The organism is Paenibacillus lutrae (assembly GCF_009757775.1).
GTDB classification, from domain to species: Bacteria; Bacillota; Bacilli; order Paenibacillales; family NBRC-103111; genus Paenibacillus_F; species Paenibacillus_F lutrae.
The window spans coordinates 488,402-603,744 of record NZ_RHLK01000003.1 but is presented as its reverse complement, the minus strand read 5'-3'; the positions used below and the strand labels follow the sequence as shown (position 1 = coordinate 603,744).

General features: G+C 48.6%; 103 protein-coding genes, 2 pseudogenes and 1 other annotated feature (2 of these 106 running past the window's edge). Of the genes and pseudogenes, 96 read left to right on the top strand and 9 right to left on the bottom strand.

Features of this window, described 5'->3' with window-relative positions:
- From EDM21_RS08800 to EDM21_RS08775, 6 genes are all read left to right on the top strand, one after another.
- Positions 1-832: the 3' portion of an S-layer homology domain-containing protein gene (locus EDM21_RS08800; protein WP_166541901.1), read on the top strand. 614 nt of this gene lie to the left of the window's left edge; only the last 832 of its 1,446 coding nucleotides appear in the window; the start codon falls outside the window, past its left edge; the stop codon is at positions 830-832.
- Between the two features lie 162 nt (positions 833-994).
- Positions 995-2,341, top strand: a complete 1,347-nt coding sequence (locus EDM21_RS08795; protein WP_166541900.1) for a spore germination protein — start codon at positions 995-997, stop codon at positions 2,339-2,341.
- Entirely contained in the window at positions 2,338-3,432 is a 1,095-nt protein-coding gene (locus EDM21_RS08790) for a GerAB/ArcD/ProY family transporter (protein ID WP_157334692.1), read from the top strand. The genes EDM21_RS08795 and EDM21_RS08790 overlap by 4 nt, the downstream gene beginning before the upstream one ends.
- On the top strand, positions 3,422-4,516 hold the full coding sequence (locus EDM21_RS08785; protein ID WP_166541899.1) for a Ger(x)C family spore germination protein: 1,095 nt from the start codon (positions 3,422-3,424) through the stop codon (positions 4,514-4,516). The genes EDM21_RS08790 and EDM21_RS08785 overlap by 11 nt, the downstream gene beginning before the upstream one ends.
- A gap of 90 nt (positions 4,517-4,606) precedes the next feature.
- Positions 4,607-5,911 (top strand): replication-associated recombination protein A, encoded by a 1,305-nt coding sequence (locus tag EDM21_RS08780; protein WP_461824328.1) that lies wholly within the window; start codon positions 4,607-4,609, stop codon positions 5,909-5,911.
- A 63-nt stretch (positions 5,912-5,974) separates the two neighbouring features.
- Positions 5,975-7,444, top strand: coding sequence for a potassium/proton antiporter (locus tag EDM21_RS08775; protein WP_157334688.1), 1,470 nt, complete (start codon positions 5,975-5,977; stop codon positions 7,442-7,444).
- Between the two features lie 341 nt (positions 7,445-7,785).
- Here the strand turns inward: EDM21_RS08775 and mnmA are convergent, their stop codons facing one another.
- Positions 7,786-8,871 (bottom strand): tRNA 2-thiouridine(34) synthase MnmA, encoded by a 1,086-nt coding sequence (mnmA, locus tag EDM21_RS08770; protein ID WP_157334686.1) that lies wholly within the window; start codon positions 8,869-8,871, stop codon positions 7,786-7,788.
- 257 nt (positions 8,872-9,128) lie between these two features.
- On the opposite strand from mnmA, the gene cymR reads away from it, so the two are divergent.
- From cymR to EDM21_RS08685, 17 genes are all read left to right on the top strand, one after another.
- Positions 9,129-9,548, top strand: a complete 420-nt coding sequence (cymR, locus tag EDM21_RS08765) for a cysteine metabolism transcriptional regulator CymR (RefSeq protein ID WP_068774202.1) — start codon at positions 9,129-9,131, stop codon at positions 9,546-9,548.
- A gap of 13 nt (positions 9,549-9,561) precedes the next feature.
- A complete protein-coding gene (locus EDM21_RS08760; protein WP_157334684.1) occupies positions 9,562-10,707 on the top strand; it encodes a cysteine desulfurase family protein in 1,146 nt (381 codons plus the stop codon).
- Between the two features lie 60 nt (positions 10,708-10,767).
- Complete coding sequence (locus EDM21_RS08755) at positions 10,768-11,295, top strand: PRC-barrel domain-containing protein (RefSeq protein ID WP_157334682.1); 528 nt, start codon at positions 10,768-10,770, stop codon at positions 11,293-11,295.
- 13 nt (positions 11,296-11,308) lie between these two features.
- Complete coding sequence (locus EDM21_RS08750) at positions 11,309-11,506, top strand: hypothetical protein (RefSeq protein WP_068775131.1); 198 nt, start codon at positions 11,309-11,311, stop codon at positions 11,504-11,506.
- 183 nt (positions 11,507-11,689) lie between these two features.
- Positions 11,690-12,760 carry an AI-2E family transporter gene (locus EDM21_RS08745; RefSeq protein WP_157334680.1) on the top strand — a complete coding sequence of 357 codons (1,071 nt, stop codon included), beginning with the start codon at positions 11,690-11,692 and terminating at the stop codon, positions 12,758-12,760.
- A gap of 208 nt (positions 12,761-12,968) precedes the next feature.
- The gene (locus tag EDM21_RS08740; RefSeq protein ID WP_157334678.1) at positions 12,969-15,215 is read left to right on the top strand and encodes an ABC transporter ATP-binding protein; all 2,247 of its coding nucleotides are present in this window, start codon (positions 12,969-12,971) and stop codon (positions 15,213-15,215) included.
- On the top strand, positions 15,190-15,696 hold the full coding sequence (locus tag EDM21_RS08735) for a DUF1854 domain-containing protein (RefSeq protein WP_166541898.1): 507 nt from the start codon (positions 15,190-15,192) through the stop codon (positions 15,694-15,696). The genes EDM21_RS08740 and EDM21_RS08735 overlap by 26 nt, the downstream gene beginning before the upstream one ends.
- A 174-nt stretch (positions 15,697-15,870) precedes the next feature.
- Positions 15,871-16,106 (top strand) — a binding site (T-box leader).
- Positions 16,107-16,260: 154 nt separating this feature from the next.
- On the top strand, positions 16,261-18,888 hold the full coding sequence (alaS, locus tag EDM21_RS08730; protein ID WP_157334676.1) for an alanine--tRNA ligase: 2,628 nt from the start codon (positions 16,261-16,263) through the stop codon (positions 18,886-18,888).
- Between the two features lie 112 nt (positions 18,889-19,000).
- Complete coding sequence (locus EDM21_RS08725; protein WP_009676594.1) at positions 19,001-19,261, top strand: IreB family regulatory phosphoprotein; 261 nt, start codon at positions 19,001-19,003, stop codon at positions 19,259-19,261.
- A gap of 47 nt (positions 19,262-19,308) precedes the next feature.
- Positions 19,309-19,719, top strand: coding sequence for a Holliday junction resolvase RuvX (gene ruvX, locus EDM21_RS08720; protein ID WP_157334674.1), 411 nt, complete (start codon positions 19,309-19,311; stop codon positions 19,717-19,719).
- Between the two features lie 12 nt (positions 19,720-19,731).
- Entirely contained in the window at positions 19,732-20,031 is a 300-nt protein-coding gene (locus tag EDM21_RS08715) for a DUF1292 domain-containing protein (protein WP_068774210.1), read from the top strand.
- The gene (locus EDM21_RS08710) at positions 20,028-20,324 is read left to right on the top strand and encodes a DUF1292 domain-containing protein (RefSeq protein ID WP_068774211.1); all 297 of its coding nucleotides are present in this window, start codon (positions 20,028-20,030) and stop codon (positions 20,322-20,324) included. Before EDM21_RS08715 ends, EDM21_RS08710 begins: the two co-directional genes overlap by 4 nt.
- Positions 20,325-20,403: 79 nt before the next feature.
- On the top strand, positions 20,404-21,480 hold the full coding sequence (mltG, locus tag EDM21_RS08705) for an endolytic transglycosylase MltG (RefSeq protein ID WP_157334672.1): 1,077 nt from the start codon (positions 20,404-20,406) through the stop codon (positions 21,478-21,480).
- A 13-nt stretch (positions 21,481-21,493) separates the two neighbouring features.
- Positions 21,494-22,426 carry a peptidase U32 family protein gene (locus EDM21_RS08700; RefSeq protein ID WP_157334670.1) on the top strand — a complete coding sequence of 311 codons (933 nt, stop codon included), beginning with the start codon at positions 21,494-21,496 and terminating at the stop codon, positions 22,424-22,426.
- 10 nt (positions 22,427-22,436) lie between these two features.
- Positions 22,437-23,726: a peptidase U32 family protein gene (locus EDM21_RS08695; RefSeq protein WP_157334668.1), complete on the top strand. Its 1,290-nt coding sequence runs from the start codon at positions 22,437-22,439 to the stop codon at positions 23,724-23,726.
- Between the two features lie 372 nt (positions 23,727-24,098).
- A complete protein-coding gene (locus EDM21_RS08690) occupies positions 24,099-26,096 on the top strand; it encodes a methyl-accepting chemotaxis protein (protein WP_235918099.1) in 1,998 nt (665 codons plus the stop codon).
- Positions 26,097-26,290: 194 nt separating this feature from the next.
- Positions 26,291-28,261 carry a peptidoglycan D,D-transpeptidase FtsI family protein gene (locus EDM21_RS08685; protein ID WP_157334664.1) on the top strand — a complete coding sequence of 657 codons (1,971 nt, stop codon included), beginning with the start codon at positions 26,291-26,293 and terminating at the stop codon, positions 28,259-28,261.
- Between the two features lie 11 nt (positions 28,262-28,272).
- On the opposite strand, the gene EDM21_RS08680 is transcribed toward EDM21_RS08685, so the two are convergent.
- Positions 28,273-29,574: an ATP-binding protein gene (locus EDM21_RS08680; RefSeq protein WP_157334662.1), complete on the bottom strand. Its 1,302-nt coding sequence runs from the start codon at positions 29,572-29,574 to the stop codon at positions 28,273-28,275.
- Between the two features lie 326 nt (positions 29,575-29,900).
- Between EDM21_RS08680 and EDM21_RS08675 the strand changes: the two genes are divergently transcribed.
- A complete protein-coding gene (locus EDM21_RS08675) occupies positions 29,901-30,731 on the top strand; it encodes a lipoate--protein ligase family protein (protein WP_157334660.1) in 831 nt (276 codons plus the stop codon).
- 264 nt (positions 30,732-30,995) lie between these two features.
- Here EDM21_RS08675 and EDM21_RS08670 read toward each other — a convergent pair whose 3' ends face one another.
- On the bottom strand, positions 30,996-31,724 hold the full coding sequence (locus EDM21_RS08670; protein WP_157334658.1) for an alpha/beta hydrolase: 729 nt from the start codon (positions 31,722-31,724) through the stop codon (positions 30,996-30,998).
- A gap of 226 nt (positions 31,725-31,950) precedes the next feature.
- On the opposite strand from EDM21_RS08670, the gene pdhA reads away from it, so the two are divergent.
- The 12 genes from pdhA (at position 31,951) to EDM21_RS08610 (ending at position 47,236) form a co-directional block, all read left to right on the top strand.
- Positions 31,951-33,018, top strand: coding sequence for a pyruvate dehydrogenase (acetyl-transferring) E1 component subunit alpha (pdhA, locus tag EDM21_RS08665; protein ID WP_157334656.1), 1,068 nt, complete (start codon positions 31,951-31,953; stop codon positions 33,016-33,018).
- A 136-nt stretch (positions 33,019-33,154) separates the two neighbouring features.
- Positions 33,155-34,135 carry an alpha-ketoacid dehydrogenase subunit beta gene (locus EDM21_RS08660; protein ID WP_157334654.1) on the top strand — a complete coding sequence of 327 codons (981 nt, stop codon included), beginning with the start codon at positions 33,155-33,157 and terminating at the stop codon, positions 34,133-34,135.
- A gap of 52 nt (positions 34,136-34,187) precedes the next feature.
- Positions 34,188-35,522 carry a dihydrolipoamide acetyltransferase family protein gene (locus tag EDM21_RS08655; protein WP_157334652.1) on the top strand — a complete coding sequence of 445 codons (1,335 nt, stop codon included), beginning with the start codon at positions 34,188-34,190 and terminating at the stop codon, positions 35,520-35,522.
- A gap of 4 nt (positions 35,523-35,526) precedes the next feature.
- Positions 35,527-36,942 (top strand): dihydrolipoyl dehydrogenase, encoded by a 1,416-nt coding sequence (gene lpdA, locus EDM21_RS08650; RefSeq protein WP_157334651.1) that lies wholly within the window; start codon positions 35,527-35,529, stop codon positions 36,940-36,942.
- A 200-nt stretch (positions 36,943-37,142) separates the two neighbouring features.
- Positions 37,143-38,201 (top strand): diguanylate cyclase, encoded by a 1,059-nt coding sequence (locus tag EDM21_RS08645; protein ID WP_157334649.1) that lies wholly within the window; start codon positions 37,143-37,145, stop codon positions 38,199-38,201.
- 278 nt (positions 38,202-38,479) lie between these two features.
- Positions 38,480-39,811 carry an ABC transporter substrate-binding protein gene (locus EDM21_RS08640; protein ID WP_157334646.1) on the top strand — a complete coding sequence of 444 codons (1,332 nt, stop codon included), beginning with the start codon at positions 38,480-38,482 and terminating at the stop codon, positions 39,809-39,811.
- Between the two features lie 83 nt (positions 39,812-39,894).
- Positions 39,895-40,782: a carbohydrate ABC transporter permease gene (locus EDM21_RS08635; protein ID WP_157334644.1), complete on the top strand. Its 888-nt coding sequence runs from the start codon at positions 39,895-39,897 to the stop codon at positions 40,780-40,782.
- A gap of 150 nt (positions 40,783-40,932) precedes the next feature.
- Positions 40,933-41,625, top strand: a complete 693-nt coding sequence (locus EDM21_RS08630; RefSeq protein WP_420850643.1) for a carbohydrate ABC transporter permease — start codon at positions 40,933-40,935, stop codon at positions 41,623-41,625.
- A 23-nt stretch (positions 41,626-41,648) separates the two neighbouring features.
- Entirely contained in the window at positions 41,649-43,430 is a 1,782-nt protein-coding gene (locus EDM21_RS08625) for a cache domain-containing sensor histidine kinase (RefSeq protein WP_235918098.1), read from the top strand.
- Positions 43,430-45,025, top strand: coding sequence for a response regulator (locus tag EDM21_RS08620; RefSeq protein ID WP_157334954.1), 1,596 nt, complete (start codon positions 43,430-43,432; stop codon positions 45,023-45,025). Before EDM21_RS08625 ends, EDM21_RS08620 begins: the two co-directional genes overlap by 1 nt.
- Before the next feature lie 24 nt (positions 45,026-45,049).
- On the top strand, positions 45,050-46,687 hold the full coding sequence (gene nagZ / locus EDM21_RS08615) for a beta-N-acetylhexosaminidase (RefSeq protein ID WP_157334640.1): 1,638 nt from the start codon (positions 45,050-45,052) through the stop codon (positions 46,685-46,687).
- A gap of 276 nt (positions 46,688-46,963) precedes the next feature.
- Entirely contained in the window at positions 46,964-47,236 is a 273-nt protein-coding gene (locus EDM21_RS08610; protein WP_068774228.1) for a hypothetical protein, read from the top strand.
- A 44-nt stretch (positions 47,237-47,280) separates the two neighbouring features.
- Here EDM21_RS08610 and sda read toward each other — a convergent pair whose 3' ends face one another.
- A complete protein-coding gene (gene sda / locus EDM21_RS08605) occupies positions 47,281-47,418 on the bottom strand; it encodes a sporulation histidine kinase inhibitor Sda (RefSeq protein ID WP_157334638.1) in 138 nt (45 codons plus the stop codon).
- Positions 47,419-47,807: 389 nt separating this feature from the next.
- Between sda and EDM21_RS08600 the strand changes: the two genes are divergently transcribed.
- The 3 genes from EDM21_RS08600 (at position 47,808) to EDM21_RS08590 (ending at position 50,777) form a co-directional block, all read left to right on the top strand.
- Positions 47,808-48,581, top strand: coding sequence for a sporulation protein (locus EDM21_RS08600; protein WP_157334636.1), 774 nt, complete (start codon positions 47,808-47,810; stop codon positions 48,579-48,581).
- A gap of 158 nt (positions 48,582-48,739) precedes the next feature.
- Positions 48,740-49,291, top strand: a complete 552-nt coding sequence (locus EDM21_RS08595) for a cysteine hydrolase family protein (RefSeq protein WP_157334634.1) — start codon at positions 48,740-48,742, stop codon at positions 49,289-49,291.
- Positions 49,292-49,328: 37 nt separating this feature from the next.
- Positions 49,329-50,777, top strand: coding sequence for a nicotinate phosphoribosyltransferase (locus EDM21_RS08590; RefSeq protein WP_157334632.1), 1,449 nt, complete (start codon positions 49,329-49,331; stop codon positions 50,775-50,777).
- 149 nt (positions 50,778-50,926) lie between these two features.
- Here the strand turns inward: EDM21_RS08590 and EDM21_RS08585 are convergent, their stop codons facing one another.
- A complete protein-coding gene (locus tag EDM21_RS08585; protein WP_157334630.1) occupies positions 50,927-52,255 on the bottom strand; it encodes an MFS transporter in 1,329 nt (442 codons plus the stop codon).
- A gap of 191 nt (positions 52,256-52,446) precedes the next feature.
- On the opposite strand from EDM21_RS08585, the gene EDM21_RS08580 reads away from it, so the two are divergent.
- Positions 52,447-53,208, top strand: coding sequence for an NAD-dependent protein deacylase (locus EDM21_RS08580; protein WP_157334628.1), 762 nt, complete (start codon positions 52,447-52,449; stop codon positions 53,206-53,208).
- Between the two features lie 140 nt (positions 53,209-53,348).
- Entirely contained in the window at positions 53,349-54,851 is a 1,503-nt protein-coding gene (locus EDM21_RS08575) for a phosphodiester glycosidase family protein (RefSeq protein WP_157334626.1), read from the top strand.
- Between the two features lie 99 nt (positions 54,852-54,950).
- Here EDM21_RS08575 and namA read toward each other — a convergent pair whose 3' ends face one another.
- On the bottom strand, positions 54,951-55,964 hold the full coding sequence (namA, locus tag EDM21_RS08570; RefSeq protein WP_338043954.1) for an NADPH dehydrogenase NamA: 1,014 nt from the start codon (positions 55,962-55,964) through the stop codon (positions 54,951-54,953).
- 176 nt (positions 55,965-56,140) lie between these two features.
- Between namA and EDM21_RS08565 the strand changes: the two genes are divergently transcribed.
- The 17 genes from EDM21_RS08565 to sdaAA all read left to right on the top strand — a co-directional run bounded on the left by EDM21_RS08565 (position 56,141) and on the right by sdaAA (position 75,952).
- Complete coding sequence (locus EDM21_RS08565) at positions 56,141-56,563, top strand: YvaD family protein (protein ID WP_157334622.1); 423 nt, start codon at positions 56,141-56,143, stop codon at positions 56,561-56,563.
- A gap of 362 nt (positions 56,564-56,925) precedes the next feature.
- Positions 56,926-57,810, top strand: coding sequence for an ABC transporter permease (locus EDM21_RS08560; protein WP_235918117.1), 885 nt, complete (start codon positions 56,926-56,928; stop codon positions 57,808-57,810).
- The gene (locus tag EDM21_RS08555; RefSeq protein WP_157334619.1) at positions 57,810-58,727 is read left to right on the top strand and encodes a carbohydrate ABC transporter permease; all 918 of its coding nucleotides are present in this window, start codon (positions 57,810-57,812) and stop codon (positions 58,725-58,727) included. The genes EDM21_RS08560 and EDM21_RS08555 overlap by 1 nt, the downstream gene beginning before the upstream one ends.
- A 182-nt stretch (positions 58,728-58,909) precedes the next feature.
- Positions 58,910-60,490, top strand: coding sequence for a response regulator (locus EDM21_RS08550; RefSeq protein WP_157334617.1), 1,581 nt, complete (start codon positions 58,910-58,912; stop codon positions 60,488-60,490).
- Positions 60,487-62,283: a cache domain-containing sensor histidine kinase gene (locus EDM21_RS08545; RefSeq protein WP_166541896.1), complete on the top strand. Its 1,797-nt coding sequence runs from the start codon at positions 60,487-60,489 to the stop codon at positions 62,281-62,283. The genes EDM21_RS08550 and EDM21_RS08545 overlap by 4 nt, the downstream gene beginning before the upstream one ends.
- A 108-nt stretch (positions 62,284-62,391) precedes the next feature.
- Positions 62,392-63,885: an extracellular solute-binding protein gene (locus EDM21_RS08540; protein ID WP_157334613.1), complete on the top strand. Its 1,494-nt coding sequence runs from the start codon at positions 62,392-62,394 to the stop codon at positions 63,883-63,885.
- Positions 63,886-64,052: 167 nt separating this feature from the next.
- Positions 64,053-64,973: an AraC family transcriptional regulator gene (locus EDM21_RS08535; RefSeq protein WP_157334611.1), complete on the top strand. Its 921-nt coding sequence runs from the start codon at positions 64,053-64,055 to the stop codon at positions 64,971-64,973.
- Positions 64,974-65,019: 46 nt separating this feature from the next.
- Positions 65,020-66,027, top strand: a complete 1,008-nt coding sequence (locus tag EDM21_RS08530; protein WP_157334609.1) for a hydroxyacid dehydrogenase — start codon at positions 65,020-65,022, stop codon at positions 66,025-66,027.
- Between the two features lie 222 nt (positions 66,028-66,249).
- Positions 66,250-68,106, top strand: a complete 1,857-nt coding sequence (locus tag EDM21_RS08525) for a hypothetical protein (RefSeq protein ID WP_157334607.1) — start codon at positions 66,250-66,252, stop codon at positions 68,104-68,106.
- Positions 68,107-68,165: 59 nt separating this feature from the next.
- Positions 68,166-69,740, top strand: a complete 1,575-nt coding sequence (locus EDM21_RS08520; protein WP_157334605.1) for an FAD-dependent oxidoreductase — start codon at positions 68,166-68,168, stop codon at positions 69,738-69,740.
- Positions 69,741-69,799: 59 nt separating this feature from the next.
- Positions 69,800-70,480 carry an N-acetylmannosamine-6-phosphate 2-epimerase gene (locus EDM21_RS08515; RefSeq protein WP_157334603.1) on the top strand — a complete coding sequence of 227 codons (681 nt, stop codon included), beginning with the start codon at positions 69,800-69,802 and terminating at the stop codon, positions 70,478-70,480.
- On the top strand, positions 70,477-71,409 hold the full coding sequence (locus EDM21_RS08510; protein WP_157334601.1) for an ROK family protein: 933 nt from the start codon (positions 70,477-70,479) through the stop codon (positions 71,407-71,409). The genes EDM21_RS08515 and EDM21_RS08510 overlap by 4 nt, the downstream gene beginning before the upstream one ends.
- Positions 71,410-71,413: 4 nt before the next feature.
- Positions 71,414-72,058: an SGNH/GDSL hydrolase family protein gene (locus EDM21_RS08505; protein WP_235918097.1), complete on the top strand. Its 645-nt coding sequence runs from the start codon at positions 71,414-71,416 to the stop codon at positions 72,056-72,058.
- Positions 72,059-72,162: 104 nt separating this feature from the next.
- A complete protein-coding gene (locus EDM21_RS08500) occupies positions 72,163-73,179 on the top strand; it encodes an NAD-dependent epimerase/dehydratase family protein (protein ID WP_068774247.1) in 1,017 nt (338 codons plus the stop codon).
- Positions 73,180-73,182: 3 nt separating this feature from the next.
- Positions 73,183-74,250: a dihydrodipicolinate synthase family protein gene (locus EDM21_RS08495; RefSeq protein WP_157334599.1), complete on the top strand. Its 1,068-nt coding sequence runs from the start codon at positions 73,183-73,185 to the stop codon at positions 74,248-74,250.
- Positions 74,251-74,378: 128 nt separating this feature from the next.
- Positions 74,379-75,059 (top strand): L-serine ammonia-lyase, iron-sulfur-dependent subunit beta, encoded by a 681-nt coding sequence (gene sdaAB / locus EDM21_RS08490; protein ID WP_157334597.1) that lies wholly within the window; start codon positions 74,379-74,381, stop codon positions 75,057-75,059.
- Positions 75,056-75,952 carry an L-serine ammonia-lyase, iron-sulfur-dependent, subunit alpha gene (gene sdaAA / locus EDM21_RS08485; protein ID WP_157334595.1) on the top strand — a complete coding sequence of 299 codons (897 nt, stop codon included), beginning with the start codon at positions 75,056-75,058 and terminating at the stop codon, positions 75,950-75,952. Before sdaAB ends, sdaAA begins: the two co-directional genes overlap by 4 nt.
- A 120-nt stretch (positions 75,953-76,072) precedes the next feature.
- Here sdaAA and EDM21_RS08480 read toward each other — a convergent pair whose 3' ends face one another.
- Entirely contained in the window at positions 76,073-76,432 is a 360-nt protein-coding gene (locus EDM21_RS08480; RefSeq protein WP_157334593.1) for a hypothetical protein, read from the bottom strand.
- Positions 76,433-76,764: 332 nt separating this feature from the next.
- Between EDM21_RS08480 and EDM21_RS08475 the strand changes: the two genes are divergently transcribed.
- From EDM21_RS08475 to EDM21_RS08455, 5 genes are all read left to right on the top strand, one after another.
- Entirely contained in the window at positions 76,765-78,513 is a 1,749-nt protein-coding gene (locus EDM21_RS08475) for a hypothetical protein (protein WP_157334591.1), read from the top strand.
- A 153-nt stretch (positions 78,514-78,666) separates the two neighbouring features.
- Positions 78,667-80,982: an arylsulfatase gene (locus EDM21_RS08470; protein WP_157334589.1), complete on the top strand. Its 2,316-nt coding sequence runs from the start codon at positions 78,667-78,669 to the stop codon at positions 80,980-80,982.
- A 517-nt stretch (positions 80,983-81,499) separates the two neighbouring features.
- Positions 81,500-82,558 (top strand): AAA family ATPase, encoded by a 1,059-nt coding sequence (locus EDM21_RS08465; protein WP_157334587.1) that lies wholly within the window; start codon positions 81,500-81,502, stop codon positions 82,556-82,558.
- Positions 82,559-82,561: 3 nt separating this feature from the next.
- Positions 82,562-84,373, top strand: a complete 1,812-nt coding sequence (locus tag EDM21_RS08460) for a vWA domain-containing protein (RefSeq protein ID WP_157334585.1) — start codon at positions 82,562-82,564, stop codon at positions 84,371-84,373.
- A 197-nt stretch (positions 84,374-84,570) separates the two neighbouring features.
- Entirely contained in the window at positions 84,571-85,995 is a 1,425-nt protein-coding gene (locus tag EDM21_RS08455) for a glycosyltransferase family 2 protein (protein WP_157334583.1), read from the top strand.
- Positions 85,996-86,014: 19 nt separating this feature from the next.
- On the opposite strand, the gene EDM21_RS08450 is transcribed toward EDM21_RS08455, so the two are convergent.
- Positions 86,015-86,935, bottom strand: a complete 921-nt coding sequence (locus EDM21_RS08450) for an ArsR/SmtB family transcription factor (protein ID WP_157334581.1) — start codon at positions 86,933-86,935, stop codon at positions 86,015-86,017.
- Between the two features lie 178 nt (positions 86,936-87,113).
- On the opposite strand from EDM21_RS08450, the gene EDM21_RS08445 reads away from it, so the two are divergent.
- From EDM21_RS08445 to EDM21_RS08410, 8 genes and pseudogenes are all read left to right on the top strand, one after another.
- Positions 87,114-88,892: a sugar-binding domain-containing protein gene (locus tag EDM21_RS08445; protein ID WP_166541895.1), complete on the top strand. Its 1,779-nt coding sequence runs from the start codon at positions 87,114-87,116 to the stop codon at positions 88,890-88,892.
- 707 nt (positions 88,893-89,599) lie between these two features.
- Positions 89,600-89,887, top strand: a complete 288-nt coding sequence (locus tag EDM21_RS08440) for a hypothetical protein (RefSeq protein ID WP_157334579.1) — start codon at positions 89,600-89,602, stop codon at positions 89,885-89,887.
- 420 nt (positions 89,888-90,307) lie between these two features.
- Positions 90,308-90,712: pseudogene (locus EDM21_RS08435) on the top strand (restriction endonuclease); the annotation flags it as partial.
- Between the two features lie 270 nt (positions 90,713-90,982).
- The gene (locus EDM21_RS08430; RefSeq protein ID WP_157334577.1) at positions 90,983-91,813 is read left to right on the top strand and encodes a DUF5677 domain-containing protein; all 831 of its coding nucleotides are present in this window, start codon (positions 90,983-90,985) and stop codon (positions 91,811-91,813) included.
- A gap of 984 nt (positions 91,814-92,797) precedes the next feature.
- The gene (locus EDM21_RS08425) at positions 92,798-93,376 is read left to right on the top strand and encodes a hypothetical protein (RefSeq protein ID WP_157334575.1); all 579 of its coding nucleotides are present in this window, start codon (positions 92,798-92,800) and stop codon (positions 93,374-93,376) included.
- A 121-nt stretch (positions 93,377-93,497) separates the two neighbouring features.
- Positions 93,498-94,073 carry a hypothetical protein gene (locus EDM21_RS08420; protein ID WP_157334573.1) on the top strand — a complete coding sequence of 192 codons (576 nt, stop codon included), beginning with the start codon at positions 93,498-93,500 and terminating at the stop codon, positions 94,071-94,073.
- Positions 94,074-94,187: 114 nt separating this feature from the next.
- A pseudogene (locus EDM21_RS24930) lies at positions 94,188-94,352 on the top strand (cysteine synthase A); the annotation flags it as partial.
- A 140-nt stretch (positions 94,353-94,492) separates the two neighbouring features.
- Positions 94,493-95,161, top strand: a complete 669-nt coding sequence (locus tag EDM21_RS08410) for an MBL fold metallo-hydrolase (protein ID WP_157334571.1) — start codon at positions 94,493-94,495, stop codon at positions 95,159-95,161.
- A gap of 213 nt (positions 95,162-95,374) precedes the next feature.
- Here EDM21_RS08410 and EDM21_RS08405 read toward each other — a convergent pair whose 3' ends face one another.
- Positions 95,375-95,986, bottom strand: coding sequence for a copper amine oxidase N-terminal domain-containing protein (locus tag EDM21_RS08405; protein WP_157334569.1), 612 nt, complete (start codon positions 95,984-95,986; stop codon positions 95,375-95,377).
- Positions 95,987-97,058: 1,072 nt separating this feature from the next.
- Here EDM21_RS08405 and sigK point away from each other — a divergent pair.
- The 25 genes from sigK to EDM21_RS25480 all read left to right on the top strand — a co-directional run.
- Positions 97,059-97,760, top strand: coding sequence for an RNA polymerase sporulation sigma factor SigK (sigK, locus tag EDM21_RS08400; RefSeq protein WP_157334567.1), 702 nt, complete (start codon positions 97,059-97,061; stop codon positions 97,758-97,760).
- A gap of 143 nt (positions 97,761-97,903) precedes the next feature.
- Positions 97,904-99,994, top strand: a complete 2,091-nt coding sequence (locus EDM21_RS08395; protein ID WP_157334565.1) for a methyl-accepting chemotaxis protein — start codon at positions 97,904-97,906, stop codon at positions 99,992-99,994.
- Between the two features lie 269 nt (positions 99,995-100,263).
- Positions 100,264-101,229, top strand: a complete 966-nt coding sequence (locus tag EDM21_RS08390; protein WP_157334563.1) for a hypothetical protein — start codon at positions 100,264-100,266, stop codon at positions 101,227-101,229.
- 270 nt (positions 101,230-101,499) lie between these two features.
- Positions 101,500-102,462, top strand: a complete 963-nt coding sequence (locus EDM21_RS08385; RefSeq protein WP_157334561.1) for an acetylxylan esterase — start codon at positions 101,500-101,502, stop codon at positions 102,460-102,462.
- A 208-nt stretch (positions 102,463-102,670) separates the two neighbouring features.
- Entirely contained in the window at positions 102,671-103,363 is a 693-nt protein-coding gene (locus EDM21_RS08380; protein WP_157334559.1) for a class I SAM-dependent methyltransferase, read from the top strand.
- Between the two features lie 162 nt (positions 103,364-103,525).
- Positions 103,526-104,014 (top strand): transporter, encoded by a 489-nt coding sequence (locus EDM21_RS08375; protein WP_157334557.1) that lies wholly within the window; start codon positions 103,526-103,528, stop codon positions 104,012-104,014.
- A gap of 72 nt (positions 104,015-104,086) precedes the next feature.
- Positions 104,087-104,209 carry a hypothetical protein gene (locus EDM21_RS25200; protein WP_268893064.1) on the top strand — a complete coding sequence of 41 codons (123 nt, stop codon included), beginning with the start codon at positions 104,087-104,089 and terminating at the stop codon, positions 104,207-104,209.
- Positions 104,210-104,319: 110 nt separating this feature from the next.
- Complete coding sequence (locus EDM21_RS08370; protein WP_157334555.1) at positions 104,320-104,835, top strand: P-loop NTPase family protein; 516 nt, start codon at positions 104,320-104,322, stop codon at positions 104,833-104,835.
- 406 nt (positions 104,836-105,241) lie between these two features.
- A complete protein-coding gene (locus EDM21_RS08365) occupies positions 105,242-106,123 on the top strand; it encodes an alpha/beta fold hydrolase (protein ID WP_157334553.1) in 882 nt (293 codons plus the stop codon).
- A gap of 13 nt (positions 106,124-106,136) precedes the next feature.
- Entirely contained in the window at positions 106,137-106,541 is a 405-nt protein-coding gene (locus EDM21_RS08360) for a VOC family protein (protein ID WP_157334551.1), read from the top strand.
- A 137-nt stretch (positions 106,542-106,678) separates the two neighbouring features.
- Entirely contained in the window at positions 106,679-106,798 is a 120-nt protein-coding gene (locus tag EDM21_RS25485; protein ID WP_157334948.1) for an HAD hydrolase family protein, read from the top strand.
- Between the two features lie 2 nt (positions 106,799-106,800).
- Positions 106,801-106,917 (top strand): HAD hydrolase family protein, encoded by a 117-nt coding sequence (locus tag EDM21_RS08350; protein WP_157334549.1) that lies wholly within the window; start codon positions 106,801-106,803, stop codon positions 106,915-106,917.
- 22 nt (positions 106,918-106,939) lie between these two features.
- Positions 106,940-107,485 (top strand): GNAT family N-acetyltransferase, encoded by a 546-nt coding sequence (locus EDM21_RS08345; protein WP_157334547.1) that lies wholly within the window; start codon positions 106,940-106,942, stop codon positions 107,483-107,485.
- A complete protein-coding gene (locus tag EDM21_RS08340; RefSeq protein WP_157334545.1) occupies positions 107,486-108,319 on the top strand; it encodes a phosphotransferase in 834 nt (277 codons plus the stop codon).
- A gap of 166 nt (positions 108,320-108,485) precedes the next feature.
- Positions 108,486-108,821 (top strand): hypothetical protein, encoded by a 336-nt coding sequence (locus EDM21_RS08335; protein ID WP_157334543.1) that lies wholly within the window; start codon positions 108,486-108,488, stop codon positions 108,819-108,821.
- Positions 108,822-108,860: 39 nt separating this feature from the next.
- A complete protein-coding gene (locus EDM21_RS08330; protein ID WP_157334541.1) occupies positions 108,861-109,421 on the top strand; it encodes a GNAT family N-acetyltransferase in 561 nt (186 codons plus the stop codon).
- Positions 109,422-109,696: 275 nt separating this feature from the next.
- The gene (locus tag EDM21_RS08325) at positions 109,697-110,728 is read left to right on the top strand and encodes a serine hydrolase domain-containing protein (RefSeq protein ID WP_157334539.1); all 1,032 of its coding nucleotides are present in this window, start codon (positions 109,697-109,699) and stop codon (positions 110,726-110,728) included.
- 15 nt (positions 110,729-110,743) lie between these two features.
- Positions 110,744-111,304 (top strand): GNAT family N-acetyltransferase, encoded by a 561-nt coding sequence (locus EDM21_RS08320; RefSeq protein ID WP_166541893.1) that lies wholly within the window; start codon positions 110,744-110,746, stop codon positions 111,302-111,304.
- A 243-nt stretch (positions 111,305-111,547) separates the two neighbouring features.
- A complete protein-coding gene (locus EDM21_RS08315) occupies positions 111,548-112,066 on the top strand; it encodes a hypothetical protein (RefSeq protein ID WP_201280762.1) in 519 nt (172 codons plus the stop codon).
- A gap of 70 nt (positions 112,067-112,136) precedes the next feature.
- Positions 112,137-112,685 carry a GNAT family N-acetyltransferase gene (locus EDM21_RS08310; RefSeq protein ID WP_157334537.1) on the top strand — a complete coding sequence of 183 codons (549 nt, stop codon included), beginning with the start codon at positions 112,137-112,139 and terminating at the stop codon, positions 112,683-112,685.
- A 68-nt stretch (positions 112,686-112,753) separates the two neighbouring features.
- Positions 112,754-113,404 (top strand): HAD family hydrolase, encoded by a 651-nt coding sequence (locus EDM21_RS08305; RefSeq protein ID WP_157334536.1) that lies wholly within the window; start codon positions 112,754-112,756, stop codon positions 113,402-113,404.
- Between the two features lie 172 nt (positions 113,405-113,576).
- The gene (locus tag EDM21_RS08300; protein WP_157334534.1) at positions 113,577-114,284 is read left to right on the top strand and encodes a DUF1361 domain-containing protein; all 708 of its coding nucleotides are present in this window, start codon (positions 113,577-113,579) and stop codon (positions 114,282-114,284) included.
- Positions 114,285-114,349: 65 nt separating this feature from the next.
- The gene (locus tag EDM21_RS08295; RefSeq protein ID WP_157334532.1) at positions 114,350-114,931 is read left to right on the top strand and encodes a DMP19 family protein; all 582 of its coding nucleotides are present in this window, start codon (positions 114,350-114,352) and stop codon (positions 114,929-114,931) included.
- Positions 114,932-114,993: 62 nt separating this feature from the next.
- Positions 114,994-115,293 carry a GNAT family N-acetyltransferase gene (locus EDM21_RS24925; RefSeq protein ID WP_235918096.1) on the top strand — a complete coding sequence of 100 codons (300 nt, stop codon included), beginning with the start codon at positions 114,994-114,996 and terminating at the stop codon, positions 115,291-115,293.
- A protein-coding gene (locus tag EDM21_RS25480; protein WP_420850651.1) for a GNAT family N-acetyltransferase crosses the window boundary here: on the top strand, positions 115,176-115,343 show its 5' portion. 90 nt of this gene lie beyond the right edge of the window; 168 of the gene's 258 nt are visible here — the first part of the coding sequence; its start codon is at positions 115,176-115,178; the stop codon falls past the right edge of the window. The genes EDM21_RS24925 and EDM21_RS25480 overlap by 118 nt, the downstream gene beginning before the upstream one ends.

The following is a 115,343-nucleotide window of genomic DNA, read 5'->3' as shown; positions in this document are numbered from 1 at the left end:
CGCCATGGTGTGGCGCTGGCTGGAGGCTCAGGGTGTTGAGGCTCCAGCCAGCGCGGGTGGGCGGAGTGATGCCCATACAGACAGCTGGGCGGAGACGGCGGTCAGGAACCTCAGCCTGCTGGGTCCTTCTTGGAGCCGTGCGGATTCATCGTATACGCCGGAGTCAGTCATGACCCGGGGCGACTCTGCCGTGTTGATTGCCGGTGCTTTGTGCCTGTTGGAGAGTACCGCCGATGAACGGTTGAGGAAAGCACAGGAACCGATCGGCCTGCAGGAAGCGGTAGAGCTAATCCGGCGGAGTGAACAGCGTACCGCGGACCTGCTGCTTGTCCTGTTCGACCATCAGCTGGCATCGGGGTATAAACCTTCCTTCGACGCCATTGAGGCCCGCCTTCTGCATTTTTACGCAGACAGCTCCAGATGGAGAACGTTCTATGAGCATCAAATGGGCGGCATTTATGAAATGTCGGCCGTGGTCCCATCGCCCGTTATGCCGGGTGCTTCGTTTGAGATAACCGGAAGAACGGATGAAACTTTACAAATCCGCGGCAAGCGCCCGGAGGGAGCTAACACGACAGCGGCCTATCTTACATACAAGCTTGTCCTCCGCGAGGCAGCGTGGGTGATCGACCATTTCGCGGAACTGCCCCTTACGGAGCCGTTTACCCGGGAGGAGGCCTCCGGCATTGTCGCCCTCTACTATGACGAGGCCGCGACCCGCTTACTGGAGGAACGGGAAGACCGTTATCTTTTTGAGGTTGGTGAGAAGGGGGAAGAAGTTCTTCTCTCCGTCTACAAGAATAACGGCAGTCTTGTAATGGAGAAGACCTAGCACTTAAGTAATTTAAAATAGTTAAACCACACATGTTCCATAGCATGTGTGGTTTTTTGTTTCCGGTTCTTCCTTTGTTGGAATGACATGGAAGGATGGAGGGCAACGTAAGAACAACGATAAGGACCGCCGCGCAGCTACGCCGGCAAAGGAGCCCGTAAAGTGAACAAGACCGTGACTACTGCTGAAATTGAACAATGGCTGGCAGATAAATTCTCTTCCAGTGTGGATCTGGAGGATCTCCAGCTTACTTGTCTGGACAGAAAAGTGCGCTTGATCTACCTCAAAAGCATTTGCGATCCGCGTCAGATCCAGCGGTTATTTGTGGTTCCTTTCTATGGAATTCCGACCGAAGAGCAGTACGAGCAATACATCGGCTCCCTGCCGTGCTGCAAACGGTTCTCAAATGTCGTCAAGGTGCTGGAATCGATACTGGGAGGAGGGGCGGCTTTATTCGTAAACGGCAGCGTTTATCTGATCGAAGTACTGCTGGATGAAAAAAGCGCCATTCAACCGGCTTCTGTGGAAGCAACGGTTCAAGGTCCCCAGGATGCTTTTACAGAATCCGTCCAAACGAATTTGAATATGATCCGCCGCAGGTACAAATCATCCAGTCTTAAGACCGAAAGCATGAACATCGGCACGCTCACCCAGACGGTTACGACCCTGGTTTATGATGAGCGCTTGATTGATAAAGGGATTCTGCAAGAGCTCAAAGACAAACTCAGTACCCTTAAGATCGATAAAGTCCAGTCCTCGGGCGAATTGGAAAAAGCGATAAGTCCTTCCGGCCTTCGATTGGTGCCGACGATTCTGACTACGGAAAGACCGGACCGTGCAGTCGATAATCTAAGCAAAGGCAGAATTGTCGTGATCATCGATACAGCCCCGTTTGTGCTGATTCTGCCTTCGACTTTCTTTGATTTCTTTTCGGCTATGGATGATAAGGTACAGCTGCCTTTTGTCGGCGTATTCCTGGTACTCATCCGTTATCTGGGTCTTTTTATGACGCTGACCCTTCCGGCCCTGTATGTGGCCTTCACTTCCTATAATCCTGAAATCCTCAAAATGAATTTAACGCTGCTTATTGCCGGAAGCCGGGCAAGCGTGCCTTATCCGTCTTACATCGAGGTGCTGCTGATGCTGATTGTGATGGAGTTCCTGATCGAAGCAAGTTTGCGGCTGCCCAAGGCGATTGGTCCGACAGCAACCACGGTAGGAGGTCTGATTTTAGGTACCGCTTCTACCGAAGCGGGCATGGTAGGAAGCATCATGATTATCCTTGTGGCGGCAGTAGCCATCTCCAACTTTGTAATTCCAATCAATATGATGAGCTTTAGCGTGCGATTCTGCAAATATGTATTTGTCCTGCTTGCCGCGGTCTTCGGGCTGCTTGGCATTGTTGTCGGGATTATCGGAGCGATTCTTTATTTGTGTAACCTTCGAAGCTTCGGACAGCCTTACTTAAGACTGATTAAAGCCAGAATGGATGAAGGAGGACGGAAATGATCACGAACCGATATTTCTATTATCTCATTGCGATCAACGCGTTGATCAGCATTATCATTTACGTCCCCCGTATCTTGCTGGAGCATCGCTTCACAGGGACCTGGTCCTCCATTCTTATATCCGTTCCGATGAGTATTTTTTTGATCTACGCGTTTTGCAAAATGCTCGCCTATTTTCCGAGGCAGGGGTTTCCTGAGCTGATGGAAAGATTTCTGCCCAAGTCTGTCGGGACTTTTGTTATGCTGCTCATGATCGGATTATGGTATTTTGCAGGGGCTTTGACGCTTCTCTCCTTTGTAGATATTACACTGCGTTATATTAGTCAGGATGTTCCGGCGATTCTCATTATGCTCGGGTATCTGATTGTCGTTTTCTGGTCCTGCAAGATTAATACGGCCTCTATTCTGTATGCGCTCGAGTTATTGCTGTTCCTGACTGTCCCTCCTATCCTTTTTTTTATTATAAAAGCGATGAGTACGTCGTTTTTCAGCTGGGATGCGGTTATCCAGACCCTGACCTATTCGCTGAAATGGCCGGATTTGTCCGCCATAGCGGGAGCTACTTTTCTTTTTACCGGCTATATCAACATGGTTGTATTTAACCGGGTATTTGAGAAGTTCCAGGCAAGAGGAACGATTGTGATTGCGTTGTCCGGTTTCCTGCTGCTGGTGGTCACGGTTATAGTCCCCATCGGTTATCATGGGTCCGTGGGCGTTGATTCTTATGTGTATCCCTGGTTTTCTCTGGCAGACTCTATCCGGATCGATTTATTTCTCGTGGAGAGAATGGTGTTTGTATTTTATTTAATCTATATCGCCTTATTTCTGATCAGCACCACTGTCCACTGGCATGTTGCCCAGAATCTCACGGAGGGTTTGTTCAAATTCGACCGGAAAACCCGGGCTTATAAAATAGTTTCCTACACGACAGGTTTTATTTTCAGTGCAGGGTGTTTGATTATGCTCCGCTTCAATCAGAAGCAGCTTGTCGATGTGGGGGAGGTTTTTTTGATTGTCCGTCTGGGAGCAGAGGCCCTGCTTCTGATTCTGATGTTCTACATGTACCGGAAGGGGAAGAAAAGTGAAGCCTAATCATGTGTTTCTAGTGCTGATTCTTCTTGCAGGATGTCTCGCGGGGGGCTGTAACTTCAAAGACATTGACAAGCGTGTATTTGTGGTTTCTATGGGAATCGACAAAGGAGAAGGCTCTGATATGCGTGTCAGTTTAAAACTGGCGATTCCACAAGGCAATCCGAAAGAAGGGGCGGAAGAGTTCGAAATTATTGAGGAGGAGGCAAGAACGATATCCGATGCTCTCCGCAAAGCTAAATCCAAGGTAGACAAAGAACTGGACTATGGCCATATGAAAGTGCTTCTCATCGGGGAAGAGATGGCGAGAGAGGACATATACAGGGTGATCAACTGGGCTGTAAGGCGGCGTGATATTCAGAGAATTAGTATGTTGGGGATCGGGAGTCCATCCGCACTTGATGCTCAGAAGGTGAAGCCCAAATCAGAACGGATTCCATCTAACGCCTTAATTCTTTCTCTGTCCAAGAACGGGACGGAATCCCCCTTCATCGTTTCTGAATTTTTGTTTGATTATCAGAGGCGGCTGGATGAGAAAGGTCTGGATCCGTTTCTTCCGGTTGTTGAGGCAAAGAAAGATTATTTTGTTATTAACCGGGTCGTGTTGATGAGGAAAAATAAAATTGCGGTTGAGCTGTCGCCGGATGAAACTAAAATTTACAATCTGCTGGTCAGCCGGAATTTAAAAACGAATATGAGTGCTCAAACCGAAAATAACTTCTATGAAATAAATGTGGATACTTCCCGTGCTTCTTATAAAATTGAAGAAACCGGGAAGAGTAGGGTTCTTAAGTATAAGATCAAAATCAGCAGCAATCTCGAAGAGAATGAAATGCGGGAAAAATTTACCCGGGAAAGACTGGATGAGATTGAGAAAATATTTGAGAAAGAAATCAGCAGACAGGTAACCGCTTTTTTGGCGAAACTGCAAAAAAACAAGACAGACCCGATAGGATTCGGACTCCGATATATATCCCGTCATTGGAACAATGAGACCGAATGGGAGGAGTGGGAGCGTTTATTTCCTGCTCTGGAGTTTGAGGTGGAGACTCATGTCCGTATTCACTCGGCCGGGACCGTTCACTAGAAGCGGGGCGCCTTTCGACAAAGAACATCCTCTAACGATATAATAAAGAGACGATCTTATTGGTGCGAAAGGCGGAATGACCGAATGGATATGGACCTGTTCAGCTACGCTGCTGACAATGATTCCCGCGGGAAACTGCTCGCGGACCGCATGCGGCCGCGTACGCTGGATGAATATATAGGACAAGAACAAATCGTAGGACCCGGTAAGCTGCTGAGGAGGGCGATTGAAGCTGATCAGATCAGCTCGATTCTGCTCTACGGCCCGCCGGGCTGCGGTAAAACAACATTAGCGCATATTATTTCGGAGAAAACTTCCGGCAATTTCGTCCGGCTTAATGCAGTCGATGCCTCCGTCAAAGATGTCCGGGAAGTGATTGAGCAGGCCAAAACCGAGAAGGCTCTATACGGGCGCAGAACGATCCTGTTCCTGGATGAGGTGCACCGCTTTAATTCAGCGCGTCAGGATGCGCTGCTGCCTGCCGTCGAACAAGGCACGATCGTATTTATCGGCGCCACGACCGAGAACCCGTTCCATTATGTGAACGGGGCCCTGTTGTCGCGCTCCACTTTATTTCAGCTGCAGGGTCTGACGCATGAACATGCGCGCACGGCAATGGAGCGTGCACTTGCCGACAAGGAGCGCGGACTTGGCTTCCTGAACATCGAAGCCGATGAGGAGGCGTTGGAGCATATTGCATTCATGGCCGGAGGAGATATCCGGCGTGCCCTTAATGCATTGGAAATTGCTGCGCTTACGACAGCGGCAGGTGCGGATGGCATTGTCCGCATCAATCTCGATACCGCAGAGGAATCGATCCGGCGCAAGACCGTGAGGGCCGACGAATCGACCCAGTACGATGTGCTGTCCGCTTTTCATAAAAGCGTGCGTGGATCATCGGATGCCGCTCTCTTCTGGTTTCTCTATGCCGTGGAGAAGCTGGGAATGGACCCGATGACTTTCATCAGGAGGCTGATCGTCGCCTGCAGCGAAGATATCGGACTCGCGAATCCGCAGGCGATGGTTCAAGCCGTCACGGCGATGGATGCCTATCATAAAATAGGCTGGCCGGAGTCGAAGTACATTCTTTCACAGGCCATCTTGTTTGCGGTCGAAAGTCCCAAATCCAATTCGATTCCGCTTGCCATAAGCCGTGCGATGACTGCGATGGATAGTGTCGGTCTGATAGAAGTACCGCTTCATTTGCGGGATGCCCATTATAAGGGGGCGGAGAAGCTTGGGCATAAAGGCTACATGTATCCGCATAATTATCCGGGCCATTTTGTAAAACAGGCTTATTTACCGGAAAAAATGGAGGAGCAAGTGTTTTTCAAAGCCTCCGAACAGGGTATGGAAGAGAAGATGAAACTAAATCAGCAGCGCCGCAGCAGATAATTCTCTTCTCAAGTGTGATCACAGTATCACTGCACGGCACGGCCTAAGGAGCCGAAATCAATTATGACAGAAGAATATGTTTTCTTAATCGCCATCTTGCTGTTTGCCGGTGTGTTAATGACCAAATTCTCTACACGATTTGGTCTTCCGGCTCTCGTTTTTTTTATGCTGGTCGGCATGGTGCTGAATAATTTTATTTATTACGATAATGCGGAGTTGACCCAGTGGTTTGGAATCATGGCCCTGATCGTCATTTTATTCGAAGGGGGGCTCCAGACCAAATGGTCTCATGTACGCGAAGTAGTTAAGCCTGCGATTCTGCTGTCAACCGTTGGGGTTGTACTCACGACAGCCATAGTTGGTTTCTTCGCTATGTGGATCTTGAAACTTTCTTTCCTGGAGGGGATGCTGCTCGGAGCGATTGTCGGCTCGACGGACGCGGCAGCAGTATTCGCGGTACTCGGCAATCAGAATGTCAAAAGACGGCTGACATCGACACTCGAAGCCGAATCGGGCACGAACGATCCGATGGCGGTTTTTCTTACGGTATCCCTGCTGGAGTTGATGGAGCACCCGGATTCCAGCCTTCTTTTGATGGCGGCATCATTCGTATGGGAGATGGGTCTGGGTCTGGTCCTCGGGCTTGTGATCGGTAAGCTGGCTATCTGGAGTCTGAATAAAATCGACCTGGATTCCTCCGGGCTGTATCCGGTGCTGGCTCTGGCATTCGCCATCTTCTCTTACGGAAGCGCAGCGCTTCTGCATGCAAGCGGTCTGCTTGCAGTCTATGTGATGGCGCTTAAACTCGGCAACGCCGATTTCGCTTACCGGTTCTCGATTATACGGTTCCATCAGGGATTTTCCTGGATGATGCAAATTCTTATGTTCATGCTGCTCGGGCTTTTGGCATTTCCGAGAGAATTCCCGGATATCATGCTGGAAGGACTCCTGTTGTCTCTGATCCTTATGTTCCTTGCAAGACCTATCGCGGTGTTCGTGAGTATGTTGGGGACTAAGTTCAATTTTCGTGAGAAGCTGCTCGTTTCATGGGCCGGTCTGAGGGGCGCTGTTCCTATTGTGCTCGCGACCTATCCTCTCATTGCCGGAATCGAGCACGGCTGGATGTATTTTAATGTGGTGTTTTTTATCGTCCTGACGTCAACCTTGATACAAGGTTCTACGATTTCGCCCCTTGCCAATAAGCTGGGTCTTACAGAAGGGGATATGCAGCCTGCCGAGCACACGATTGAACTGCTTGCCATAGGCAAGGCGAATGCCGAAATCATCGAAATCAAAGTGAAGGAGACCAGTGCCGTAACCGGTCAGACGATCGGTGCGCTCAAGCTGCCCAAAGAGGTGCTGATTACGGCGATTATACGAAATGGAGAGATCGTCACCCCGCGGGGGGATGTTGAAATCATTAAGGGTGACATGCTTTATCTGCTTGTCTCCAAGCCTATGCGAGAGCAGGTTAAACGAATTTTCTACGCGGAAACTCTTCCTGTCCAATCAGATGAGGGACAGCCGGAGTGATTTAATAATCCTGTGGTTAATAAAAGGAATCAAAGATCCGTTAACATTGAACATGCAGGTTTCAGCGGAAATTCGTGATAATTATTTCCCAGGTAATCAGCATAGGACCGTGCGGCTTATGGCTGCTTATGAACGAGCAGGGCCTTTTTCGAAAACCAGCCACATTTAAGTTCCCAATAAAAAATACTCTTTTTAGCCCCGGGGCCAAAAAGAGTATTTTTATTGCATAATAAACTTTACAACACAATCCCCGTATACCGCAGCTTAAACCATTGCAACGGATTGCTTAACAGATGTTTAATGGAAACTTAACGGATGTTTAACGGAGACTCAACGAATGCCTAACGATGGACCTTATCGATGATTCCGCCGCCCAGACAGACATCGCCGTCATACAAGACAACCGATTGCCCGGGTGTGACCGCCTTCTGCAATTGATCAAACACGACTTCCGCCGTTCCATCTGCCCCGAGTGTGACCCGGACGCCCTGGTCCGGCTGGCGATAGCGGAACTTGGCGGTGCAGGTGAAGGTGCCCTCAGGCTTGCGCGGGCTGATCCAGTTCACACCGGTAGCCGATAAGCCTTTGCTGTACAAACGCGGGTGCTTGTCCCCCTGAACGACGTAGAGGATGTTACGTTCGAGATCTTTATCGGCGACGAACCAGGGTTCGCCTGTTCCGGAGCCGCCGATGCCAAGTCCCTGACGCTGGCCCAAGGTGTAGTACATGAGGCCGTCATGGCGTCCCTTGACTTCGCCCTCCAGCGTCTGGATGTCGCCGGGACGGGCAGGCAGGTACTGGCTCAGGAACTCTTTGAAGTTCCGTTCCCCAATAAAGCAGACACCTGTACTGTCTTTCTTCTTGGCGGTAGCCAGGCTGGCTGCAGCAGCCAATTCGCGGACCTGCGGTTTGGGAAGATGTCCGATCGGGAACATCGTCTTCGACAGCTGGTATTGGTTCAGGGCATGCAGGAAGTAGGTCTGATCCTTGTTAGCGTCATTGCCGCGCAGGAGGACATACTCACCGTCCCGGTTTTCCAGACGGGCATAGTGCCCGGTTGCGATATAATCGGCCCCCAGGTCCAGCCCTTTTTGCAGAAATTCCCCGAATTTGATTTCCCGGTTGCACATAACATCGGGGTTCGGAGTCCGGCCGTTTTTGTATTCGTCGAGGAAGTATTGAAATACCTTCTCGGAATATTCTTTTTCGAAATTTACCGTATAAAACGGAATGTCGATCTGATCGCAGACCCTCCGCACATCTTCTGCATCCACTTCGGCAGTGCAGTGGCCAAACTCATCGGTATCGTCCCAGTTTTTCATGAAAACGCCAATGACATCGTAGCCCTGCTCTTTAAGCTGAAGCGCTGCAACGGAAGAATCTACCCCGCCCGACATTCCGAGAATGATTCGTTTCTTGCTGTTCATAGTCGGAATTGTTCCTTTCTTGTCGAAAAATGACCTGCAACAACATAACGTTAACATGCAGGGTTCCTCTCATTATAGCGTTCTTTTTTAAAAGTTAAAATATTTCATGAAGATGTCATGGTTTTGTAACCCAAATAATCGGAATTATGATAACATAGAAGGGAATATGGCAAAATGGAATGAATGAAAAATAGAGAAATAGGATACCCTGAAGCTAATGTTTTTACTCATCAGCACAAGGTAGAAGAGGTGTGAAATTGAAAATTTCTACAAAAGGGCGCTATGGCCTAACAATAATGATGGAACTTGCAAACCGTTTCGGAGAAGGTCCGACCTCTCTTAAGAGCATTGCCGAGAAGCACCAGCTTTCCGAGCATTATCTGGAGCAGCTCGTAGCACCGCTGCGCAACGCCGGCCTTGTCAAAAGCATCCGCGGAGCATACGGCGGCTACATTCTTTCGAAGAATGCCGAGCAAATCACAGCCGGTGAAGTGATCCGGGTCCTGGAGGGTCCGATCTCACCTGTCGATTTCACGGAAGAAGATGACCCGGCCAAACGTGATTTATGGATACGTATTCGCGACAGCATCGCGGATGTGCTGGACTCGACGACGCTTGCTTCACTGATTTCGTACCAGGAAGACAATAAGCGCGACAATTATATGTTCTACATTTGATAGGGTGACTCACATGGCAATTTACCTTGATCATGCCGCGACGACGCCCCTCCACCCGGAGGTGCTGCAGGCGATGATTCCATACTATACAGAACATTTCGGGAACCCTTCCAGCATTCACGGCTACGGGCGGGCGTCTAGAACAGCGCTCGACCGTTCGCGTGCTGCCGTCTCGGCGGCAATCGGCTGCTCGCCAGCCGATTTGCTTTTTACGAGCGGAGGAACCGAAAGCAACAACACGGCGTTGTACGGGATAGTAAAGTCCCATAAGGAACAGCGTCCACATATGATTACAACCGTTATAGAACATCATGCCGTGCTGCATCCGGCCGGACGTTTGGAGAAAATGGGCTGTGATGTTACTTATCTCCCAGTAGATATGACCGGTCTTATCCGAGTGGAGGATATAGAGCGGGCCATTCGTCCGGAGACGGTGCTGATCAGCGTGATGTACGTGAACAATGAAATCGGCACGATCCAGCCGATTGAAGAAATTGGCCGCCTCGCTAGAAGCCGGGGCATTGCTTTTCATGTTGATGCTGTCCAAGCGCTCGGCAAGATTAGGATAGATTTGTCGAAGCTGCAGGTGGATCTGATGAGTTTCTCGGCACATAAGATTAACGGGCCCAAAGGTGTAGGAGCCCTGTACTATGACTCGCGGCACCTCCATCTTACCCCGCAAATACTGGGCGGGTCCCAAGAACGCAGACAGAGAGCCGGCACGGAAAACGTAGCCGGAATAGTCGGTTTTGCGAAATCACTGGAAATATATAACAAAATGTCCGATAATTACAAAGAACTGGCTATCGGCTGCCGCAGCTCCATGGACGCTGTTTTTCATGAAGAACTGGGGCCGGAAGGGTTTGTCGTGAATGGAAATCCTGAGCATGGCGTACCGCATATTTACAATGTCAGCTTTCCGGGCGTTCATACGGAAACGCTGCTGATGAGTTTGGATCTGGAAGGAATCGCTGCCGCCAGCGGCTCTGCGTGTTCATCCGGATCGCTTGAATTATCGCATGTACTCCGCGCTATGCAGCTTCCAGAATCTGTATCCGGTTCGGCCGTTCGATTTAGTTTCGGTTTAGGGAACTCTATAGACCAAATTCAAACGGCGGCCCGGACAACCGCAACCATTGTGAAGCGGCTTCGTAAGTAACCACAAGGGACGGGCCCCCAAGAGGCAGAATTTAACCTGCCGCCAAGGAGGCAGAATACTTTGCGTAAGGCCCGAGATCTTATAGGTTTATCCGTCCTGTGCGTTGCCACAGGCAAACGCGTCGGAACAGTCCGGGATCTTCTGTTCGATCCGGAATGGACCATCCTCGGCATACTGCTCGACGCGAAACATTGGTTCTCTTCCAGTCGTTATATTCATGTAGACGACATCTTAGCTTGCGGCCCGGATGCCTTGACGATAGAGGATACGGGCTGTATCAGAGATTCGGCGGAGGCCGAGGCATTGGGTTTGACCGCTTTCCATGGCGGCAAACACCGGCTGAAGGAATTGCCGGTTGTGACCGTGAACGGCCATCAATTAGGTGTCATTGAGGACGTTTATTTGCTTGAAGAATTGGGTACAAAGATAGTAGGTTTTGAACTGTCTGAAGGTTTCGTATCCGATTTGAAGGAAGGTCGCAAATGGCTCCCGCTGCCGGTATCGTTAACCATCGGGGAGGATGCGGTGATCGTTCCGCTTAATTCCCGGCTGGAAGTGGATGAAATCTTCGTATCTAAAGAAGAATAGGGTGAAGTTGCAAATGATGCGTTGTCCAAACTGCAATTCCAAGGATATCGGCAAAATCGGATCCCATCAATTTTATTGTTGGGGCTGCTTTATTGAACTGGCCGTGAACGGCGAGAAAATGTCCGTCTATCAAGTGGAAGAAGACGGTACACTAAGCTCGCTGGATGATTTGTTTTTTGAAGAAGAAATGCCGCAAATGCACGTCCAGTAAGGACGTCATGTTATATACTTGGAAGAACAAGCACCGCCATAGGAAGGACGAGCTTTTAAGCTTGTTCCTGCCGTTGGCGGTGTTTTTTGGCTGATCAGGCAATTTGCAGGCTTGGATTATTCCAGACGGGTTGTACATATACTTATCAAGAAAGGAATGACGAATACAGCAAGGGTGGGGACGATGAACCAATTTCTGAGAAGCGGGTGGTTTGCCGCCTTGATTTATACACTGCTAGGTCTGCTCGTTTTGTATTTCACGCTGCAGATTCAGCCTATTCTGGGAGGCGTATACCGTTTTTTAAAGGCGGTGCTTGCTCCTTTTCTGATTGCCTTAATCATTTCCTACGTTCTAAATCCTGTCGTGAATTTACTTAGTACACGCAAAGTTCCCCGTACGTTCGCGGTTCTTCTGATCTACGCTGTTTTTCTCACCTCGACGGCGGTGGTTTTTATGAATGTGACCCCTATGTTTGTGACGCAGTTGGGTGAGCTGAATGAGCACATTCCCGAAATGACGATTCGCGCGCAATCGCTGGTGGACGGAATGAACAGCAGTCAGCTTCTGCCGGATACGGTGCGGACAGGCGTACATGATGCGATTTTCAAACTTCAGAAAACCATTTCCCTCAAAATATCCGACACTATCCATGGAATTGGAAGCACGATCAGCATGCTGCTGATGGCGTTCATCATTCCGTTCCTGGCTTTTTATATGCTGAAAGATTTTCAGTTGATCGAGAAAACCGTCCTTGCGGTTGTCCCCAAGTCCCGCCGCAGGCAGATCGTGAAAGTGCTGGTCGATATCGATACCGCATTAGGCAATTATATCCGCGGCCAGTTTCTGGTCTGTGTGATCATCGGAGTTCTTGCTTATATCGGCTATTGGGCGATCGGCATGCCTTATGCAATCTTGTTAGCCGGACTAGTCGCGGTTTTTAACATTATTCCTTATATGGGCCCGTTCTTCGGCGCAGCTCCTGCTGTCCTTATGGCGGCGACCGTTTCGTTCAAAATGGTTCTGCTGGTTATTATGGTGAACACCATTGTGCAAATCTTGGAGGGAAATGTTATATCTCCTCAAGTTGTGGGCCGTACGCTGCATATGCATCCCCTGCTTATCATTTTCGCTCTTCTGGTGGGGGGACAGGTCGCGGGGATACTGGGACTCATCCTGGCCGTCCCGTTCTTTGCCGTTATGAAAGTAATTATCCAGCATCTGTTTCTCTACTACATACACAGGCGGACTGTCTGAAGCGAGAGAAGGTACAGTGGTCATGGATTAAGAATGGTTTGTTAGAGTTTACTTCGAAAAAATAACCGGCAGCAGCTGCTTCCTGTACGGGTCCCTGAGGTCTCTTCGCCTGCTTGCGCTTTCGGCTTCCTATACGGTACGATCAATGTATACAAATTCCAGGTCGTAATACTGGATCGAATCCGTCACGGATGAAGAGGGGAAGCTTATGGCTCAGAAGGATCTCGTTAGTGAAGCGGCCGTTTTGCCGGATGCAGTAAGCCGCAGTGCAGACTGCGAAGGGACGCCGCCTGCAGCGGCCAGGACTGACCTGGATGAAGCGGGGATGCCTGCGGAGCGCTGGTTCGTCGCGACATCCCGGCGGATGGCCGTCTATCAGGCGGACGGCAGCTGCGTACTCGGTTTCGCACTCACGGACGTCCGCCATGTCCGTACGCAGGCGGCACCGCAGGGCGGGGGCCTGCTGATCGCCGATACGTCCGCCGGCAGCACGGTGCTTGCCCGCTACAGCGCAGCCTGCTCCAGGCAGGTGGAGACGGCCGTATATGCGGCCGGTCTGCTGCTTGAAGGCGCGGCCGGGCCGGAAGCGGATACTTCCGGCAGCTGCTCCGTCTGCGGGGAGACGGTGTCCGCAGGGGCGGAGCACAGCTGCATAGCGGCTGAAGCGGCCCCGCCGGCCGCCAGAGGCGGCCGGCGAGTCGTTCTCCGCCTGCTTGCCTATACGCGCCCCTACCGGGGCCGTATGGCCGCTGCGGCGCTGTTTCTGCTCATCGCCGCCGGGCTTGAGCTCGTTCCTCCCTTCGTCACGAAAATTATCGTCGACGAAGTGCTTCAGCCCGGCGGTGCCGTGCAAATGCTGACCGTATGGGTAGCGGCGCTTCTTGCATCGCGCTTCCTGCTGACCGGTCTGCAAATTGCGCGCGGCTACATCGGCGTGAAGGTAGGCGCCTCCATGATGAACGATATCCGCCGCGAAACCTATGAAGCGCTGACCGAGCAGTCGCTCAGCTTCTATGACCGGCGTCAGACTGCGCCGTTTATCGGCCGTTTAAATCAGGATACAGACGCAATGAGGCAGTTTCTGACGGAAGGTGTCATTTTTGTAGCGAGTCAGGTGCTCACCGTAATAGCGATTGTGACGATGATGCTTTCACTCAGCTGGAAGCTTACTTTACTCGTGCTGCTTCCTACACCGCTGCTGCTGATCGGAGTCTGGTTTCTCTGGCCGCTGGTCAGGCGCCTTTGGTACAAGCAGTGGCGCGCGATCCAGACGATCAATACCATAGTCGGAGATTCTCTTCAGGGAATCCGGGTAGTCAAAGCTTTTGGCCGTGAGAAAAGAGAGCAAGCCAGATACCGGGAAGCGAATGGCGAGCTGATGACGCAGACGATCCGGATGGAAAGTTTGTGGCAGGCGGCGGCCCCGCTCTTTATGCTTGTTACGGGAATCGGCGGTGTTATCGTCTGGTATTACGGCGGACTGCAAGTGGTAGACGGAAGTCTTACTTTAGGGACCCTGATGGCATTTACCGTCTATCTGACGATGTTCTTCGGACCGCTTCAATGGTTTACCCAGGCGATCAGCTGGACGAATCGTGCAATGTCCGCCGCGGAGCGTGTGTTCGAAATCATTGACACTCCCAGAGAAGTTGCGGACTCGCCTGATGCGGTTCTTCCGGGACGGATCGAAGGTTCCGTCCGGATCGAGCGTGTTACCTACGGCTACGAGAAGCACCGGCCAGTCCTGAGGGATATTTCCCTTGATGTGAAGCCGGGTGAGATGATCGGATTAGTCGGTCATTCCGGAGCGGGGAAATCGACCCTAATCCATCTGATTTGCCGGTTCTATGATCCGGACCGGGGACAGATCCGCATCGACGGAATTCCTCTCACAAAGCTCAGCCAAGAAAGCTTGCGCGCCCAAATCGGAGTTGTGCTGCAGGAAACTTTTTTATTCGATGGAACGATTGCGGAGAATATCGCTTACGCGAAACCGGAAGCTTCCCCGCTTGAAATCATCCGGGCAGCCAAGATCGCCAATGCACATGATTTTATCGTGGGCATGAGTGACGGATATGATACCCGCGTAGGGGAGCGGGGACACCGGTTATCGGGCGGGGAAAAGCAGCGTGTCGCGATTGCCCGCGCTATTCTGCACGATCCCCGGATTCTTATTCTCGACGAAGCGACCGCATCCGTCGATACCGAGACCGAACGGCTCATTCAGGAAGCGATTGCCCGTCTGATCAAGGGGCGTACAACGTTTGCGATTGCCCATAGACTGTCCACCCTCCGCAGTGCAGACCGACTGGTCGTTATCGACAAAGGTCTTATGGCGGAGACAGGTACCCATCAGGAACTGATGAAACAAGAAGGCATTTATTATAAACTGGTCAAAGCCCAGAGCGAGACTGTTCTGATGAAGGAGCGTGAAGAAACTGCCGACATCATCTGAGCCTTTGCTGCTAAATGCCGATTTATGCATATTCGAACGGACAGCCGGCGGGCTGCTTCGATTTTCGTACGAAGGGAATGTTCACGAGGAAGCACTCTTGTTCCGTTCTTTTCCTTTCTCAGAGCCGGACCGCTACATCTCCGTCCGCTCGCAAGGCGGTGATGAGATCGGGCTGATCCCCGATACGGCACAGCTGCCCCCGGCTAGCCGCGGAGTCGTGGAGAACGAGCTGAGGCTGCGCTATCTCATTCCGCGTGTGACAGGAATCAAGCGGATCAAACAGAGAACATCCGGCTGGTTGTGGGAATTTCAAACGCAGTTCGGACCGGAGCAGCTGATCCTGCCCAATTTACACGAGCATCTCATCAGGCAGGGAGAAGACCGGCTGCTTCTTACGGATTCCGGCGGAAGAAGGGTCGAAATTGCGAGTATTGTTTCTTTGGATGGGGATAGTCAAAAGGAACTGCGCAAAGTACTTTAAGATGCTTTTGTATGATAAGATGCAGGGACTGTTCTCTTTATAAATAATTTTATAAATAAGGGGCAGGGATCCTGCTGTCCTCTTAAGGCCCGGTTGACATTGTTTCCAAAAATGAACTATAATTTTCTGTAACTGCATGAACTTAAAGCTTTAAACCTTGAATAAGGTTGAATAAATAAAACGTTGAAGAAAACAAGTACGCCATAGACCATTTGCAGAGAGAAGGTTTCGCCTTGACGGCGGCTGCGAGAACCTTCAATGAAGGATGGCCGAACGCTCCTTTCAGAGTGTGGGTGAAGCCCAACGGAAGCGGATCCGTTATCGTCCGCAATCGAGGAGATTGTACAGGAGAGTCAAGGATTCTGCTGTGCAATAACCAGGGTGGTACCGCGAAATTATTCGTCCCTGTTAATGACAGGGGCGTTTTTTGTTTTCAGGGGAGATGGTTCGGTTATTCCTGCCGGTGATCCTGCTGGTGATAAATAGGTGAACGACCTCTTCGGGCCGCTTCAACGAGTTTCAACCCGACTCTATTCTGACTAATAAACGGAGGCTTAATCTGCAATGAAAGCAAGTGAAATCCGCTCCAAGTGGCTGGAGTTCTTCGCCAGCAAAGGACATAAAATCGAGCCGAGCTCGTCGCTCGTGCCTCATAACGATCCATCTCTCTTATGGATTAATGCGGGAATGGCTCCGCTGAAACCTTATTTTGACGGTCGTGTGGTTCCTGAGAACCCTCGGATTGTGAATGCACAGAAATGTATTCGCACCAATGATATTGAGAACGTAGGTAAGACTCGCCGTCATCATACGTTCTTCGAAATGCTCGGCAACTTCTCGATCGGAGATTATTTCAAAGAAGAAGTCATCACTTGGGCATGGGAGTTTCTTACGGATCCTAAATGGATCGGATTTGATCCGGAGCGCCTTTCCGTTACCGTCTATCCGGAAGACACAGAGGCTTTCGAATACTGGAATAAGAAAATCGGGCTGCCGGAAGAGCGTATTTATAAGCTGGAAGAGAATTTCTGGGATATTGGTGAAGGTCCTTGCGGCCCTTGTACCGAGATCTTCTATGACCGCGGCGATAAATACGGCGACCTGAGCGATCCTGAGTGCTGGCCGGGCGGGGAAAATGAGCGCTTCCTGGAAGTATGGAATCTTGTTTTCTCCCAGTTCAACCATAACAAGGATGGAAGCTACACCCCGCTGCCTAACAAGAACATTGATACAGGAGCGGGATTAGAAAGATTCGCGTCCATTCTGCAGGATGTGGATTCGAACTTCGATACCGATCTTTTCCAGCCCGTTATTCAGGCAACCTGCCGTATTGCGGGCGTGAAATATCACGAGAACGAAGAAACCGATGTGGCGCTAAAAGTCATTGCCGATCATGTTCGTACCGTAGCTTTTGCCATCGGGGACGGCGTCCTGCCTACGAATGACGGCAGAGGTTATGTTATCCGGCGTTTACTGCGCCGCGCAGTCCGTTACGGCAAAGTAATCGGGATGGATAAGCCGTTCCTTTACGAACTTGTTCCGGTAGTCGGCGAAATTATGGGTGAGTACTATCAAGAAGTGGTGGAGAACCAGGAGTTTATCCGCAAGGTTATCCGCATCGAGGAGGAACGCTTCCACGAGACGCTGTCTGATGGTCTCTCCATCCTCTCGGATATGGTGGAGCGTACACGTGCGGCCGGCGGCCGCGCAATTAGCGGGCCCGATGCTTTTAAATTGTATGACACGTATGGTTTTCCAGTAGACTTAACGGAAGACTTCGCCAATGAGCAGGGCTTGGCTGTGGATCGTGAAGGTTTTGAAGCGTCTATGGAAGAGCAGCGGCAGCGTGCCCGTGTTGCCCGCAGCGATGCCGGCAGCATGAAAATTCAAGGCGGGGCTCTCTCTGAGCTGACGGATAAAAGTGAATTTGTTGGTTACACTGAATTGGTAGTTCCAGCCAAAATCGTGGCAGTCATTCATGAGAATGAGCTGGTAGACACCGTAGGTACGGGTGAAACTTGCCAGGTCATTCTCGACAGAACGCCTTTCTATGCAGAAAGCGGCGGCCAGGTAGCGGACCGTGGTATCATTACCGGTGAAGGTGTACGCCTTGTTGTGCATGAGGTCGGCAAGGCCCCTCATGGCCAGCATGTGCACAGCGTAACGGTAGAGCAGGGTGTGCTTAGCCAAGGTGCGGATGTTACCGCCGAAGTAACCGAGGCGCTGCGCGGAGAAACCGTCCGTAACCATACGGCGACGCATTTGCTGCACAAGGCGCTGAAGGAAGTGCTCGGCAGCCATGTGAATCAGGCTGGCTCGCTGGTGGCGCCCGACCGGCTGCGATTCGACTTCTCGCACTTCGGCGGCATTACGCCGGAAGAGCTGCAGGATGTAGAGCGCCGCGTCAATGCTCAAATCTGGGCGAATACGCCGGTGGACATTTCCCTTCGTGCGATTGACGAAGCCAAGGAAATGGGTGCGATGGCACTATTCGGCGAGAAATACGGTGACATCGTACGGGTCGTACGTGTCGGCGATTACAGCCTCGAGCTATGCGGAGGCTGTCACGTTCAAAGTACCGGCGAGATCGGCCTCTTTAAGATCATCAGCGAATCCGGCATCGGTTCCGGCATCCGCCGGATCGAAGCAGCGACAAGCCGCCATGCATATGAATATGTGGATAGTCAGCTCCAGTTGCTGAAAGAAGCAGCAGGCATTCTGAAATCCGTCGCAGGCGAAGTGCCCAAACGTCTGGAAGGCACGCTTCAGCAGATGAAGGACCTGTCCCGCGAGAATGAATCCTTGCGGGCAAAGCTGGGCCGCATCGAAGCGGGTGCACTGGAAGGCCGTCTCAAAGAAGTGGCGGGCGTACCGGTCCTTGCTGCGGAAGTGAACGCATCCGACATGGAATCCTTGCGCGGCATTGTGGATGAGATGAAGGTGAAGCTGGGCTCGGCTGTCATCGTGCTCGGTGCGGCCGCAGGGGACAAAGTCAACCTGGTTGCAGCGGTTACTCCGGATCTGGTGGCCAAAGGGCTCCACGCCGGCAAGCTCATCAAAGAAACGGCTGCCAAATGCGGCGGCGGCGGCGGCGGACGTCCGGATATGGCTCAGGCGGGCGGTAAAGATGCTTCCAAACTTAAGGAAGCTTTGGATGGTGTCGAAGCGCTTGTAACCGGACAAATTTCATAAAATTTCAGCAGGGAACAGGAATTTTTCGTCCCGTAGAGAATATATGACAGTAGCAGGTTTTTGCAACATGCAGCCGATAGAGTTGAAATGTGAAACATTGGAGGTGCCTTTCATGGATTTTATGGACAAAACAGTGAAATTCAATGTCAAAGCGGATGAGATCGAAACATCGCCCAAAGAAGTGCTTTTGACCGTCTACGATGCTCTGCAGGAGAAAGGCTACAATCCGATCAATCAAATCGTCGGTTACTTGCTGTCTGGGGACCCGGCTTATATTCCCCGGCATAACAATGCAAGAAGCTTGATCCGTAAGCGGGAACGCGACGAACTGATCGAAGAATTGGTACGCTCTTATCTCAAGGAGCATAAATAAACGGCCTTCTCCCAAACCGGTAGATGGCCGGCATAGGAGTTAGAAGTATGAGAACAATGGGCCTCGACTATGGTGACAAAACAATCGGCGTGGCCGTCAGCGACCTTCTCGGTCTGACGGCTCAGGGCGTCGAGGTCATCCGAAGAACCAGTCCAGTGCGAGATTTTGACCACCTGAAACGGTTAATTGGGGAGTACGAAGTGACGGAGATCGTGGTCGGCCTCCCCAAAAATATGAATGGCACAATCGGGCCCCGCGGAGAGATCTGTCAAGAATTCGCCGGTCAGCTCGAGGAAGCGTTCGCATTACCCGTACGCATGTGGGATGAAAGACTAACAACGGTATCCGCGACCCGCACTCTTTTGGAGGCGGACGTTAGCCGGAAGAAGCGTAAGCAGGTTGTCGATAAGATCGCCGCTGCGCTGATTCTGCAAGGATATATGGACTCTAAACGATGAGGTGATGGAACCATGGCCAAAGAAGAGGATTTTCAGCAAGAGGAAGCAGAAATTATTTATATCCCCGATGATGAGGGCAACGAAGAAGAATTCGAGGTCATCATGAAATTCGAAGTGGATGGTTCCGAGAAGAAGTATATGATGGTTGTGCCGGTCGAAGACGATGAGGATTCCGATGAAGTCTATGCATTCCGTTATGAGGAAGATGATAACGGTGACGACCTCAAACTGTACACCATTGATGACGAAGAAGAATGGAATATCGTTGAAGAAACGTTTAATACACTAATGGCAGAAGAGGAAGAAGCATGAGTGTAAATCAGACGACCGAGTTGCGGACTTCATTCGGAGATGATATTATTTTATTCGATGAAAAAGACGAGTCTGTCGTCTACCGCATCTTGACCGAGCTTATTCACGAAGGGCATCATTACGCCATTCTCCAGTCGGAAGATATGAAGTTAGACGGGGAAATTTCCGTCCTTCGCGTATCGAAGAGTGAGACGGGCGAAATGGAGCTAGAGACCATCGAGGATGAGGATGAATGGGAAACAATCTCCGAGCTTTACGATGAACTCTCTTTCCCTGAACAAGATGAACCTTAAAAACTAAAGCAAACCCGAGCGGAGTCAAATCCGCTCTTTTTCATGCAGATCAATGACTATTAGAGTTTTGGAGGGAAATATGGAGCGTCCTAAATCACGATTAAAACGCGTTTTTGCTGTATTGCTCATCCTGATCCTGCTTCTGGCAGGCGGTGCAGCAGCAGCTTACTATATAAAAGGCGAACTACAACCTGTGGAGGCCTCTGAGCAGGAGAAAGTATTTGAAGTGGTGCCGGGTGATGGAATTCAGAATATATCGGCCAAGTTGCAGCAAGAGGGCTTGATCCGCAATGCGTCTATTTTTTCCTATTACGTGAAGTGGAAAAAAGAAGGCGGCCGCTTTCAGGCAGGGGAATACTCCGTTAAACCGGGAATGAAGCCGGATGAAATGATTGCTCTGCTGAACAGCGGACAGCCTTCCAAAAGTAACCGGTTAACCATTCCCGAAGGCTTTACTATTCCGCAAATTGCGGACAAAGTCGATGAACAGTTGAAACTCGATTCCGAGGCTTTCCTCAAAGCCGCAGAAGGATACAAGCCCGGCAGCGGGGGGGAGATTCTGGCTTCCATTCCGGCCGATGCCCAATTAAAGCACAGGCTGGAAGGCTATCTTTTCCCGGATACTTATGAGGTTCCGAAGGACGCTACAGAAGCGAAGCTGGTTGACATGATGATCGGACAGCTCCAGACGCGGGTAGACAGCTTACCGGCAGACTGGCAGGACAAGCTGAAGCAGAGCGGGTTGACTTTTCATCAGATGATGACGGTTGCTTCTCTCATTGAGCGCGAGGTAGTGCTCGAAGAGGAACGTCCGATTGTGGCGAGTGTGATCTATAACCGGCTCAAAATTAAGCAGCCTCTGCAGATTGATGCTACCGTGCAATATGCGCTTGGCAAGCAGAAAGAGCGCCTGTTCGAAAGCGATCTTAAAATCGAGAGCCCGTATAATACGTACAAAAATCCCGGGCTTCCTCCGGGGCCGATCGCAAGTCCCAGCCTCTCCTCAATTAAGGCGGCCTTATACCCGGCAGAGTCCTCTTACTTTTATTATGTAACCAAAAAGGATGGAAGCAAGGGTCACTTATTCGGCGAAACGTACAAGAAACACTTGGAGAATATTGAAAAGAGTAAACAAACAGAGAAAAACGCGAAATAAGAAGGTGAGCACGATGAGAAAAAAGCCGGAACTGCTCGTAACAGCAGGGAGCGCAGAAGAAGTAATCCAATTCATTGATGCCGGAGCGGACGCTGTTCTTGTCGGAGAAGCTGCGTTCGGTCTGCGTCTGTCAGGCGATATTATGATTGATGAACTGGCATCCCTTGTCCCGCTTGCTCATGAGCGCAGCGCACAAATTTATGTGGCCGTGAACAATGTATTCGACAACGAGGGGATCGCTAAGGTAGAAGACTATCTGAAAAAACTTGCCGAGCTGCAGGTGGATGCCGTTGTGTACGGTGACCCGGCAGTTCTGCGTATCGTACGGATGCACGGGCTCCAGCTGAGACTTCACTGGAATGCCGAGATGTCGGTAACGAACTACAGGGCGGCTAATTACTGGGCGGCAAGAGGAGCGGTACGCGCTGTGCTTGCTCGTGAGCTGAATCTGGAGGAAATACTTGAATTTAAACGTGGAGCGAAGCTGGAGGTTCAAGTTCAAGTGCACGGAATGACGAACATTTATCATTCCAAGCGGAATTTGCTCGGCAATTATATCGAACATTTGGGTAAAGATGCCGCTGCTATCGACCGGTCTATGGATAATGGCCTCTTCTTAATTGAGCAGGAACGTCTTGAAGAACGTTTTCCTATCTATGAAGACCCGAATGGAACTCATGTGATGAGTTCGGATGACGTATGTATGCTTGAAGATCTTCATGAACTGTTAGCTGCCGATATCGACAGTCTGAGAATCGAAGGGATTTTGAAATCAACGGAATATATTGAGACAGTTATTCGCGCTTACCGCACAGCCATTGATTTGTATGCGGCAGATCCGGATGCGTACAGTTTTAATGAAGAGTGGTTGGATGCGATTCGCCGCTTACAGGACCCTGATCGGGAACTGTCTTTCGGATTTTTCTACAAAGAACAAGTATATTGAGGTGAGCAACATGAGTACTGCCGCAGCTGCAGTGGAAACCAGGGCCCGTGGCAAACGTGTCCGTTTGGACAAACCTGAGCTACTGGCTCCAGCCGGAAGCTTGGAAAAGCTGAAATTCGCGATCCATTATGGAGCAGATGCCGTCTATATAGGCGGCCAAAAGTATGGTCTGCGCTCGAATGCAGATAATTTTACTTTTGAGGAAATGCGTGAAGGGGTCGAATTTGCGAACCGTTACGGCGCCAAGGTATTCGTGGCCACGAATATTTATGCGCATAATGAGGATATCGAGGGATTGGACGAATATTTGCAAGAACTTGAAAATGCCGGAATCGCCGCGATTATTACAGCAGATCCGCTTATTATTGATACGGCAAGACGTGTCGCTCCCAAAATGGAGGTTCATTTAAGTACACAGCAATCCGTAATGAATTGGCAGACTGTGCAGTTCTGGAAAGAAGAAGGAATCGAACGGGTCGTTCTGGCTCGTGAAGTCAGCATGACAGAGATTGATGAGATTAAACAGCATGTCGATGTGGAAATCGAGGCCTTCATACACGGTGCCATGTGCAGTTCTTATTCGGGCCGCTGCGTATTGTCCAATCATTTTACGGACCGGGATTCGAACCGCGGGGGCTGCTGCCAGTCCTGCCGCTGGAGGTATCGTCTCTATGCGAAGGGAGCTCCTTTATCCGACCCGCTCGCACAGGATTTCCCGCTGTTTGAAGAGGAAGACGACGATTTCATGATGAGTGCCAAAGACTTGTGCATGATTGATCATGTGGCAGATATGATTGAATCGGGTGTGGACAGTTTTAAAATCGAAGGCCGGATGAAGAGCGTTCATTATGTTGCGACCGTGGTAAATGCCTATCGTCAAGCCATCGATAGTTATTTTGAAGACCCCGATGGATTTCAAATTAAAAGAGTGTGGCGGGAAGAGATTAATAAAGCCGCCAATCGTCCTCTCAACGCAGGTTTCTTCTACGAAGTTCCGGACCATGAGGATCATATTTACGGGCCAGAAGATAAAGCCGCTATCTATGATTTCGTAGGACTTGTGGTTGAATATGACGAAGCGGCTTCGACCGCACTCATCCAGCAGCGCAATTATTTCAAACCCGGCGCCGAAGTGGAATTTTTCGGACCGGGAGGGACTCATTTCAAGCAGCGGGTTGAACAAATTCATGATGAAGAAGGTCAGGAGCTGGATGCGGCTCGTCACCCCATGCAGCTGATCCGGATTCGAACGGAACAACCCGTGAAGCCTCTGGATATGATGCGCAAAAAATCGCGATAACCCGTTTAAATAGCCATTAACCATAAATAGCGCTTGACGGAATTTGTCAAGCGCTATTTTTTTTGTTTACTAGGACTATGGATACACGAAATCGACATTGCGTAGGTGATTTGTCATCTTTCAGAGAGGATTTTGGTTGTTCTTGTTGAACTTATAGAAAATACGTGGAAATTAAAGGGTTCGGCTTGAGTCTTTTTTCCTAAAACCAATTGGATGGTGATCTATATGAACGAGAAAATTACAAAGACTTACAGCAGGGTCAGAGAACGCTTTCAAAAAAGTTCATCAGAATCAAAGCCGGACAACCTGCCTCCTGTGCAGAAACGACCATCCACTCCTCTGAAGATAGTAAGTCCAGCGAGATCGGTCGGAATGAAGCTGTTCTTAATTTTTATTGTCAGTATCTTGTTTTTTGTACTTACCGTAGGGATCACATCGTATCAAATATCCAAAGGGATGCTGCGCGACAAAGTCAGTGAGGCGTCCAGACAGACGGTGATTCAAGCGGCGCAGAAAATGGATCTTCTTTTCCGCGGTTTCGAAGATCTCTCCATGCAGATGATGCTCGACAGGGATTTACAATCCCAGCTTGGTATTCTGAGAGATGTACAGCCAGGTACCTTCGACCAGCTGGAGGCTGCCCGGAAAGTAACGGAGAAAGTCGCTACATACACGTTATCTAATAAAGCTATTCACAGTATTACTTTGTTGAAGACAGACGGGCTTATGATTAATTCAAACGGTTCCTCTTTCAACACTTCGGGTGAAGAGATTACGAATAAGGAATGGTTCAAACAACTGAGTAAAACTTCGGGACAAGTGATGTGGCTGCCGACGCTTCCTGAGGGTTATCTTAGCGGCGAGCCGACCATTGCCCTGGGACGCTATTTGAACTCAACGACTTCTTCCGTACCGCTGGCAATCATTGTGATGGAAATTCCGGTTTCTGTAATCAGTAAGGAATTAAACCTCATTCATTTGGGTGAGAACAGTACCATGATAATTACAGATGCAGCGAACAAGCTTGTTTTTACAAACGAATCCGATAAAATTGGATCCGTATCATCGACTCTCTTAACCGATGAACAGCAGAAGTCCGACTCCGGTGATTTTCAGTCTGCGGATGGAAGCACGGCGAATGTATATGCTAAATTCGCAAGCACAGGCTGGAACCTGATTGGCAGTATGCCGATTAGTGCACTTGTTAAAGACGCCGATGCTATTTTTAACATTACGCTGAATCTGGCGATAGTGGCGGCCATTATTGCGGCTCTAATCGGACTGTTTGTGGCCCGGATGATCGGAAGACCGCTGTCCGATATGGCCGGACTTATGCAGCAAGGCGCCCAGGGCAATTTGAATGTCAGGGCCGGTTTGAAGAGCAAGGATGAGATCGGAAGACTGGGTAATAACTTTGATCTGATGATGGAGCAAATTACTGATCTGGTCCGCCAGACGAACGAATCTGCTCAAGAAGTTCTGAATACGGCATCTGAAGTTGCCAATGCTTCAAAAATCACGGCAATTGCAGCCAAGGAAATCGCGGTGGCAACGGATGAGATTTCGGGAGGCGCAGCAGGACTGGCTACGGAGTCGGAACGCGGCAACGAGTTGACCTATCACATCGGACAGAAGATGCAGCTGATGATCGCAGCTAACCTGGAGATGGGCACGGCAGCCTCTGAAGTGCGCAGTTCCGGTGAGCAGGGAACGAAATACATGGAAGAACTGAGAGATAAGACCGGACAAACGGAAGTGATGACCCGTTCCATGGTGGAGAAAGTCGACAATCTCAAGGCAAGCACACGTTCCATCCGTAAAATTCTAGAGATGCTGCACAATTTGACGAAGCAGACGAATATTTTGTCGCTTAATGCGACAATTGAAGCGGCAAGAGCAGGGGCATCCGGAAAAGGCTTCATGGTAGTAGCGGATGAAATCCGCAAGCTGGCGGACCAGTCCAAACAATCGATTGATGTAGTCGCAGGAATTACAGACACCATTCAGCGGGAGATTGACGAGACCGTCCAAGTGCTTCATCAAGCATATCCGCTGTTTAATGAGCAGATCGGCGCTGTCAAAGAAGCCGATGGTATTTTTGCAGAAGTGCAAAATCACATGAGCGAGTTCATCGAGCGTCTGAACGATGTAACGGAATCCATCACGGATCTGGATCAATCCCAGGCCGTATTATCGGATGCGATGACTAACGTGAGTGCCGTAGCAGAGCAATCGCTGGCCACTTCGGAAGAAGTCGCATCACTCAGCACGGAACAGCTCAGCATCAGTGAGAATCTTGTGAGACTCTCGGACAGGCTGGAGAATCTATCGAATTCACTTAAAGATACTTTGTCTAAGTTCACTGTCTAAAGATATGGAATGCTCCCAGTGGTCTAACTGCTGGTCCGCGGCCTTCTGTCTTCTGCCTCCTGCCGGCTCTGCCGGCGGGAGTTTTTGTTTTATGTTAAGGCCGTTATTTCTGCTGCAGTCCGGTACGTCCCGTATGTCTATTAATAGGAATGTCTATACTGGAGAGCAAAGACGGAAGGCGAGGGGATACGGCAATGCGGAACCGGCCCGGCAAGCAAAAGGCGGTAATGGAGAATGATGAGAAAAGCCGCATGTTCACAACTATGAAGGAACAGGCTGGAGCGGGAACGGATTTGCCTGGGGGCCGTTTAAGAATAAATGCTTCTGCAGGAGATCCTCGAAGGAAGTTCTTTCTTCTTCTCTGTATGACAGGGTTCATCTTTGTGCTGTTAGTGCGTCTATTCTGGATACAACTCGTACAACCGTACGAATTCTCTGCCAGAAAGGTAGATCTCGTTAAAAATTCCGTGCTTCAGCGGCAGCGCAGTATTGTTCTGGATACGGGACGAGGGGACATCTATGACAGAAATCATGTTCCTTTAACCGGGAGGACGATACGCACCGCGATTATTTTCCCCGTGCACGCGAACTATATCGGGACTAAGGAGCAGCTGGCCGGCATCACTCAAGCACTGGGAGTCGGAGCGGAGGAGTGGACAGAATATGTGCGGTCTCTTCAAGAGCCGGCACTATGGAAGGGCAGCGTTAATACCGCAGCAGTTGCTCCCCGCAGCAAGGCAGCCCGGACGAGTGATCTGCCTATAGAACTGACACCGCAGCAGATCTCTCTTCTTACCGCTTCCGGCTTGCCTTATCTTCAGGTAACCGATTATAAGGTGCGCTACTTTCCTGATCAGATGGCTTCGCAGGTAATCGGTTATGTCGGACAGCACCCGGAGCGAATTTCCGGCTTGTATGCCCAGGAGGTGGCGGATGGTCATCTTACACTAACGAGTGAAATAGGAGCTTCCGGATTGGAGAAAACGTTTGAGAACAGGCTTAGGGGGATTGGCGAAAGGACGCTTTCTATCTTTACAGATGCGGGAAGACGACCTTTGAACGCCCTGCATGCAAGAATCATTTCGCCGGATCAGTCGCATTATCCCCTCCGTTTAATAACTACCTTAGATGCAGACATTCAGCAGAAGGTCGAGCAATTGATGGCCGAGCGCGGGATCCAAGAAGGGGCTGTCGTAGTTCTGGATGCGGTTAACGCGGACATTATTGCGATGGCTTCCAGTCCGGCTTTTCGACCGGGTGAAATCAGAATGAACGAGGGAAACTGGGCCAACCTGGCTCTCAAAGCAGCCACTCCGGGATCTATCTTTAAAACAACAGTCGCGGCCGCAGCGCTGGAGGAAAATTTGGTGACACCGGAAGAGAAGTTTGACTGTCAAGGAGCATGGGGGAAATATGGTTTTACCTGCTGGAAAAAAGAAGGTCACGGAAAAATTTCATTCGCTGAAGGGTTTGCCCAGTCGTGTAATATTGTGTTCGGCCAAGTCATGCAGCGTCTGAGTTCGGGGGAGCTGGAGAATTACGCCCGCAGTCTGGGCTTGCTGACTTCCATCGGCTGGCAAGGCAAGCTGACAGATGGTACGGCTGTAGCTCAATTAGACGGTGAGGAAGAGGGGCAATTATTCGGAAAAGGTACACCGCCCGACGATGAAGGAGTCCGGCTTCAGACTGCTATCGGGCAGCGTGATGTCCAAATGACTCCGCTTCAGGCAGCAAATCAGATTGTGACGCTTCTGAATAACGGACAGGTGCGTTCACCCCGGCTAGTGAAAGAAATCCAATTTAGAGATGGTCTCATCCTGGATAAGTTTAAAGAGAAACCGCTCCCTCTGCAGGGCAGAATGATTTCGGCTGAGACAGCAAAAGAGTTGCTGGCTGAAATGCGTCTGGTTGTCGAGCAAGGGACAGCCAGGCAGCTGCAGCAGGCACAATGGGCCCTTGCCGGAAAAAGCGGAACCGCTCAAGTCGGATCGGGTGCGCAGGAAACGGTGAACCAGTGGTTCACCGGATTCGGCCCTGCAAGTTCTCCTCGGTATGCAGTTGCGGTACTGGTGAGTCACACCGCTCCCGAAGCACCTTCGGCAGCAGTGCCTCTTTTTCGTGAAGTGATGGATTTACTGGCTGAACTTGGTGCGAAAAAGAAATGACGCCAGGCCTTCTAATGTCGTCGTATAGATTTGCAGGCAGCCTGCGCTGCTGCGGAAGGGAATACGATCAGCATGCACGTGCCTTTGCCGGGTTCGCTGACAACATTGATCTTGCCGTTGTAGCATTCAATAATCCGGTAAGCGACCATAACGCTTAATCCGGTTCCTTTTTGTTTGGTTGAATAAAAAGGGGAGCCGAGCCGCTTTATTTCATCAGGGGACATGCCGATTCCTTCATCTTCGATCGAAATAAAGACTCGCTTCTCTGCACGATAGGCCCTGACCCTCAGGCAACCTCCTTCAGGCATGGATTCGATTCCGTTCCTGGCTAATTGGGCCAGACATTGTACCAGTTTGTCAGCATTTACGGTTAACCACAAAGAAGGCTCGACCGATGTATCGAGGCGTACTTTCTGCTGGGACGCATAAACTTGGAGCTGCTGCTCCAGAAGAGCCATAAGGTCATTCATGGACCAGAGCGCCGTCTTGTCGGCATGAGGTGTAGCGAACGCCAGATAACTGCTGATGATTTGCTGGACCTTGTCCATTTCCTCAATGACCATACCGGTATAGATTTTCTTTTTGGATTCACTCACTTCAGATTGAAACAACAACTGCATGAACCCTCTTGCCGTTGTCATCGGATTCCGAATTTCATGGGCGACAGAGGCTGCCAGTTCACTAAGCACATTCAGTTTTTCTGCGCGGTGAACTTCTTGCCTGAGAACTGCGGCTTCACGAATATATTCGGTTAAGTACACGACAAGACCCATAGTTACGCACTGAATCAGGATGGATGACGCATAAAAAAGGTAGAAACCTTCCGGTAGAGCGAGCTCTTTTATTTGATAAAAGCCTGTTTTTAAAACTGTCATTATGAACCCTAGCCCGCCCACAAGCAATACAGGGTAAATAATACGATACAGACGGCGCTGCGGTTTGCTTAATTGGAGAAATCCGTAAATGGCTGCAACACAAAGAAACAAATACAAGCTTTGGTACAGCAAAAGCTGTGGATACTTTAAACCTAGAAAAAGTAGTACGGAAGCCGATACGAAAAAACCGGGAAGGCGTCCTCCATAAAGAAAACTGGTCAGAACCGGAACCATAAATAGGCTAAAGTACAGCCCGCTCTCTGAGCCGAAAGGATAAGCGGCACAAAGTACAGCCGCAAATAAGCTGAAAATCGTCATAATTTTGCGGTCAAGACCGTGACTGGCCGTTCCGCGGATACCTTCGAAATAGGGCGACATCAGAACAGGAACTCCGGATAACAGGACATTAGTTAACACTTCATGGAAACTTTTCAGCAAGTCGCACCCCTACTATCTGTAAGTTTTGGTGTAATAAATATTCATTTTACAATCTATTTATTGAACAGCGGGGATTCTATTTATATATTTAATTAGCTAAATTATTTGGAAACTAAGAAAAATTTACCACAAATGGTACTTGAGTGTATTACTTCGACAGGTATTAACAAATTCCTACTAAGAAGATTCATATTAACTGTATTAATTAGAGTGATAAATTGCAGCAGGTCAAAGCTTCCCCTACAATAGACAAAAGAGTAGAATGACCAAATGAAGCAAGTAACTGAGAATGCCGACTCGGCTGTTGAAATAAAGGGGAGTAAGAAATGACATCTATTCCGTTCACTTCAGACAAAATGATACTAATCGATCGCTCGGACGACCTTGAAGCGGATTTGTTATTTCCGTTTGCTTTGGAGGAGCTGCTGATCCGTAAAGTGGGGGAAGAAGGCGTTCCTATGGTTCATATATGGAGGCATCCCATGGGACTGGTGCTCGGATTAAGAGACAGCCGGCTCCCGGGGGCTAAATCTGCCGCCGGGAGGATTGCAAGCGAGGGACGCCAAGTGATCGTCCGCAATTCGGGTGGAGCGGCTGTTCCGCTGGATCCCGGGGTTGTGAATGTGACACTCATTACGCCGAAGCCCACAGGTAAAATTGATTTCCATGATGATTTTGAACGGATGTACCTCTTTCTGAGGGGTGTGCTGAATTCATGGAATGCAGGCGTGGATAAAGGTGAGATTGCCGGATCTTACTGTCCGGGAGATTTTGATCTTAGTGTCGGCGGCCGCAAGTTCTGCGGAATTGCCCAGAGACGGCAGGCTCGCGCACTGTCCGTGCAGGCATTCGTCGTGGTAGAAGGCACTGGAGCGGAGAAAGCCGCAGTTGCACGCTCATTCTACGACGAAGCGGGGCAGGGGGCGCTGCCCGGCAGCTACCCGGTCGTCGAATCTGGGCGCATGACCAGCCTCGCCGAGTATGCGGGCGCTGAGCTGACCGCGCCCGCCTTCTGCCGCCTGACGGCCGAGTGGCTCGGCGGTCAGGTGCAAGTGCGCGCGGCGAACTACCGCGAGTTCGCCGCGGATGAAGACATCGCGAGCATGATGGACGCGATGCGGGAACGCTACGGCTTCAAGGAGGAGTCCTCCGTTTGAAGCCGCTTCCCTTCCCAGAGAGAGCCTGCTGCCTGCCGGCTGCGTGCTGTTCTCTGGGAGATGTGGCCGCGCAGTCTGTTCTGCGCAGCGAGAATTATGCGCGTGCGAGTCTAGGCCGCGCGTTATCGCTTCGGCGCGGCGAGCCCTCATGCCCGCACCAAAAACCTGCAGAACCCGCCAGGCGGATTCTGCAGGTTTTTGGTTGTATATGGCGAGACTCGCCAGCTGACTAACCAGGCGGCCCTGCCGGGCGCAGCTATGGGCTCAGCCGAAAAAATATTCGAGCGTATTCGGCAGTTCTTTTTGCCAGAAGCCCCAGATATGCTTGCCGGGCTTTTCCTCATAATATAGACGGGTATTTTTCTGCTCAAGGATCGTCTTCGTCAAACGGTTTGCTTCTACGAAATTATAGACACCGCGCTCTGTTTTGACTTCTTCTTCATCCAAACCGATTAACATATAAAGCTCCAGCCACGATAAATCGGAATGGGCTGCAAGCTCTTCCCTCGTCGGCTCAAGAAATGCGCCCGACAGGGATATTACTTTCGTAAACAGGTGAGGATAAGCTAAGGCAAGGTGAAGGGAAACCGTACCACCGAGCGAGTCCCCGGCCAGTACGCGTTCGGCTTTGTCCGCGCGAACCGCATATCTGGACTCTATATAGGGGAGCATCTCCTCAGCGAAGAAACGGATATAAGCGGCGTGGTTTTCACCATCGGGTGAATATTCCGATGTCCGTATTTTAACATTGACATCGACGCCGACAATAATAACCGGTTCCCAACCATGGTCCAGGATACCGGCAGTCATCGAGGTCGCTATCCTTCCGAAATTAAAAAATTCTTCTCCATCCTGACAGTAGATGACGGGATAAGACAGCACTTCGTTATAGCCGGGAGGCAGAAAGACTCTGATCGGCCGGGTTGAATTCAGGTGGATAGAGGCAATTTCTTCTTTTACAATGGTTCTTTTATAGAGACGAGCATCGGTCATGGTGACTTTCTTCCTTTCTCCGAAAGGGGGAGGTTGTATTATAATAGTGTGAAGTATTTGTTAAACTGTATTATATATATAATGAAACTGTATTATTCGCGAATAGCAACTATCCGCAACTATACCAATATACCTGTTGATATTCGATACGAAACAGGTTTATAATAATTAGTATAACAGAAAGTCTTTTCTCTGGCATGAAAATCATAGATGAGGTGACAATCACATGAGCAAGCCGCAGTATGAAGTTAGCTCCGAGCAAGTGCAGCCCTTGACAATCATTGGACCGGACGGTTCCGTGGTCAATGAGGAGAAAATGCCGAAACTTAGCGACGATCAATTAAAAGAATTAATGCGCCGTATGGTGTTTACACGTGTGTGGGACGAACGCGCGATCAATCTGGGCCGTCAAGGCCGTCTGGGTTTCTACGCGCCGGTATCCGGTCAAGAAGCTTCTATGATCGGAAGCGAATTCGCCCTTAAGAAAGAAGATTTTATTTGTCCGGGCTACCGTGATATGCCGCAAATCGTATGGCACGGTCTTCCGATGTATCAGGCATTCCTTTATTCCCGCGGTCACCAGCATGGCGGCGAAGTGCCGGCTGATGTAAACGTATTGATGCCTCAAATTATTATCGGCGCACAAATTCTTCATGCAACAGGGATCGGCATGGCTTTCAAGAAAAAAGGCGAGCCGCGTGTTGCGATTACTTATACCGGTGATGGCGGCAGTTCCGAAGGCGACTTCTACGAAGGTCTGAACTTTGCGGGTGCATTCAAGCTTCCGGTTGTCTATATGGTTCAGAATAACGGCTACGCGATCACGACTCCATTCTCCAAACAGACCGCTGCTCAATCCATCGCGCACAAAGCTTTAGCTGCCGGTATCCGCGGTGTTCAAGTTGACGGCATGGACGTACTTGCTGTATATGCAGCCGTATCCGAAGCAGCTGAAATCGCACGTAATGGCGGAGGCGCTACGCTGATCGAATCCCTAACTTATCGTTTCAAACCGCACTCCATGGCGGATGACACGACTAAATACCGTACGAAGGACGAAGAAGGCGAATGGGCTCCCAAAGATCCGATCGTCCGCTTCCGCAGCTACCTGACCCAAAAAGGTCTTTGGAGCGAAGAGGAAGAAGCGAAAGTAAAAGAAGAAGCGAAAGCAACCGTGGCTGAGCAGATCAAAAAAGCCGAGCAGACGGAGAAAATGACAGTAGCGGGCCTGATCGATTCCATGTTTGAAACTACACCGAAGCACCTGGAAGAGCAAAAAGCCCAGTTTTCCTAAGCGATAAGCATAAAGCGAAATAAATAATAAGGATTGCGGCCCTATTCCAGGCCGTAGTCATCTTTTAAACAAAACTTTCGGTATAATGCCGTGTTCTTTGACGAAATGAAGAACGATATGGGAGGCAGCAGATTTCATGGCACAAATGACAATGGTTCAAGCTATTCAGGACGCAATGCGCGTTGAGCTTGCAAGAGATAAGAATGTTGTGTTGTTCGGGGAAGACGTAGGCCACGTAGGCGGTGTATTCCGTGCTACGGAAGGACTTCAGAAAGAATTCGGCGAAGATCGCGTATTCGATACTCCGCTTGCTGAATCCGCAATCGGCGGTCTTGCTGTAGGTATGGCGACACAAGGCTTCCGCCCGATCGCCGAAATTCAATTTGTCGGTTTTATCTTTGAGGCGCTCGATCAAATGGCTATCCAGGCGGCACGTATGCGTTACCGTTCAGGCGGAGCTTACCAGGCGCCGATCGTATTCCGTACTCCTTTCGGCGGCGGTGTTAAAGCGGCTGAACTGCATACGGACTCTCTGGAAGGTTTGATGCTTCAGACACCGGGTATTAAAGTTGTGATCCCTTCTAACCCTTATGATGCAAAAGGTCTGTTGATCGCCGCAATTCGCGATAACGATCCGGTCTTCTTTATGGAGCATTTGAACTTGTACCGCTCTTTCCGTCAGGAAGTTCCGGAAGGCGAGTACACGGTAGAGCTTGGTAAAGCAAACGTGGTTCGCGAAGGTTCCGATGCGACAATTATTACTTATGGAGCAATGGTGCATACTTCATTGAAAGCAGCTGAAGAGATCGAGAAAACCCGCGGTGTCAAAATCGAGGTTATTGATCTTCGCACTATTATGCCGATTGATATCGACACCATTGTGGAGTCAGTCAAGAAGACGAACCGTGCTATCGTTGTTCAAGAAGCACAGAAGACATCTGGAGCGGCAGCAGAAATCGTTGCCCAGATTAACGAGAAAGCGATTCTTCATCTGGAAGCGCCGGTACTTCGTATCGCAGCTCCTGATACGGTGTATCCTTTTGCCCAAATTGAAGATCAATGGCTCCCGACACCTGCCCGCATTATCGACGGTCTTAACCAGGTGCTGGATTTCTAAAGCTGTTAACGGCTGAGCGAAATCACTACTTATATATAGGAGGTTGTTCTTCTTGGCACGTTTTGAATATAAATTCCCGGAACTAGGCGAAGGCATTCATGAAGGCGAGATTGTCAAAGTCAATGTCAAACCCGGCGATAAGGTAGACGATGATACCATTCTCATGGAAGTGCAGAATGACAAAGCTGTCGTTGAAGTTCCTTGTCCGGTAAATGGTCAGATACAAGAAGTACGCATCAAAGAAGGTCAAGTTTGCCATGTCGGTGAGATTGTTATGATCATTGACGCAGAAGGCGAACTTCCTGAATCCGATACTCCTGCAGAAGCTTCTCCGGAAGCCGCTACACCGGCGCCGTCAAATGCCCCATCGACTGAGCTTCCGCAGAAGGAAGATAAAAGCGCTCCGACTGCCCCGGCACCGGAAGAACTGAAGAACTCCGAAGGCGGCGAAGGCAAGCCTGCTTCCACGCCGAAGAACGTTCTTGCAACACCTAGTGTTCGTAAGTTTGCCCGTGAAAAAGGCATCAATATCGGAGAAGTTTCCGGCACAGGCAAGAACGGCCGCGTAACCCGCGAAGATATTGAAGGATTCTCTGCAGGCGGTGCGGCGAAAGCTGAAGAACCTGCTGCTGAGAAAACAGCGGCTCCTGCTAAAACAACGGCTGCACCGGCAGTTCAAGGAGAACTTGAAGAAGAGCGTATTCCTTTCAAGGGAATCCGCAAAGTGATTGCGAATGCGATGGTGAAATCCAAGCAAACCGCACCACACGTTACACTTATGGACGAAGTTGACGTAACCCAGTTGGTAGCTCTTCGCACCAAAGCGAAGCCTCTTGCGGAGAAGAAAGGTGTTAAGCTCACTTATCTTCCATTCATCGTGAAGGCTCTTGTAGCGGCGTGCCGCCAGTTCCCGGTTATGAACGCGATGATCGATGAGGAGAAGCAGGAGATCGTTTACAAGAAGTACTTCAACGTTGGTATCGCGACGGATACAGACAACGGTCTTCTTGTACCGGTCATTCATCATGCGGATCGTCAGAACATTTGGATGATAGCGGATTCCATCCGTGATCTGGCAACACGCGGCCGCGACGGCAAGCTGACTCCTCATGAAATGAAGGGCAGCACGATTACGATCACGAATATCGGTTCCGCAGGCGGAATGTTCTTTACCCCTGTCATTAACTATCCGGAAGTTGCTATCCTGGGTACGGGTCGTATCTCGGAGAAACCGGTCGTTAAGAATGGTGAAATCGTCATTGCTCCGGTAATGGCTCTATCATTAAGCTTTGATCACCGTCTGGTTGACGGCGCTACAGCACAAAATTTCATGAACTATATCAAGCAGCTGCTTAATGATCCCGAGCTGCTCGTGATGGAGGTATAAACAAATGGTAGTAGGAGACGCTTCTTTAGATATCGACGTTCTGGTAATTGGTGCAGGTCCCGGTGGTTATGTAGCTGCAATTCGTGCGGCGCAGTTGGGTAAAAGTGTACTTATCGTGGATAAATCCGAATGGGGCGGCGTATGCTTAAACCGTGGTTGTATCCCGTCCAAGGCTCTTATTTCTGCAGCACATCAATACGAAGCAGCACAGCATTCTGAAGTGATGGGCGTTTCGGCTGAGAACGTGAAACTGGACTACGCTAAGACGCAGGAATGGAAAGCTTCCGTTGTGAAAAAACTGACCAGCGGTGTTGCCGGGCTCCTTAAAGGCAACAAAATCCAGATGTTCCAAGGCGAAGCTATGTTTATCAACGAGAACGAAGCGCGTGTCTTTAACGATCAAGAAGCGCCGCGTTACCGTTTCAAGCACTGCATCATTGCAACAGGTTCCCGCCCGATTGAGCTTAAGCCGTTCCCGTTCGGCGGACGTATTCTTTCTTCCACGGAAGCGCTGGAATTGAAAGAAATTCCGAAGAGCATGGTTGTAATAGGTGGCGGATATATCGGAATCGAGCTTGGACAAACGTTTGCTAAGTTCGGAACGAAAGTAACGGTTCTGGAAGGTTCCGATACTGTACTTCCAGGCTTCGAGAAGGAAATGTCCCGTCTTGTAGCTAAGAACCTGTCTAAAGTAAATGTAGAAGTATTCACGGAAGCAATGGCTCAAAGCTCCGAACAGACAGACAAGGACGTTACCGTTACCTTTACTGTAAAAGGTGAAGAGAAGAAAGTAACAGCCGATTACTTGCTGGTTACAGTAGGACGCCGTCCTAACACCGATGGTGAGCTTGGACTGGACCTGATCAACATCAAATTGACCGACCGTGGTCTGATTGAAGTTGACGAGCAGGGCCGCACGAGCATCCCGCATATTTTCGCGATTGGTGACATCGTTCCGGGTCTTGCACTGGCGCACAAAGCATCTTACGAAGGTAAGGTTGCTGCCGAAGCTATCGCAGGACAACCGAGCGTTGTAGATTACAAGGCTATACCAGCCGTAGTATTCTCTGATCCTGAGATTGCTAGTGTCGGTCTGAACGAAACCGAAGCTAAAGAGAAAGGCATGAGCGTATCTGTAGGCAAGTTCCCATATGCAGCTAACGGCCGTGCGCTTTCCCTGAATGCAACCGAAGGTTTCGTTAAGATCGTAGCCGATAAAGAGACAGGACTTGTTGTAGGTTCCCAAATCGTAGGACCGGAAGCATCGAACCTGATTGCTGAAATCGGCCTTGCCATCGAGATGGGGGCAACTCTTGAAGATATCGCCCTTACGATTCATGCCCACCCGACACTTGGTGAAATTGTGGCTGAAGCTGCTGAGGGAGCCCTGGGTCACCCGATTCACATGCTGGGCAAATAATTGGCCCGATGGGTCAATAAATTGGTCTTCTAATAAATAAAGACATGCGGTGGAGACATTCTCTGCTGCATGTCTTTTTTATGCGTGCGTGATCTGAAATGTGTCTTCCCGAGAATATATATGGTATATTATGCCTATAAAATGTGGGTAATTAGAACGAGGTTGATTGTTTTGCTTGGTTTTAATAGGAGATGATAGAAATGATTAAGGAGCTAATCGTTAATTTTGCGCTTTTATTAGCCTTCTTATTTGGTGTCAGCCAATTATACAAGAATGAAAAACTGGATTTTAAGTCGTTTGGAATCAAAATAAAAACGGGTTTATTCACAGGTTCCTTCGGAATTGTACTCATGTATTTCAGCATTCCTGTGGATTCATCCACTTTTGTGGACTTTCGGGGATTTGCCGTTCTCCTTGCTGCACATTTTGGAGGTTTCTATTCAGCCGTGATTGCAAGTGTTCTGATTGGGGCGTCACGAGTTGTCTTATTTGGGGGGATTAATTGGTCTTCCATTATAGGTGCAATGAATATTCTTGTAGTCGCGGGAATGGCTAGTCTAATCGTGCACAAGGAGAAGAAATATTGGTCCCGGTGGACTAAGATGATAACAGTACTTTTGGTTACTTCTGCTCTTAGTTTATATGCGGCTTTGGGCTTTAAAAGTCTGGATCTCCTGCCTGCTTATTTGGGGACCATGATGGTGGCCGGTTTTTTTACGGGTTATATGGTCGATTACATTGTTCGGGCTCACGATATGTTTCTGATCATGAAAGAAGCCTCTCATAAAGATTACTTGACAGGTCTTAATAACCACCGGACGTTCGATAAATTATTTAATGAATTGGTTACTTCTGCCAATAGTAAACAAGAATCGTTATCTTTGCTTGCGCTTGACATTGATCATTTTAAAAAAATTAATGATACCTACGGGCACCCGGCCGGGGATGCAGTTTTGCAGCAGCTTGGTAAATTGTTTCAAGAATCCACCAGACGCATGGATGAAGTGTGCCGTACGGGGGGAGAGGAATTTGCTGTATTATTGCCCGAGTGTTCTCTGGAGCAGGCCCGGGAAGTAGCGGAGACGATTCGTACCCGTGTGGAGAAGCATTCTTTTATCCTCGAAAGCGGGCAGCTAATTCGATTAACTATATCAGTGGGTACGGCTGCGTACCCGCTCATTGCCCCGGATCTGCTCATGGAAGAAGCTGATAAAGCCCTGTACCGGGCTAAACATAATGGCCGCAATCAAGTGTGTTAATGTTTTGCCTGGTTTGTCGACAAAAACTGCTGCTGAATTTCCCGCCTGAAGCGAACCTTTGTTAAGTTTTAACAATGAAGAATAGTCTAGCAGTACTAGGTTGCCGGTTAAATCAGGGACTTTCTCTCTATAGGATAAGAAATAATCTTCCGAAAACATGCAGGTGTTGAGAGAATTTTATCCCCTCATAATTGAAATGAGAACCTGCCCGAAATGATTGATCCAAGACTATAATCATAATGTAAGAAACAAATTAAAAGTTTTGGGGAGGTCTACAAATGAAAAAGAAATTAGTGACTACGGTTGCACTGGCTGTAGGTCTGACATCTGTTCTTGCAGCTTGCGGCAAAGAACCTGCTCCTGATGCTTCATCTAATCCGGGTGCAACAACAGCACCGAAAGAATTTACAGTATCTTTCCGTCATACTCAAATTAAAGACACGGCTAAGAAGAGAAAGGCTATGTTCGAAGACGTTCTTAAAGAGGTTGAAGGAAAAGTGCCTGGGCTTAAATTCGAGCCGGAAGGCGTGGACGAAGTAGTTAACCGTGATACGAAGCTGAAAGCAGAAATGGCTGCCGGCAACCCTCCGAAAATTTTCGAATTGTTCGGTGGCGCGGATACAAAGAACTATGCGAAAACAAACAACCTGCTTGATCTGACACCAATCCTGAAAGAACTTAACCTTACTGACAGCTTCGTAGACCTGTCCGAGTTTACTGTAGATGGCAAAGTTTACGGACTTCCGACTGCGGGATACGTTCAAGGTGTGTTCTATAATAAAAAGATTTTCAAGGACAACGGCGTTGAAGTTCCAAAAACTTATGCTGAATTCCTGAAAGTTGCCGAAACATTAAAAGGCAAAGGCGTTACTCCTCTTGCTCTGGGCGGTAACGAAGCATGGGCGCTTAACATGCTGCCTAACACACTTTATGTCCGTAACGGTGGGCAAGAAGTTGTAGCGGGTCTTGTAAGCGGAACTACTAAATGGACGGACGAAGCTTTCGTTAAAGGCCACAAGCAATTTAAAGAAGACATGTGGGATAAAGGATTCTTCAACCAAGATGCACCGGCTCTGAAATATGCTCAAATGCAAGATTTGTTTGCAGGCGGCAAAACGGCTATGATCTTCGATGGCGGCTGGGCTAACCAAAAGTATTCCAACCCGGATCAATCCAAAATCGTAGCAGACCTCGGATTCTTTAACTTCCCGACAGTTGAGGGCGGTAAAGGTAACGAGTTGATCAACGGTTCTTACTCCAACGGTTTCGGTTTCTCCGCGAAGCTGAACGAGAACGAGAAGAAAGCCGTAACTGAATTTATTAAAGTAATGTACTCCGAGAAATACCAAGTTCGTCAGCTGACTGAAGAGGGATTCTTCCCATCCATGAAGCTGAAAACTGGCGATGTTAAGCCGATCATCAACGAAATGCTTAAAGCGGCTGAAGGCAAGAAAACATTCCCTGCATTCGATGCAATTGTTCAACCAAAAGTGAAGCTGGATCTTGAGAACGGTATCCAGGCACTGGTTGGCGGCAAGAAAAAAGTGGAAGAAATCCTGGCGGATGTTCAAAAATCCCAGGAAGCTGAGAATAAAAAAGCAGCAAAATAATAAGCAAGAGATAAAAATTAAACGGGTATCACCCAAAGTGGTACCCGTTCTTATTCACATTCGTGTGAAGGATGGAGGCTGCTATGAATAAGGTTTATCGAAATCCTCTGGCATATTTGGTGTTTATTATACCTACCTTATTTTTTTACTGTACATTCTATTTATACCCACTGCTCTCAACGCTTCGTTATGGTTTTACCGACTGGGACGGTTTAACGGCTCCAGCTTTTAACGGGCTGGAAAATTTAACGAAAGCAATGGGAGATGAATACTTCTGGACATCCGTTAAAAATAACTTGTACTTCATTTTATTTTCAGTCTTTGTTCAGGTTCCTGTCATTGTCATCTTTTCGGTATTGATCTCTGAAGTTAAAAAACTGCGCGGTTTTTATAAAACAACCGTCTTCCTGCCTAGTATTCTGTCAACCGCAGTTGTTGGCGTACTTTGGTCGATTTCAGTTTTTGATCCTACTGTTGGTTTGTTAAACAAAATTTTAGATTTCTCCGGTCTTTCGAGTCTGACAAGATTGTGGCTGGCTGATGAGTCTACGGCCATGTTATCCATTTTGCTTACAAACGCCTGGCAGTGGACGGGTTTCTACATCGTTCTTGTACTAGCTGCCATATTCGGTATTTCTAAAGAAATTTATGAGGCTGCCGAGATCGATGGGGCAACCGGGTATCAAAGAGCACTTATGATTACAGTTCCGCTCATCAGACCAATTCTTGGCGTCATTGTCCTATTGTCGATTACCGGAGCTATGAAGGCACTGGATATTGTCATGGTTATGACCAAAGGCGGACCTTATGGCGTAACGGAAGTAATGGCTTCTTATATGTATAGAATCGGGTTTACGAGCAATGATTACGGATACGCCAATATGATCGCCATTCTGATCTTTGTATTCACGCTCATCATTACTCTATTCAGCAATATGCTCACAAAAAAATTAGAGGATGTGGAGAACTAAATGGCGAAATTTAAGAGTGGGTTTCTCCACACTTTCTTGCTTTTATATGTATTTGTGACTTTGTACCCTTTATTCTGGGCCTTTCAAAATTCATTTAAAAAGCACGTGGATATCGTTGAGAGCCCATTTTCTCTAATCAGGAACTTTACGGTGGACAACTATATTAATGCCTGGTCGAGTTCCAATATTGGACGTTACTTTATGAACAGCTTGTATATAAGTACATTTTCCAGTATCGTAACGATCGTTCTGGCTTCTATGACGGCTTATGCTCTTACCAGAATGGTGTTCCCTAAAATGAACAAAGTGGTCACTGCCGTATTCTTACTGGCTATTATGGTTCCGGCAGGTTCCCTGTTAATTCCACTTTATAAGTTTATTCTTACGATAACCAATAATCTTGGGATCAAACTTTATGATACTCACTGGTCCTTGATCTTACCGTATATCGCTTTTGGGCTGTCTCTTTCCATTATTATTATTATGGCATTTATTAAGTCGCTTCCCAAGGAGCTTGAAGAAGCCGGTGTTATGGACGGCCTCTCCATCTACGGTTTGTTTACAAGAATTGTACTGCCTCTTATGACTCCGGCAATCGTAACGGTGTTTATTATTAACTTCCTGGGACACTGGAATGAATTTGTTCTGGCGAATGTTATGTTGTCCAAAGAAAACCTGCGTACTTTGCCGGTAGCTATGGCTTCGATGAACAATGGATTATCGATGAACTATGGTAGTCTGCTTGCGGCAACCATGTTCAGTATTATTCCGGTCGTCATTATTTATGCTATACTTCAAGAGAAGATTATCGAAGGCTTGGCTGCGGGAAGCGTCAAAGGGTAAAGGGAGAGGGAAGAGGAACAGAGATGATGAATTTACGAAAAAAAGTATTTATAGCATTCATGGGATTTATCATCGTTCCTCTTCTCATTATTTGTTTCATTACTTACTTGATGTTTCAGAATGTGACGGAGAAAAAGTATACGGAACAATCCGAGTTAACGGTGAAATCTATTGGCCGGAATATTGCGGGAATTATTAAAGAAGCCAATTATCAATCGGATTCCTGGATGCTCAAAGATATCCAATCGCTCTTGATTACGCTTAACGATCCGAACAATCTAGAAGGGCGTAATGATCCCAAAAACGATTATAAATTGAGGAATATTTTCCTGACGTATGAACCGCTTGGAACTTTCTCTTTGTACAATCTGCTTGGCGAAAAATTTTCAAGTGGTGTTATTCCCTTTAGTCATGTTCCCTTCGAAGTTCTTAGTAAGCATCCTATCTATGAGGAAGTCCGTAATTTGCACGGCTTTCCCCGATGGATCGGTCCTTATGAGAATCCGGAGCTGACGGGGAATAACAATTTGTTTAGCCAGATCCGGATTGTCAATGAGTTTGAGACTCCGAGTAATAAAATCGGCACGATGTTCCTGCAATTTGATTTTAAAGAAATGGATAAGATCTTTAATTTCTATAACCAGGAAAACAGTCACTTCCTGCTCGTAAATCAGCAGGGAGTGATTTTGTATGACAACCGCAAAGTTATTAATGGTACGAATTTAAACAAATACTTGTCGGAACGGGTCGAGCTGAATACGAGTTATACTTCCACGAAGATGGACTTCGATGGTGTCGAGAGTGTTGTTACGATCTATGACGTCGGGCTCGAGAAGTATGGGGCTCCGAAGTGGATGCTGATTTCGATAACACCTTGGGATTATTTATCCGGAGATCTAGCTGCGATTTTAAAATGGGTCAGCTTGATTATGCTGCTTTTCCTCATATCAGCCTTGTTATTTAATTTGCTTTTCGTAAACCGCTATATCCGTGTTATTATCCGGATCGTCAGTTCCATGAAGCAGGTTGAGCGCGGGGATCTGGATGTCAGGGTTAAAGTCGAAGGCAAAGACGAAACGACGATTCTGGCTAGAGGCTTTAACAGTCTCGTTCTAAGAATCAACGATCTTCTGGAAGAGGTCAAGCAGGAGCAAGAACGCAAAAACAAGGCCGAGCTCATGCTTCTTCAGGCGCAGATCAAACCGCACTTTCTGTTTAATACGCTGGAGTCCATTAATGCTCTGGCTGTACAGAATCAAGGTAAAAAAGTGAGTCAGCTCGTGTATCGTCTCGGTACCATTCTGAGAATTAGCTTCCATCATAAAGAAGAGATTGCAATTGGATTGGAACTGGATTATCTTAAGAATTATATGGAAATTCAAAAGTATCGTTTTGAGGAATTATTTGATTTTGAAATAAACTTGCCGAGAGAACTTGAGAACTACTCGATCTTAAAACTAACGCTTCAGCCTCTTGTGGAGAATAGTATTCAGCATGGATTTGAAGGGATTGCTTACAAAGGAATCATTTCCATTCATGCGGAGGATGGGGGAGACCATATCGTTCTGTGGCTCGAGGACAATGGAATCGGAATTCCGGACGATGTGCTTGCGAGGTTCCAGTATCGTAAGGGTTACGTACAAAAGAGTGAAGCAGAGCAAGCTATACGTGTTGGATTAGGTGTCATGAATGTAGCGGACCGGCTTCGGATTCACTATGGCACGGGATACGGATTATACATTTGCAGCGAACCGGGCAAGGGTACACGGATCAAATGCATCATACCGAAAACGACAGCCAGGTGATGAATATGAATTTAAAAGCACTATTAGTCGATGACGAAATTAATATTTTGCGAAACCTTCAAATCGTGATTCCATGGGAGAAGCACGGCATTGAAGTGATCGGGCTTGCCCATAATGGCGTGAAGGCGCTGGAGATGGTGCAGGAGCACCAGCCGGATCTCGTGTTAAGCGATATCCGGATGCCGCTCATGGACGGGATCGGCTTCTTGGAGAAGGTGAGCCAGATGGACAAGGATATTCAGGTTATTCTTCTTACCGGATTCCAGGAATTCGAATATGCCCGTTCAGCCCTTAAATTCGGAGCAAAGGATTATATTCTTAAGCCGATTAATTACGAAGAGCTGGAAGCGATTGTAGTAAGAATAGCAACTGAGATTCGCGAGAAGCGCAAAGCGGAGCTGGATGAGCAGAAGAAGTGGAGCCGGGTTAAACATTTGGCGTATGAAAAGTTTTTGTTTGATATTTTGCTCGATTATACCAATGTGTCGACACGTCACTTTTTCGAAGATGACAACAGTCTGGAAGAAACGGAATTTACATTTCTGCTGATTGACCTCGACAATTATTCGCAGCTTTCCCGGAAGTGGAGCGAAAAGGAACGGAAGCTGGAGAATTTTGCGGTTCGTAATGTCCTTCAGGATGCGCTTGGACCCTATCAACTCTTATACTCCGTTCTGCAAACCCGCGAAGGGGAATGGTGTGTGCTTATCCGGCAGCTTCAGGCGACCGTCTTCAATCGGGACGAAGTCTATAGCTGGAGTGACACGCTTCAGAATGCGGTCAAGCAGAATGTTAAGCTAACTGTTAGTGTCGGCATTTATCCGGAGCATCTGTCCGTGCTTAAACTGGCGGAGGCCTATAAGAAATTGCAGAGATCGCTGCAGCTTTCTCCGAATGTGGAGCAGATTCTTATGCTCGAGGAAACCAACCCCAACCGCAATGAGTTAAATAATTCGCTGTGGGAGTTAGTGGAAGGCATCGTATCGAGCTTAAAAAGACGCGACAAAGCCCGGATGGAGGCAACCTTCGAGAAACTCAATGAAAGTCTGAGAGCGATCTCGGAGCATTCTTATTTGCGTGTGGAGCAAATTCTGCACTTTCTGATTCTTCACCTGATTCGTGAAATGCGCGAAATCAGCATTATCTCCGATGAGGAGGAACGCGCTCTGTGGGCGAACCTCGAGAGAAGTGTAGGAGTCAAGGATCTGCTGGCGACTATTCACCAGCTTATTAATGACTGCATGAGCGCGGGCATGAACCGTAAACCAAGTGAACTCCTTATGCTGAATGCCAAAGAGTATATCTCCAAAAACTTATCAAATGATTTCGGTGTGGAGGAGATTGCGGATCATTTGGGTATCAGCTGCAGTTATTTCAGCCTCCTGTTCAAACAGCATTTTTCGGAAACGTTCCTGGAATATTTGACTCGTCAGCGTATCGAGCTATCGAAGTCTCTGCTTAGAATGAGCGATAAGAGCATCACCCAGATCGGCAAACAGGTGGGTTATGCAGAGCGCCGTTACTTCACAAGGGTCTTCTTTAAGTTCACCGGCAAGACGCCGTCCGAATACAGGGAACAAATTTTAAGTGAGTAGGTCAATACAGAGGGGAAGAAACCGATGAAGAAATTGACAGAGATGAACTTGAGACAGAAGATTGGACAGATGGTGATGTGCGGCTTTTCTGCCGCAGATGCGGCGGATTCGGCCATGAAACCGAATCAAAGGATTATCCAGCTCATTAAAGAGTACGAAATCGGTGGCGTAATCCTGTTCCGTCGTAATCTCGACACGCCTCAGCAGGTTGCCGAACTGAATCATGAACTCCAGCTGCTGGCTGCAGACACTTCCGGAGGTCCGCTGCTGATCGGAATCGATCAGGAGGGCGGAATGGTCGCCCGCATTCACGAGGGCGTCGTCTGCATGCCTGGCAGCATGGCGATCGGCGCTACGCGCGACAAGCAAGCAGCTTACGAGACTGCACGTATAAGCGGCAAAGAGCTGCGTGCCATGGGGATTAACTTGAACTTTGCCCCGTGTCTCGATGTAAACAACAATCCGCTGAATCCGGTTATCGGAGTCCGTTCTTTCGGAGAGACAGCCGAACTGGTGGGAGAACTAGGGGCGGCTGCCGTCAAAGGCTACCAAGCATCGGGTGTCGCACCCACGATTAAGCACTTCCCGGGGCATGGCGACACGCAGTCCGATTCTCACCATGCACTGCCGATGATCCCGCACGGTCTGGAGCGGCTGCGGGAGATGGAGTTCGCGCCGTTCGTACGCGCGATCAACGAAGGTGCAGACGTGATTATGTCTGCGCATGTGATATTCCCGGCGCTGGAGCCCGATGGCCTGCCTTCGACCCTGTCGAAGCGGGTGCTCACGGATCTGCTGCGCGGAGAGCTTGGCTTTGGCGGCGTCATCGTGACGGACTGCCTCGAGATGAAAGCCATTGCCGATCATTACGGCACGGCTGAGGGAGCGGTCATGGCCGTTGAAGCAGGCGCGGATCTGCTGCTCGTCAGCCACAGGCTGCCCCTGCAGGTCGAGACAATCGAGAAGCTGGTAGAGGCCGTGGAGTCCGGCCGGATCAGCGAAGCGCGTATCGACGAATCGGTTGAACGCTTGCTGCAGCTTAAGCAGAAGCTTAACATCACCGCGGGCGATGCCAGTCCGGCGGCTGTCTCTGCAGCAGTGGGGCTGCCGGAGCATGTGGAGCTCGTGCGTGAAACTTACAGGAAGAGCGTAACGCTCGTCAAAGACGAGCAGCAGCTGCCTCTTGCTTCGGATAAGAAGACATATGTGATCTGGACCGAGGTCCGGGCGAATACTCAAATCGATGAAGTCATCGAGCAGGAAGAAACACTCGGTGCTTATTTGGCTGAGACAATCGCTGCGGTGACTGAAACCAGAATTGACACGATGCCAAGCGAGGAAGATGTCGAGCGTGTGCTTAGCGAAAGCAAGGATTACGATCAGGTGATTGTGGTCACGTACAACGCTTCATTCTCGCCGAATCAAATCCGCATCGTCCAAGAACTGGCCGCGAGAGATACGGTTCTCACCGTTGTTGCCGGACGCAATCCGTTCGATTATATCGAGTTTCCGGAAGTGAAGACTTATGTGGCCAGCTATGAGAATCGTCCCCATGCGATGTATGCAGTCGCAGATGTGCTGACGGGACGTCATCAAGCTGAGGGCAAGCTGCCCGTCACATTGACCCCGGAATATGCTTTCGGCTGGTCCAGCCAGGCCTAAATCCTATCAAGCAAAGCCCTGCAAGCAAACGGGAAAGAGACGTTTGTTTACAGGGCTTTTTTTTTGGACGACAGACGGAAATAAAAAAACATCCAATAAATGGATTGTATTCAGGGGGCTGCTGGAAGGGGATAAGATGATACAGTCGTCAAATTCTGAGAGTGACAGATTTTCCAGTCGTGAAGTACAGAAGGGAAAGACTCGCGCATACAATAATAAGGACCTATTCATACGCAGGTCTGTCGCTCTTATCATGGTGCCCTAAGGAGGAAAGGTATGGGAACAAACAGGTTAGCCGGTATACGCAAATTTATTACACAAGAAAAAGAAAGGATCTTGTTAAATATCCGCAACGGTACGATCGGCCGGGAACAGGCAACCGGAAGTCTCAATACCTTGTATCAGCTTGCAGCGGATATTCATGATATTAATTATATGAAGGAGCTCAGCTCCACAATTGCACTGCTGCGCTCTGCTTCAGATACTTGGCAAGGGCAAGGAATTTATGTGAATAAAACAGCGAATTCTGCACCTTATCCGCCAGGTTGACTTGTGCGTTCCATTCAGAACAGGAGCAACTTTAGTATAAAAGATTAATATAAATTGCGGCGTCTGATTTCGGAAGCCAGCTGTTGCAGAAATTCAGCACCCAGCTTGTTTTGAAGAGCTTGGACGAAACAATCGAGCAGTTGATAGTCACTAAGGAGCTCTACCGGTGATTTTTTCAGCATGACAATCATCCCTTTATGAATATTATGGTAAACGTGGGTACAATCTTATAATAAAAGATTCAAATCGTTTCGTCAGCGCAAATTCTATTACGCACCTGCGCGTATATTTTTACACTTTCATGCAGTTTTTTCTTCCAAAAAACGATAAAAACGACCTGTTCCTTTCCATTTGAAAGGGGCTTTCGTCCTACGGAGTAAAATAGAAAGTCCCGAAACCGGGTATAAGGAACGGCTTTTCCACAGAAATAGTGAATATTGCCAATGAGAACTGTGAAGAGTGCATCTTTTACAAAACAGCAGCTGGAAAAACTTTTTGCGACAATAACGTATAAATCGTGTATAATTTTCTCAAAGATTTCTATTTTTTACTAGGTTCAGGAGGATGAAGCATGTCGTTTTTTCAACGGATGTTAGCAAGTATCGGATTCGGCTCGGCCCAGGTCGATACCAGGCTTAGCAAAAGCAGCTATTACCCGGGAGAAGAAGTCGAAGGTGTTGTACATATTCGCAGCGGACAGATTGAACAGCATATTGAAGAGATCTATATTTCACTAGTGACGCAATATAAACGTGAAGCAAATGATAGAACCGTAACGGAGACGAGGGAAATCGCCAAATATTTGGTGTCCGATCCATTTACGCTGAGACCGAATGAAGAGACGGAAGTTCCGTTTCGATTCAGGCTGGCCGACCATACGCCTCTGACTGTAGGACGCACACCGGTGTGGTTCTCGACTGGTCTGGACATCTCAAGCGCGATAGATCCAAACGACACGGATCGGATCGAGGTTGTCCCTTCCCCTGATATGCAGGTGGTGTTCGATGCTTTAAGCGAGCTTGGATTCCGTTTAAGAGAAGCGGATGTTCAGCAGTCATCCCGTTACGGCGGCCGTATCGGACTCGTACAAGAGTTTGAATTCGTTCCGACCGGACAGTTCCGGGGCGACTTGGACGAACTGGAAGTTATATTCCTTCCCACTCAGGAAGGCATTGAACTGCTGTTACAAATTGACCGGAGGGTTAGAGGTGTTGGGAGCTTCATTTCCGAGGCCTTCGATGCGGATGAAAGTCTGGTCCGATTACGCATCCATCCGGATGATTTGCGGAGCGGTTCCGGTCACATTGCGAATATACTGGCTCATCTCATCCAGGATCATATTTAATAGCCATAAACAAGGCCATCCGGGCGGCCGAAGCGCAGATTTGCGCTTCGGCCGCTTTTTACCGTCAATAAGGGCAGAACCGGAGTTTGATTTTGCAGGAACGGAATGATATGATCTTAACAATCTTTCAACGAAAACCGCGGGGAGGGTACCGTACTATGAAAGCCTTAATCGTCATCGATTATACGTACGATTTTGTAGAAGGAAAGCTGCCTGTAGGGGAGCCGGCGGTAGCTATCGAGGACCGAATTGCACAGCTGACAGAGGAGTTCGCCCACAGGGGGGACTACGTTGTGATGGCGGTGGATTATCACCGGCTCAACGAACCGGATCATCCGGAGACGCTGTTGTTTCCTCCGCACAATATTGAAGGCACAAGCGGGCGCGAACTATACGGCCGTCTAAAAGCCGTGTATGAAGAGCATCAAGATCAAATCGCATGGATGGACAAAACACGCTACAGCGCGTTCTGCGGAACCGACTTGGAGCTTCAGCTCAGGTCCCGGGGGATTCAAGAAGTACATCTGATCGGAGTCTGTACGGACATCTGTGTCCTGCATACGGCTGTGGATGCCTATAACAAAGCTTTTGACATTTATGTTCATGAGGACGCCGTTGCAAGTTTTAATCCGGCTGGACATGAATTTTCTTTAGGTCATTTCCGTACGACGCTGGGCGCTAAAATAGTGAAGAACGGCGTTCCCATCTAACTTTCCATAGAGCAGCAAGGACAGGTGAATTTAAATCATGAGCACGTTACCGAATCTGACGTTACATACCGATAAGTATCAAATTAATATGATGTACGCCCATTGGAAGAATGGCACGCACCATAAGAGAGCGGTATTTGAGTCTTTTTTCCGCAAGCTGCCTTTTGGCAACGGTTATGCGGTATTTGCAGGCTTGCAGCGGTTGATCGACTATATAAATGATTTGAAATTCGACGAGCAGGCAATCCGCTATTTAAGCACGCAGGAAGAAAATTACGATCAAGGCTTTCTGGACGAGCTGAGAGCATTCCGCTTTCAGGGCTCCATCTATTCGATGGAAGAAGGTACAGTGGTATTTGCAAATGAGCCTCTTGTACGTGTAGAAGGAACCATATTTGAAACGCAGCTGGTTGAGACGGCTCTCCTGAACTTTATCAACTATCAGACCCTAATCGCAACGAAGGCTTCCCGCATCAAGAATGTGTCGCCTCAAGATACTTTCCTTGAATTCGGCACCCGCCGGGCACAAGAAGCAGACGCGGCTGTCTGGGGGGCCCGCGCCTCCTATATCGCGGGATTCGATGCGACTTCGAATGTGCTGGCGGGGATGGTGTTCGGTATACCTGCCAAAGGCACGCACGCTCATTCCTGGGTTCAGGCACATGAGACGGAAGAAGAGGCGTTCGAGCGGTATGCGGATGCGCTGCCGGATCAGGTTACACTGCTTGTCGATACGTATCATACGCTTAAAAGCGGCGTCCCCAATGCCATCAAGACGGCTAAACGGATGGAAGAGCGCGGCAAGCGTATGAACGCGATCCGTCTGGATAGCGGGGACCTCGCGTATTTATCCGTGAAGGCCCGCCAGATGCTGGATGAGGCTGGGCTGGATTATGTGAAGATTGTGGCCTCGAATGATCTCGATGAGAATACCATTCTGAATTTGAAGGCCCAAGGGGCGCGAATCAATACATGGGGGGTCGGAACACAGCTGATTACGGCTGCGGATCAACCTTCTCTGGGCGGAGTCTATAAGCTGGTTGCGATAGAGAACAGTGAGGGCGAACTCGTTCCGACCATCAAAATATCCGGTAATCCGGAGAAGGTGTCTACCCCTGGCTGGAAGGATGTTTACCGGATTCTCGGGTCGGACACAGGCAAGGCCATCGCAGACTATATCGTTCTTCATGACGAGACGGACGTACAGGAGGGCAGGAAGATCAAGCTGTTCGATCCCGTGCATCCGTATATCTACAAGTATGTGGATGAGTATGAAGCGATTCCTTTGCTGAAACCGGTGTTTGTGGACGGGGAACAAATATATGAGGCCCCTTCGCTGGATCATATACGGGAACACCACCGCCGTCAGATGGATATGTTCTGGCCGGAGTATCTGCGTAAGTTGAATCCTGAGAAATATGCTGTAGATTTGAGTACCCGAACGTGGGAAATGAAAATGAGTATGATCGAGAAAATGAACAGATAGCGATGAACGGCTAGACATGACGGATAGGCATGAACGAATAGCATGAACAGATAGACATGAACGAATAGCATGAACGGATAGTAAAAGCCCATCGGCCGCCGGCAAAATCTTCGGCAGCCGATGGGCTTTCTTATGCGGCAAACAGGTTGTTAAGCCGCCTTATTCTCCTTGGGAATACGGGCGTGGACGAATAATCCGATGATGACCATGATGAGCAGGGAGCCCAAGGCAATCCGGCTTGCCAGGGTGCCGTAGTCCTGCAGCGTGTAAGTCAGCGTACCGTACAGCAGCGGACCTACAATTGAGGAGACTTTACCAGAGAAGGCAAACAAGCCGAAAAACTGCCCGCGCTTGTCCGGCGGAGAAAGTTCCACGATCAAGGTCCGGGAAGTTACCCACATGGAGCCCATAGAGATGCCGTAAATAACGCCGGCTGCCCAGAACATGGTCTCATTAACGGCTAGTGTTCCCAGCGCGATTGCGGCTATCAGCAGAACGGCAACGGAAGTCACAGCGCGTTTGGCACCGTAACGCCGTGTTATATAGCCAAAAATAAAGGAGCCGAAAATACTCGAGACGGTTGCCGCGAGATATAGGATGAGAAACCTGTCTGTCGTGAAGCCGACTACGGTTTTGGCATAAACCGCCATGACGGAAATGGCGGTCTGGAGCGCGTCATTGAAGAAGAAAAACGCGACCATGAACAGGAAGATGGGCCGGTATTTTTTCATTTCCTTAAAGGTCGTTATAATTTCCTTGTAGCCGCTCAAAAAGCTGGTTCTGACTGCGGCTGACTGCTTTCCTCCAGAGGCTTCCTTGTAGAACAGAATGATCGGCAGGGAAAAGAGCAGATACAGAAGTGCACTGGGCATAAACGTCTGCTCGTAATGCTGCCCGCTGGCAAGCGGGTACACGGCGAGTCCGATCAGCGTGCCGAAATAACCGAGGGCTACCCCAAACCCGGAGATTAAAGGGATTTCTTTGGGACCGCCGAGATCCGAGATCATAGCATCGTAGAATACAACGGATGAACTGAAGAAGAACTTCGCGATCACGAAACAAAGCAGGACGCTTACGATGCCAACCGGCATGCCCAGCACAGCGGCTCCGGAGCCCCAGGACGATGCGAGCGCCATGAGCATGGTAAAGGCAATGGCCAGCAGGGTAAACGGCACCAGTGCCCCCTTCTTGCGGCCTGTACGGTCCATCCACACGCCGTATAGCGGACTGAGCAGGACAATCAGCAAGCCGGACAGCGCATTGGAGTAAGTGATAAACGTACTTGCAACCTGGTCTAGCCGCGCGTCTCCTCCGATGACCTGTGTCAAGTAGAAGGGGAAAAACAGAGTTACGATGTTCGAAGAGAAAATCGTATTCGCCAGGTCGTTCAGTCCCCAGGATAGCACGGGACGTGACAGGAACAGCTTGCGGCCTTTGGCAGGGAGAGGAGCTTGTGGAGCGGGATTCGTCTGGGCCATGATGCACCTTCCTTCTTTTTAGCGTGTGAAGTTATCCACTCAAGGTCATAGGCTTAGTACACACTTATTCGTGTGGCCGGTCAGGAATTCCTTTCCTTTACAGAAATTTTGCAATCGTTTGCTTGGCGGTTCGCAAAATCAGCTACAATAAGGATAAGGAAATCAGGAATATGGATAAAGGAGGTAAAGATATGAAAGAAAACTGGAAACTACTTGATGATTTCATAGAACAAAGTGAACGGATCGTGTTCTTCGGAGGAGCTGGTATATCTACCGAAAGCGGAATTCCCGACTTTCGATCGGCGAGCGGTTTGTACAGCCAAGGCGGCGGTTACGCGTATCCGCCGGAGGTCATGCTCAGCCGCAGCTTCTTCATGCGTGAGCCGGAGCTGTTCTACTCGTTCTACCGGGGTGAGATGCTGCATCCGGAAGCGAAGCCGAATCCCGGCCACCGGGCGCTCGCGGAGCTGGAGAAGCGCGGCAAGCTGACAGCCGTCATTACGCAGAACATTGACGGGCTGCATCAGCTCGCGGGAAGCCGGCATGTATTGGAGCTGCACGGATCCGTGCTGCGCAACACTTGCATGGAGTGCGGGGCTTCTTACGGGCTGGAGGCTGTCACGGCCAGCTCTGAGATCATCCCGCGCTGCAGCGTCTGCGGCGGGATGATCAAGCCGGACGTCGTCCTCTATGAAGAAGGCCTGGATGCCGCCGTTCTGAATGAAGCGGCGTACCGCATAGCAGAAGCCGATTTGCTCCTTGTAGGGGGGACATCCCTGACCGTGCAGCCCGCTGCGGGATTAGTCCGCCGCTTCAGAGGAGATAAGCTTGCGCTGATCAACCGGAATCCGACTCCTTACGATGCAGACGCCGCTTGTATTATCCGGGATCCTATCGGACAAGTACTGGGGAGTATTCTCGGGATAGAAGAGGAGCCTGCTCCCGGTTTCTGATTATTTTGGTGAAATCGAGAACGGAATCGACAGGAATCGCTTAAGGAAAGATCGAATGACGAAAGAAGAGCAGATAGGAAATCACCCAGGTGATCCGAAGCTCAACTTCAACAGGGACAGTCCCGAAAGAGGAGAAGAATATGAATTCCATTCTGGATCGAATGATGAGTCCGATGAACCGGCTAAACAGCGGTTCAGGTACAAGATTTAGACGAAGCGCAGCCGCTCTGCTGCTAGGTACAAGCGTGCTGCTGGCAGCCTCTTCACTTCCGCAGGCAGCCGCGGCCGGCTCTGTTGAAAGCGGGAAGAGCCAAGTGAAGGCAAACGGCAAGAACTTTTCCGTTAGCTGGGTTAAGGTGGATGTTACGGATCCGCGGCTTGAAGTGATGCCGGTTACGGCTGCCAAGGGGATCGGTTATGATGAAAGCTTCTCTTCCATGATAGCCAAGAGCGGAGCCGTTGCGGCAGTGAACGGTACTTTTTTTAACGCCTATGAGAAAGATGCGTCGATCCGGTATCCGAATGGCTTGCTGCTGCATGATGGCAACCTCCTCCATTCAGGTGAGAATCAGTCTATTATCGTGGACGGCAATAAGGCGGTAGACATCCGGAAAGTGAACATGTCTTTCTCGGTAACGGTTACGCATAGCGGCAAGCCGTATACGTTCTCTCCCTGGGGAACGAACAAAGACTATGGTTCCGGACAAACGGATCAAGTCGTCTGGTTCACGCCGGAGTTCAAATCGGCTATCGACATGAACGGTACTAAAGTGGTTGTACGCAACGGCCTCATTACGGAAATCACTCCGAACGCGGTATACGTTCCCTATGACGGGTTTGTTTGTTTAATCGGGAACAGCTCGAACAACCGGAACAATCTGCTCCCTAATCTTCACGTGGGAGATTCGGTTAAAGCGGATCTGGAGGTCACTGAGAATGGGCAGGACATTCAGGGGGCCGATACTTGGCAGGCCGCGATCGGTGCGGGTCCGAAACTTCTGACTAACGGGAAAGTAGACATCAATCCTTCACGGGACGGGTACTCGGACCCGAAGATAACGAAGCAGGCAGCGATGAGGAGCTTTGTCGGTTCGGACGCAGCGGGTAAGCTGGTAATGGGAACCGTCAATGGCGCTACGATGCAGGATCTCGCCGAAATCGCGCTCTCCCTCGGCATGACGGATGCTATGAACCTGGACGGAGGAGCCAGCTCCGGGCTGTACGCGAACGGCAGCATGCTTACAACACCCGGCAGGGCATTAAGTAATGCCCTTGTCGTTAAACGGTATTACAATCCGCAGGTCCAAGTGGCCGTAGACGGCAAATTGGCGGGCGGCTTCAAGGGGTTCATCAGCGGAGATACGACCATGGTCCCCATGCGTCCCCTGCTGGATGCAATGAATGCAAATTACAAATGGGATAACACGGCTCGCTCTCTAACTCTCAAACAAGGTGATGTTGAGATGGTGATGACCGTAGGGAACTACTATATCCGGGTGAACGGGACCGATTACTGGGTTCCGAATCCGCCCGCGCTGATTGATAATTATTTGTACGTTCCGCTTCGCTTTACAGCGGAGCATATCGGAGCGGAAGTCAAGTGGGATCAGCGCCTGTACAGGGCCGATATTATTCTTCCGTAGCAGAGATTGTCGGAATCAGCACGCAGCATGTAAAAAGCAGAAGTCCTCAGTGGAAACATGGTTTCACTGAGGACTTCTGCTTTTTTTGGGGTGAGACTGTTACCAGGCCCGCCCGTACTGCTTAGGCGCCGCCGGTTCTATCCCCAGCTCGCGTGCTGCGGTTCGCGGCCAATAGGGATCACGGAGCAGCTCGCGGCCGATGAAGATCAGGTCGGCTTGTCCCCGCTCCAGGATATCCTCGGCCTGTTTGCCGCTTGTAATAAGGCCTACCGCACCCGTAGCAATCAGAGCGGTATTCTTGATCGAATCTGCAAGTGGAACCTGATAGCCGGGGAACACTTCAATGGGCGCAGGAACGAGTCCGCCGGAGCTGCAGTCAATGAGATCCACGCCCTGTTCTTTCATCAATGAAGCGTAGAAGGCGTAATCCTGGACATGGTTCCCTTCCGGATCATATTCATCTGCGGAAATCCGCACGAACAGAGGCCCTTCCCATACTTTTCTGACCGCGTGAATAATATCTTGCAGGAAACGGTAGCGCTTCTGCTTGTCCCCGCCGTAATCGTCCTGTCTATGGTTGGAAAGAGGAGAAAGAAACTCGTTGATGAGATATCCGTGCGCACCGTGGATTTCGATCACATCGAATCCCGCATCTCTAGCTCTAACCGCTGCATCGGCGAAAGCTCGAACGGTATCCGCGATTTGCTCCCGCGTCATTTCTTCGGGAGTCCGGCTGCCGGGAAAAGGAATAGCCGAAGGTGCGGCAATCGGACCTTCAACCTCAGCCTTACGGCCCGCATGGGCGATTTGAATGCCCGCTTTGACTCCCTGCTGATGAATCAGCCGCACCAGATCGCGAAGGCCATCGATCTGCTCATCGCTCCAAATCCCGAGATCCTGCGCAGAAATCCGTCCCTGCGGGGTTACGGCAGAAGCTTCGAGGATGATAAGGCCGACTCCGCCTACTGCCCTCGATGTGTAGTGGGTCCGGTGCCAATCCGTTACGATTCCGTCCTGCTTCTCGCAGGAGTACATGCACATCGGAGACATCACGATTCGATTGGGCAAAGTCACATCACGAATGGTCATGGGTTCATAGAGTTTGATAGGAATCCCACCTTTCGGGTTGAGTTATGTAGATACATTCTTATTATACCCGTTTTTGGCGGAGGCTCCAAAACTGGACTCCTTATTAGCACAGCAGTAATCTCAAAGCTGATGCAGGAGCTGCTTTACGCATTTTACCATAGCAAGTATTCGAATAAAGCGGATCAAGAAGGAGAATCCTGATGAAATTATTGAAACCCTTGTTCTTTATAACGGATCTTGGTTTTATCGTATATTGGCTGGTAACGATCTTTCACAGGATACCGGATAGCGCTGCGTTTAAAGATTATGATAATCCGATTATTGTCGCTTGGAACTGGTCCTTTTTTCCGTTAGACATTTTAATCTCGATAACGGGTTTATACAGTTTGTACTTGCAGAAGAAAAAGCGCCCGGCATGGAGAAGCTACGCGCTTATCTCGTTGATCCTGACGTTTTGCTCGGGATTGCAAGCCATTGCATTCTGGGGATTCAGCCGGGATTTTGATGTCACCTGGTGGGCGTTTAACTTATATCTGATGATTTATCCGTTATTCTTTATCCGTTATTTTATTGAGAAAGATCCGTCAGAGCCAAAGGCAAACGGGCTCCCTGTAAGCAGATAAGGGGCAAATCGGTTAACAAATCCGGATCCGGACCATTCAAGACCATGCTGGAGCGCCTCAATTTGCAGGCGAGCTTGTATGTCCAGCCCTATAAAACTGAAGAGACCCAAGGGGCAAACCGCCGCAAGGGTCTCTTTGTCCTATTCCTGCAGCAGAAAAGCAATACCTTAAGATTTTCTCTATTTTAATAAGATTACAGCCTTTTAAGCATGCGGCCTCCATAGGACAATAGAGACAGGGCGAATGATCTGTTCATCTATGTTAGAAAGGAAGGCTGTACTATGAAGGTTATGACCGCCAAAGGCGCCGCAGCAGAGAAACCGACAAACAGCAAACGTGAGAAGAAACATCCGTTTCGCGGTATGCGCAAAGATTGGGATTTGTATTTAATGGCAGTCCCGGGGTTAATTTTTCTATTAATTTTCAAGTATACCCCGATGTACGGTCTTGTCATTGCATTCCAGGATTTCAGTATTTTTAAGGGCATTGGAGAAAGTAAATGGGTCGGTCTTAAGCATTTCGAGAAATTGTTCGTCAGTGATGAATTCCTGAACGTACTCAGCAACACACTTCTGATTTCCCTTTACAAATTAGTATTTTTGTTTCCGCTTCCAATTCTAATTGCGATCCTGCTCAACGAGATCCGCAAAATGATGTTTAAGCGTGTTGTGCAGTCTCTGATCTACCTGCCGCACTTTATCTCATGGGTTATCGTAGGCGGCTTGTTCATTAACTTGCTCTCCGTTAACGGAGGTATCGTGAACGCCGTGATTGTAAGTCTGGGCGGACAACCCATCCAGTTCTTTATGGACCATAGCATCTTCCGCTCCGTACTGGTCTTTACCGAAGGCTGGAAAGAGCTCGGCTGGAGTACGATCGTTTATTTGGCGGCGATTTCATCCGTGGACCCGCAGCTTTATGAAGCGGCCAAAATGGATGGCGCAAGTAAAGCGCGTCAAATGTGGCACATTACGCTGCCGAGTATCGCTTCAACGGTCGTACTCATGTTTATTCTCAAAATCGGCAGCCTGCTGGAAGCGGGTACCGAGCAAATTCTCGTCATGTACAACCCGGTCGTATACGATGTAGCCGATGTCATCGGTACTTACGTCTACCGCGTCGGGATCGGAGCTTCCGATTACAGCTTCTCAACGGCTGTCGGACTTTTTGAATCCGTTATCGCTTTCGTCCTGGTCATCGGCGGTAACGCGCTTTGCAGAAAATATCTGGGAAGGAGCATCTGGTAATGGCTACAGCAAACATAAAAGAAAGCAGACCGGCCGGCATCAAGGAATCGCTGGGAGAACGGATTTTCTACATCGCCAACAACATTTTCTTTGTTCTGCTCGGCCTTGCCACTTTGTTCCCGTTCCTTAACCTTATCGCCAAATCATTCAGCAGCGAAGGTGCCGTTATTTCGGGTAAGGTTACGATTTATCCGATTGATTTTCAGATCGGGACGTATCAGTTCGTACTCGGCAATCCGCAGTTTCTGAATTCCTTTAAAATCACGATCTTACTGACGATCGTAGGTACTTTCACAAGTATGATCATGACGGTGCTGGCCGCTTATCCGCTTTCCAAGCCGAATCTGAAGTTCCGTAAACCGCTGCTGCTGACTTACATCTTCACGATGCTCTTCAGCGGAGGGATGATCCCGACGTACCTGCTGATGCAGAAGCTGAACCTGATTAATACGTTCTGGGCTTTATTTGTACCGGGCCTCATCAGCGTGTTCTATATGCTGCTTGTGAAGAACTTCTTCGAAAGCCTGCCGGAAAGTCTGGAAGAGTCCGCTAAGCTCGACGGCGCGTCCAACTTCCGTGTCCTCTGGGACATTATGCTGCCGCTGGCGAAACCGGTTCTTGCCACTGTCGGTTTGTTCTATGCGGTTCTGCTGTGGAACAGCTATTTCTCCGCTATGATCTATATTACAAGTTCTGAGCTCAAGCCGCTGCAGCTCTACCTGAAGGAATTGATCGCATCTACGAACGATGTGCTCAATCTGACCGGTGAAATTGACCTCGGCCGCGATATGAACAAAACGCCGGAAGCGGTTCAAGCGGCTTCCATCGTAACCGCAACGATTCCGATCCTGCTTGTGTATCCGTTCCTGCAAAAGCACTTTGTAAAAGGTGTTATGGTCGGTTCCGTTAAGGGGTGATAGAACAAGGTGAACGCAAGTCCCCAAGGCCTTCTGTATGATATTGACAGGAGGGTTTGGGGAATTTTTGTTATACTATCAGACATAGAAGGTTGCCAGGATAAGTCCGTTTTTCAGCATTTGAAAGACTGGTTTTTACCATACCAACGTGTCAGATAGGGATCGTGTAAGGGGGGATTGTCTTGATCAGGGTTATGCTTGTAGACGATGAAGAAATGACGCGGAGCGGCCTCAGGGAATTCGTGCCTTGGGAAGATTTCAATATGACAGTCGTGGGGGAAGCGGAGGATGGCGTGCAAGCGCTTGAGCGCTTCGATGAACTGGAGCCGGATCTCCTGATGTGTGATGTGAGAATGCCGAGAATAGACGGCCTGGAGCTGGCGCGCCAGCTCAAAGATAAGGCACCGGTATGTAAGATTATTTTTTTGAGCGGTTATTCCGATGTGGATTATTTGAAAACGGCGATCAAGCTGCAGGCCGTGGATTACCTGGAGAAGCCGGTACAGCTGGATGAACTGCAGAAGCTGCTCGGTACCGTAGCCGCGGAAATCCGGGCTAACCGTCAAGAGAGCGCCCGGATCACCGGATTGGAGAAATCCTGGAATCAGAGCATGCCGGAGCTCACAGAGAGGCTGCTGAGGAACCTGCTTGCACTGCGCGGCGCCGGCGAGTCCGGTTGGCTCCAGGTAAAGCGGGAGATCGGGCTGGTTGATGACACATTCCCGACCGAAGGGAACTGGGTATGCTGCACGGCTGCTTTCGGTAATCCGGCAGCCAGGGAGACTTGGCGGGAAGACGCGTATGCCGGCGCCAGAGAACTCGGTCTGCCTATTCTGGCCGGAATCGTGGATGGAGTCGGTATCGCGTGCCTGGCGCTGGAATCCGAGAGGCATCTGGAGCCAGTGTCACTGTGGCTCAACAAAATGACGGCGAAAGGCCGTGAAGAGGGGAAGAACCGCCGCGCCTTGTCTTCAGGGAATATATTCCATCCTCTCTATCGAATGGCGGTATCATATGAAGAGTCTTTGAAAGCGCTTCATTATTATTTCTACCGCGGCTGGCATTCGGTCATCTGGTACCGTGAGCTGCCCCAGCAGCATCGCAGCGGTCTGCAGCTGTTCGAGAAGGATTGCTTCCTTAAGTTCGAAGATGCGCTTCGCCGTCAAGATTTCGAGGAAGCGGAGCAGCTGTTGGATCAGGCGGTGAATGAGCTGCTGCTGTATCCTTCGCCCGAGATCGAGAGCGTACGGAAGAAACTGTTCCGCTGGTATGTGGCGATGACTCAGATTTATCCCGATGCCATGTGGGATTTCGAGAATGACGAGCTCTGGTCTTCCGTCTTCGTATCGGGCGAGTTGTTCACCATCCGCAGTTTTATGCTGCGCCGCCTGGAGATCATTAAAGAGAACACGGACGACTCTGCCAGCAGTGAGAAATCGGTTATCCGGGATGTCATCCGCTATGTGCAGCATAATTACAACGAAGATGTCTCCATCGCGGCTATTGCCAATCATGTCTATTTGGCGCCCACTTACTTGTGTCTTTTGTTCAAGAAGGAAAGGGGCATTTCCATGAACGAATATATTACCCAGTTCCGCATCAAGAAAGCCAAACAGCTTCTCAGGGACCGCAAGCTGAAGCTTTATGAGATCGCGCAGATGGTCGGATACCAGGATGCCAACTATTTTGCCAAAGTATTCCGTAAAATAGCCGGATGCAATCCGTCGGAATACCGGGATTCCATGGAGGAAGGTGCGGGATGAAAGGGGCCGGCCGTCTTCTCCAGTTTTACCGCGGACTTAAAATCAGCCAGAAGCTGCTGTTAAGCTATATTCTGCTAATCCTTCTTCCGACCGTGACGATCTCGGCTATCTCTTACCAGAAAACATCCAAGATGCTGATCGACAGGGTTGTCGAGTCTACGAAGCAGTCATTCGAGCAGGCGAATACGTTTATCTCTTACAAATTAAATAACGTTAAAGACGTTTCGAGTATTCTGTATATGAACCGTTCGATAACGGAGATTCTGGGCAAAAGCGAGACAGGCTACTCACTCGGGCAGCAGATTGACGATTATCAGAAGCTGAGTGATATTATCCTATCGGCATATAACAGCCGTGAGATTTACAGCATCCGGTTGTTTGTGGACAAGGATAGAGTGTTCCTGAAAGACAACATAACCATTCTGGATATGGCCACGATCAAGGATACGGAATGGTACAAGGAGATGGCGGATAACCAGGAAAGCATCTACTGCCGGCCTACCTATGAGCACGATTACAAAGACGTACGGGGCGTCCAGAAAATTATTTCCTGTATCCGTCCCCTCCAGTCTTATGATTACAGCGGTGAATGGATGGGCGTACTGTCCATCGATATTGCCGAGAACAGTATCAGCGAAATTATTGACCGGACTAACATTACACATGAGGGACAAGTGTACCTGCTCGATAAGAAAGGCCGCGTCGTATCGGCAACGGACAAGGCGCTGGTCGGTACCGTGCTCGGAGACGAGCAGAAGAAAGAATTGAGGATTTCGGCCAATGCGCCCGGGAGTGCCACGATCGTCCGAAAGCCGGTCGAAGGTACGGGCTGGGAACTGGTGGCCGTCATCCCGCAGGAAGAAATTACGGCTCAAAGCAGCCAGCTGGCCCAATATTTGCTGCTGCTGTTCGTCATAGTGACGGTGCTGGCGGTCTTGACTGCTTTTGCGGTGTCCCGGGGAATCACGCGCCGCATCCGGCTGCTCATCCGGCATGTCGGCAATATTGAGGCCGAGAAATGGACGTACCGGATGAAAGTGGACAGCTCGGATGAAGTGGGCATGCTGCAGCAGCATTTTAACCGGATGAGTGAGAATATGCGTAATCTGATCCAGGAGAAGTACAAAGCGGAGGTCGCTAAGAAAAGTGCGGAACTTCGGGCGCTCCAGGCCCAGATTAACCCGCATTTTCTATACAATACGCTGGAGCTGATTCACTGGATGGCGATGAAGCACAAGGCCCAGGATATCAGTGATATTGTCGGCAGACTGGCCAAATTCTTCCGACTCAGCCTGAGCAAAGGCAAGGATGTCATCTATATCCGGGATGAAATTGAACACGTGAAGACGTATCTCGAAATTCAGAACCGCCGATTCTCAGGAAAAGTCGATTATACCTTTGAAGTTGGTCCGGGTCTGGAGGACATCGCAACCGTCAAACTGATTCTGCAGCCGCTTGTGGAAAATGCGATTCTGCACGGCATCCAGGAGAAAGAGGAGAAGCGCGGCATCATTCTGGTGGCCTGCTGGCGCGAAGGAGGCCTCGTCAAGTTCGTCGTAGAAGACGATGGGGTCGGGATGACCGAGGAGCAGGTCCGTAAGATTACACTGGAGACGCTGACAGGCGCCGGAGGCTACGGGGTCCACAATGTTGCCCAGAAAATCCGTCTCTACTACGGGGACCAGTATGGCCTTGTTTATGAAAGTATGCCGGGAGAGGGGACGAAAGTCACGATTACTTTCCCTGCAATTCCGTACGGGCAGCTTGATTCGTCCACTGAGGAACCTTCATAACCACTTTGGACAACGAATGCAGCATCTTGAGACAAATACAGGGCCCTATCGGCATGATATAGTGGACACAGTTAGAACAAATTAGTCCAGATTGATGGGGGAGGACATATGAAAAAAATAGCCACCGGTGTTATCAGTCTTACGTTAGCGCTTTCATTATTGGCCGGTTGCGGGTCCGGAGCAACTGAAACGGGAGCGACAACTACACCTGATGCCAATGCGCCTAAACCAGAGCTTCGCATGTTAGGTTTTCAGAAAACAAACTTCGATCCGAACACGGATCCAGTCGGCAAGTTCCTGGAAGAGAAAACCGGATACAAAGTCAAGTACGAGACACTTCCGATTGAGAACCCGGACGACAAGCTGAATCTTCTGATCGCGAACAAAGAGCCGTACGATATTCTTAAACTCAGTGCATCCCAATATACACGTCTTGCATCTCAAGGCGCACTCGAGCCTCTGGATGATTTGCTCAAAACGTACGGAAGCAATATAACGACAGCCAACCCGCCGGAAGTTTTCGACAATGCTAAAATCGACGGCAAAATCTACGGTATTCCGGAGAAACATCCGAAAGCATTCGTAGGTCAAGTGATGGCGGTCCGCCAGGAGCTGCTCGATGAACTTAAAGTAGGCGTCCCTACTACGATTGACGAGTTCTACAACCTGCTCAAACTAATCAAAGAAAAGAAAAACATCATTCCTTTGACAGGTTCTTCTACACCAAGCATGAACTATGAAATCGCAGGCGCGTTCGGAATTTCCGCACCTTTCGATGATGAAAACGGTAAGATCAGACACCGCTTGGAAGATCCGGGTATGAAAGAATACCTGGCATTCATGAACAAGCTGTACAAAGAAGGCTTGATCGATTCCGAGTGGCCGGTTAATAAAGCCGCAACGGCTAAAGAGAAATTCACTTCCGGTAAAGCGGCCATTTACGAAACGGATTTCGCTTCTCCTCCGTCTCTGGTAGCGGCACTGAACAAGACGTTCCCGAACACCAAGCTGGCTTTGATTCCTTCCCTGAAAGGTAAAGACGGCAAACAGGAAAACTGGCTTCAAGGCGGCGGTATCTCCTGGTACATCGGCATTCCTAAGTCTTCCAAGAACAAAGAAGCCGCTATGCAGTACATTAATATGAAGCTGCAGCCTGAAATTTTCAAAGAGCTGGCAATCGGCCAGGAAGGTACGCACTGGAAGAAGGACGAGAAAGGCGCAATGTCCCCGATCCTTCCTAAGTTTACCGAAGACCGCAACAACTCCGACTGGTTTATGACGAGCACGGATTCCAAGAACTTCGGCGATATGTGGCTCGTTCGTGTACGTAAAGATCCTTTGGTCGGTTCTACTTTCGAAGAAATTCAGAAGCAGGCAAGTTACTCCAAACAAGATCCTACCCTTCTGGCTCCTCCGATGGATGTTGTTGCGAACAACCTCCAGAAGCTGACCAAAATGGAAACCGACTATATGATTAAAGCATTCGCAGGCGCTGAAGATCTGGCGAACTATGATAAATTCGTTCAACAGTTCATGTCTCAGGGCGGAAGCGAAGTCCTGAAAGCATACAACGAATGGTATGCAACCGCTAAGAAGAAATAAGAATCAAAAAAATGGCCTCCAGGTTCTATCTGGAGGCTATTTCCTTTTCCCCGGCAGAGATAAAAGAAAATTCTCCAAAGATCATAAGATATTCCTTATTTTCTTAAGATCGAGGCCTTACCCCGCACTGCCTTCAGGAGCGACAATAAGGATAAGGGGGGATACCGATGCATTCCTTTCAACGCGCCGGACAGGCGATAGAAGCAGGTTTTGACAGATGGCAATTGGAACGTCCGATGACTTTGGGGAATTTCGTGTTGGAGCAGATCAGGGACAGCTGTTTTCACAAAGAACTGCAAGCTTTTCCCGAGAAAACAAGCAGTTACACGTTAATTTATGTGCTTTCAGGTTCGGGCAAGTTGATCCAGGGAGAGCAGTCGGTCCCTTTTGGAGAACGGGATTTTGTATTCGCCGCGCCGGGAGATTGCTGGAAACTGGACAGTTCGTCGAACGGACCGGTTCGTCTAATTTCCGTACGTTTCAGAGAAGTGGCCGGGAGGTTTAATCTTGCGGAAGTTATCCACACGATAGGCACGGAAGGTCCCCAGCCGGTCCGGAAAGATAATGGTGCACTTGAAGAGCTGCTGCTGGGCCTGCAGAGGGAAATCGAAGCCCGCGACAACTATGCCAAAGCGATGGCGGAAAGCTATCTTCAGCAATTGGTTGTTGCTTTATGCCGGCTTGGAACCCATCATGCAACCGCTCCCAAACAAGAATTCAAACGCGCGCCGATGAAGCAGGAACTGGCTTATCAGGCCGTGAGATATATGGATCAGTCTCTGCTCGAAATCAAGGAACTTAGCCAGCTGGCCGATGTTCTCGGTTATAGTTATTCCCATCTGTCCCATGTATTCCGGGTAGAAATGGGGGAGTCTCTACAAAGTTACTGGGCCCGCAAACGCATTCTCAAAGCGATGAGGCTTCTTCAGTCGGGACGGACCAACATTACAGGTATCGCCGAGACGCTTCACTATCAATCGATTCATTCGTTCAGCAAAGCATTCAAGAAGATTGCCGGGTTGACTCCGTCGGAATATCAAGGTCTTTACGGCTTATCTTCCGGCAAACAGCGGCAGGTCTATAATTAAGCAAGCGCGTTTACTGCGTTTACTATACAGGTGGAGATGAATAGGGATGAAGACGGTTTTACTGCAAGGAAAACGGGTGACCGACCGGGTCTTCGAGCCGGCCCAGCTGAAGCGTCTTGAAGACATGGGGGCGGAGCTCGTTATCTTCCGCGAAGAGGATAATGCATCCCCCGAGGAAGCGGCTGAGCTGATGCGCGGTGCGGAGGTGGTTATCACCTCATGGGGATGCCCCAAGCTCGAGGGGGCCGTTCTTGAAGCGGCTCCGGATCTCAAGGCGGTGCTGCACGCGGCCGGTTCCGTCAAGCATGTGGTCACAGGCGAGGTATGGGAGCGCGGCATCCGGGTGACATCGGGCGCCGCCGTCCTGAGCCGGGGTGTGGCCGAAACGGCTCTGGGCCTGACCATCATGTCGATGAAGAACTTCATCGGCGCAGCGGCCGCCGTCAAGGGAAGCGGCTGGTGGAACCAGCGCAAAGATTCGGTCCGCGATTCGATCCGCGAAATGTACGGGTCCACGATCGGCGTTATTGGCGGCGGCCATGCAGGCAAGCACTTCCTTCATCTGCTCAAAGGCTTTCAATTGAGCGCGCTTCTGACTGATCCGACGTATACCCGGGAGATGGCGGCTGAGGCCGGAGCGGAGCTGACGGGGCTGGAGGAGCTGCTTCGGCGCTCCGACATCGTCATGGTCCTGGCGCCCGAAATTCCGGCCACGTACCGGATGCTGGGTGCCGAGAATCTGGCGCTCATGAAGGAAGGCGCGACGCTGATTAACCTCGCCCGCGGCTCTCTGATCGACGAGGATGCACTCGTGCGGGAGCTCCAAAGCGGACGCATTCAGGCTATTCTGGATGTCACGGTACAGGAGCCCCCCGGCGCGGCACATCCGTTTATGACACTGCCGAATGTGATGCTGACCGGCCACATTGCCGGAGCGGTCAATAACGGGCTGCTGGCGATCGGCCGTTTTATTGTAGATGAATGGGGCCGGCTGGCTGCCGGGGAGAAGATGGAAGGCGAGATTGACCCTTCAAGGCTTGATACACTTGCATAGAAGCAGCCTTCTAGCATATAGCCGGATGGATTTTTTGCAGCCGGAGATCCCGAAGCGGTCAAACCGCTATTACTTATCTACAGATAGAAGCTGCCTGCACATAGTGCTGTGACCAAATCAGATCAGCTAACTAGCGCAAGAAGATTCAAGCAAGAACTTCATAAAGGCTGACCGGGTTATCCGGCAGTCCTGATTTTAAATCCATCCGATGGAGGAGATTTTATGAAAACGGCTATATTTACATCCCATCCGTTAAAGCGGGAAATTTGCGGAGAAAGCGCAGTTTATTCCTTGCAAGAATTGCTGCAGACGGATTTAAGCCCTTATGGAGCTGTCCTGCTGATCGGTTCTCCACACATAGATGAGGAGACGTCCCTGACAAGCGAAGAGTGCGCCTATTTATGGAACTACGTATTCGAAGGCGGCAAACTGTATGCGGAACTCATCAATGCATTTGATTTTCCGAGCTCCCGTCTATTCGGCTGGAAGCAGGATTTTCCTAAAAGCCGCCGGATGATGGAAAAACTCCGCTATGTTCCCAAAGAAGGGGTTCTTCAGGAAGGCCAGCTGTTCGAATGGGACGGGGCCATGGCGTATGGTTTCAGCATAGCTGCGGACACCCGGCTTGAAATCGGACCGTTCAAAGAAACGCACCAGTCCACTCAACCACTGATAGGGGCGAAACCTTATCCGGGACTGAACATCCGCGAACTCGGCAAAGGCAAGGTCGTATTTGCCGCCTTCTCGCTGTTCTCCAGCCAGCAGCCGGCTGCGCTGCGTCCGTACAAGGACTGGGCGCAGTTTATTGCCGCATTAGCTGGTGACACCGGAATCCCTTTCACGATGTGGGAGCCCGTGATGGAGCTCTCGCGTGGAACATCGGCGGATGAAGCGATCGAGAAAAGTCTGAAATGGTTTGTTTCTTCGGGAATTATGCCCGAGTTAGACGGATCGAAGGGGATCTGGGAGAACGTCCACTCGGTTACGGCAAGAATCTCGTATGACCGCCGTCCGGACTGCCATGCTCACACGGCGCTTATGTTCTACCTGTACGGAAAAGCAAGCGGCAAGCCGGAATGGGAAGAAGCGTCCCACGCGATGCTGCAGTATTTATTCGATGAAGGATATCAGGATATGGACCCGGCATCTCCTTCATACGGATTTTTCAAATGGTTCGATTACCCGGGTGAGAAACCCGATCAGATTTTTACGGACGATAATGCTTGGGTATGTCTGGTTCTTCTGTATCTGTACCGCAAAACAGGCAAAGAAGAATACCGCGAGCGCGGACTTCTTATCGCAGAAGGATTCCTTGCTACCCAGAATGCGAATGGCCTCAGAGCAAACTGCATCACGGGCAAAGAGCTAGAGGATCTGGGCAAGGAGAAAATCGCTTCAGAGCTTGCAGTCAGCATGAATCCGCATTTTGAAAGCATTGCACATACCGCATTCATCCAGGCGTATCTGGTAACAGGCAAGCAGGAATACCTGGATGCGGCTGTGAAAGGTTCCATCTATATGCTGGAGCACATGGATGAGCTGAAGTTCATGTACAGCCGGACATCCGGCCTGGCCCGTTTCCTGCTTCCGCTGGGATTCCTGGCGGCACATGACGGGAGCGGCCGGATTCAAGCGGGCATGCAGCAGATTACGGCTTACCTGCTCTCGAACCAGCATGAAACCGGCGGGATCGAGGAAGCGGATAATCCGGACCCGGACCGGTTCGGACAAGAGGATGCAGGCGTATACATCCACAATGGCGAAGGCATTGCGGATCAGCTCTATACGAACAACTTCCTGCTGATGAATGCATGGGAGCTGTGGAAAGCGACTCAGGATGAAACGTACCGCAAGTTGTACGAGGATCTTGCCTCGTTCCTCAGCGCAATTCAGATCAGCAGCAAGGATGCCCGCTTTGACGGCGGCTGGATGCGTGCGCTGGACCTGACCCGCATGGAATACTTCGGCAACAACGGAGACACAGGCTGGGGCCCTTACTGTATGGAAGGCGGCTGGACCAATGCCATGACTACGGCCGGCTTCTTGCTTGGAAAGCTGGATGAGTCGATTTTTGACTAGTCCCTGACTGTTACACACTTACCTGAGAACTCATCATACGAATGAAAGGAATGTCATCTATGTCTTCCAATATGCAGGCGGAACTTGTCATTATCGGAGGAGGAACCGGGGGCTGTGCGGCAGCGCTCGCGGCGGCCAAATCCGGCAAAAAGGTCATCATGACCGAAGAAACGGACTGGATCGGAGGCCAGCTGACGAGTCAGGCGGTACCTCCGGATGAGCATCCGTGGATTGAAAGCTTCGGGTGCACAGCAAGCTACCGGAGCTTCCGTGAAGGAGTCCGGGACTATTACAAGCGGCTATTCCCGCTCGCGGAGGGTGTGCAGGCTCAGCGCCAATTCAACCCGGGCAGTGCAGGCGTCAGCAACATCGCCCATGAACCGCGTGCGGCGCTGGCGGTGCTAAGAGACATGCTCGCGCCATACATTCACAGCGGCAAGCTGCAGGTGCTGTATGGATATCGTGTTCTTCAGGCAGAAACCGGCGGCGATCAGGTAGAGAGTGTAACGGTATGCCGCGTGGAGTCCGGTGAAACTGTCCGTCTATCCGCTCCTTATTTCCTGGATGCGACCGAAGAAGGGGACGTTCTTCCGCTGGCTGGAGTCGAATATGTGACGGGAGCGGAATCCGCTCAGGTAACGGGCGAGCCGCACGCCTTGCAGGGTGAGGCCGACCCTCAGGACATGCAGGCATTCACTTACGTTTTTGCGATGGACTATAGAGAGGGCGAGGATCACACCATTGAAAAGCCGGCGCAGTATGATTTCTGGAAGCAGTACAAAGCGGACTTCTGGCCGGATATGCAGCTGAGCTGGGCAGGTCTTGTCCCGCATACGCTTGAGCCGGTTCAATACTGTCTTTTCCCTGACGGCAAATCTTTTTCACTGTGGAAATATAGAAGAGTCATTGATAAAAATCACTTCGCGGAAGGCACGTTCGAAAGTGATATTACGCTCGTCAATTGGCCGGCAAATGATTACTGGCTGGGCTCGATCATTGACGTAACCCCGGAAGAGCGCGCGAAGCACCTGGAGAATGCCAAGCAGCTCAGCCTGTCCCTGCTCTATTGGATGCAGACCGAAGCACCAAGACCGGACGGCAAAAGGGGATACCCGGGTCTGCGTCTTCGCAAAGATGTGGTCGGAACCGAAGACGGTCTGGCCAAAAGCCCTTATATTCGCGAATCGAGAAGAATCAAAGCGGAATATACGGTCGCGGAGCAGGATCTCAGTCCAGTCACTCAGCCGGGTCAGACGGCGATGGACTACTTCGACTCGGTGGGGGTGGGCTCATACCGGATCGACCTTCATCCGAGCACGGCGCTGCGTACGTATATCGATGTATCTTCTCTACCCTTTCAAATCCCGCTGGGAAGCCTGATTCCGGTACGTGTAAACAATCTGCTGCCGGCTTCCAAAAACATCGGGACGACTCATTTGACGAATGGCTGCTATCGCCTTCACCCGGTCGAATGGAACATCGGGGAAGCGGCGGGCTACCTAAGCGCTTTCTGTCTGGATCAAGGTGTCAGCCCGCGTGAAGTCCGCAAGAAGAAGGACTTGCTGGAAGCGTTCCAAGCCGTTCTTGCACAGGCCGGTGTGGAGATGAAATGGCCATCTACCCACGCAGTTTAATTCAATGACACAGCATTCATCAAGCCTTATTAACTATATAAGCAAGGGGATCACCAGCCATGAATAGTTTAATACCCAAACAAAGTCTAGTGGTATCGTGTCAGGCGCTCGAAGATGAGCCTCTGCACGGTTCCGTTCACATGGTAGCGATGGCACGTGCGGCAAAAGCGGGGGGAGCATCCGGAATCCGGGCGAACTCCCTGCCCGATGTGCGCGCAATTAAAGCGGAAATCGACCTGCCGGTGATCGGGTTATGGAAGAAAGACTACGACGGTTTCGAGGTGTACATTACACCGACCGTTGAAGACGCAGTTGCCGTCTACGAAGCAGGAGCGGATATCGTCGCCATTGATGCGACTTCCAGACCGCGTCCGGACGGAATCAGCCTGCAGGACACAATCCAAGTACTGAAGGGCAAGGGCATCCCTGTGATGGCGGATATCTCCACCTTCGAGGAGGGTGTGCAGGCGGCGCAGTGGGGCGCAGACTATGTCTCGACGACCTTATCGGGTTATACGCCGTATAGTCAGGCAGAGCTGCCTAATCTGGATCTTGTGAAGCGGCTGGCAGGCGTACTGACGGTGCCGCTCGTAGCGGAAGGCGGTATCTCGACACCGGAAGAGAGCCGCGCAGCCTTGCAGGCCGGTGCGCATTTTGCTGTCGTAGGCGGAGCCATTACCCGTCCGCAGGCCATTACCGAACGCTTCATCTCCGGGATGAAGGAGTTGTCCCGCATATGAGGAAGAGTCCCCCGCAACTATATCTGGGTGTAGATCTGGGAGGGACTGCCATGAAAGGAGCCGTCATTGGAATAGACGGCTCCTTTTTGGCAGAACAAAGCGTCCGGACACCGGTTGAACGGGGCCGGACTGGCATTCTTGCCGCGCTGAAGGTCCTGATCGCGGATTTGCTCGCTCAATCCCCCGGAGCGATTGAAGGAATCGGAATCGGCTCGGCAGGGCGCATAGACGCCGGCACAGGTACGGTCCTGTATGCGACGGACAACTTGCCCGGCTGGACAGGCACAGCTGTGACAGCGGAAATTGCGGCGGCATTCCCGTATCCGGTGTTTACGGACAACGATGTCAACGTGGCGGCTATTGGTGAAGGCTGGCTCGGCGCAGCGGAGGATCTGACATCTTTTGCCTTCATAGCGCTGGGAACCGGTGTAGGCGGAGCACTGGTTGCCGATGGCCGGTTAATCCGCGGGACGAAAGGGGCTGCGGGAGAATTCGGACATATGCTGGTGCAGCCGGGTGGAATTCCATGCAACTGCGGCCAGCGGGGATGTCTGGAGCAGTATGCTTCGGGAACCGCTCTGAACCGCATTGCCAGGGCGATTTCCCCGGACTGGGACAGCTACATATTCATCGAAGCTGTGAGAGGGGGAAATGCTCCCGCTATCCGGGCCATGCATGAATTCACCCGTACGCTGGCCGCCGGCCTTGTGAATGTACACAATCTGTTCGATCCTCCCGCCATTCTGCTGGGCGGCGGATTGATCGACTCGCGCGATGTCTGGTGGAGTCCTTTGGAGAGTGCCCTGCAGGAGTTAACTCCTGTGGAGATCTCCGTGAGACCGGCTCTGCTCGGCAACCGGGCAGGTATTCTTGGCGCAGCCCGGATGGCAATGCCGGCTTACCAATTAAACGAATCAACAGGAGGATGAAGAAATGGATCATTCTATGATACAAGCCAACCAGACGCTGTTATTTATTGGGGACAGCATAACCGATACCGGCCGTGATTACAGTAACCCGGATGACATGGGCAGGGGCTTTGCCTTCATGGCCTCGTCTCTCTACAGTTCTTTATATCCCGGGAAAAATATCCGTTATTACAACCGCGGAATCGGCGGCAACCGGATTCGGGATGTCCGCGACCGCTGGCAGACCGATTGTCTGGATTTGAAACCGGACTGGATTACGATGCTGGTCGGAGTCAATGATGCGGCAAGACGTTACGACCAGCAGGATATTACGACGGTGGACGAGTTTATCGGCACCTACCGAAGTCTGATGAAGCAGGCGTCGGACACATGCGGTTCACGGTTTATCCTCTTGGAGCCGTTTGTATTCCCTGTAAACGATGTCCGCAGGCTATACCGGGAAGATCTGGATCCCAAAATTCATGCGATTCGAGATTTGGCCCAAGAAACGGGCTCTGTCTTTATATCGCTGGATGGAATGTTCGCTGAAGCCAGAGCACAGGTTCCGGATGAAGTGTGGGCGCCGGATGGCGTACACCCTTCACCGGCAGGGCATGCTTTAATTGCCTGCGCTTGGCTGAATGCCGTGGGCGCACTCAAGAGATTGTGATTTAGAGACAATTTTGCGCAAATAAATGGACGTTTTAAAGACTTGTCTTTATATAAAAGAGGCTTGATACTAGAGGTATCACGTGAACGCGAAGGGAGCTTCTCATGAAAACCGTACAAGAGCTAGAAGCGAAATTGGCCCAGCCATCCGAGGCCTTAATTAAAGATATTGCTGCAATTGATGGAGATATTATGCTGCTTGGTATCGGAGGCAAGATGGGACCGAGCTTGGCGAGACTGGCTATGAACGCAATTAAAGAAGCGGGTGTGGATAAAAAAGTATACGGGGCGTCCCGTTTCTCATCCGGCGGTTTGCGTGAGGAACTGGAAGCGGACGGTGTAACCACCTTCCCGGTGGATCTGCTGAATGATGAGCAGCTTAAGGCGCTGCCTGACGTTAAGAACGTCATCTATATGGCGGGGAACAAATTCGGTACGACAGGCAACGAGCATTTCACATGGGCGATGAATTCCTACCTGCCGGGACGGGTAGCCGAGAAATACAGAGATTCACGCATCGTCGTATTCTCAACAGGGAATGTGTATCCGATTACACCGGTCTACCAAGGCGGTGCAACGGAGCTGACTCCGCCTGCAGCTGTTGGCGAATACGGCCAATCCAGTCTCGGACGCGAGCGCGTATTTACGCATTTCTCCCATAAATATGACATTCCTATGGCGATATACCGTCTGAATTATGCGATTGATCTGCGTTACGGCGTTCTTCTCGAAATAGCGAAGTCTGTCAAAGCCGGCAAGCCGATCGACATCACGATGGGCCACGCGAACTGCATCTGGCAGGGCGATGCCAATGAAATGGCGATCCGTATGCTGAATGCCTGCAGTACGCCTCCGACGATCTTCAACGTGACCGGTCCCGAAACGCTGTCGCTGCGCTGGGTAGCGAATGAATTCGGATCGAGACTGGGGATCGAACCGATTTTTGAAGGAAAAGAATCGGATACGGCTCTTCTGAGCAACTCGGCCAAAGCCAGCAAACAATTCGGTTACCCGAAAGTATCCATTCTCGAAATGATCGACTGGATCTCCGAGTGGGTTGAAGCAGACGGACATACTTGGAACAAACCAACTCATTTCCAGGAGAGAGAGGGGAAATTTTAAGCGATGGCCAGAAAAGATTTAAGCCCGGAGATGCTCAAAGCGCTGCATGAGGGCGTAGCTATTCCCGCTCATCCTCTTGCACTGGACGAGAACCGGAAATTTGACGAGAAGCATCAGAGAGCGCTATCCCGCTATTACATCGCCTCCGGCGCCGGTGGTGTCGCTGTCGGGGTTCACTCGACCCAGTTCGAGATTCGGGACGAAGGCATTGACCTGCTGGAGCCCGTACTGCGTATTGCCGCTGAAGAAGTAGAGAAAGCTAACCTGCAGCGTCCTTTTTTCAAAATAGCGGGTATCTGCGGTCCGACTAAGCAGGCAAAAGCCGAAGCCGAGCTTGCCGTAAGTCTGGGTTACGACATCGGTCTTCTAAGCATGGGCGGACTTAACGGCTGGGAAGAGGAGCAGATTCTGGAGCGCACGAGAGTCATAGCGGATATTATTCCGGTATTCGGATTCTACCTGCAGCCTTCGGTAGGGGGAAGAATTTTCAGCTTCCGGTTCTGGGAACAGTTTGTTGATATTCCGGGCGTGGTCGCGATCAAAATGGCCCCGTTCAACCGTTACCAGACCATTGATGTCGTGCGTGCGGTGTGCTATTCCGACCGCCGTGATGAAATTGCGCTCTACACAGGCAATGACGATAACATTGTGACCGATCTGCTGACCACTTATCGCTTTTCTGTCAACGGCCGGATGGTAGAGAAGAAGATTGTCGGAGGCCTGCTCGGACACTGGGCCGTCTGGACTCATAAAGCGGTGGAACTTCTGGAAGAAATCAAGCAAGTCCGGGATAAAAGTGAAATTGCGGCGGAGTGGCTGACGAGAAATATCGAAGTGACCGAGTCCAATGCGGCTTTCTTCGATCCGGCTCATCACTTCGAGGGCTGTATCCCCGGCATTCATGAAGTACTCCGCAGGCAAGGACTGCTGCAGGGCCGCTGGTGCCTGAACCCGAATGAGGAGCTTTCACCGGGTCAAATGGAAGAGATCGATCGAATGTACCGCGACTATCCGCATCTGAATGACGATGAGTTCGTCAAAGCGCATCTTCAAGAATGGCTTGCGGATTAAAACAGCCGTGAATGTGTGATAAAAGGACAGTGACAGGACATGCATGGCATGCGTAAACCAATTCATCTGCAAATAAGAAGCGCTATCCGGTTGTTATCCGTAGAGGCGGAGAAGGGGAGGGAGCGGGGTTGAGGTTCAAGGATGTGTTTTCCATTATCGGCCCGTCTATGATCGGCCCTTCGAGCTCCCACACGGCAGGAGCGATCCGGCTGGGCCGGGTTGCCCGGCAGTTGTTCGGGGAGCTTCCGGAGAAGGCGGAATTGACCTTCTTCGGATCGTTTGCCGACACTTACCGGGGACACGGCACCGATCTGGCTGTTGTCGGCGGCCTGCTGGATTATGAGACGGATCATCCCCGTATCCCCGATTCCCTTGAGGATGCGGAAGCCGCAGGGATGGAAGTGATTTTCCAGACCAGCAGCGGACAGCACACGCATCCGAATACGGCCAGAATCTCGCTTTCTTCCGGGGAGCGGGAAATGACCGTGGTCGGGGCTTCCATTGGCGGAGGGAATATCGAGATTCTATCGGTGAACCAGTTCGATCTGAAGTTCACGGGAGAGTTCCCTACACTAGTCATTTCCCATCTTGATCGTCCGGGAATGATCGCGGATATTACGGCTCTTTTGCAAAGAAAGAACCTGAATATCGGATATATGGATCTGGACCGGAAGGGCCGGGGCGGCGAAGCCATGACTGTTATTGAAGCCGATTCACCGGTTACAGGCGACCTTATAGCGGAAGTTAAGCAGTTAAGCATGGTGGAAGACGTAAGGACTGTGGATCTCGCGGAAAGAGGGCAACTATGAGATTTCGTACCCTGCAGCAGTTGGCTGAAATATGTACAGCCGAAAATAAGTCGATCGGTGAGTTCATGCTGGAGGAACAAGCACGGGAGTCCGGCAGAAGCACCGATCAGGAATTTCGCAAGATGGCGGATTACTATCAGGTGATGAAAGAAGCCGTGCACAAGGGGCTGACGGAAGACACGACTTCACGCAGCGGGCTCACCGGCCTCGACGCGCAGCGCGTCATGAGCTACATGAGCGGATCGGTGCCGGCGGTCGGCGAGGAAGCGTGCAGGGCCATGGCGTTCGCGTTGTCCGTGTCCGAGGTGAACGCCTCGATGGGCCGGATCATCGCCACGCCGACAGCCGGCTCCTGCGGGATTATCCCGGGCGTGTTCGTCAGCGCCCAGCAGAGGTTCGGCTGGGATGACCAGCGCCTCGTCATGGGCCTCTTCAGCGCCGGGGCCATCGGCTATGTCATCGCGAACAACTCGTTCGTGTCCGGCGCGGAGGGCGGCTGCCAGGCGGAGGTCGGCTCCGCGATCGGCATGGCCTCGGGGGCTATGGTGGAGCTGCGCGGCGGCTCGCCCGCGCAGGCGGTTCACGCGGTCGGCCTCGCGCTGAAGAACACGCTCGGGCTCATCTGCGATCCCGTAGGCGGGCTCGTGGAGATACCGTGCATCGTGCGCAACGGCTTCGGCGCCGTGAACGCGCTGGCGGCCGCAGATATGGCGCTGGCGGGTGTGCAGAGCGCGATTCCGTCCGACGAAGTCGTGCAGGTCATGTACGAAGCCGGTTCCGCTATGCCGGCGAAGTACCGGGAAACCGCCAAGGGCGGTCTCGCGCAGACGCCGACCGGCAAGCAGATGATGCAGGAGCTGAATCTGAAGAAGCGGAGCAAGGATAAGAAGTAGCAGAAAGCAGTTCAGACGGTGTGTCTGGACTGCTTTTTTGATCGATCGGCTCTGTTAAAGTTAAATCTTGTTCAAGCAGCGCACCCGATTCCGGAATACTTAAAAATCGAGAGAAGTGTCTTACACAAGACGGTTCTCCAGGGATTCGATTGCCAGGTTAAGTGCATGTAAGCGACGCTCATTTAATGTTTTTTGAGAACTGCCTTCTTTTGCATGTGCTATCTGCTTTTCGATAGATGGAAGGATACCTTGCAGAACTTCTTTAGAAGTCAGTATGATTTCGTCGTCATAGGAAAACCCTTCCCCATACCAAGTATCTTTGAGACTCTCTAAACCGATAGTTACAGCGTTTCGTCTCTTTTTGACAAGGGTTGTGTTTGAACCTTTTTCTGTCATGCTTTTATAAGCATTAGATAGTTTATTATAAGTCGACTCCAAGGATTTAATGGACAAATCTTGGATAGCTTTGCTAATAGTCATCCTATATGAACCTCGCTTTCTTTGTTAGTAGTACTAAAAAGTTAATAAATTTCTATCCGGCAATATAGTCCGATTGTTGAATTGTGACTAAACACTAAATCTGGCTAATCGTAAACTACCATAAGTATCCGGCATTTTAAATACAAATCTTTCTCCGGACCCGGCGGCTGCGGGGGAAAAGCCCGTGACACGCGAAATCTGAACGGATATTGAAACTGGCCTTGTTGCGATACGGAGGCCGTTTTTTTTGTTGCGCCCGCATCTGGAACAGGTCTGAAAAAACCTTTAAAATAAGAGACTAGACAGCATCTTCGTTCAGATTGGGAGAGATCATGGTGGTACCTGACACGGCTACAATAGGAATATGGCTGGATTCAAAGGCTGCGGATAAAAGATGGCGGTACGGACTGAATGTTTTTGAACTGTACTTGAAAGAGATCCTGGCGCATGCAGGAATCCCGTATGTGATGCTTGGAGACAGGGAAGCGCTTGAGAAGGCCAAGCCGGATGTGCTGCTCATTGCTGTAAGCGGGGAAAGCAATATCGAGCTGGAACAGCTCAAGCATTATGTCAAGGATGGCGGTATTTTGATCTCTTATGCGGGTCTAAACCGGATGGCAGGGGCACTGCAATGCAGAGAACTGGTATGCAGGGAACCTGTCTACGTAACGACTCCGCACCTGAATGCGGCTGCGGGTGGCAGGAAGCTAAGGGCTTTGCAAGCAAAGCCGTGGGTCCGGATTGACCGTAGAGAAGGGGCGTCGGAGGGCGGGCATTTGTTCAAAGGAAGCCCGGACGGAGATCCGATCGCTGCCGCTTATCTTGAATTTGAACTGGGGGCAGGGAAGCTGATCCGCTGGAATGTGAACATTCCGGGGACGATAGTCGGCCTGCAGCAGGGGGACGGGCCCGTGATCGAGGATGGAGTTCCTGCCCCGGACGGGACAGGCGCCCTGGATGAAGGCATCCTTAAGGCGGATGACGGATGCATGCTGGATTGGGCGCTGGACCGGGAGTTTACGGGCGCAGGGATGCCCTATTATGCACTTCCTTATGCGGATCTCTGGAAGGAAGTGCTGGTGTCCCAGGTGCTGCGAGAATCGGCTAACATCGGACGCTTGCTTCCCTTCGTTGACTATTGGCCGGACCATACGGAACAAGTCGCGATGATTTCTCTGGACAGTGACTTTAACCATGATGATTCCGCACTGGCCGCGCTGGCGCTGCTGGAAGAGATGGATGTGAGAGCTACGTGGTGCTTAATCGAGCCGGGCTATTCCAAGCCCGTCTATGAACGGGTTGCAGCGGCCGGTCATGAACTGGCTTTTCATTACAACGCGCTGGCTCAGGAACGGGGCAAGTGGGAGCAGGCCGAGTTTAACCGGCAGCTTGAAGTAATCCGCTGTGCGACCGGTGCCCGAATTGTGACCAACAAAAATCACTATACCCGCTTCGAAGGCTGGGGAGAGTTGTTCCGGTGGTGCGAAGAAGCGGGAATCGTAAATGACCAGTCCCGTGGACCGAGCAAAAAAGGCAACATCGGCTTTTTGTTCGGAACGTGCCATCCTTACTTCCCCATTGCCTGGTCGGACGAACGGAACCGGATGTACCGGGTACTCGAAACCGGTTATTTGACACCGGATCTAGCTTATCCTTCTCTTGCTGATACCAGCGTGATCATTCCTCTGCTGAACCGGGTACAAGAAGTCCGGGGCGCCGCGCATTTCCTGTTTCATCCGATTCATATCCTGCAGAAGCCCAAAGTGCGCGACGCGTTACAACAAGTGATCCGGGAGGCGAAAGCGCGGGGCTACGAGTTTTGGACGAGTGAAGACCTGTATAGGTGGGAACAGGCTCGCAGGAGCATGCTCTCGGATGACGGGAAGCTGCATCTTGATAAAGCCCCTGAGGGAGCTGTCGTATGGGTTCCCGTTACGGGATCCGGCGGCGAAACGATTGCGGGGACTGAAGAGGCTGAAGAGACTGCACCTGGTTCAACGGAAGCGCCTATGCTGCGGGAAGCGTCCGGTATAGACCCGGAAACAGTAATGCGATTCGGAGTCTTATGCCGCCGAATATAATTCATACTTGTATTATAGGGATAGTTGGTTTAAGATAAAGAAATCATTTACATACCTGCCGATTGGTTCACCAAAGGCACCCTTTCTTATCATGCGAAGGGGTGCCTTTTTTGTTTGTTCCATGAGCAGACTTAATTGAATGGAGGGATATGGATGAACAGGCGCCACAAAACGAAACGATGGGCAAGACCGGTAACCGTAACGACGGCTTTGGCGATTACTGCCGCCCTGCTGCCGACAGGCGCTGCCTATGCGGGAGGGACCGCTGGTGTTGCCGCACCTGCGGCCGCTGGTGTCACCGCATCGGCAACCGATGCTGCGCTGGCCGCAGCTCCCGGCGCACAACCGAACGTCGTGTATATCGTCCTCGACGATATGGGATTCTCCGATCTCGGGAGCTACGGCTCCGAGATCAAGACGCCCAATATCGACAAGCTGGCGGCGGGCGGGCTCCGCTACACGAACTTCCACGCGACGCCGCTCTGCTCGCCGACCCGGGCCAGTCTGCTGACAGGCCGCAATCCGCAGGCCGTCGGCATGGGCTCCGTGGCCAACGTCGATCTCGGGCCGGAGTATCCGCATACGCGGGGCCGGGTGAGCCCGACGGCAGCAACTGCCGCCGAGGTGCTGAAGGGCGGCGGCTATACGACGCTGGGCGTGGGCAAATGGCATCAGGCCCCGCTTCATCAAGCGACACCGGCCGGGCCCTTCGAGAATTGGCCGCTCGGCAAAGGATTCCAGCGGTACTACGGCTTTTTGGACGGCTACACCGATCAGTACGCCCCCCAGCTTATAGAAGACAACCATGTCGTAGACCCGCCAAAGAAAGAGGACTACCATCTGACCGAGGATTTGGCAGAACATGCGTCACGTTATGTGAGCGATCATGTATCCGTCCAGCCGGAGAAACCTTTCTTCCTCTACTGGGGATTGGGTGCCCAGCATGCTCCTCATCAGGTACCGCAAAGAAATGCGGATCTTTACAAAGGTGTATATGAAGCAGGATGGGACCGGATTCGCGAGGAGCGGTTCGAGCGTCAGAAAAAAATAGGCTTAATCCCAGAGGATACGCCGTTTCCGGCAAGGGATGCGGGTATTGCGGCCTGGAGCTCGCTCAGCCAGCAGCAGAAGGATTTGTATGTACGTTACCAGCAGACCTATGCAGGAATGTTGACTCAGGCAGACGAGCAGATCGGACATTTTCTGGACGATCTGCGTAAATTCGGCAAGCTGGACAACACCCTCATTTACCTTATTTCAGATAACGGTGCGAGCAAGGCCGGCGGTGAAAATGGCAGCATAGGCTATTCGCAGTCGGGATTCGGCGGCGGCAGCGGAGGTACTTTGGAGGATAAGCTGGAATCGATTGAGGAGCTGGGCGCAGCCGGAACGTACACGGAGTATCCGGTCGGCTGGGCGCAGGTGAGTGCCACGCCGTTCAGGCAGTATAAAGGAACGGCTTATAACGGCGGTGTCCAAGTGCCGCTTATCGTGCATTGGCCGGATGGGATCAAGGACCGCGGCGCTCTGCGCACACAGTTTCATCATGTCTCTGACTTGACTCCGACGGTCTACGAAGTGCTGGGGATTACCCCGCCCCAACAAGTGAACGGGATACCGCAGCAGCCGATAACCGGAACGAGTCTGGCCTATACATTTAGCGGGCAGAATGAACCGACCCGCAAGAAGACACAGTTCTTCCTCATGAACGGCAACCGGGCCATCTGGAGTGAGGGCTGGAAAGCAGTCGCTCTGCGCAAACCTGGGGTGCAATTGGAGCAGGAGGCGTGGGAGCTGTTTGATACACGCAGCGACTATAACGAAAGCAGGAATCTGGCGCAGCAGTACCCCGAGAAACTCAAGGAATTAAAGAAAATCTGGGACGAAGAAGCACGTAATAACGGCGCTTATCCTATTGTGAACGGCTATTCTTCACCTGCCGTAACCGCAGCGGCGCCCATTCGAAGCAGTTTCATCTACTACCCGGGTTTAAAACATATCGGTCTGTCCGCAGCCCCCAAGTTGAAAGGGATAAGCTATGAAATCTCCATACCGATTCAAAGGAAAGAGGTGAAGGAAGAAGGGGTGCTTGTAGCTGCAGGCGGAAGTGATAGCGGGTACACGCTCTATCTGAAGAAGAATGAGCTGATTTATGAGTTTCACCAGTTTGGCAAGGTCTACAGAATCGTGTCGGATACGCCCGTTCCCCTGGGGAAAGCAGAGGTGAAATTCGTATATACCCGTGCTGGAGAAAAAGGCGGCAGCGGGGCCCTATATGTGAACGGCCGGAAAGCCGGGGAAGCGGAGCTGCCCTTTACGGACGTCCGTTCCACAGACGGGCTGGACATCGGCCGGGATACCCTACTGCCGGTGAGCCTCGATTACGGGGACCCGGACGAATTTCCTTTTACAGGCTTACTTGAGAAAGTGGAATTCAAGTTGCAGCCGTTAGCGGACAGCAAGAAATAGGCAGGCTTCAGGCTAAACCCGAAAGGGGCTGTCCCAAAAGGGTAACCTGAGTGGGACAATCCCATAATATGTGAAAAAGAACCTTCAAAACCACTATAAAAGTGGATCTGAAGGTTCTTTTTTAACAGCATATCACGTGAAAAGTGGGGACTGAATTGTCTTAAAATGACTTTTAAGACAGCCCCTTTGGCTTGTCTGGAAAAGTTCATTCCTGTTGGGCAGCAAGCCGCCGCCTAAGGTTAAAGCTACAGGTGTTCGATGAAGCTGCCGTCCTGAAGATAACCCTGCAAGACGGACTGGGAATTGTTCTCCGGAAGTGAATTCATGCCCCATAAATGCGAATCACTTCTTGATACTGCGTATGGTTTCCTAGCTCCTTCGTAGCGGTATCTTCTTAAACTATCGTTATAGTAGTTTATTGCCTTGTTATCCCGTATACCGGAGCGTAATATGGAAATATCTATCTGTCCGAGCTTGTCTTATAAGACACCTCTGATCTGTAAAGGAGCATGAACGATTGAATATCGGCATTAACGTATCGCAAAAAGAACTATCCGAATTTTTACTCAACGTGGCTGTTGTACGGCCTGTCTTTATATGGGGACCTCCCGGCATCGGCAAATCCTCGCTCGTCGAGCAGTTTGCCGCCGATCTGGGCCTTCCCTGCGTCTCTCTGCTTGGCAGCCAGCTTGCACCCGAAGATATTATCGGCGTTCCCCAAATCAAAGATGGCGTCAGCCAGTTCTGTCCCCCCAAAATCATCGCCAGAACCGAACCTTATTGCTTGTTCCTCGACGAACTTAACGCTTGTTCGCAGGAAGTCCAGAAAGCCTTCTACAGCCTGATTCACGAACGCCGGATCGGCGAATATCACCTGCCGGAAGGGTCAATCGTGATTGGAGCCGGGAACCGGGCGCAGGATAGCGCCATTGTGAAGCCGATGTCTTCGGCACTCATTAACCGTATGTTCCACGTGCAGTTGAAGGTTTCTCCTAAGGAATGGTTCGGCTGGGCATACGACAACGGAATTCATCCCTATGTAATCGAATACCTGCAGGCCCGTCCCGATCATCTCTGGACTCAGCCTCCCAAGACCGAAGAACCGTTCTCGACACCGCGTTCCTGGCATATGCTCAGTGATGCTTTGAATGAATTTAAAGACGGTCTATCCCTGGAGCAGGTCGAAGTCCTGGCAAGAGGATGCCTGACTCCGGATCATGCGCTTCAGTTCAAAGCATTTCATAAGAATTTGAAAGGCAAATACCAGCTGAACCAAATCTTAAACGGGGACGTGAGGTTTCCTTCGGATGCGGCGGATCGTGATTTGCTCTATTTCTTGACATTGTCTTTCCGTGCCCTGATTATCAAAACACTTCCCGAGAAGAAAGATTCCATGAAAGAAGATCATAAGAGCTTTGCTCATCGTGCCAAAGCGCTTATAAAAGAACTGAGTGAAATCAGTCTGGAAATGGCGCAGCTTGTGGTGGCAGATCATGGGGAGGGACAGGTATTGCCGGGATGGTTTACGGTAGAAATTATACGGGATTTACCGCGTTTGGCAGGAAGGGACAAATAGTAAATGGCTAACAAAAGAAAATTAACGCTCGATCCCGCTGCCCGGAATTACGCTGAAGCACAGCATTTTATTGAAACGCATCCGATGTTCGCTCCTTTGGCAAGCCATGCCTGGTTCTACAGAAGTGATGATTTTTTCCGGTACTGCGGGGAGGACGGCTGGGCTGTTGTCAGCAAGCAGGGCTCGGTGTTGGTCCATCCGAAGCGCCGGGGAGAAGTGGAAGAGTGGATCTATATTCTGGCACACTGTCTGCTGCATCTGGGATTCGGGCATTTTCAGAACCGTGAGAATCCTGCTTTCTGGAACGTGGCCTGCGATGTGTATATTGCCAAGTTCTTGTCGGATATGAAGCTGGGCGCAAAGCCGAAGGCGCTGGGCTTTAGGATCGATATCCCGGTATACAGCGAGCAGCGTCTTTATGAGCAATTTCTGGAGCGGGGTGTTCCGGAAGAATGGAAACATTACGGGACGGCAGGGGCAAAGGCAGGAGACATGCTCCTGCATGCGAATGAACAGCGGTATATTGCGGACCGCAAAATAAACTGGGAGAATGCCTTTGCTTCAGGGCTGTCACTGGCTGTTACGAAAGCTGTTCATGTTGCCGCAGGGGTTGACGTGTCGATGCTGAGCGGAGACCAGAAGCTGTCGCCCGGCAAAATAGCACGCAGCTGGTTTATCGACCACTACCCGCTGCTGGGGGCGCTTGCTGCCGGCTTCTCCCTCATAGAAGATGCTGCAATCTGCCAGCGGATGGAGATCTCAGTAGCGGCCATTGACGTAATGGACCGTGAAATCTATTTGAATCCGGCTGCGGGGCTGAGTGCGGAGGAATGCAAATTCGTAATGGCGCATGAACTGCTTCATGCCGGGCTCCACCATCACGCACGCTGCCAAGGAAGAGATCCGTATCTGTGGAACGTCGCGTGTGATTACGTGATCAATCATTGGCTCGTTGAAATGCGGATCGGAGAGTTACCGCAGGTAGGGATTCTGCTCGATGACACGATGCACGGACTCTCGGCGGAATCTGTCTATGACCGCATCGTGACGGATATCCGCACTTACCGCAAACTTACAACGCTGCGGGGAGCCGGAGGGGCGGATATGCTGGACAAGGGCAGAGAAGGTTTCCATGACCCGAGGGACGGCACACGCATCGATGACTTCTGCCGGAATGCTCTGCAGCAGGGACTGCTGTACCACCACGAAGCGGGTAGAGGAAACATTCCGGCGGGCCTCGTCGAGGAAATCCGGGCGCTTGGGCAGCCGCCGATCCAATGGGATATCGAGCTGGCCAAATGGTTCGACAGCTATTTCACTCCCGTCGAGAAGGTCCGCTCCTATGCCCGTGTAAGCCGCAGACAGTCCTCAACGCCGGATATTGCGAGGCCCAAATGGATGAACCGGGGCGGCGAGGATGACGGACGGACGTTCGGAGTCGTGCTGGACACATCGGGTTCGATGGACAAGAAGATGCTTGCCAAAGCGCTCGGTGCTATCGCCAGCTACAGCCTTTCCAGAGAAGTCTATGCTGCCAGAGTCGTTTTCTGTGATGCGGCTGCCTATGACGCAGGTTATATACGTCCGGAAGCGATAGCGGAAAGCGTGAAGATTAGAGGAAGGGGAGGGACCGTACTTCAGCTGGGAATCGACCTGCTGCAGCAGGCAGAGGATTTTCCGAAAGACGGCCCTATACTGATCATCACGGATGGATTTTGTGATAAGGTGCGTGTAAAACGCGATCATGCGTATATGCTTCCAAAGGGGCACCATCTTCCTTTTGTACCTAAAGGACCGGTGTTCCGGATGGAATAGAGAAGATACCCTGCGAGGGATTCACTGTTTTACAGCCTTTCGGCTGTAAATAAGAATCTCTCTTTTTTATGCGAAGTTCAAAAAAATAACATATTTCATTCATTGATACAGAAGTAAATAAATGATATAAGTAAAAGATCGTTCGATAAATTACAAAATAATCTATTATTTAACAAGAAATTGAAGGAGACAAAACGATGGACGTATCTGTTATTATTCCGGTTTACAATAATAGAGAGGAATTCGAAAGATCCCTGTATTTTTTAAGCAAGCAGCAGGTAAGAGAGTCTTTGGCGTATGAAGTGATCGTCGTGGATGACGGTTCCTCGGAGCCGATCCGGCAAATCGCGGAGAAGTACCAGTCTAAATTGCCGAATCTCCGTTATATTTACCTCGAGCGCACTCCGGACTCCAACCGGTCTAGAACAAGGAATACGGGGATACAGGCAAGCACGGGAAGCAAGCTGCTCTTCCTGGATTGCGGCATTCTGGTGCCGCCGAATTATGTGGAATCTGTCGCCGGACTTCTGGAAGGCCGACCGGAGCTTGTGCTGCTGCATTATATCCTGGGATTATTTGCTGAGGTGAACGAGAATGAAGCAGATGACATCCTCCGGCTCACTCCTGAATCGTTCGAACAGTTCTGTGACAAGATGAAGTACACCGCCAATTGGGAGGACTATAGAGCGGTAAGCTTCGAAAGTGTGCAGAATGATCTGGACCAGTTACCGGCCCCCTGGGTCTTGGGATGGAGCGGAGCGCTCAGTACATCGAGAGAACTTGTCTCCAGGACAGACGGATTCGACGAGTCGTTTAGGGAATGGGGAGCCGAGGACATCGATTTCAGCTACCAGTTGTACAGGAACGGGGGAAGTTTTCAAGCCACCGAGCACATCAAAACGCTTCATCTTCCCCATGAGGTTACCAACAATGATGAGAACAAAATGCGATCCTCGCTGCGGAATAAATTTAAAATTCATCAGAAGAACGGTGATTTTGATACGGAGCTGTACCCCTTCTGCGCAGATATGTACTATAACCAGCTTATGGGCAAATACAACCGCCTTCTTACCAAATATTTCACGCCTACATACAGCGAATCGTTAATGAATGAGTTGAATACCCGATATTTGTCCAATGGGGAAGGCAGGTCGCTGCTCGTGGGGTCTGATTCTCATTCGGTGATCCAAACTTTGCAAACCACACATGTTTTTCTTCAGAATAAAAGTATTTACGAAGCGTATTCCCAGACTTTTAAGGATAAGAATATCGTCTACGCACTCGGAATTAATACGTTCTACGAAAAGCATTTCTTTGACGTGGCCATCATGACGGACTATTACCGGATGTCCAGCCTGCCTATGCTCTTGTTTATGTTCAAAGAGTTGCTGCGAATATCCGGCAAATTAGTTGTCATCCATACGGAGGATCATCACTGTTTCGAGAGCGGAGCCGGATGGCTGACGTGGGATCAGGTGACTCCGTTCTTGCGCAATTATGGATTTACTTTCGAGAAAGTGGAGCAATCCGGACGGCACAGCATAATGGAGATTACATCTTCCGTCTCCTTGCAAAGAATGTCAACCGCCGATTTGCTGACGGTTTATTACATGTCTTTGTAGGCGCAGGGGACCCGGCAGCTCAGTAGGTGATCTTCACTTCAATATCCTGCTCATAATTGCCGAATTGTCTGCCGAACAGACTTACACCGCCCGGATGCTTCGCATCTTCGCAGGACCCGATCCGGAAGCGTATTTCTTCAGCCGGTGCAATGGCAAGATCCTGAACCGTGACAGGAGAAAGCTGAATCCCATCCATGAAAGTCCCGTCTGTTGTGACAAGCAGAGTCTTGAGCAGACCGTGCTGCGTACTGCCGGGTTCCCACCAGGCAGGGGTAAGCTTGCCCCGGACACTGCCGAAATCACCCGGGGATGTCCAATTGCATACAGCCGTATCGTTTACATAAAAAGTGATATCGGAAGGCCAGTTCTCTTCATATCCGGGAGCTTCCGAGCAAATTTCAAGCGAGATGCGAATGCTCTTCACAGGCAGTTTGCCTGCCAGATAATTCGGAATCCGGTATTCTACATACCCGCTTGCAAACCAGAGATGCTGCGCCTTTACATGTTCAGGTTCGGCGAAATAGCGGGGATCGTCCCGCATGCCGATCAGCTTGTTCCCGGAAGCCAGGCCGCAGGTGGGCTTGACTTGATAGGCGCTATACTGCCCGACCGGAATGGAAACCGTATAGTGGTCTTGTGCCGGGGGCTGCCATTCACCGCTTCCATTATCCGGTTTAAAGAGCAGGGTGACCCTATCCAGGCGGAGTGAACATTGTTTCTGCATCCCGCGTTTGCCTGCCATAAGCTGAGTCGTGATGACACCGGCTTCTTCCAGCTGATGAACGTGCTTCGTCACAATAGCGGAAGAGATTCCCAGCTTAAGGGACATTTCTTTAATATTCAGATTTTCATATCGGAGGAGTTCAATCATCTTGATCCGGGTCTGTGAGGCAAGAGCCTCGAACAGGGGCAGATTACGCTCATTTACTTGCAGGTCCATGTGTGGTTGCTTCCTCCATTATTATTGGCTTAAAAATGTTGACAACCCCATTGTATAACCAAATGGTTAATTAAACAAGTTTGATATTGACTATATAAAAAGGCTAACTTACAATCAATTGTAAAGTTATCGGGTTAATTATTAACTATTTAGTTAACTAATTGGGAGTGAAGACATCGTGAACGAAGAAGCTGTGAATGCGCAAGTCCCTCGCGACGAATATCCAAGGCCGCAATTGACCAGACAGGAATGGTTGTGTTTGAACGGGGAATGGGAATTCTCATTCGACGACGCCCGTGTGGGAGATGCGGAGAACTGGCACCAGCCGGGTGTGGCATTTGAAAGGACAATTTCCGTACCCTTTACTTTTCAAAGTAAGCTTAGCGGAATCGGAGATCCTGCCATCCATGATCTCGTCTGGTACCGGAGGGATTTTGAGATTCCTGCGGGGTGGTCAGGCAAGCGGATTCTGCTTCATTTTGGTGCCGTCGACTACAACGCGCGCGTGTGGGTGAACGGGCAGCTTGCCGCTCTTCATGAAGGCGGGCATACGCCTTTTCAGGCGGATATCACCCCCCTGCTTGCTCCAGGGAGCAACACCATTGTACTGCGTGCCGAAGATTTCAGCCGGGATGTCACGCTGCCTCGCGGAAAGCAGTATTGGCTGGAGAATTCCGCCTATATTTTCTACACGCGGACTACGGGGATATGGCAGAGTGTTTGGCTGGAGCCTGTGAACGATGTACATATTAAGAAAGTGATGCTGACACCGGACATTGACAGAAGTGAAATCCGGGTCCGCACGTTTGTCGAAGGACTCCAGGCGGCAGATGATATCAAGCTGCAAATTACGGTAACTTTCCAGGGCGGCATAATCTCCGAGGATACGTACTCCGTTCATCTGCCGGAAGTGAGCCGGGCCATCGGACTGCATGATTTTACAGACCATGGTCTAGGCCGTTTGTGGAGTCCGGAGCATCCGAATCTCTACGACATTACCTTCCGTCTTATGCGGGGCGGGGAAGTGCTGGACGAAGCAGCGAGCTATTGTGGCATGCGTAAAATATCGATTGAAGACGGCAACCTGTGCCTCAATAACCGGCCTTATTATCAGCGTCTTGTCTTGGATCAGGGGTATTTTCCCGAAGGCATACTGACTGCACCGAGTGATGAAGCCCTGCGAAGAGACGTGGAATTGACCAAGGAGATGGGCTTCAACGGCGTCCGTAAACACCAGAAAACAGAGGACCCCCGTTTCCTGTACTGGTGCGATAAGCTCGGTTTGCTCTTGTGGGGTGAGGCTGCGAATGCTTACGATTATTCCGAGGAATACGTGCGGCGTTTTACAAAAGAATGGCAGGAGATCATCGAACGGGACTATAACCATCCTTGCCTGATAACCTGGGTGCCCCTTAATGAAAGCTGGGGAATTCCCAATATTCAAGTGGACAAAAAGCAGCAGCAGCACGGCCTGGCCATGTATCATTTGACCAAATCTCTGGATGAGACGAGGCCTGTAGTGTTTAACGACGGATGGGAGCAGATGACAACCGATCTGTTAACCATTCATGATTACGAGAGCCGCAGAGAAGTACTGGAAAAGCGCTATGCGACCGTTGAATCAGCCGTAAGCGCTAGACCGGGCAACCGCAGGATTTTGGTGGGAGGCGCAACCTATCAGGGACAGCCCATTCTGGTATCCGAGTTCGGCGGAATTGCCTACAAGAAGAGCGAGTGGGACGGCTGGGGGTACTCGGGAGCAGAGAACGAAGAAGATTTCCTGGAACGGCTGAAGGCGGTTCTTGATCCGATGTTCTCTTCCCCTGTCATTCAAGGGTACTGCTATACCCAGTTAACGGATGTCGAGCAGGAAATTAACGGGCTGCTTACTTATGACAGACAGCCTAAAGCTCCGCTTGAGGAGATACGCAGGATTATGACGGGTGGACAAGCTTGAGGTAATCGTTAATTTTTTTGATGGAACTTATTTTTATCAATAGCGAAGTATCAAGTGTCTGCCCATTTTTTATAAGATCTGTTATGATCGGGAAATTTATAATTGCAGCAATCGAGATCTATCTTTAAAGCTTGTTGAATTCAGGCGGCCACAACTTTATTCCAGTTTAATGTATGTTATATATTAATTTTACATTTTACATTTAAAGGATATAATGATATTTGTAAAGTCAATTTTATAAATCATATCTTACTGGAGGTAGTGAACTGAGCAACAGTATAACTCCGAATAGTAGTGTGACCGTCACAAGAAACGCAATAGTTGCCGCCTATAAGTCAGGAAGTCTAAAATAATTTGGAAGTAATGGGCTTGTAACTTTTACAGGTAGCAACAGTGATTTCATAAAGAATGACTAATTTTAAAAGAGAGGGGTAATCCCCCTCTCTTTTACATGAAAGGACGAGTCTAATGAAATCGAAAAAACTTATTGTGATTACTATTACTATATTAATTATGATTGGAGCCCTGACTGTGTATAATTTCATCGATAATTTAACTGAAAATTATGATCAAATAGGATTATCGGCGACAATTCAATAGTTTGATCAATGGGGCACATATTGTAGCTAACTATACTTTTACACACTAAGATTTTTAAAAAAAAGAAAGTTAAGGGAATTTTCGTTTCATCCTCTGGCCAAACTTCAATGCTTAAGGTTGGAAAGTCACTTTTCTATATTTATGTCCACGAAAAGAAAGAAGATTATTTGATAAGTGATGATGAAATTCTATCTGCTAAATTGGCAGATTTAATTGTCAGGAAGATCTATAAATTCATTATGGATAATGGTTCTTCAATAATAGGTGAATTCATAGAACAAAAAGTAATGGGGAATGCAGTTCATTCAATTTGGATAGATATAGGTCGACAACCTGTATACATAAATTATAAAGACATAGAAGAAATAATTGAACTTGATATTGAATACTTGTAAGTAATTCGAAGATGGCGAGAATATCACCCACATTGTATTCAAACATTGGGGCTATCGCCCCTCGGTTGTCAGAGGTATAATCGTAGAAGAAGCTCAAACAACAAACGACCCAGCCTAAGAAAAGAGCTATCTAAGGCTGGGTCGTTTGTTCGTGAATACAAGCACGTAAGGTGAAATTCTATCATGTACTAATATAAACCTGAAATACGATACAGCAAAAGTAAAATTAATAAGTTCTAGGAAATCGAACGTGAGGTGGAAACAATCAATCCATATCGTGAGTTTGTCGCTAGTATCACTGCTACAGAATTTGAAAAGTACTGTTTGGAAATATTGAAGGCGTACGCGGAAACCGAGTTACTTAAGGATTTCTCCATACTTCATAACTAAAAAGTTCAGACCAGTGATGGAGAGTACCAACTTGATATAATTGCTGAATTTGTGGCACTATCTGTAGGCTTTAAAGTTATTGTTGAGTGCAAGCGTTATACGAGACCAGTAGAACGTGAGAAAATAGTAGTTTTAGCCGATAAGGTACGAAGTTTAGGTGCACACAAAGGGATATTAATTTCTACATCAGGTTTTCAAAGTGGAGCAACAGAATATGCAAGACAGCATGGAATTGCTTTATTACAAATATTCGATAAGTATGTTATGCATGCTCAAGCCTCTAGTAATCTCCAAACAGATCCTATACTCCTAGAATTTATTAAACAGTCTCCTAAATTTTACGCCTACCAATGTGACCTAAATGATTTTCCTGATAAAAAAATATATCCCTCGAAAACTATGGTGTTAGAAATTAAAAAGAAGATATCGAAATAATATTACGACGATGACGAATTAAGAAGAATTCTGTCTTTAAACAAACAACGCTATGTTCGAAATCAAGAGAAGTACTTTTTTCATAAAATGGATACTTCACATAACAATATATTCACGCATCGGGCATACGACCTCGGTCCGGCAGAAGGATTTCGAGGAAGTCGATTTAGGCGGATATACCTCGAGGCTAAGTCTAGTAGACTCGATCGCTTTTCGACCTTAAGCTTCGAGGCGAGTGAATACGGGAAGTTAGATGAAAGGGATGCAACTATGAAAGAAATGAATTTCCGAACCAATGAATTTCTTAAATTAATAGAAGTTGCAAAGAAAATGTCAAAAATAAACCAAAGAATAGTAAGGTCGACAACTTCTTTGAGAACGTATTATGCTCAATTAATTTTTGAGAAATCTTTGCTGAATGCTATAAGTATTTCAAGATTAATACCAACTAATGATGAGGATTACAAGTATCTCGATGTAAGTTCGATTGCAAGCTTAGCGAGAAATCTGATCGAGGTTCACCACGTTTTCAATTATTTTTGTGAAAGAAATATAACTGAAGATGAGTTGGATTTTAGAATGTATCTAGCTAGTTATCATAATTCAATAACCCGGAATAAAATAATTGAACGACTTGGAATAACACAAATAGAAGGAATATTTGATGCAGACTTTTCTCACTCAATAATTAAGTCATACCTAATTGAAAGTAGAGTATTTAATACTTTATCAGAGGGACTAAGGAAGGAAATAATTAGAGGAAAGCATGCATTTTTCTTTAATAGGATAGCAAAAGATATTACTCCAATTAATAAGGTTCAGGAATCTGGTATTTACAATTTATTATCTAATTCAGTTCATTCTTATCCCTTCGGATTGAATAATTATTCCGGTAGATATTTTAGGGATCATTTGGATAATATCGGATTAGCATTTATATCAGTTGAGATTGGAGTCTTGTTTTTATCATCGATTATCAAGGAATATCTCTTTATTAGAAAGAAATTATCGAGGACACTAAGTAAAGAAGAATATAATGACATAAATAATATAAGTAGGATCAATTTGTTAAACGATTGGATGCAATTAAAATTTAAATAAAAGTGTTTAAGGGTTATTTTAAGAAGGCATCCCCACCATATAACACAGCATTCACATAACGGGAACTGAAGCTCCCTTGGTCAGCCCTAGGCACACTACGAGAGAGTGAATCAGGCGAAGACATTTCTTACTCTCAACAAGATATTTGGATCACTGAGATAGATGTATTTCCCATCAAACCGAAGGAAGCTGTTAAAGACTTATCTGAAGAAGTATTCCGCGAAGGAGGATGGACACTGCGCCAAATTGTACACCATCTAACTGCATCGCGGCCGCCCCTAACGGGCCTTAAGGTGGTGAGGCGTCGTGAACACGGAAACGTTATTTGAAATCATCTAAATTTAAAAATAATAGGACAATCAAAATGACAGTCATTACAACAGGAATCTCATTTCTTGCATTTATTGTTTCTATAATTACACTCTGTCATCATATTATCACTAGAAGAACATCAGTTTGACCCTTATTTATTCCTAACAGAATCAAGGAGTTTGTAAATGATGATAATCTGTTTGCATGTAATTTTGAATATCCCGTTGCAGACGATTTTTGGGCGAGCCTAAACTAGTCTTCTTTGGTATAAAAAATATAGGAAAAGGCTCTGCAAATAATGTTCAAGTATTAAACTTCCGGAGTTAAGATGAAGTCCATCATATTTTTCGAGTTGGTTCAAATGTGATTCGTATTCCAGAGGGAATTTCTATACCATTTGTTATAAGGGTATCCAGAGCAGATGCAACTGACTATCATTTTGCAACTTATATAACAACCATTAGTTATATGTAATAAGTTGATGTAGATGGCTTCGGGTAACACCGCATTCACATCGTGCTTACGTCCTTAGGGAAGCGGGATCCATTTGGAGGACCTGCCAGGCTAACTGCGCTTTGTGCAACCGGTTATTATGTGACCTTAAGCCTCTCGGCGTCGTGAATACGGGAACATTATAAGAAATCCCTGTAAGGACACAAATAAGGAGAAATAATGAAAAAATATAAAAGAAGAATAATACTTATAGTCGGTCTTCTTGTTTTTGGTTTGTATCTGCTACATATATCAGAATACTCATTTAGTCAGGAAGGGGCACTTAAAGATTCGTTCCCACAATACAATGGAGATATCGTATTTGAGCAGAACTTCAAAAATAATAAAGTAGTTATCTTGAAGGGACCGCAAGGGACTTATGCAAAATTAATAAAATCAAAATGGAAAATACTTTTTCGTGTGACTAATGTTTCAGTTTTAGGTCCAATGTATCCGGAAGATGAATCCATCTTGAGGACTTGGTCTGCAAATCTAAATTCAAATAAGAGATATGACACAATACTAGCAGTTGAAGTTTCGGATCCCAAAATTATGAAAGTGATCATAACAAATGAGCAGTTTGAAGAAAAAGCATCTGTTGATTTAAATGAAATAAAAGAAAATTCAAAAGTATTTATAGAGCTAGATGTCGTAAATGGTTACGCGGGTACTTTCCAGGAGATGGCGATAGATGAAGTAGGTGGATTTGTATTCCGAGGAGTAGATAATACAGGATCAATAAAGTATTTCGGAAGATAATGTGATGGAGGAACATGGTGATGGACATAAAGCAATCGGTTTCAAACAGGGTTAAAGATTATTCCGTCGACTTTATAATTCGTGACAGTAAAAACAATGATTCTCAAATGGGGGTGACGCCTTGAAGAGAGCGGTAGTATGCGGTTTGGCGACTTTATTGATTTCGGTTACCATGATCATTTTAATGGTGCAGTTGTTTCCTTATACAGGGCTCGGTCGAATAATTGCCATACCTATGACGATTGTGGTTAATTCAGCTATTATTGCTTTAGGTATTTTTTTGTCCAGGAAGATGGAACTTCCACAGTTTGTTATTATATGGACTCTTATCATAGTCATAACCGCATCAAATACGATTACATTCCATCCACAAGAAAACAGTCCATCGGTTTATAAGCAGATTGGACATAGCATCTCAGCAGTCAAGCATAATGATGAAATAAAATTGTTCTCATTATATAAGCCGATAGAATCTCATGACGCTGAAAAGCTATCCCCCGACAAACAGACACCACAAGAGTATATCGTGGCCTTACATAAATTCAGGTTTGAAATACCTTTAGACGGTTCGTTTGTTCTCGATGAAAGTGTAAATAAATATGGCGTAGATCCTGCGATCCGAAATATCGAAGAAATTTCCGACAAACTTGTTGGACATTATGAGATTTTGTGGTGGTATCTAGAAATATTTAAATAGTTTAACGGAATCGTTTAATATAAACATACTAGCTAAATAACAAATTAGAAGTAGCAAACTGAGGGCAGTAACAGTGAATAACATGGCATCTACGCATCATGCTGGGTTCTTGGTGAAGGGCTGCTGGTTGGCATTTCTTCAGGTACTACTGTATATGCAGCAACTCAACTCGCAAAATTCCCGCAAAACAAAGGAAAGAATATTATCGTTGTACTTGCAGATACGGGCGAAAGATATTTGTCTACAGATATCTTTGAGGATAATAGTTTGATTGATTAAGAAGTCAAACTCCCGGTTTGAAGCTCCGTCTGTGATTGATTCAGCGGGAGTTTTTTTATGTTACGAAGCACGGGCAAAACATTGACCCATCTGTCACGGTTGCCGGAAGGCTATGTTACTACTCGGGAGGAATTATACTTATGAATGAAGTGTTCCCACTGCGGACAGTTTCACAGCCATTCATTAATTATAGCTATATTATTTTCGATCCAAGGAGTCGTGCCTCTTTACTAGTTGACCCCTCTTGGGAGTTAGGCACAATTGTAAATAAGCTAAATGAATTGCAAGCCGATTTAAAGGGTATTTTGCTGACGCACTCCCACTATGATCATGTAAATCTGGTTGCGCAGCTGACAGCGATCTATCATTGTGACGTATTTATTTCAGTCAAAGAGATAGAGGACTATGGATTCAAGTGCAATAATTTGAAGGGCGTTAACGATTATGAAGTGTTATCTTTCGAAGGAATCACCGTGACATGTCTGCATACCCCGGGGCATTCCTCAGGCAGTATGTGCTTTTTGCTCTCTGAAAGTATTTTTACAGGGGATACCGTATTTATCGAAGGCTGCGGCAGTTGCAGTTCCCAAGGCGGTTCAGCTGAGGATATGTTCAAAAGCATTCAAAGACTAAAATCCATTATCGCTCCACATGTACGTGTATATCCGGGCCACTCATTCGGTAGTAAGGTCGGCGAGCCCTTTAATAATCTGTTTAATCAAAACATTTATTTTCAAATTGATTCAATGAAACAATTTATTGATTTCAGAATGAGACCGAATCAAAGTAACTTATTTAAGTTTTGTTAGTAATATGGAGGTGTGGTATGGGCAAATTAATTGTATTCATGACAACCTTGGGAAGTATTGGATAAATAGGTTTATTTTCAACTCAAGACCCCATTCTACATATACTTACATCCCGTTTAATCACATTTTCCTATACACGATATAGGGCTATTGTATCGAATTGTTGTTTAAGTCAAAAAGCCCTCTGGATGAGGGCTTTTTGCTTAGTATTATTTATGGATTCCAGTCCTCGTTCTCTACTTCTTCTTCCATCCATTCCTGTATAAGCGTGTCCATAAATTGACTCTCTATTAATTTTCCGTTTAAAAAAGCACGAGCATCTTCTGTAGTTCCCGATATAGTTTGACCCATCATATCAGCGAAAACAAAATCAGTTGTCCCCAGAGTGATAGCATGTTTCGCTATTTCCTTGACTACTTCCTTATATTTATCTTCGTTCCCCATAAAGAATAGCCCCTCATAAATAGCAATGAATTGTGTGTATCCAGATCCATCCGTATGATAGTCCAAAGAATGAATATTGTGGGTCTTCAAATGTTTTGCTATCTCATCCATGCTTTTTAAAGTGGGTGAAGGTGCTATTTCCGCGGTATAAGCATCCGGATCCCACTTCACCTCAGCTCCCAGCGACTCAGCCACTGCCCTCACAGGCAGCATTGTAGTGCCATCCAAGTTTATTCCCGGAACATCACTGCTCACATCATGACCGTTAACTTTGACCTTTACGATGGAGTGTCCTTTGTAACTCCCATTGATGCTTGAGGCAGATATGACCCCGGCAAAGATGCTTAAGACTGCTACCATAGAAATAACTTTCATTTTCATTTTAAGACCCCATTCTATAAAATATTTACAATCATATTGAAGCATATTTTTCCAATATACGATATAGCTCTGAGAATAAACTAGTTCGACAAAAGATGAGTTTCCAGGAATGGAAATATGTTATTTTTTAGAACTATTTTACTATTTCGCTCCCCCTCAAGTTAGGGTTATCCTTAAACAATGGTTGATTAATTCATCCGGTATAAAATTATTGGAGGTTTGCTTTTAATGAAAAAAATGTGGTCAGAGTCTTCCCCCAACTACGAAGCACAGGAACTAATATAATATTCCATGAACAAAGATTGCTTACTTATTGTTTCGTCGCTTGTGTTCCTTCTAGGCGGATGTCAAGATAAACCCGCAAGTACTCATGTAAATCATGTTACACCTAGCATTAGTTCGAGCGCGTCGCCCACCGCATCTGTTCCTCCTGAGACTCTGGATGGCACGTATTTTCCTGATCAAATGTGTTTATCGTACATGATTTCACCATCTCACACCAAGAAGGAAGCCCTGATCTTATCTATACGCTTCGTTATCAGTTTGGCGATATTCCAGCTCAGTTTCTATTAAAAGATGGACATAAGTATTACTTTAAACTTAAATTTCCGAAAGAATTATCTGATTTATTCGTAGAATCTGAGACTGCTGCTGTTGAAGGGCCTCGGGTGTCAGGTAGTCATGAGATACACAACGTTGATTTAAAGGGCAAACTAAAGCCCGGTTTGTCTCAAGACCCAAACTCTCTGTTAAACAATAAGAGTAATTACGTGTTGTCCATTTACGAGGACCTCGACTTTGCTGCTAAAGTTATTCATAATGTAATGCCGAATAATCAAGTAAAAGTACACGGATTCTTAAATTAATTAACAGACCAAGGACCTTCCAATTATTAAACTGGAAGGTCCTTAGTGCTATTAGATCGAAATATAACCATGGACAAGATAAGCGTGCTTTTCACCAAACATCTTACCTTAGTACAGGCACGTGTAGGCACCTGCCCTCATACAATAAAAGGACCGCACCCGATGGATGGTGGTTCGTAAGGGAATTGAAGCAGGAGGTGTCATCGTTGCCCGGACTGTTTAGCGCCATTGCTTTTTTTATTAAGGAACTGACACTGCTGGTTTCATACGTCAAAAACAATGCGTTTCCGCAGCCTCTCACGGAGGCGGAGGAAAGCAAATACCTGCAGCTAATGGCGGAAGGCCATGCACATGCCCGCAATCTGCTGATCGAGCATAATCTGCGGCTGGTGGCGCACATCGTGAAGAAGTTCGACAACACCGGTGAGGATCTCGAGGACCTGATCTCGATCGGGACGATCGGACTCATTAAAGCGATCGAAAGCTTCTCCCCGACGAAGGGAACGAAGCTTGCAACTTTTGCGGCCCGGTGTATAGAAAATGAAATTTTGATGCATTTGAGATCGCTCAAAAAGACTCGCAAGGATGTTTCACTGCATGATCCGATTGGGACGGATAAAGAAGGAAATGAAATTACGCTAATCGACATCTTAGGGACGGAAGCGGACGATGTTGTCGATAAGGTCCAGCTCAAAATCGAGAAAAGTAAAATTTACCGAAACCTTGATATATTGGATGAACGGGAGAAAGAGGTTGTTGTAGGGCGGTTCGGGCTCGAGCACGGCGGGGAAGAGCGGACCCAGCGGGAAATTGCCAAGGAACTGGGTATTTCGCGTTCTTATGTGTCCCGGATTGAGAAGCGGGCTTTGATGAAGCTGTATCACGAGTTTTACAAAGCAAAGCGGTAAGAAACTTCATAACGAGTCAAAAAGCCCCTTGTTTAAGAGGCTTTTTTTCATATTTCAACGATATTTATTACTAAACAATTATAGGAGTTGTGACGATATTAAGGGTAATCTAAATTCCAGCACGAGACTAGGTGGAGGTTCTAATGAAAACTTATCATTCAAAGGGAAGTCGCAAAATCTTCCAAAAGATCAATCTGACCGGATTATTTGCCAAAATTATGCTGATATCGGTCGCATGTATGGTGATTCCTATGCTAATCGCCCTATGGTATGCAAGCAGCTCGTCGGGCGATTCCTTGGAGGAAGAAGCAAGGGAATCCATGATGAACATTGTCTCGGAGAAGGTTCATCAGGTGGATTTGGCCTTCAACAATTTGTCGCTGAGCTCTTCCTCTATTGCGAACAATCCTTTTCTGGTCAATACGTTCAAGGAAATGAAGAAAACCGGCAATTCCAAATCGGAGAATGCTGCGAACACGTCCGCCTATCTCGGCAAGATTTTAACGGACTCTAATGGTTTATATGAAAATATTTATGCCGCCTACAATAGTGTCATCGTGTCCGACGGTATCGGCGGCCAGTCTTTGGATATCGACATAGGTGTTGCGGATTTGGATGCCGCCCTCCTGGAGGGAATAAAGAAAGCTCCTGTTCTGTACGGTCCTGTCCAATCTCCTGTAACCGGCGGACCTATTATGGCGCTTCTGGCCCAAATTCCAGACGGCAGCACGGGGGACAAGCCTTCTATTGTCGGGACAGCAGTTGATTTGACGAAGTTGTCGACGAATATCGTCAGGACAACACAAGAAGGCAATGTCAAGACATATATGATCAATTCAGCCGGTGTTCTCGTTGCTGCAGAAGATGCTAGTCAAGTGCTGAAATTTGATATGGCCAAAGCCGAGGGAGATATCCCCGCTTTCTTCAAGGAAGTAAGTGCAAACAAAAATGGCCTGGGCTATTTCACTTTGGATGGTCAGAAGCAAATCGCTTCTTACGGTAAATCGACTCTGCAGGACATGTATATTATTTCTTTCAAGCCAGTTGATGAATATATGCAGAATGTTTCTAACCTGCAGCAAGGACTTGTTGTGGTTATCCTCGGCAGCATTATTGTGTTCGCTGCGATTCTCATTCTGCTGTCATACCGGATTACGACGCCGATTAAAGTCGCAACCGAGCACTTGAAAGTTATCGCCAGCGGGGACTTGTCTCATCCGGTTCCGCAGAAACATATGCAAGCCAGAGATGAGACTGGCATACTAATGCAGTCCATGCACACCATGCAGACATCGGTCAGCGAGATGATCCGCACGATTGTGCAAGAGTCGGACAAGCTTGGCCGTTCGGTAACGGCAGTAAGCAGTCACCTCACCGATCTCAACAGTCAAATTCAGGATGTGTCGGGGACAACGGAGCAAATGGCCGCAGCGATGGAAGAAACAGCCGCATCGACGGAAGAGATGGACCATTCTTCGGTGAATATCCGGCAGTCGGTCCGTATGATCTCGGATAAAGCGAAGCAGGGTGAAGAGATTTCTAAGGAAGTCAGCGAACGGGCCGAGAATTTGCGTAAAACTGCCGTCACCTCATCGGAGCGTGCGGTTCAGGTTGGCGAGGAGATGAGGATGAACCTCGGCAGCGCCATTGAGCAGTCCAAGGCCGTCGAGCAAATTCAGGTGCTGGCAAATTCTATTCTGGAGATTACGGCACAAACGAATCTCCTGGCCCTGAATGCGAACATTGAGGCAGCGAGAGCCGGCGAAGCCGGAAGAGGTTTTGCTGTGGTAGCCGGTGAAATTCGCAAGCTGGCTGAGGTATCCGGACAATCGGCCAACAAAATCCGTGATGTAGTCCAAATCGTGACCTCCTCTGTGGAGAACCTGAAGAACAACTCGGAGAATATGCTTGAATTTATTGATGGGACCGTTATCAAAGATTATAATGCGATGGTTGAGACCGGCCGGCAATATCACCGTGATGCGGAATTCTATGAGAATTTGCTAGGAGATTTTAATTCAACCTCGCATGAATTGAGCAAAGCGATACAGAATATGACACTCACGATTAACGAAATTTCCATAGCCAACAACGAATCGGCTGAAGGAACCGGGAACATTTCGGATAAAGCAAGCATTGCCTTGAAAAGTTCCAACAAAGTGTTGGAGATTGCAGGCGATACCAAAGAAAGTGCGGAGCAGTTGAAACAAACGATTGCTAACTTCAAAGTATAATTGTTGCCGTGGCACGTAATAAATGAAAGACGCCTCCGACCCTATAGGGGAAGGAAGCGTCTTTTTATTGTATGTCATACAGAGGAATTTTTAGTTGCTAAATATCAAAAATAGAGTTGAATTATGTAATTGCCATTTAATAGTAAACGAACTATTATTTATGGTAGTGATTGTCTGTTAATAGGTAATCACTTAGTGACACTCATCAAGAAACACTTGTTAACCCAAATGAAATTAGCAACTAATCTGGTCTGGAGGAGGAAGTGATTATGTTCCAGGATATGCAGCCTGTTAGAGGAATAAGTACGGATTGTCTGCAAGATATGATTATAACCCTATGCAATTATTGGAATAGGGATTATGAATTGGCGTTCTCTGAAACGATGGGATTTAACTTCATATGGGCGGAAGACAAGTTAATCGGAGAGTGTGTGACTAATTCAAGAACCACCTCATTTGATTTGCTTCAAGATTATCATGGTGTTGCTGTGCAGGAGCATATATTCCCAACTTCTCATGACGTTTTCAAGATGATAACGGCTAGTCTGGAGAATCGGCAGGCGATTCTTATTCAATTGGATTCGTTCTGGAATCCGTGGGGCAATGCGCACGCCTATCAGCAGGAACATAACTATCATCACGCCTGTCTTGTAGTGGGAGTGGAGAAGGACCAGACCGACCTTTACTGCGTGGACTCTACATTCAGTAATCAAATAGAGAGACTGCCGATCGATCACTTTTTCCAAGGGAATAACGGAAGGGCGGCAACGATTGAACGGATAGCGCCGGTCCATACGGATTTATCGGAAGCATACGGTAGAATCAGGACGAGCGTAATTCAGGATAATCACTATGAAGCTTTTTATGATCTCGCGGACGCTTTTGAAAAGAAGATGAACTTGGATCAGGAGATTGCGGGCTGTCATGAATTATGGGATGCTCCAATATTTCAGAAGATAGATACGATCTATTTCGGCAGAAATTATCATTCGAAAGCTCTCCAATATTTAGCTTCACACAATCCTCTTCCTTCCCTGCACAAAACTTTAGAGGCGCTTCTGCCGCTAGCGAGCAGATTGGCCATCCAATGGGAGATCACGCAGAAAAATCTCATCAAATACTACTATGTAAACACAGCCGGTAAGGATGCCATTTATAGACCCAAGATAGCCGGCATCATCCGCGAAAATGCTAAGCTGGAAGAAGAATTCTTCAACCTGTATAGGCTGGCCTAATCAGCGAGTAACCTTCAATTAATAGGTCCCCTATTGAGTTTTTCTTGTTTCGCATCTTAATTTTGTGAACAGGACTCCTAAAATAATGAAGATCTTGAAAGGGTCTCTAAGATTAGTGAATAAACGGCGTGAATTCGTTCGTGTCCTCTGTGCATCGGGTTTTTTATAATTAAGAAAAGAACTTACGATCACTCATCAAAAGGTAACGCTTACACATCCATTACTGCTGCTCAGGGGATTTGTAAGAATAGACCGCAGAGGAGAATGACCATGCCATTAGTTGATATGCCGCTGTCTCAGTTAACAAGCTATGAAGGATGCAATCCGCGCCCGGATGATTTCGATGTCTATTGGCGGCAAGCTCTGGAGGAAATGCGGTCGACCGACCCCCGAGTGGAGCTGGTGCCTGCTGATTATCAGATGCCATTCGCCGAATGTTATCACTTATATTTTACCGGTGTGAATGGCGCGCGCATTCATGCTAAGTATGCCAGGCCTAAGACTTCTACAGGCCCTCATCCGGCTGTCCTGCAGTTCCATGGCTATAAGGGCTGCAGCGGGGACTGGAGTGAAATTATGCTCTATCCCGCCATGGGGTATTCCATTGCCTGGCTGGACGTCCGAGGCCAAGGAGGGCTGTCCGAGGATACCGGCGGCGTAATCGGCAATACTCACCGCGGTCACATTATCCGCGGTCTTTACGATGAAGATCCGAACAAACTCTTCTTCCGGCATGTGTTCCTGGATACGGCGCAGCTAGCCGGGATCGTGATGAGCTTGGATGAGGTCGATGAGAACCGTGTCGGCGCTACCGGCTGGTCGCAGGGCGGGGCGCTGACCATTGCCTGCGCAGCGCTGGAGCCCCGAATACGCAAAGCCGCACCGGTCTACCCGTTCCTCAGCGATTACAAGCGGGTGTGGGATATGGATTTGTGCGAGAACGAATATATAGAGCTCAAAACATTCTTCCGTTACTTCGACCCGCAGCACGAGCGGGAAGAGGAATTCTTCACCCGGCTCGGCTACATTGACATCCAGCACCTGGCTTCCCGGATCCGGGCGGAGGTACTAGCGGGTGTCGGACTTCAAGACGTCATTTGCCCGCCTTCCACACAGTTTGCGGCTTTCAACAAAATCCGAACGAAGGTAAAGCTTGAAATCTTCCCCGATTTCGGACATGAGCCGCTTCCCGGCATGGGGGACAAAATCGTACGATTCCTGAGTGATTTATAAAAAAGCAGCCACCTAACCGATATCCGCTTAGGTGGCTTTACTTTTTCCAAAGACGAGTTGGAGATTGCTGACTTAGATAGATCGTTATAATTCGTGATGGTTCGCGATAGATACAGCCTATAAAAGGGATAGTTTTTATATATTATATGAATAATTGGTTTTGACATATGATGGAACTAAATATTTGAGACGATTCGAGGTGGGCTGTTTGGAAAGCCGGCAGGAGATTAGCAGCAAATTTAATGAGGTTGCCCATGCATACGATCAACAAAGAAGAAAACTGATCCCGTGTTTTGATGATTTCTATGATACGGCCGTATCGCTTGCGGATGTAAGCGCAAGTTCCCCTCACATTCTAGATCTAGGAGCCGGTACGGGGCTATTTTCATCCATGCTGCTCAGAAGATATCCCAAAGCTAAATTTACACTCATCGATTTATCCCCTAAAATGCTGGAAATTGCGAAGTCCAGATTCCATGAATCTGCTGATGTCACTTATCTCGTGGAGGATTACACCAATTTCGCTGCGCCAGGTAAGTTTGATCTGATCATTTCGGCCCTTTCGATTCACCATCTGTCGGATACGGGCAAACGGACAATTTACCGGAATGCTTATGCGAATCTGAAACCGGGCGGCATCCTTATTAATGCGGATCAAGTTCTCGGAGCGACTCCGTTTATTGAATCTCTGTATACAAATAACTGGAAAAGTAAAGTTGAAGCGAGCGGCCTGGCTAGAGATGAACTTGACTCTGCTTATGAAAGAACAAGGCTGGATAGAATGTCCGCTCTGGAGACTCAGATCAATTGGCTGAAGGAAATCGGCTTCTCTGACGCAGATTGTGTGTATAAGAATTTCAACTTCGTTGTTATGTTTGGAAGGAAACGATCAGGAGGCTGAACATGGATTCGTCGATCCGGGGCCGTTGCTGATTCTCCGTGATTGAGTGAAGGCAACTATCCACGATTAATTGAAGCAGGATCCGGTACATCCGCCCAGTCGCCCACACACACTCCGGCATACAGTATATTAGCCTACTTCAGAAAAGGGAGTGTACCACTCATGAGTTATCAACAACCGCAAGGACCGTTCATCTCTTCCCAAGGTTCGCAAGGTTTGCAAGGCATTCCGGGATTCCAGGGAATGTTCCCGCAGACGCAGGGGCCATTTGCCCCGCCTCCAGGCCCTCCGGGATTCGGCCCGGGACCCGGAGGCCCCGGCGGACCGGGATTTGGACCCGGACCAGGCGGGTTTCCCGGATTTCCGGGGCAGGGACCTCAGGGGCCGCAAGGGCCTCAAGGCCAGCAACCGCCGACCTCGCCGCCGCCGCAATTTGAGCCGCAGCAGGTCTCGACTTTTGCGGTAGATCCGGGTTCTATTAGGGGATGTTTATTCCGCAATACATTCGTATGGCTGGTAGACGGCAGCCGCTTCTGGTTCTACCCGACTTTCGTCGGACGCACTTCGGTCTCCGGTTTCCGGTGGATCGGATGGACCTGGGTGTTCTTCGGAATTGATTTAAGACGAATCAGTTCGTTTACCTGCTTCTAGATACGATCAGCAGACTGCTGAAGCTGGACTCAATATTGGCAGGCATCCGCATGTTTGATGCGGGTGTCTTTTTTGTGGAAGAATAAAGAGGAAGTGAAGGCGGTAGAAGCGAACAAAGAACAAACGGAGGCGCGGATGCGATTTAAGGAGGGAGATGAATTTAACCGTCTGAATTTTGATGAAGAAAACGGTTAGGAAGGTGCAAGATGAAGGGGAAGAAGTATGCATGGGTGCAGGCCTATTATTATGAACGTTAGTGGAGCAGTGCGGACATTTCAATGCTTCTGGAAAAAAGGGAGAGAGAGATGAGAATACGAATTATCGGCTCCTGCGGGAGCGGGAAATCGACTGCGGCACGCCAGCTGGCTGCTATGTACGGGATTAACTATTATGAAACAGATAACCTCGTCTGGGATAGAAGTGAGGAGGGCTTACGATATCCTGTTGAGGTAAGAGATCGTATGCTGAGTGACATTGTCCGCCAGGAATCATGGATTATCGAAGGCGTTCATCACAAATGGGGCTTTGAAAGCTTTGAAGCAGCCGAGTATATTTATATTATCCAACCGAATCCTTACATAAGAGATTTACGGGTTGTGCGAAGATTTATTCGAACCCGGTTTGGTTTGGAAGCCTCGAATTACAAGCAAACCCTGTCCAATTTACGAGAGATGATATTTGTCTGGAATAAACAGTATGATGCAGTTGAGCTCAGCGCAATACTAGAGATGACGAAGGTGTTTTCACATAAAGTTTATAGAGTGAAGAACATTCGGGAACTGGTAAGTCATCAATCCGAATGCAGGAAGACCTTTGTTTAGAAGCAAAGGTTTTTTTATTTGGAAAAGAAGGGAAAAATATGCACCGAGGCGAAAAGATTAAGTTGGATGTGAGGGTGAGCCAAAGGGGAAAGTATGTTGATCCGTAGTAAATTTAAAAAATTACTATTTTCAATCTATTGGGATAAAGGATGGTTACGTTCGCCCAGGTTCCAACGAGATCTATTGCATTAATGCATTATTTTCCGCAGTACTATAAAAATTTCTGAGTGATGACATGAGTGTGCAACATGCAAAATATCCTGCACTACGAATTCAAAATTGCAACAGAAAACATATAAAGTAAATGGTACGGCATGATCGCCAGAAAGAATGGCGGGTTAAAGAACGGCCGGAGAAGAATGGACTTGGGCTTGTAATCTAATTTGAGAGCTAGTGAGGGACTTAAATGAGCGTACATACCTTATACAAAAGTGAGGAAGGCAAGAAAAAAATTCATACTTTCTATGAATCGTATTTGGAATTGTTCCAAGCTGATTTCGACAGAGTGTATGTCCAGACGCGCTTCGGTAAGACTCACACTTTAGTGACAGGTCCGGCAGACGGACAGCCGGTCTTTATCCTTCAAGGTGGAAATTGCATAAATCCGATGACCTTATCCTGGTTCTCCGGATTACTGGGGAAGTATAGGATATACGCACCGGATACGATCGGGCATCCCGGATTTAGTGCCGAAACGAGAATCTCGGCTAAGGAGAACAGTTTCGCTCTGTGGATCTCTGATTTGATGGACCACTTCAATGTGGAGAAGAGCGCTTTTATCGGTCCCTCTTATGGCGGAGGAATTATCCTGAGATTAGCCGCTTATATGCCGGAGAAAATTGCTTGCTCGGTACTGGTCGCACCGGCAGGGCTGAAGCTAGGTTCCAAGATGAAAATGATTCAGAAAATATTGCTCCCGATGATCGGCTTCAAAATATTGTCTGCACCGAGTCATTTGCAGAAAATCGCGGATGTCATGTCTTGTAACAGCATGAAAGAAATCGACAAAAGCATTATCGGGGAAATTTTCACCCATGTTAACTTAGAACAAGAGATGCCTAAATTAACCGAGAAGAGTGAGCTGTTGGATTATACTTCTCCAACGATGGTTATCGTGGGCAAAGAAGATATTTTCTTTCCGGCCCACAAAGTGGTGGAGAGGGCCAAAGCGATCATTCCGAATTTGATAACGACTCTCACGTATGAGATGGGTCATTTTCCGTCCGAAGATTTTTTGAAGAAAATGAATCAGGAGATCAAGCAGTTTCTGGATGTGAATTATGGTTAAGGGAGATGTCTCTATGGATCTTTTAAGCCGAATTGACTGTAATTTCATTCCTGTTGGTAATATTCTGGAATCGATAGACTGGTATGTGAACAAGCTTGGCTGTAAATTTATGTGGCATGATGGAGGTTATGCGGCTCTTAACGTTACGGTCCATCATCCCAAGGAAGGTCAAGGGAACATCGTCCTTGGGCAGGCTATGATTACGCTGGTTCAAGCCGATGAAGTACGGCCGTTATACTTTACATTCGATGGACGCAAGCATCCGATAATTAATTTTTTTACCCAGGACATTATGTATACCTGTCAAACCTTTAGAGACAAGGGAATAGACGTTAGTGAGGTTAAGGAATACGGAACATTAAAAAGTTTAGAGTTTATAGACAACAATGGGCATCTTATGGGAGTTTGCAGTTTTTAGACACTTGATTAAACAACGTATATCTAGTAAACGGATCAGAAGCATAATAGACATTAGACAATGAGAGCATCGGGCTCTCTTTTTTTATTTGGCATTGCAGGGAAAATGTGTATAATAGCTGATAATATAAATTAGATCTGGATGGAACCTTACTAAACTCCCAGAAGATAATCTCTCAACGAAATTTGAATGCCATTCATGCGGTCAAAGCGGCAGGGATTGAGATCATTTATTTCAAGCCTGTGGATATTCAGTAGCTATGGGAAATGCCATAGATGAATTAAAAGAATTGGCGACTGAGATTACCGATTCGAATGATCGGGACGGAGCGGCGCTTGTACTGAAAAAAGTCGTGAGTACTTCATCTAGACGATAACAAGTATACGGGGGAGTCATGTATGAAGATAGAAACCCAAAGATTACGGATCCGTGATTTTCGCAAGGAAGACTGGGAAGCTGTACATGAATATGCGTCTAATGCTGAAGTAGCCAAGTATATGATTTGGGGACCGAATAGCGAGGGGGAGACAAAGGCCTTCATCGATCAGCAGCTCACCAAGCAGCAGTCCACCGAACGTACAGATTATGAATTAGCGGTTATTCTGAAAGAAACGAATCAACTAATAGGCGGCTGCGGCCTGTATATCCATGTAACCAACGCTGAAATGGGATATTGTTTCAATCCGGACTATTGGGGGCATGGTTATGCTGCCGAAGCATCCGAGGCACTATTGAAACTAGCATTTGAAACCTTTCATGTCCATAGAGTTTATGCGACATGCCGCCCCGGCAACACAGCATCAGCCAATGTGCTAAGAAGAATCGGGATGACACAAGAAGGGCATCTCAGAGAACATCTGTGGCACAAGGGGACGTTTCATGATTCCTATTTATTTTCAATTCTTGGAGACGAGTATCGGTCTAATAGCGCGGAGGATAAATAAATGAAGCGAATAGGTCAGGGCAGGACGGCCGATATTTTCGAGTACAAGGAAGATCAGATTTTAAAACTATACAACAAGGAATTCTCTGAAGATGCAATCAGACAGGAATTCGAGATCAGCAGCGCCGCATATTCCCTTGGTATACAGACACCGCGGCCATTTCAACTAACAGAGGCAGAAAATAGGCGTGGTATCCTATTTGAACGTATCCCCGGGTCTACTCTGCTCCACAATATGACCAAGAAGCCTTGGCTTATGCCTAAGCACTCGGGAACTTTAGCCGCCTTACATGCTGAACTCCACACTCATGATGCTCCGGGGCTGCTCAGGCAACAAAAGAGCCTTCTAAGTCACTCTATTAAAAGTACGCTACTCCTGACAGAAAAAGAGAAGAATAAGATACTGGCCCACTTGGATGAACTGCCTGACGGGAATAAGCTGTGCCACGGTGACTTTCATCCCGACAACGTGATGATGAATCAGAGCCCCATCATTATCGATTGGATGAATGGAATGTCTGGCAACCCTGCTGGCGATGCGGCCAGAACCATCATTCTAATCACTTGCGGAACCATGCCCGAAGGCACTCCCATCGTCCTTACCGTACTTATTAATGCCCTGAGAAAGTGGATGAAAACCGCATACATGAAAGAATATTTAAGACTTACCGGACTAAATTATACGGACATAGACAAGTGGATACTGCCTGTAGCGGCGGCGAGATTGATGGAGGAGTCTCCAAAAGCTGAGCAAGATAAGTTAGTAGGATTAATCAGAGACCGGTTGAGGGGGATTTCATCTGCGTCTGATCTTGAGCAGGAACAACATGAATAATACCTTCCATAAAGCATTGCTGCTAACTGTAGTTCTTATACTATCCATCAATCTGCTAAGCGTCGGTATAGGTACGATAATCGGAATACTCATTCACCTGCTCCTTTATTACCAAAGAAAAATAATCGCATGATGTAAGAATGATTATAAATTAAAGGGAGCGCAGGTGACTCAGTTGAATTCCCTTAAGAACAGAAGGATTGCCCAAATATCTTTTTATATGGGAATAGGTATGGTCGTGCTTTTTATTGTGACGAACATAATTCTTAATAACCAGGAAAAAGACCGGGATCGATTATATATCTACGATACCCCGGGCATTAGTTGGAAAGAATATGGAATTAACCATACGAATATCGGCATCATTTCAACGAATACACCGGATGCAAGATTTAGAGTGACCCGGTTCCCTACTTTCATTATTACGAGCGGTAATAATAAAGAGATCAAGCTTATTACGAATGAAGTGAATCTTTTAAATGAATATTTGAACAAACAATAGAAATGATTGAAAGCGCATTAGAGCAAAGGGGTGACCAACATGAAAGCAGAAGATGTGTTTAAGGATTTGCCTGTTCTGGAGACCGATAGAACGATTTTAAGAAAGCTTCGATTGGAGGATGCACAAGATATATTTGAATACTGCTCGGATGATGAGGTATCTCAATATACAACCTGGTTTTCCCATCTCACGCTGGAGGATACTGCGGGGTTTATCGAGCGCGTTCTTAACGCTTACCATAATGGGGAAGCTGCGTCATGGGGCATTGAGCACAAGCAGACGGGCAAATTGATCGGCACCTGCGGTTTTGTACATTGGAACATAGCGCATTCAAAAGCGGAATTGGGATATGCTTTATCCGGGAAGTTCTGGAATCAGGGATTTATGTCCGAGGTGACGAGAAGAATTATACAATTTGGTTTTGAAAAGATGGCTCTAGTAAGAATCGAGGCAAGGTGTCATCTGGAGAACAGGGGTTCAGCAAGAGTTATGGAGAAGTCAGGAATGGAGTTCGAAGGGATTTTAAGAAAACACATTTTTACCAAAGGCGAGTACCAGGATGTGAACATGTATTCCATCATTAGAAACAATAACGCTTGATTCGTTTAGAACCATCGCACGGAGAATAACCCTAATGAGCTGTTGTTGTAATTCCGCTTGAGATTGATAGAATGGAGGTTGCAAATGATCTATTTGGTCACACAAACTAAAGTAAGATGGAGAAGTTAATTCGAACTAAAGACGCAGATCGTTATTAAACATACCTTATACTAAGGGAGAACCTGCATCAAGTATGGTCTATAACAGAGTTTATCGGATGGGTCCCCATAGACAGAATTCTCTAAGTCACTTGCATAAAGGATGGGAACAATAAAATGAATTTCACTCACCAAACTATCAATGAACTGATAAAAAAGCAGAATGAAACCTTGCCGTACTCAGGGGCAGTCTTGGTTTACAAAGAGGATGAAGAAGTTTTTGAGCAGGGATACGGTTATGCTAATCGGAGCGAGCGGACTCAGAATACGGCGCACACGAGATTCGCAATGGCATCCGGCTGCAAAATTTTCACTGCGGTTGCCATTTGTCAGCTTGTTCAAGACGGCCGGATCACCTTCGATTCTTATCTTAAAGATTGTGTGGGCGTTCCTTTGCCTGCCTTTGATCCTGAAATCACTATTCATCATTTGCTGACTCACAGCTCAGGAGTACCGGATTATTTTGACGAAGAAGTTATGAGTGATTATGAAGAGTTGTGGACTCACATACCTGCGTACTCTATGCAGTCCCCCCGGGATTTCTTGCCTATGTTTCAGGATAAAGCTATGACCTTCAGTCCTGGCGGGCAATTCTCCTATAACAATTCAGGTTTTATTTTGTTAGGTCTGATTGTTGAGCATGTAACGGGGTTAGAATTTACAACGTATGTAGAGAAGAATATTTTCCAGACATGCGGCATGTCCGATTCCGGATATTTTAGAATGGATCAACTGCCGGAAAGAACTGCCTTAGGGTATATAGATGAAGGAGCAACTTGGAGAACCAATGTGTTCTCGGTTCCTGTCCAAGGAGGGCCTGATGGCGGAGCTTATACAACTGTATATGATTTAGAGAAGTTCTGGAAGGCTCTTTTAAACCATAAATTGCTGACCCCGGCGTATACGGATCTATTATTTACGCCTCATATAAGAGCTTCAGAATATATCTATTACGGGTATGGCGTATGGATAGTTAAGAAGGCCGGCGCTATCTTCAAATACTATGTGATGGGCAGCGATCCCGGGGTGATTATGCATTCATCGGTGTATCCCGAACTTAACATCCATGCTCATATGATGGGGAATATCAACAAAGGCGCAGGATTGATTGCACAAAAGCTAGATGAGCTGATCTATCCTAATCTTTGAAAAGGAGAACGACAAGTGAATCCCATTATGATAGATTGTCCGGATCAATTTGTCACGGAACGGCTGCTGATCAGGTTGCCCATGCCCGGAGACGGTAAAGCGGTTTACGAAGCTGTCATAGCCTCACAGGATGAATTAAAGCTTTGGCTTCCTTTTGCCCGGCAGGAGCAGACTGAAGAGAGCAAAGAAATAAATATAAGAGAAGCCCATCTTAAATTTGTGAAGCGGGAGGATCTTCGATTTCTTCTTTTCCTCAAAGACACCCATGAATTCGTCGGCTCCTCGGGTCTGCATAATCCGAATTGGTCCGTTCCGAAGTTTGAAATCGGCTATTGGTTGGACTCACGCTACACGGGACGAGGCTACATGTCTGAGGCGGTAAAAGGCATTTCCGACTTTGCCTTTCGAGAATTGAAGGCACGCAGGCTTGAAATCCGCTGTGATTTGTTAAACACCAAGAGCCGGGCGATTCCAGAGCGCCTAGGGTTTGAGCTCGAAGGGATTTTGAAGAACGAGGACAGGTCCGTAGACGGTACCCAGTTAAGGGATACTTGTATCTACAGCATGATTAGATAACCCGGATGCATGATAAATTTCCTGCTGAGATAAACTGCTTCTGGCAGTTATCCTGATGGTATTTTTTATTACAAGCATATAATAAGATCATTTTTCTCAAAAATTAATGTTCATAATCGTTTTTGAACCTTTGGTCAATGTGCTGCTGCTGTTACTGCCTGTGTATAAGGGTTGTGACTTTTTGTGAAGCAGGTTAGAAAGAGGAGAGCAGGATAGAATGAGCGAATTTAGTGCAGTTACCATTTGAAGACTAATGATCGTGAAGCGGCGGTCCGATTAATTAAACAATCCGGCAACGAAGGTTATGTGTATGAAGAGAGCAACGGGTGGGTGACTTTCGTAATTGAGGGAGCGGTCTTCGACATCAAGGACTCGGTTATATTTTATAATCCGGGTTATCTGGTGCATTATAGGTACATGGAGGATCACGGATGGCAGTTCAGGATTTTCGACAAGGATGAGATGGTATTTGAGTACACCTGCGACTGGACCGATGAGTTACGGATTGAGAAGAACAGTTATGAATTGGCACTAATAAAAGAATGGATCTATGAGCAAGGGAACTCAGTCGAGGGGTTGGAAGATTTATTTGATGGCACAGCTCATCATTCAGATAGGTCGCCCGCTTACGCGGTCGCGCAGAAAATCGGGTTGGTTCATTACCAATGGCTTTCGGCGAATTACATAGACGCAGATAGATTGCAAGAAGACTGCATACTGGATAGGTATATCCAGAGGAGACAAGAAACCGATCTTAGCTGATCGGGGCAGGCCTACTGCAAGCTTAATTGCAAGCCTGAATTAAAGCAACGAGCAGAGAGGCGGGATGTGGATGATCGTTTTTCAGCAGGGGGAACTAAGTGTCAGGAAGCTCGCACCGGAAGATGCACATTTGCTGGTCAAATGGCTGTCTGATCCAAGGGTACTTGAATACTATGAGGGTCGTGACCGGCCGCATGACCCGGCTCTTGTACAGGAGAATTTCTACAACGATAACGAAGGCGTTACGCCGTGCATCATTGAGTATCAATCGGTTCCGATTGGGTATTTGCAATTTTACAGCATAGAAGAGGAAGAACGAAACGTGTATGGATACGGTGAGAATGAGGCGAACATGATGGGAATGGACCAATTTATCGGGGAAGTGGAATACTGGAATAAAGGCATTGGTTCCCTCCTGGTCGGGGCAACGGTCCAATATCTCATTGAGCATCAAGAAGCCGAGAAGATCATCATGGATCCTCAGACATGGAATACGAGAGCGCTTAAAGTGTATGAAAAGAATGGTTTCACCAAGAAAAAACTGCTGGAAAAACATGAATATCATGAAGGCGAGTGGAGAGATTGCTGGCTCATTGAATTTCAAGCCGTGGGCAAATGACCGCAAGAAACCTTGAAATCGTGCTAAGCTATTTAAGTGAAGCCTGGATTAAACGAAGGAGAGATTGCATGTTCAAAGCGTTTATTTTCGATATGGATGGAGTCATTATTGATAGCGAACCGCTGCATTTCAGAGTAGATGAACAGGTTATTACGAGTTTCGGAGTTGCCGTCACCAAGGAGCAGCTCGAAGAATTCGTCGGAATGACGAATCCGGCCATGTGGGCTCTTTTAAAAGAGCGGTACAGCATGACCCCGACTATCGAAGAAATGATAGCAATCCAATTGGAAATGAAACTGGCGTACCTTCTACATTCGGATGAACATCCTATAGCAGGAATACGGGAGCTCATCGAGGATCTGCACAGCAAGGGGATGAAGATAGGGCTGGCCTCCTCTTCTCCGCGCAGCTTTATTGAAGCCGTCTTATCCAAGTTTAATTTAACTTCGTATTTTGATTGTATGATCAGCGGGGAAGAAGTGGAGCACGGTAAGCCGGCCCCGGATATTTATATCAAGGCGGCAGAACTGCTGGAGACAGATGCCCGCGAATGCATCGTGCTTGAAGACTCGAAGCATGGACTGACAGCGGCACACGCGGCGGGAATGACCTGTATCGGATTCAGGAATCTGAACTCGGGCAATCAAGATTTAAGCCAGGCGGATCATATTGTGAATGCCATTAGTGAAATTGACGACTCCTTATTAAACCGTTTATAAGGGAGCAGCGGCAGTTCTGCCACTGAGTGGTGAATTAGCGCATACAAATTATCGGTTCTGCAGGTGACAGATGAGCGCTGGCATAGTATAAAGGATATATATGGTAAATGGGGGAAGAATTCAAGGAGGTCAGCTTGGCTCTATTCTATCCTGACAAAGGAGCTTGAATAAAATGAATCGGAGCAGCAGGCAAGAGACTTATCAGGTAATTCTTCTGCTGTCGGCGACTTTATTGTGCCTGGGATTAGCAGCTTATCTGCGGTTTGTGACCAACACGAATGTGTATAACTACCTGGCCTGGGACTTCTTCCTGGCTTGGGTCCCGGTCATTCTCTCAGGGACGATAAAGTTTATGTATAGACGGCTCGCAGCCGCTTCCATCAGCAAGCTGGCCACGGGGGTTGTCTTCATCGCCTGGGTGTTCTTTCTGCCGAACTCCGCCTATCTGTTCACAGAAATTCTGCACACTTTCCGATACTTTGATCCCCAGCCGCCGTCTATCAAATTTTGGTTTGATCCCGTTTTCTGGTACAGCCTCTCCGTTACCTTCACTGCGGCCGTAATCGGGCTCCTGCTCTCAGCTTTGTCACTTTATCAAGTTCACAGTTTGATCGTCAGATTTATAGCCCGGGTTTACAGTGGAGCAGCGATTGTTTGTATTGTGCTGTTAAGCAGTATAGGCGTCTATATAGGCCGGTTTATACGCTGGAATAGCTGGGATGTGCTGAATAAGCCGCTAGCTATTATGAAGGATCTACTAGCCGAATCTTCACGGGCAGACAGCCTCATGCCGGAGTTTGTGCTTCTGATGTTCGGAATTCAATTGTTTAGCTATGTGTTCTACTGCGTACTGAGGACGGGGGAGTCCGCAAACGCATAATCCATGAGATGATTCGGACAAGGTCTCCTCCTCCACACCAATCTTAATACACAGGAGCCAGGAATATGAATGAATTAAAGCCGATTCTCAGCCGCTTAATTCCCGTTCATGACGGCATACTCAGATCAGGCGAAGATATTGTGGAGCATATTGCAATCCGTCTCTATGACAATGATTGCAGGAAGCTGGGCCTGTATCTTAATCAGATCCCTCTTGTATTAAAAGATATCGTGCTGGTGATCGACATGGATACGGAGATGAATATGAACGGGATCTTAGGGTTCTTGGAGAACTCAACGGGTCTTTATTTGAACGAGACGATTGAAGCCCTGGATAGAATGGAAGCGTTTCGTGATGCCAACTGCCTGAGGAATATCCGGGCGATTTTGCTGGCATACGGAATTCAGCTTCATGCGAGAAGAGTGGGCACGAGCCATCAAGACTTATATGAAGTATCGAGCGGGGACAAGCCCCAGGGAACACTGCTGAAAGAGGCAGCCGGAGCTATCGAGGCCGAAGCCAGCCGGATGTACCTGTACAGTGAGCACGAGAATTTATTTGATCATGTGTTCCTCTATGCGGAGAAGAATAAATACGTTCTCTATGAACAAGTAAATAGAATTATGCTGGCAGCCAATTTTACATAAGTGAATCACGTTTCATCCTGTTCGGATTAACTGGATAAGGAGCACAAATGGAGCCTATACAATTGGAGAAAGTTCAAGAAAGGCTGGATCTGAAAGAGCTTAATGAGCTTGTTACCGGTAGTGTCCGGGAGGGCTTCCGGCACTTGACCCGGCTAGTGGAAGATTATCATGCAGGCGCGAATAGATTCGATCAGACCGGGGAGGCGCTCTTTTTGTGCCGCTTGGAGAACAAGATAGTCGGGATCTGTGGTCTGAACCGGGACCCTTATTATGGAGAAGGGTTGGCAGAGTTAGAAGGCTTTATGTACATAGAGCATATAGAAGGCATGGTATTGGGCATAAGCTTACAAGGGAGGTTCTGAACGAAGCAGCCAAGCATTACAATCGGCTGGTCCTGTGGACGGATAATCCT

Bases quoted from the DNA above. Each gene is read 5' to 3' on its own strand.
- EDM21_RS08790 (WP_157334692.1), top strand. From the start codon at position 2,338: ATGATCACGAACCGATATTTCTATTATCTCATTGCGATCAACGCGTTG.
- EDM21_RS08780 (WP_461824328.1), top strand. From the start codon at position 4,607: ATGGACCTGTTCAGCTACGCTGCTGACAATGATTCCCGCGGGAAACTG.
- EDM21_RS08775 (WP_157334688.1), top strand. From the start codon at position 5,975: ATGACAGAAGAATATGTTTTCTTAATCGCCATCTTGCTGTTTGCCGGT.
- mnmA (WP_157334686.1), bottom strand. From the start codon at position 8,871: ATGAACAGCAAGAAACGAATCATTCTCGGAATGTCGGGCGGGGTAGAT.
- EDM21_RS08760 (WP_157334684.1), top strand. From the start codon at position 9,562: ATGGCAATTTACCTTGATCATGCCGCGACGACGCCCCTCCACCCGGAG.
- EDM21_RS08750 (WP_068775131.1), top strand. From the start codon at position 11,309: ATGATGCGTTGTCCAAACTGCAATTCCAAGGATATCGGCAAAATCGGA.
- EDM21_RS08745 (WP_157334680.1), top strand. From the start codon at position 11,690: ATGAACCAATTTCTGAGAAGCGGGTGGTTTGCCGCCTTGATTTATACA.
- EDM21_RS08740 (WP_157334678.1), top strand. From the start codon at position 12,969: ATGGCTCAGAAGGATCTCGTTAGTGAAGCGGCCGTTTTGCCGGATGCA.
- alaS (WP_157334676.1), top strand. From the start codon at position 16,261: ATGAAAGCAAGTGAAATCCGCTCCAAGTGGCTGGAGTTCTTCGCCAGC.
- EDM21_RS08725 (WP_009676594.1), top strand. From the start codon at position 19,001: ATGGATTTTATGGACAAAACAGTGAAATTCAATGTCAAAGCGGATGAG.
- ruvX (WP_157334674.1), top strand. From the start codon at position 19,309: ATGAGAACAATGGGCCTCGACTATGGTGACAAAACAATCGGCGTGGCC.
- EDM21_RS08715 (WP_068774210.1), top strand. From the start codon at position 19,732: ATGGCCAAAGAAGAGGATTTTCAGCAAGAGGAAGCAGAAATTATTTAT.
- EDM21_RS08710 (WP_068774211.1), top strand. From the start codon at position 20,028: ATGAGTGTAAATCAGACGACCGAGTTGCGGACTTCATTCGGAGATGAT.
- mltG (WP_157334672.1), top strand. From the start codon at position 20,404: ATGGAGCGTCCTAAATCACGATTAAAACGCGTTTTTGCTGTATTGCTC.
- EDM21_RS08700 (WP_157334670.1), top strand. From the start codon at position 21,494: ATGAGAAAAAAGCCGGAACTGCTCGTAACAGCAGGGAGCGCAGAAGAA.
- EDM21_RS08695 (WP_157334668.1), top strand. From the start codon at position 22,437: ATGAGTACTGCCGCAGCTGCAGTGGAAACCAGGGCCCGTGGCAAACGT.
- EDM21_RS08690 (WP_235918099.1), top strand. From the start codon at position 24,099: ATGAAGCTGTTCTTAATTTTTATTGTCAGTATCTTGTTTTTTGTACTT.
- EDM21_RS08685 (WP_157334664.1), top strand. From the start codon at position 26,291: ATGCGGAACCGGCCCGGCAAGCAAAAGGCGGTAATGGAGAATGATGAG.
- EDM21_RS08675 (WP_157334660.1), top strand. From the start codon at position 29,901: ATGACATCTATTCCGTTCACTTCAGACAAAATGATACTAATCGATCGC.
- EDM21_RS08670 (WP_157334658.1), bottom strand. From the start codon at position 31,724: ATGACCGATGCTCGTCTCTATAAAAGAACCATTGTAAAAGAAGAAATT.
- pdhA (WP_157334656.1), top strand. From the start codon at position 31,951: ATGAGCAAGCCGCAGTATGAAGTTAGCTCCGAGCAAGTGCAGCCCTTG.
- EDM21_RS08660 (WP_157334654.1), top strand. From the start codon at position 33,155: ATGGCACAAATGACAATGGTTCAAGCTATTCAGGACGCAATGCGCGTT.
- lpdA (WP_157334651.1), top strand. From the start codon at position 35,527: ATGGTAGTAGGAGACGCTTCTTTAGATATCGACGTTCTGGTAATTGGT.
- EDM21_RS08645 (WP_157334649.1), top strand. From the start codon at position 37,143: ATGATTAAGGAGCTAATCGTTAATTTTGCGCTTTTATTAGCCTTCTTA.
- EDM21_RS08640 (WP_157334646.1), top strand. From the start codon at position 38,480: ATGAAAAAGAAATTAGTGACTACGGTTGCACTGGCTGTAGGTCTGACA.
- EDM21_RS08635 (WP_157334644.1), top strand. From the start codon at position 39,895: ATGAATAAGGTTTATCGAAATCCTCTGGCATATTTGGTGTTTATTATA.
- EDM21_RS08625 (WP_235918098.1), top strand. From the start codon at position 41,649: ATGATGAATTTACGAAAAAAAGTATTTATAGCATTCATGGGATTTATC.
- EDM21_RS08620 (WP_157334954.1), top strand. From the start codon at position 43,430: ATGAATATGAATTTAAAAGCACTATTAGTCGATGACGAAATTAATATT.
- nagZ (WP_157334640.1), top strand. From the start codon at position 45,050: ATGAAGAAATTGACAGAGATGAACTTGAGACAGAAGATTGGACAGATG.
- EDM21_RS08610 (WP_068774228.1), top strand. From the start codon at position 46,964: ATGGGAACAAACAGGTTAGCCGGTATACGCAAATTTATTACACAAGAA.
- sda (WP_157334638.1), bottom strand. From the start codon at position 47,418: ATGCTGAAAAAATCACCGGTAGAGCTCCTTAGTGACTATCAACTGCTC.
- EDM21_RS08600 (WP_157334636.1), top strand. From the start codon at position 47,808: ATGTCGTTTTTTCAACGGATGTTAGCAAGTATCGGATTCGGCTCGGCC.
- EDM21_RS08595 (WP_157334634.1), top strand. From the start codon at position 48,740: ATGAAAGCCTTAATCGTCATCGATTATACGTACGATTTTGTAGAAGGA.
- EDM21_RS08590 (WP_157334632.1), top strand. From the start codon at position 49,329: ATGAGCACGTTACCGAATCTGACGTTACATACCGATAAGTATCAAATT.
- EDM21_RS08585 (WP_157334630.1), bottom strand. From the start codon at position 52,255: ATGGCCCAGACGAATCCCGCTCCACAAGCTCCTCTCCCTGCCAAAGGC.
- EDM21_RS08580 (WP_157334628.1), top strand. From the start codon at position 52,447: ATGAAAGAAAACTGGAAACTACTTGATGATTTCATAGAACAAAGTGAA.
- EDM21_RS08575 (WP_157334626.1), top strand. From the start codon at position 53,349: ATGAATTCCATTCTGGATCGAATGATGAGTCCGATGAACCGGCTAAAC.
- EDM21_RS08565 (WP_157334622.1), top strand. From the start codon at position 56,141: ATGAAATTATTGAAACCCTTGTTCTTTATAACGGATCTTGGTTTTATC.
- EDM21_RS08560 (WP_235918117.1), top strand. From the start codon at position 56,926: ATGCGCAAAGATTGGGATTTGTATTTAATGGCAGTCCCGGGGTTAATT.
- EDM21_RS08555 (WP_157334619.1), top strand. From the start codon at position 57,810: ATGGCTACAGCAAACATAAAAGAAAGCAGACCGGCCGGCATCAAGGAA.
- EDM21_RS08545 (WP_166541896.1), top strand. From the start codon at position 60,487: ATGAAAGGGGCCGGCCGTCTTCTCCAGTTTTACCGCGGACTTAAAATC.
- EDM21_RS08540 (WP_157334613.1), top strand. From the start codon at position 62,392: ATGAAAAAAATAGCCACCGGTGTTATCAGTCTTACGTTAGCGCTTTCA.
- EDM21_RS08535 (WP_157334611.1), top strand. From the start codon at position 64,053: ATGCATTCCTTTCAACGCGCCGGACAGGCGATAGAAGCAGGTTTTGAC.
- EDM21_RS08530 (WP_157334609.1), top strand. From the start codon at position 65,020: ATGAAGACGGTTTTACTGCAAGGAAAACGGGTGACCGACCGGGTCTTC.
- EDM21_RS08525 (WP_157334607.1), top strand. From the start codon at position 66,250: ATGAAAACGGCTATATTTACATCCCATCCGTTAAAGCGGGAAATTTGC.
- EDM21_RS08520 (WP_157334605.1), top strand. From the start codon at position 68,166: ATGTCTTCCAATATGCAGGCGGAACTTGTCATTATCGGAGGAGGAACC.
- EDM21_RS08515 (WP_157334603.1), top strand. From the start codon at position 69,800: ATGAATAGTTTAATACCCAAACAAAGTCTAGTGGTATCGTGTCAGGCG.
- EDM21_RS08510 (WP_157334601.1), top strand. From the start codon at position 70,477: ATGAGGAAGAGTCCCCCGCAACTATATCTGGGTGTAGATCTGGGAGGG.
- EDM21_RS08505 (WP_235918097.1), top strand. From the start codon at position 71,414: ATGGATCATTCTATGATACAAGCCAACCAGACGCTGTTATTTATTGGG.
- EDM21_RS08500 (WP_068774247.1), top strand. From the start codon at position 72,163: ATGAAAACCGTACAAGAGCTAGAAGCGAAATTGGCCCAGCCATCCGAG.
- EDM21_RS08495 (WP_157334599.1), top strand. From the start codon at position 73,183: ATGGCCAGAAAAGATTTAAGCCCGGAGATGCTCAAAGCGCTGCATGAG.
- sdaAA (WP_157334595.1), top strand. From the start codon at position 75,056: ATGAGATTTCGTACCCTGCAGCAGTTGGCTGAAATATGTACAGCCGAA.
- EDM21_RS08480 (WP_157334593.1), bottom strand. From the start codon at position 76,432: ATGACTATTAGCAAAGCTATCCAAGATTTGTCCATTAAATCCTTGGAG.
- EDM21_RS08475 (WP_157334591.1), top strand. From the start codon at position 76,765: ATGGTGGTACCTGACACGGCTACAATAGGAATATGGCTGGATTCAAAG.
- EDM21_RS08470 (WP_157334589.1), top strand. From the start codon at position 78,667: ATGAACAGGCGCCACAAAACGAAACGATGGGCAAGACCGGTAACCGTA.
- EDM21_RS08460 (WP_157334585.1), top strand. From the start codon at position 82,562: ATGGCTAACAAAAGAAAATTAACGCTCGATCCCGCTGCCCGGAATTAC.
- EDM21_RS08455 (WP_157334583.1), top strand. From the start codon at position 84,571: ATGGACGTATCTGTTATTATTCCGGTTTACAATAATAGAGAGGAATTC.
- EDM21_RS08450 (WP_157334581.1), bottom strand. From the start codon at position 86,935: ATGGACCTGCAAGTAAATGAGCGTAATCTGCCCCTGTTCGAGGCTCTT.
- EDM21_RS08440 (WP_157334579.1), top strand. From the start codon at position 89,600: ATGCTTAAGGTTGGAAAGTCACTTTTCTATATTTATGTCCACGAAAAG.
- EDM21_RS08430 (WP_157334577.1), top strand. From the start codon at position 90,983: ATGAAAGAAATGAATTTCCGAACCAATGAATTTCTTAAATTAATAGAA.
- EDM21_RS08425 (WP_157334575.1), top strand. From the start codon at position 92,798: ATGAAAAAATATAAAAGAAGAATAATACTTATAGTCGGTCTTCTTGTT.
- EDM21_RS08410 (WP_157334571.1), top strand. From the start codon at position 94,493: ATGAATGAAGTGTTCCCACTGCGGACAGTTTCACAGCCATTCATTAAT.
- EDM21_RS08405 (WP_157334569.1), bottom strand. From the start codon at position 95,986: ATGAAAATGAAAGTTATTTCTATGGTAGCAGTCTTAAGCATCTTTGCC.
- EDM21_RS08395 (WP_157334565.1), top strand. From the start codon at position 97,904: ATGAAAACTTATCATTCAAAGGGAAGTCGCAAAATCTTCCAAAAGATC.
- EDM21_RS08390 (WP_157334563.1), top strand. From the start codon at position 100,264: ATGTTCCAGGATATGCAGCCTGTTAGAGGAATAAGTACGGATTGTCTG.
- EDM21_RS08385 (WP_157334561.1), top strand. From the start codon at position 101,500: ATGCCATTAGTTGATATGCCGCTGTCTCAGTTAACAAGCTATGAAGGA.
- EDM21_RS08375 (WP_157334557.1), top strand. From the start codon at position 103,526: ATGAGTTATCAACAACCGCAAGGACCGTTCATCTCTTCCCAAGGTTCG.
- EDM21_RS08370 (WP_157334555.1), top strand. From the start codon at position 104,320: ATGAGAATACGAATTATCGGCTCCTGCGGGAGCGGGAAATCGACTGCG.
- EDM21_RS08365 (WP_157334553.1), top strand. From the start codon at position 105,242: ATGAGCGTACATACCTTATACAAAAGTGAGGAAGGCAAGAAAAAAATT.
- EDM21_RS08360 (WP_157334551.1), top strand. From the start codon at position 106,137: ATGGATCTTTTAAGCCGAATTGACTGTAATTTCATTCCTGTTGGTAAT.
- EDM21_RS08350 (WP_157334549.1), top strand. From the start codon at position 106,801: ATGGGAAATGCCATAGATGAATTAAAAGAATTGGCGACTGAGATTACC.
- EDM21_RS08345 (WP_157334547.1), top strand. From the start codon at position 106,940: ATGAAGATAGAAACCCAAAGATTACGGATCCGTGATTTTCGCAAGGAA.
- EDM21_RS08340 (WP_157334545.1), top strand. From the start codon at position 107,486: ATGAAGCGAATAGGTCAGGGCAGGACGGCCGATATTTTCGAGTACAAG.
- EDM21_RS08330 (WP_157334541.1), top strand. From the start codon at position 108,861: ATGAAAGCAGAAGATGTGTTTAAGGATTTGCCTGTTCTGGAGACCGAT.
- EDM21_RS08325 (WP_157334539.1), top strand. From the start codon at position 109,697: ATGAATTTCACTCACCAAACTATCAATGAACTGATAAAAAAGCAGAAT.
- EDM21_RS08310 (WP_157334537.1), top strand. From the start codon at position 112,137: ATGATCGTTTTTCAGCAGGGGGAACTAAGTGTCAGGAAGCTCGCACCG.
- EDM21_RS08305 (WP_157334536.1), top strand. From the start codon at position 112,754: ATGTTCAAAGCGTTTATTTTCGATATGGATGGAGTCATTATTGATAGC.
- EDM21_RS08300 (WP_157334534.1), top strand. From the start codon at position 113,577: ATGAATCGGAGCAGCAGGCAAGAGACTTATCAGGTAATTCTTCTGCTG.
- EDM21_RS08295 (WP_157334532.1), top strand. From the start codon at position 114,350: ATGAATGAATTAAAGCCGATTCTCAGCCGCTTAATTCCCGTTCATGAC.